The organism is Micromonospora sp. LOL_014, assembly GCF_048060245.1.
Classification (GTDB): domain Bacteria; phylum Actinomycetota; class Actinomycetes; order Mycobacteriales; family Micromonosporaceae; genus Micromonospora_E.
Map to the genome: position 1 here is coordinate 113,029 of NZ_JBHMIP010000009.1, position 93,623 is coordinate 206,651.

Annotated in this window: 69 protein-coding genes and 3 pseudogenes (1 of these 72 running past the window's edge); 44 read left to right on the top strand and 28 right to left on the bottom strand. The window is 70.5% G+C overall.

Translation table 11 applies throughout. The features are described from left to right. The 4 genes in view from ACFHW1_RS10415 to ACFHW1_RS10430 are tightly spaced (at most 53 nt apart) and all read left to right on the top strand, a layout consistent with a single transcriptional unit that may run on beyond the window. A protein-coding gene (locus ACFHW1_RS10415) for an ROK family glucokinase (RefSeq protein WP_416551564.1) crosses the window boundary here: on the top strand, positions 1-440 show its 3' portion. The gene continues 508 nt to the left of window position 1, outside the view; the window shows 440 of its 948 coding nt (coding positions 509-948); the start codon falls outside the window, past its left edge; it ends in the stop codon at positions 438-440. Positions 441-493: 53 nt separating this feature from the next. Beyond that, the gene (locus ACFHW1_RS10420) at positions 494-1,315 is read left to right on the top strand and encodes an endonuclease/exonuclease/phosphatase family protein (protein ID WP_416551566.1); all 822 of its coding nucleotides are present in this window, start codon (positions 494-496) and stop codon (positions 1,313-1,315) included. 37 nt (positions 1,316-1,352) lie between these two features. Continuing rightward, positions 1,353-2,756, top strand: coding sequence for a flavin-containing monooxygenase (locus ACFHW1_RS10425; RefSeq protein WP_416551568.1), 1,404 nt, complete (start codon positions 1,353-1,355; stop codon positions 2,754-2,756). Beyond that, positions 2,753-3,571, top strand: coding sequence for an alpha/beta hydrolase (locus ACFHW1_RS10430; RefSeq protein WP_416551570.1), 819 nt, complete (start codon positions 2,753-2,755; stop codon positions 3,569-3,571). The genes ACFHW1_RS10425 and ACFHW1_RS10430 overlap by 4 nt, the downstream gene beginning before the upstream one ends. Positions 3,572-3,594: 23 nt before the next feature. On the opposite strand, the gene ACFHW1_RS10435 is transcribed toward ACFHW1_RS10430, so the two are convergent. The 3 genes from ACFHW1_RS10435 to ACFHW1_RS10445 all read right to left on the bottom strand — a co-directional run bounded on the left by ACFHW1_RS10435 (position 3,595) and on the right by ACFHW1_RS10445 (position 9,958). Continuing rightward, positions 3,595-5,007, bottom strand: coding sequence for an alpha,alpha-trehalose-phosphate synthase (UDP-forming) (locus tag ACFHW1_RS10435; protein WP_416551572.1), 1,413 nt, complete (start codon positions 5,005-5,007; stop codon positions 3,595-3,597). Positions 5,008-5,176: 169 nt separating this feature from the next. After that, positions 5,177-6,226 (bottom strand): DUF308 domain-containing protein, encoded by a 1,050-nt coding sequence (locus tag ACFHW1_RS10440; protein ID WP_416551574.1) that lies wholly within the window; start codon positions 6,224-6,226, stop codon positions 5,177-5,179. A gap of 150 nt (positions 6,227-6,376) precedes the next feature. Next, positions 6,377-9,958: an ATP-binding protein gene (locus tag ACFHW1_RS10445; protein ID WP_416551576.1), complete on the bottom strand. Its 3,582-nt coding sequence runs from the start codon at positions 9,956-9,958 to the stop codon at positions 6,377-6,379. 218 nt (positions 9,959-10,176) lie between these two features. Between ACFHW1_RS10445 and ACFHW1_RS10450 the strand changes: the two genes are divergently transcribed. Beyond that, a complete protein-coding gene (locus ACFHW1_RS10450) occupies positions 10,177-10,371 on the top strand; it encodes a hypothetical protein (RefSeq protein ID WP_416551578.1) in 195 nt (64 codons plus the stop codon). 59 nt (positions 10,372-10,430) lie between these two features. Here ACFHW1_RS10450 and ACFHW1_RS10455 read toward each other — a convergent pair whose 3' ends face one another. Then, the gene (locus ACFHW1_RS10455) at positions 10,431-11,123 is read right to left on the bottom strand and encodes a Crp/Fnr family transcriptional regulator (RefSeq protein WP_123602718.1); all 693 of its coding nucleotides are present in this window, start codon (positions 11,121-11,123) and stop codon (positions 10,431-10,433) included. 358 nt (positions 11,124-11,481) lie between these two features. Here ACFHW1_RS10455 and ACFHW1_RS10460 point away from each other — a divergent pair, with 358 nt between their 5' ends. The 5 genes from ACFHW1_RS10460 to ACFHW1_RS10480 all read left to right on the top strand — a co-directional run bounded on the left by ACFHW1_RS10460 (position 11,482) and on the right by ACFHW1_RS10480 (position 16,637). Beyond that, the gene (locus ACFHW1_RS10460) at positions 11,482-11,988 is read left to right on the top strand and encodes a polyadenylate-specific 3'-exoribonuclease AS (protein ID WP_416551579.1); all 507 of its coding nucleotides are present in this window, start codon (positions 11,482-11,484) and stop codon (positions 11,986-11,988) included. 177 nt (positions 11,989-12,165) lie between these two features. Continuing rightward, positions 12,166-13,194, top strand: a complete 1,029-nt coding sequence (locus ACFHW1_RS10465; protein WP_278170326.1) for a 6-phosphofructokinase — start codon at positions 12,166-12,168, stop codon at positions 13,192-13,194. Between the two features lie 143 nt (positions 13,195-13,337). After that, positions 13,338-14,156: a pyrroline-5-carboxylate reductase gene (gene proC, locus ACFHW1_RS10470; RefSeq protein ID WP_416551581.1), complete on the top strand. Its 819-nt coding sequence runs from the start codon at positions 13,338-13,340 to the stop codon at positions 14,154-14,156. 355 nt (positions 14,157-14,511) lie between these two features. Further along, positions 14,512-14,862 (top strand): DUF2203 domain-containing protein, encoded by a 351-nt coding sequence (locus ACFHW1_RS10475; protein WP_123602715.1) that lies wholly within the window; start codon positions 14,512-14,514, stop codon positions 14,860-14,862. A gap of 158 nt (positions 14,863-15,020) precedes the next feature. Beyond that, positions 15,021-16,637: a glycosyl hydrolase family 18 protein gene (locus ACFHW1_RS10480; protein WP_416615309.1), complete on the top strand. Its 1,617-nt coding sequence runs from the start codon at positions 15,021-15,023 to the stop codon at positions 16,635-16,637. A gap of 69 nt (positions 16,638-16,706) precedes the next feature. Here ACFHW1_RS10480 and ACFHW1_RS10485 read toward each other — a convergent pair whose 3' ends face one another. Both ACFHW1_RS10485 and ACFHW1_RS10490 read right to left on the bottom strand, forming a co-directional pair. Then, on the bottom strand, positions 16,707-17,507 hold the full coding sequence (locus ACFHW1_RS10485; RefSeq protein WP_282231549.1) for an ABC transporter ATP-binding protein: 801 nt from the start codon (positions 17,505-17,507) through the stop codon (positions 16,707-16,709). Next, entirely contained in the window at positions 17,500-18,405 is a 906-nt protein-coding gene (locus tag ACFHW1_RS10490) for an ABC transporter permease (protein WP_278170320.1), read from the bottom strand. Before ACFHW1_RS10490 ends, ACFHW1_RS10485 begins: the two co-directional genes overlap by 8 nt. Positions 18,406-18,670: 265 nt before the next feature. Between ACFHW1_RS10490 and ACFHW1_RS10495 the strand changes: the two genes are divergently transcribed. After that, on the top strand, positions 18,671-19,342 hold the full coding sequence (locus ACFHW1_RS10495) for a TetR/AcrR family transcriptional regulator (RefSeq protein ID WP_416567557.1): 672 nt from the start codon (positions 18,671-18,673) through the stop codon (positions 19,340-19,342). Here the strand turns inward: ACFHW1_RS10495 and yicI are convergent. From yicI to ACFHW1_RS10515, 4 genes are read right to left on the bottom strand one after another with little or no spacing between them, the layout of a single operon-like run. Beyond that, positions 19,308-21,590: an alpha-xylosidase gene (gene yicI, locus ACFHW1_RS10500; protein ID WP_416551587.1), complete on the bottom strand. Its 2,283-nt coding sequence runs from the start codon at positions 21,588-21,590 to the stop codon at positions 19,308-19,310. The two genes, ACFHW1_RS10495 and yicI, sit on opposite strands and share 35 nt — an antisense overlap. A 23-nt stretch (positions 21,591-21,613) precedes the next feature. Beyond that, positions 21,614-22,471: a carbohydrate ABC transporter permease gene (locus ACFHW1_RS10505; protein WP_416551589.1), complete on the bottom strand. Its 858-nt coding sequence runs from the start codon at positions 22,469-22,471 to the stop codon at positions 21,614-21,616. 1 nt (position 22,472) lies between these two features. Next, complete coding sequence (locus tag ACFHW1_RS10510; protein ID WP_416551591.1) at positions 22,473-23,420, bottom strand: carbohydrate ABC transporter permease; 948 nt, start codon at positions 23,418-23,420, stop codon at positions 22,473-22,475. A gap of 59 nt (positions 23,421-23,479) precedes the next feature. After that, positions 23,480-24,793, bottom strand: coding sequence for an ABC transporter substrate-binding protein (locus ACFHW1_RS10515; RefSeq protein WP_416551592.1), 1,314 nt, complete (start codon positions 24,791-24,793; stop codon positions 23,480-23,482). Between the two features lie 330 nt (positions 24,794-25,123). On the opposite strand from ACFHW1_RS10515, the gene ACFHW1_RS10520 reads away from it, so the two are divergent. The 3 genes from ACFHW1_RS10520 to ACFHW1_RS10530 are packed head-to-tail and all read left to right on the top strand — an operon-like array spanning position 25,124 to position 28,187. After that, entirely contained in the window at positions 25,124-25,717 is a 594-nt protein-coding gene (locus ACFHW1_RS10520; RefSeq protein WP_416551594.1) for a hypothetical protein, read from the top strand. A gap of 9 nt (positions 25,718-25,726) precedes the next feature. Next, complete coding sequence (locus ACFHW1_RS10525) at positions 25,727-27,133, top strand: class II 3-deoxy-7-phosphoheptulonate synthase (protein ID WP_416551596.1); 1,407 nt, start codon at positions 25,727-25,729, stop codon at positions 27,131-27,133. 31 nt (positions 27,134-27,164) lie between these two features. Beyond that, positions 27,165-28,187 carry a threonine aldolase family protein gene (locus ACFHW1_RS10530; RefSeq protein WP_416551809.1) on the top strand — a complete coding sequence of 341 codons (1,023 nt, stop codon included), beginning with the start codon at positions 27,165-27,167 and terminating at the stop codon, positions 28,185-28,187. Here ACFHW1_RS10530 and ACFHW1_RS10535 read toward each other — a convergent pair. Together ACFHW1_RS10535 and pknB are read right to left on the bottom strand one after the other, a co-directional pair. Beyond that, a complete protein-coding gene (locus ACFHW1_RS10535) occupies positions 28,184-29,074 on the bottom strand; it encodes a deoxyribonuclease IV (RefSeq protein WP_416551598.1) in 891 nt (296 codons plus the stop codon). The two genes, ACFHW1_RS10530 and ACFHW1_RS10535, sit on opposite strands and share 4 nt — an antisense overlap. A gap of 1 nt (position 29,075) precedes the next feature. Further along, entirely contained in the window at positions 29,076-31,157 is a 2,082-nt protein-coding gene (gene pknB, locus ACFHW1_RS10540; RefSeq protein WP_416551599.1) for a Stk1 family PASTA domain-containing Ser/Thr kinase, read from the bottom strand. Positions 31,158-31,384: 227 nt separating this feature from the next. On the opposite strand from pknB, the gene ACFHW1_RS10545 reads away from it, so the two are divergent. From ACFHW1_RS10545 to ACFHW1_RS10560, 4 genes and pseudogenes are all read left to right on the top strand, one after another. Continuing rightward, entirely contained in the window at positions 31,385-31,780 is a 396-nt protein-coding gene (locus ACFHW1_RS10545; RefSeq protein ID WP_158632205.1) for an Rv2175c family DNA-binding protein, read from the top strand. 5 nt (positions 31,781-31,785) lie between these two features. Continuing rightward, positions 31,786-32,172, top strand: coding sequence for a lycopene cyclase domain-containing protein (locus ACFHW1_RS10550; protein WP_416551601.1), 387 nt, complete (start codon positions 31,786-31,788; stop codon positions 32,170-32,172). Continuing rightward, positions 32,169-32,561: a lycopene cyclase domain-containing protein gene (locus tag ACFHW1_RS10555; protein WP_416551603.1), complete on the top strand. Its 393-nt coding sequence runs from the start codon at positions 32,169-32,171 to the stop codon at positions 32,559-32,561. Before ACFHW1_RS10550 ends, ACFHW1_RS10555 begins: the two co-directional genes overlap by 4 nt. 60 nt (positions 32,562-32,621) lie before the next feature. After that, a pseudogene (locus ACFHW1_RS10560) lies at positions 32,622-33,377 on the top strand (putative Ig domain-containing protein); the annotation flags it as partial. 174 nt (positions 33,378-33,551) lie between these two features. Here ACFHW1_RS10560 and ACFHW1_RS10565 read toward each other — a convergent pair. Next, positions 33,552-34,634 (bottom strand): polyprenyl synthetase family protein, encoded by a 1,083-nt coding sequence (locus ACFHW1_RS10565; protein ID WP_416551605.1) that lies wholly within the window; start codon positions 34,632-34,634, stop codon positions 33,552-33,554. Between the two features lie 60 nt (positions 34,635-34,694). Between ACFHW1_RS10565 and metF the strand changes: the two genes are divergently transcribed. Together metF and ACFHW1_RS10575 are read left to right on the top strand one after the other, a co-directional pair. Beyond that, positions 34,695-35,612 (top strand): methylenetetrahydrofolate reductase [NAD(P)H], encoded by a 918-nt coding sequence (gene metF, locus ACFHW1_RS10570; RefSeq protein ID WP_416551607.1) that lies wholly within the window; start codon positions 34,695-34,697, stop codon positions 35,610-35,612. Between the two features lie 41 nt (positions 35,613-35,653). Next, the gene (locus ACFHW1_RS10575) at positions 35,654-36,331 is read left to right on the top strand and encodes a CDP-alcohol phosphatidyltransferase family protein (protein ID WP_416551609.1); all 678 of its coding nucleotides are present in this window, start codon (positions 35,654-35,656) and stop codon (positions 36,329-36,331) included. 53 nt (positions 36,332-36,384) lie between these two features. Here the strand turns inward: ACFHW1_RS10575 and ACFHW1_RS10580 are convergent, their stop codons facing one another. From ACFHW1_RS10580 to ACFHW1_RS10605, 6 genes are read right to left on the bottom strand one after another with little or no spacing between them, the layout of a single operon-like run. Continuing rightward, positions 36,385-37,920, bottom strand: coding sequence for a phytoene desaturase family protein (locus tag ACFHW1_RS10580; protein WP_416615310.1), 1,536 nt, complete (start codon positions 37,918-37,920; stop codon positions 36,385-36,387). Between the two features lie 27 nt (positions 37,921-37,947). Then, positions 37,948-39,120 (bottom strand): glycosyltransferase, encoded by a 1,173-nt coding sequence (locus ACFHW1_RS10585; protein ID WP_416551613.1) that lies wholly within the window; start codon positions 39,118-39,120, stop codon positions 37,948-37,950. Further along, on the bottom strand, positions 39,117-39,917 hold the full coding sequence (locus ACFHW1_RS10590) for a carotenoid biosynthesis protein (RefSeq protein ID WP_416551615.1): 801 nt from the start codon (positions 39,915-39,917) through the stop codon (positions 39,117-39,119). Before ACFHW1_RS10590 ends, ACFHW1_RS10585 begins: the two co-directional genes overlap by 4 nt. Beyond that, positions 39,914-40,516, bottom strand: a complete 603-nt coding sequence (locus ACFHW1_RS10595) for a GNAT family N-acetyltransferase (protein ID WP_416551617.1) — start codon at positions 40,514-40,516, stop codon at positions 39,914-39,916. The genes ACFHW1_RS10590 and ACFHW1_RS10595 overlap by 4 nt, the downstream gene beginning before the upstream one ends. 13 nt (positions 40,517-40,529) lie before the next feature. Further along, positions 40,530-41,309: a monooxygenase gene (locus tag ACFHW1_RS10600; RefSeq protein WP_416551619.1), complete on the bottom strand. Its 780-nt coding sequence runs from the start codon at positions 41,307-41,309 to the stop codon at positions 40,530-40,532. Further along, on the bottom strand, positions 41,306-41,794 hold the full coding sequence (locus tag ACFHW1_RS10605; protein ID WP_416551621.1) for a YbaK/EbsC family protein: 489 nt from the start codon (positions 41,792-41,794) through the stop codon (positions 41,306-41,308). Before ACFHW1_RS10605 ends, ACFHW1_RS10600 begins: the two co-directional genes overlap by 4 nt. Positions 41,795-41,901: 107 nt before the next feature. Here ACFHW1_RS10605 and ACFHW1_RS10610 point away from each other — a divergent pair, with 107 nt between their 5' ends. From ACFHW1_RS10610 to ACFHW1_RS10630, 5 genes are all read left to right on the top strand, one after another. Then, on the top strand, positions 41,902-42,384 hold the full coding sequence (locus tag ACFHW1_RS10610; RefSeq protein WP_416551623.1) for an NUDIX domain-containing protein: 483 nt from the start codon (positions 41,902-41,904) through the stop codon (positions 42,382-42,384). Positions 42,385-42,643: 259 nt separating this feature from the next. Beyond that, positions 42,644-43,249 carry a hypothetical protein gene (locus tag ACFHW1_RS10615; protein WP_416551625.1) on the top strand — a complete coding sequence of 202 codons (606 nt, stop codon included), beginning with the start codon at positions 42,644-42,646 and terminating at the stop codon, positions 43,247-43,249. A gap of 47 nt (positions 43,250-43,296) precedes the next feature. Next, on the top strand, positions 43,297-43,839 hold the full coding sequence (locus tag ACFHW1_RS10620; protein WP_416551627.1) for a GNAT family N-acetyltransferase: 543 nt from the start codon (positions 43,297-43,299) through the stop codon (positions 43,837-43,839). Between the two features lie 95 nt (positions 43,840-43,934). Further along, positions 43,935-44,717 carry a helix-turn-helix domain-containing protein gene (locus tag ACFHW1_RS10625; protein WP_416567563.1) on the top strand — a complete coding sequence of 261 codons (783 nt, stop codon included), beginning with the start codon at positions 43,935-43,937 and terminating at the stop codon, positions 44,715-44,717. After that, positions 44,714-44,911: a DUF397 domain-containing protein gene (locus tag ACFHW1_RS10630; RefSeq protein WP_281550693.1), complete on the top strand. Its 198-nt coding sequence runs from the start codon at positions 44,714-44,716 to the stop codon at positions 44,909-44,911. Before ACFHW1_RS10625 ends, ACFHW1_RS10630 begins: the two co-directional genes overlap by 4 nt. 29 nt (positions 44,912-44,940) lie before the next feature. Here ACFHW1_RS10630 and ACFHW1_RS10635 read toward each other — a convergent pair whose 3' ends face one another. Further along, entirely contained in the window at positions 44,941-45,825 is an 885-nt protein-coding gene (locus ACFHW1_RS10635; protein ID WP_416551631.1) for a diacylglycerol/lipid kinase family protein, read from the bottom strand. Between the two features lie 10 nt (positions 45,826-45,835). Then, positions 45,836-46,873 (bottom strand): EamA family transporter, encoded by a 1,038-nt coding sequence (locus tag ACFHW1_RS10640; protein ID WP_416589628.1) that lies wholly within the window; start codon positions 46,871-46,873, stop codon positions 45,836-45,838. A gap of 221 nt (positions 46,874-47,094) precedes the next feature. Here ACFHW1_RS10640 and ACFHW1_RS10645 point away from each other — a divergent pair, with 221 nt between their 5' ends. Together ACFHW1_RS10645 and ACFHW1_RS10650 are read left to right on the top strand one after the other, a co-directional pair. Further along, complete coding sequence (locus tag ACFHW1_RS10645) at positions 47,095-47,424, top strand: ATP-binding cassette domain-containing protein (protein WP_416567571.1); 330 nt, start codon at positions 47,095-47,097, stop codon at positions 47,422-47,424. Positions 47,425-47,699: 275 nt separating this feature from the next. Then, positions 47,700-48,317 carry a C39 family peptidase gene (locus ACFHW1_RS10650; protein WP_416551637.1) on the top strand — a complete coding sequence of 206 codons (618 nt, stop codon included), beginning with the start codon at positions 47,700-47,702 and terminating at the stop codon, positions 48,315-48,317. Positions 48,318-48,961: 644 nt separating this feature from the next. Here ACFHW1_RS10650 and ACFHW1_RS10655 read toward each other — a convergent pair. The 5 genes from ACFHW1_RS10655 to ACFHW1_RS10675 form a co-directional block, all read right to left on the bottom strand. Further along, positions 48,962-49,615: a hypothetical protein gene (locus ACFHW1_RS10655; protein WP_416551639.1), complete on the bottom strand. Its 654-nt coding sequence runs from the start codon at positions 49,613-49,615 to the stop codon at positions 48,962-48,964. 195 nt (positions 49,616-49,810) lie between these two features. Next, positions 49,811-51,148: an acyltransferase family protein gene (locus tag ACFHW1_RS10660; protein WP_416551641.1), complete on the bottom strand. Its 1,338-nt coding sequence runs from the start codon at positions 51,146-51,148 to the stop codon at positions 49,811-49,813. Positions 51,149-51,481: 333 nt separating this feature from the next. Beyond that, positions 51,482-61,519 carry a DUF6531 domain-containing protein gene (locus ACFHW1_RS10665; protein ID WP_416615312.1) on the bottom strand — a complete coding sequence of 3,346 codons (10,038 nt, stop codon included), beginning with the start codon at positions 61,517-61,519 and terminating at the stop codon, positions 51,482-51,484. A gap of 9 nt (positions 61,520-61,528) precedes the next feature. Then, on the bottom strand, positions 61,529-62,377 hold the full coding sequence (locus ACFHW1_RS10670) for a hypothetical protein (protein ID WP_416567567.1): 849 nt from the start codon (positions 62,375-62,377) through the stop codon (positions 61,529-61,531). Beyond that, positions 62,374-62,793, bottom strand: coding sequence for a YbaB/EbfC family nucleoid-associated protein (locus tag ACFHW1_RS10675; protein WP_416551646.1), 420 nt, complete (start codon positions 62,791-62,793; stop codon positions 62,374-62,376). The genes ACFHW1_RS10670 and ACFHW1_RS10675 overlap by 4 nt, the downstream gene beginning before the upstream one ends. A gap of 339 nt (positions 62,794-63,132) precedes the next feature. Here ACFHW1_RS10675 and ACFHW1_RS10680 point away from each other — a divergent pair, with 339 nt between their 5' ends. The 14 genes and pseudogenes from ACFHW1_RS10680 to ACFHW1_RS10745 all read left to right on the top strand — a co-directional run bounded on the left by ACFHW1_RS10680 (position 63,133) and on the right by ACFHW1_RS10745 (position 85,694). Continuing rightward, positions 63,133-63,453, top strand: coding sequence for a WXG100 family type VII secretion target (locus tag ACFHW1_RS10680; RefSeq protein ID WP_416551648.1), 321 nt, complete (start codon positions 63,133-63,135; stop codon positions 63,451-63,453). Positions 63,454-63,498: 45 nt separating this feature from the next. Next, positions 63,499-63,801: a WXG100 family type VII secretion target gene (locus ACFHW1_RS10685; protein ID WP_416551650.1), complete on the top strand. Its 303-nt coding sequence runs from the start codon at positions 63,499-63,501 to the stop codon at positions 63,799-63,801. A 96-nt stretch (positions 63,802-63,897) separates the two neighbouring features. Next, positions 63,898-64,854 carry a hypothetical protein gene (locus tag ACFHW1_RS10690; protein WP_416615314.1) on the top strand — a complete coding sequence of 319 codons (957 nt, stop codon included), beginning with the start codon at positions 63,898-63,900 and terminating at the stop codon, positions 64,852-64,854. A gap of 67 nt (positions 64,855-64,921) precedes the next feature. Continuing rightward, a complete protein-coding gene (locus ACFHW1_RS10695; protein ID WP_416615316.1) occupies positions 64,922-67,543 on the top strand; it encodes a hypothetical protein in 2,622 nt (873 codons plus the stop codon). Continuing rightward, the gene (locus ACFHW1_RS10700) at positions 67,536-67,880 is read left to right on the top strand and encodes a hypothetical protein (protein ID WP_416551656.1); all 345 of its coding nucleotides are present in this window, start codon (positions 67,536-67,538) and stop codon (positions 67,878-67,880) included. The genes ACFHW1_RS10695 and ACFHW1_RS10700 overlap by 8 nt, the downstream gene beginning before the upstream one ends. A 73-nt stretch (positions 67,881-67,953) precedes the next feature. Then, positions 67,954-70,141 (top strand): annotated as a pseudogene (eccCa, locus tag ACFHW1_RS10705) (type VII secretion protein EccCa); the annotation flags it as partial. A 74-nt stretch (positions 70,142-70,215) separates the two neighbouring features. Continuing rightward, positions 70,216-71,946 (top strand): annotated as a pseudogene (eccCb, locus tag ACFHW1_RS10710) (type VII secretion protein EccCb); the annotation flags it as partial. Between the two features lie 13 nt (positions 71,947-71,959). Further along, positions 71,960-73,369, top strand: coding sequence for a type VII secretion integral membrane protein EccD (gene eccD, locus ACFHW1_RS10715; protein ID WP_416569096.1), 1,410 nt, complete (start codon positions 71,960-71,962; stop codon positions 73,367-73,369). Positions 73,370-73,374: 5 nt separating this feature from the next. Next, positions 73,375-74,730, top strand: a complete 1,356-nt coding sequence (gene eccB, locus ACFHW1_RS10720; protein WP_416569097.1) for a type VII secretion protein EccB — start codon at positions 73,375-73,377, stop codon at positions 74,728-74,730. A gap of 6 nt (positions 74,731-74,736) precedes the next feature. Continuing rightward, on the top strand, positions 74,737-77,508 hold the full coding sequence (locus tag ACFHW1_RS10725) for a hypothetical protein (protein ID WP_416569098.1): 2,772 nt from the start codon (positions 74,737-74,739) through the stop codon (positions 77,506-77,508). 7 nt (positions 77,509-77,515) lie between these two features. Next, a complete protein-coding gene (locus ACFHW1_RS10730) occupies positions 77,516-80,833 on the top strand; it encodes a right-handed parallel beta-helix repeat-containing protein (protein WP_416551664.1) in 3,318 nt (1,105 codons plus the stop codon). 11 nt (positions 80,834-80,844) lie between these two features. Continuing rightward, complete coding sequence (locus ACFHW1_RS10735; protein WP_416551666.1) at positions 80,845-81,162, top strand: YbaB/EbfC family nucleoid-associated protein; 318 nt, start codon at positions 80,845-80,847, stop codon at positions 81,160-81,162. 81 nt (positions 81,163-81,243) lie between these two features. Next, on the top strand, positions 81,244-83,847 hold the full coding sequence (locus ACFHW1_RS10740) for a hypothetical protein (RefSeq protein WP_416615317.1): 2,604 nt from the start codon (positions 81,244-81,246) through the stop codon (positions 83,845-83,847). A 236-nt stretch (positions 83,848-84,083) separates the two neighbouring features. Then, positions 84,084-85,694 carry a protein kinase domain-containing protein gene (locus ACFHW1_RS10745; protein ID WP_416551670.1) on the top strand — a complete coding sequence of 537 codons (1,611 nt, stop codon included), beginning with the start codon at positions 84,084-84,086 and terminating at the stop codon, positions 85,692-85,694. A gap of 9 nt (positions 85,695-85,703) precedes the next feature. Here ACFHW1_RS10745 and ACFHW1_RS10750 read toward each other — a convergent pair whose 3' ends face one another. Next, positions 85,704-89,264, bottom strand: coding sequence for a BTAD domain-containing putative transcriptional regulator (locus ACFHW1_RS10750; protein ID WP_416615319.1), 3,561 nt, complete (start codon positions 89,262-89,264; stop codon positions 85,704-85,706). A gap of 55 nt (positions 89,265-89,319) precedes the next feature. Continuing rightward, complete coding sequence (locus ACFHW1_RS10755) at positions 89,320-91,596, bottom strand: AAA family ATPase (RefSeq protein WP_416615320.1); 2,277 nt, start codon at positions 91,594-91,596, stop codon at positions 89,320-89,322. A 342-nt stretch (positions 91,597-91,938) separates the two neighbouring features. On the opposite strand from ACFHW1_RS10755, the gene ACFHW1_RS10760 reads away from it, so the two are divergent. The 3 genes from ACFHW1_RS10760 (at position 91,939) to ACFHW1_RS10770 (ending at position 93,456) form a co-directional block, all read left to right on the top strand. After that, a complete protein-coding gene (locus tag ACFHW1_RS10760) occupies positions 91,939-92,271 on the top strand; it encodes a hypothetical protein (protein ID WP_416551676.1) in 333 nt (110 codons plus the stop codon). Positions 92,272-92,391: 120 nt separating this feature from the next. Then, positions 92,392-93,015, top strand: coding sequence for a response regulator transcription factor (locus ACFHW1_RS10765; RefSeq protein ID WP_416551678.1), 624 nt, complete (start codon positions 92,392-92,394; stop codon positions 93,013-93,015). Between the two features lie 141 nt (positions 93,016-93,156). Next, positions 93,157-93,456 carry an RNA polymerase sigma factor gene (locus ACFHW1_RS10770; RefSeq protein ID WP_416615321.1) on the top strand — a complete coding sequence of 100 codons (300 nt, stop codon included), beginning with the start codon at positions 93,157-93,159 and terminating at the stop codon, positions 93,454-93,456. The last annotated feature ends 167 nt before the right edge of the window (positions 93,457-93,623 follow it).

Here is a 93,623-nt window from a genome sequence, read left to right on the forward strand (position 1 = left end):
GCTGCGGCCGGCAGGGCTGTATCGAGCAGTACGCCAGCGGCAATGCCCTGGTCCGGTTCGCCCGTGCCGGCGCCCGGCAGGAACCGGACCGGGCGACCAAACTGCTCGCCCTGGCCGGCGGCGACGCCGAGGCGGTCACCGGGCCGATGGTCACCACCGCGGCCCGCTCTGGTGACCCGGTCTCCTGCGAGGCGTTCGCACAGATCGGGCGTTGGCTCGGCATCGGCTTGGCCGACCTGGCGCAGATTCTCGATCCCGAGGTGATGGTGATCGGCGGCGGCGTGGTCGACGCGGGTGAGCTGCTGCTCGGCCCCGCTCAACGGGCGTACACCGACGCGCTGGCCCAGCGGGTCCGCATCCCGGTGGCCGAGGTGCGGCCGGCCGAACTGGGCAACGCCGCCGGTGTGGTCGGTGCGGCCGACCTCGCCCGGCGGATCTGAGCCGGCCTGCCCGCCGGATTCCGGCCCCTTCACATCGTGCCGAGGAGGAGACTGTGACGGCTGACCAGACGACCGCGCCGCAGCGGCCCGGTGTGCGGCTGCGGGTGCTCACGTACAACATCCACGGCCAGCGTGACGATCGGGCCGCGCTGGCCGAGGTGGTCCGCCAGATCGCACCGGATGTGGCGATCCTGCAGGAGGCACCGCGTCGGTGGCGGTGGCGGACCAGGTCGGCCGCGCTGGCGAACGCGTTCGAGATGGTCGTCGGATCCGGTGGGCCACCGCCGTTGGGCAACCTGGTGCTGACCACGCTGCGAGTACGGGTGGGGAGCACCTGGTCGGTCCGGTTCCCGCTGACGCCCGGCCGGCACCTGCGCGGCGCGGTGTTCGCCCGCTGCGCGGTCGGCTCGGCCCGCTTCGTGGTGGTCGGATCGCATCTGTCCACTGATCCGACGGAGCGACCGGCGCAGGCCCGGCTGCTGCGCCAGGCCTGCGCCGACGTCGACGGGCCGGTGATCCTTGGCCTGGACGTCAACGACCCGCCGGCGGACCCCGACGACCTGTCGTCGCCCGGCACCGCCGCCCGGCTCGGCACCGCCGCCCCGCCGCCGGACGACACCGGTGCGGCGTGGCGGTTGGCCGCCGCCGGGTTCACCGACGCCGCTGCCGCCGCCGGTGCGGGCCGGGCCGGCACGTTCCCGGGCCGCGACCCGCGCCGCCGGATCGACGCAATCTTCGTCGATCCGCGCATCGAGGTGGCCGGCTGCCGGGTGGTGGACACTGCAGCGGCGCGGCGGGCGAGTGACCATCTTCCGGTCGTTGCCGATCTGGTGCTCACCGAACCGGCACCAGGACTGGACAAGCGGGGCGGCTAGCCGGCACGATTTCGCAGCCGTACGAAGGAGATTGCCGGTGTCTACTTCCGCTGACTACGACAGCCCTGCCACCGGTGACGACCGGTGGCGGGACGACCGCCCGATCTCCGAACAGGGTGAGAATGTCTGCGTCATCGGTGCCGGTGCGAGCGGGTTGTGCGCGGTCAAGAACCTGCGCGAACAGGGGTTCGGGGTCGACTGTTACGAACGGGAGACGGGCGTCGGCGGTGCCTGGAACTGGCGCCACGACCGCAGCCCGGTCTACGCCAGCACCCATCTGATCTCGTCGAAGCCGTTCAGCCAGTACCCTGACTTCCCGCTGCCGGACAGTTGGCCCGACTACCCGCACCACAGCCAGCTGCTGGCCTATCTGGAACGCTACGCCGACCATTTCGATCTGCGCCAGCACATCTGGTTCGGCACCGAGGTGGTACGGGTCGAACCGGCGCCGGGGGACCGGTGGGACGTGACGACCCGCAGCGCCGGCGGCAACGGTGCCCGACGCACCCAGCGCTACGCCGCCGTGGTCGTCGCCAACGGACACAACTGGGCACCCCGGCTGCCCGCCTACGAAGGACTGTCCGATTTCACCGGCCAGGTGATCCATGCGTCGGCCTACCACGACGCGACCCAGCTGCGCGGCCGGCGGGTACTGGTGGTGGGCGGCGGCAACACCGGCTGCGACATCGCCGTCGAGGCCGGGCAACAGGCGGCCCGCTGCTGGCACTCCACCCGTCGCGGCTACTGGTACACCCCGAAGTACCTGTTCGGCCGGCCGAGTGACCAGGTCAACGCGGGGCTGCTCGCCCGGCGTCTGCCGCGCTGGCTGCGCCAGGTAGTTTTCCACCGGCTGCTCCGGTTGGTAGTCGGAGACCAGACCCGGTTTGGGCTACCGGCTCCGGAGCACCGGGTGTTCGACGCCCATCCGGTGGTCAACAGCCAACTCGTCCTGCACATCGGGCACGGTACGGTCCGCCCGGTGCCCGACGTGGCCAGGTTCCGCCGGCACACCGTGGAGCTCGCCGACGGCACCGAGGTGGATCCCGACCTCGTCGTACTCGCCACCGGTTACCAGCCCCAGTTCGATTTTCTCGACCCGCAGGTGCTCGGCGTCGACGCGGACGGACGGCCCCGCCTGCACCTGCACGCCTTCGCCCCGGGACACCCGACGCTGTCGGTGATCGGGCTGGTGCAGGCGGAGTTCGGGGTCTTCCCGCTGGTCCACTGGCAGAGCGTCATGGTCGCCCGGTGGCTGCGCGCCCGGTCGGCGGATCCGGCGGTCACCGGTGCCCTGGCCGGCCGGATCGAGGCCGGCGCGGGACGGCCCTGGCACGACGCCAAGGCGACCGTCCCGGCCCGGCGCTGGTTCGAGGTCAGCCACGTCACCTACCTGCGCGCGCTGCAGGAGACCCTGGACAGTCTGGAGGTGGCGGCCCGATGAGCCGTACCCTTGCGGCCCCCCGCATCGTCCGTACCCGGGAATGGGCCAGACCGGTCCCGGCGGTGCGCCGCGAGGTGCTGCACGCCGACGTGTCGCGCGACGAGGGCCGGCCGCCGCTGCTGTTCGTGCCCGGGTTCGGGCACGGCGCGTGGGTGTTTGCCGAGCACTGGCTGGAGCGGGCCGCCGAGCGCGGGTTCCCGGCGTACGCGGTCAGTCTGCGCGGGCACGGGGACAGCGGCGCGGCGCCGCGGGCCGACCTGCGGGCGTACGTGCACGACGTGGTGCAGGCCGCAGCCGGCCTGCCCCGGCAAGCGGTGCTGATCGGGCACGGCGCCGGGGCGTTGGTGGTCGGTCACGCATTGGCCCGCTATCCGGCGCGGGCCGCGGTGCTGGCCGCCCCCGTGCTCGGTGGCTGGCCGCTGCTCGGCGCGGCGCTGCGGCGCAATCCGTTCGGCACCCTGCCGGCCGTCTTCGGCGGGGCGTTGCGGCTGCGCGCCGGTCAACTGTTCAGCCGGGAGCTACCAGAGGCCGTCGCACTGTCCTACATGGAGCGGTTGGGGCGCGCGTCGGCCCGGGCCCAGTGGCAGCTGCTAGTCCGCCAGCGGGTCGAGCCGCCGGTCGGTGATCCACCGGTGCTGGTCCTCGGCAGCCCCGACGACCGGGTGGTGCCGGCTGCGGTGCTGGACCGCGCGGCCCGGCGGTACGGGGGCGCTCCGTTGCTGTTCCCAGGGATGGGCCACGATCTGATGCTCGACGCCCGCTGGACGGAGCCGGTCGACGCGATCCTCGACTGGCTGGACAAGGGCGCCGGCTGACCGCTGGCGATCGGCCGGTGGGATCAGGCGGTGAGTCGGGCGGCCAGGGAACCGGTGCGGTCCAGCGCGGTGAGGTAGCCGTGCACCCAGGCTCGGATGTCGTGGGTGCGCAGATACTCGCGCATGGAGCGCATCCGGTCCGCCACGTCGGTCGGTGATGCCTCCAGCGCGTGCATCAGCGTCAATTTGAGTCCGTCGAGATCGTGCGGGTTGACCAGGTACGCCTGCTGGAACTCGGCGGCGGCACCGGCGAACTCGCTGAGCAGCAGCGCACCGTCGTCGTCGACCCGGGCGGCGACGTACTCCTTGGCGACCAGGTTCATCCCGTCCCGCAGCGGGGTGACCGCCATCATGTCGGCGATCCGGTACAGTGCCGCCAGGTCGGCCCGGCTGAACGACTGGTTGAGGTAGTGGATCGCCGGTTCGCCGACCCGGCCGAACTCGCCGTTGATCCGTCCGACCTCGCGTTCCACCCGGTCGCGCAGGATGCGGTACTGCTCGACCCGTTCCCGACTGGGCACCGCGACCTGAACCATCACCGTGTCGCGGACCTTGATGTGCCCGTCGGCGATCAGTTCGCTGTACGCCTTGAGCCGTTGCTCGATGCCCTTGGTGTAGTCCATCCGGTCCACACTGAGGATGACATGCTGCGGGTCCCCGAGGTCGGACCGCAGCTGACGGGCCCGTTCCAGCACATCCGGCCGGCCGGCGAGGGACTCCATCTCGGACATGTTGATCGACACCGGGAAGGCGCCGATGCGCACCACCCGGTCGTCGATAGCGATTCGCCGGTCGGTGGCCGGCACCTTGAGCACTTTCGTCGCCAGCTGGGCGAAGTTGTGCGCGGCCTGGGCGCGTTGGAACCCCACCAGGTCGGCGCCGAGCATGCCGAGCATCAGCTCGGCCCGGCGTGGCAGCTGCATGAACAGCTCCGGCGGCGGGAACGGAACGTGCAGGAAGAACCCGATCAGCAGGTCGGGCCGCAGCGCCCGGAGCATCCCGGGCACCAACTGCAGGTGGTAGTCCTGCACCCAGACCAGCGCACCAGGCTCGGCGGCGGCCGCCGCCGCCTTGGCGAAGCGCTGGTTCACCCGCTGGTACGCCTCCCACCATCTGCGGTGGTACGCGGGTTGCTCCACCGAGTCGTGGTACAGCGGCCAGAGCGTAGCGTTGGCGAATCCCTCGTAGTGGTCTCTGATGTCCTCCTGAGACAGAGCGACGGTGTGCATCCGTACGCCGTCGATGTCGGGCAGGCTCGGTGCCGGGCCGGTGCCACCGGCCCAGCCGACCCAGGTGGCCGGGGTGTGCTGCAGGATCGGGTGCAGGGCGCTGACCAGACCACCGGGGCTGCGACGCCATTCGCACGCGCCGTCGCGCGCGACGCTGTCATCCACCGGCAGCCGGTTCGCCACCACGACGAGAGAACTCTGACGCATGAGGGGACCTCGTTTCGCTGCGGCGGTTGCCGCGCATGGCGAGTGATCACGAACTCGTGGGGGGGGGATCGGCTACGAGAATTATTCCTACTGAGAACAAGTTACGCGAGTGTTACAGAGTGACCACAGGCGTCAATGGATCCGGATTTTCGCCATCCGTTGGTCAGTTTCAGACGACCGCGCCGTCGTCCAGATCGTCGTCCTCGTCGTGATCCGGCCGCAGCCGCCAGATCAGCGTGACAAAGCCACCGACCACGCCAGCGAAACCGAGCAGGATAGCCAGTCCACGATCCACCGGAAGCACCGTCGGGAAGACGAAGAGGATGAAGCCGGCGATGATCGCCAGTACCCCGAGGACCGCAGCCGACGACAACCGGGGCAGCGGAGGCGGCAGGGGAGGCGTGTAGCCCTCCTCCGGCTCGTCGGGTAACCGGGCACCGAAGGTGTCCAGCCCATCCAGAAGGGACGGCTCGTCGTCCCGCCGTCCGACGGAGATGTTGGTGTAGCCGACCGCCCACGGCAACGGGTCCGGCGTGCCGGTGGCCGTGATCTCCGGCTCGGCGCGGCCGTGAGCATCGTCGCCGGCCCGATCCGCCGGGCCTCGCTCGGTGGCGTCCCGGCCGATGGCGTCCCGGCCGTCGCCCTCGCCTGCCGTCCCGTCCCGGCGTGGACCGTCGGCGAGCGGATCCCGACCGGTCGACCGGCCCTCCACCGGCAGGTTCTCAACCGGCGGCAGGTTCTCGGCGGCCGGCCAGGGCGCGGCGGTGGGGTCCGCCGGAGCCGGAGCGTGATAGTTGGCGATGATGCCGGCCCAGACGGCGTCGACATCGGCGTCCCGACCGGCCGGCTGCCCCGCGCCCGCCGGAACAACCGGGTCCGACGCCGGCGACGTGGTCTGTCCGGACCCGGCCACTGGGGAACCGGAGCGGCTGCCCGGTGCGCCCGGGCCGTCCTCGGCCAACTGCGCCAGGTAGCCCCGGGCGGTGTCCAGGTGTGCCCGGTCGACGAAGAGCCGGTCCACCGGCCGGGCCGGCACGGTGGTCGTGCGGGTGACCGGATTGACGTCCGACGACGGCTGCAGGTAGGCCGCGATCCCACCGGCGGCGAGCACGTCGAGCAGGTGCTCACCGACCCGTGGGTCGACGTCGCCGGCCACGGCGTACTCGGATGCGTCGAGGCCGTTGTCCCGCCGCCCCCGACGCGCGCCACCCGCAGACACCGAATCAACTCCTCACCGGCCGCCGTCGGGCCCTGTCCGCCGGCGGACCCCCGGCCGGGGGCGTGCCGTGCCCTTGAATCGTGACACGCCGGTAGGCGGTTGTGGGAGTGCGTTGTGCGGTGCCGTGCCCGTGAACCTCGCCGCCTGCGGTCACGACGCCAGGGTCGGAGACCAGCGGTAGCCGCCCGCGTCCTGATCGTCGAGGTGCAGCAACCCGGGTGCCTTGTTGCGCAGCGCGAAACTGCGCACCTCGGCCAGCGCCGGCGCGTCGGCATCGCGGTCGCCGACACGCCGCCACGCCGCCACGGCCAACGCCAACGCGATCATCCGGTCGGTGGTCGCGTCGATGTCGGCGAAACCGGCCGCTGCGGCAGCGTACAGCTCACCTGCCGCGCGGTTTTCGCCGTCGGCCGCCGCCACCGCTGCGGTCACCGTCCGCAGCGCGGCCTCGGCCCACGGGGTGCGATGCTGCACCCGGTCGAGCATCGCCCGGACCTGCCCTGCCGCGCCACGCCCGGCGATCGCGGCGGCGAACGCGGCGGCCGCGATCCATTCGCCGCTGGCCAGCGCGGGGACCTTCGACCAGGACTGGTCCAGCTCGTCGAGCAGCGCTGCGGCCTCCACACCCCGCCCCTGTAGCGCCCGGCACAGTGCGCCCAAGCCGAGGCTGTTCCAGTACGGCCGACGGAAGCCGCTGTCCCGGGCCGCGCGTACCGCGTCGGCGACGTCGTCGACCCCGCTCTGATCGGCCGTGGGTACCGGATCGCCGCGCAGTACCCGCAGACACGCCCGTAGGCCCCGTACCTGGATGTCCCACCGGCCGCTGGGCGTTGCGACGAAGGAGTCGGCGGCGGCGAGGAAGGCGGCGAAGTCCCCGGCGAAGTAGGCACGCATGGCTTCGCCGGAGTATCCGGTGCTCAGCCCGGAGCCGGAGGCGGCACCGGACATCAGCTCCTGGGCGCCGGACCAGTCGCCCTCTTCGCACAACGCGTACGACAGGTTCTGCAGCGCCCGGGGCAGCGCGAGCAGTTGGTGCTCGCGACACATCGCGGTGGCCGCCCGCAGCTCGTCGAGCCCGGACCGGTCCCCGGACTGGTACCGGGCCATGGCAACGGTGATCCGGGCGTTGGCCAGTGTCTCGGTCAGCCTCAACCGGTCGGCGATCTCGGCCGCCGCGCCGGCCGCCGCGACCGCCGGATCCCGTTCCAGGTTGAGCATGTGCAGCCGGCCCAGTTCGGCGTACGCGTCGGCCTTCTGATCGGTGTCCGGCAGCGCGTCGAACAGTTCCACCGCCCGGTCGAGGCAGCGCAGCGCCTCGTCCCGGTCGGTCCGCAGCCAGGCAGCCCGCCCGAGCAGGGTCCAGGCCCGGGCCGCGCACCCCTGATCGTTGACGTCGGCCAGCTGGTCGGCGAGCGTCCTCAGCCGGTCGGCGCCCCCGTCGGCGAGGAAGCCCGGGCCGTCGCGCAGAAACGCGAGCTCGGCACCGAGCAGTTCGAGCTGCAACCGCTCACCCAGCCCGTCGGTGCCGGCGGCGGTCACCAGGCGCAGCGCGCGTTCCACGTGCCCGCTCGCCACGTCCAGCGCGTGCAGGGCGTACGCCCTGCGGGCCGCACGGTGCAGGGCATCCCGGGCGGCCCCAGCGTACCCGTGGGTCTCCAGACCCAGCGTGTCCGCGATCTCGTGCGCCGCCCACCGGTGGTGGGCCAGCACCTCGGCCAGGTCGGTGTCCCGGTCGCCAGCGAGGGTGTCCAACCAGTCGGCGGTCCGGGCGTGCCGGGCAACCCGTTCGTTACGGGGCAACCGCTGGTAGCAGACGTCGCGGACCAGCACGTGGCGGAACCGGAACTCGGGTTGCTGCGCCATCGTCGAACCCGGCTGTTCGTGGACGAAGTCGCGCTGCTCCAACCGGCGCAGCGCCCGGTCGACCAGCTCCACCGGCTGGCCGAGGGCGGCGGCGACCGCGCCGGGCCAGAACTGCACCCCGACCACGGCTGCGGCGAGCAGCACCGCCCGGTCGGTGGCGTCCAGCAGATCCATCCGGTTGGCGATCACCCCGTGCACACTGTCCGGGATCGGCAGCCGATCGCTGCGGGTCAACGCCCAACCACGGCCGCTGCGCCGCAACGCCCCCTGCTCCATCAGCATTCGCACGTACTCGTGGGCGTAGAGCGGGTTGCCGTCGGCCACCTCGATCAACGGGCCGAGCAGATCGGCCGAGAACGGCGCCGCACCGAACATGTGCGCGTACAGTGCGGCCACCCCGGTGTCGCGCAGCGGCGGCAGGGTGACGGTCAGCGCGCCCGGGGTGGTGCCCGCCCAGGCCGGCTCACGGCTGGTCAGCTCGGGTCGGGCGGTGCACAGCAGCAGCAGTGGCACCTGCCAGGCGGAGGCGCCGAGCAGCTCGACGAAGCGCAGCATCGCCTCGTCGGCCCAGTGCAGGTCCTCGAAGACCAGCACGGTCGGCTGCCGGGCGGCCAGGGCGAGCAGGAAGCGCCGCCATGCCGACTCGGTCTCCTCGGCCGGCAGGTTGCGGTGCGGCAGCCCGACCAGTGGGCGCAGCGCGTCGACCAGCCGGTTCGCCTCCGGTCCGACCAGGGCCTGGACCCCGGTGGCCAACTTCTGCTCGGCGACGGTGGCCAGGTCGGTGTCGAGGATGCCGGCCTCGGCCTTGACGATGTCGGCGAGCGCGGCGAACGTGACGTTCTCCCCGAACGGCGGGCACCGCCCGATCCGCCAGGTGACCGGCTGGTCGACCAGCCGTTCGGTGTGCCGAAGCAGTTCCCGGACCAGCCGGCTCTTGCCGATGCCGGCCTGGCCGAGCACGGTGAGCACCTGGGGCCGCTGGTCGCGGATCGACCGGTACAGCGCGTTGACCAGCAGCCCCAGTTCGTGTTCGCGGTCGATCAGCGGGGTCGCGTCGGTCTGCCGGTCAGCCGGCACGGGACGCAACGGGGCCAGCGCCAGCCACACCTCGGTCGGCGACGACCGTCCGCGCAGCGTCACCGCCGGCTGCGGGTCGTAGCGGATCGCCTCCTTGGTCAGCCCGTGCGTGACACCGCACACCAGCAACCCGTCGGCCGGTGCCACCGACTGCATCCGGGACGCGGTGTTGACCACGTCGCCGGCCAGGAACGCCTGGCCACCGTCGCGGGCCGCGCCGGTGTCGACCAGCGCCTCGCCGGTGGCCACGCCGATACGGAACCGGAGTCCCTCGCCGGCGGAAGCGGTGAACTCGGTCAGGGCGCGGCGCAGGTCGAGCCCGGCCCGGACGCAGCGCAGGGCGTCGTTCTCGGTGGCCACCGGCGCACCGAACAGCGCCATCACCGCGTCGCCGATGTACTTCTCCACCACCCCGCCGTACTGGCCGACGACCCGGCGCGCGATGGAGAAGAAGTTCGTCTGCATCCGCCGGACCTGCTCGGGATCGACCCGTTCCACGTACGGCGTGAAGTTGATCAGGTCGATGAACAGGACGCTGACCCGACGTCGGTCCTCCTGACTCGGCTCGGTCGGCCGTCGGCCACCCTGCGGCTGGCCGCAGGAGGTGCAGAAGCTCGCGTCGGCCGCCAGCGGGCGGTCGCAGTGCGCGCAGACAGGGATGAGCGCCGTACCGCAGCCGCCGCAGTAGCGGTCGTCGTCGGCTGCGGTCCGGCCACACTTTTCGCACGGGGCAGCGATGCCAGCCTCCTCGCGGGAACGTCGAGTCGGGAGCCTACTGTCGCATCTGGCCACCTGCCCTGGCCAGCGGCTATGCCCGGCCGGGCGTGGCGGTGCCGGACCCGATCTGCCGGGGGGGCCGGATTCGCAGGTCACGGCGGGTGCGTCAGCCCGAGTATCGCCCGTGCGGTCAACTGTCCATAACCGGGCTGTTGGCTAATGGACAGTCCATCTGCTGGTGGTACCGGGATACATTCATCTGGCCAGATCAGACCGAGCAGGGGAGTCCTGACATGGTGTACGTCAAGTTGGAGAAGGACTGGACGGACTTGTCCGGGGTCAGCCACGGCGCGGGGGAGATGATCGATCTCGACGCCGGCACGCTGGCGAAGTTGCAGGAGGAGGGGGTCGTGGCCGAGGAGTGGATCGGCCCGACCGGGGAGAAGGTCGGCACCAACTGGATCGGCCCGACCAGCACCCAGCCCTGACGGCGGCAGACGTCAGGCCCGGCGGTACGCGCGCCACGCGTGTACCGCCGGTATCGACCTCATCGGTCGGCCATTCCGGCCCGGCGGCGTAGCGCGGCCACGTCGGTCACCACGATCCGCCGACCTTCGGTACGCAGCCAACCCCGGTTGCTGAACGATCCGATCGCCTGGTTGACGCTCTGCCGGGAGCCACCGGCCATCTCCGCCAGCTGGCTCTGGTTCAGCTCGATGGTGATCATCGGGGCCTGGCTCTCCCCGGCCAGCCGGACCAGCGTCTTGGCCACCCGACCGGGTAGATCGAGGAAGACGTGATCGGCGTTCTGCTCGGTGAGCCGGCGGATCAGCGCACCGAGTGAGCGCATCACCGCGTCGAGAATGCGCGGGTTGGAGTGCACCAGATCCATGAACGCGCCCCGGGACAACGCCAGCGCGGTGCAGTCCTCGATGGCCTCGGCGGACGCCGACCGGGTCGACGCGTCCAGCAGCGACACCTCGCCCAGCACGTCGGGCGGGCGGACGACGGACAACACCGCGCGTTCGCCGGTCGGCGCGGTGCGGAAGACCGCGACGGCGCCCCTTTTGAGCACGATGAGCGACTCGCCCGGGTCGTTCTCGACGAAGAGCAACTGACCCCTGCGGTAGGTGCGGGGCACGGCGGCAGCGATGACCCGTTGCCGGACCTCGGGTTCGAGCCCGGCGAACATGTCCACGCCGGTGAGCGCGTCACCCGGCTCCGGCAGGCGCATCTCCACGGTCCAACCCCTCCCCACCAAGGGCACCATCCCACCGGGGGCACCATCGTGCCCGTCCGGAGTGCATCACCCGACCCAGGCGAACATGAAATAGATACCGTTCGGAGAACGGTGTCAACATCAGATCATGGCTGCCGTGTCGCGTGGTGTACACCCCCACAATCATTTCTGTGACAGTCCTGTGCCCGACAAACCGGCAGGCTAGCGGCCAGATCCACCGGCGGGTGGGGGCCGACACGGGGGCCCGGCGGATCCGGCCGTGGGGATGCGGTACCGGTCGGAGCGAGCCGGGCGACGGCGACGCTCCGGCCGGCACCCCGATGGGGGTCTATCTCCGGTATCGGCGAGGATGGCGGTAATGATCTACCGCTACTTCTACGACTGCGAGTTCATCGAGGACGGGCGCCTCGTCGACCTGGTTTCGATCGGTGTCGTCGACGAGCACGGCCGGGAGTTCTACGCGGTCTCCACGGAGTTCGACGGTGCCCGGGCTGTGCCGTGGGTGCGTCGCCACGTGCTCGACAAGCTGCCGTCACCGGCCGATCCGGCCTGGCGGCCCCGGGCGCGGATCCGCGACGAGCTGTACGCATTCCTGGTCGCGCCGCTGCGCGACGGTTCGGCTGCCGAGTTGGAGCTGTGGGCCTGGTACGCCGCGTACGACCATGTGGCGCTGGCCCAGTTGTGGGGGGCCATGCCGGCCCTGCCCCGGGAGATTCCCCGGTTCACCAAGGACCTGCGGCAGCGGTGGGACGACGCCGGTCGGCCGGATCTGCCGGCGTCGGCCGCTGACCGGCACGACGCGCTCGTCGACGCACGCCACAACCTTGCCCGCTGGCAGGTGATCAGCCGGGCCTACCGGCGGTGACCGGGCCAGCGACGGTCCGGTGATCCTCGGGGTCTGCTCGCCCGGTCGCCGGTCGGGCCGATAAAGTGCGCACTGACGGCCCGCCCCGGGCCGGCAACGATGCCGACGGTCTGACCGGACTTCGTTCCTGGGGCTCGAGTGGGTCTACCGCACAGTTTCCTGGAGGATGAGCGGATCATGCGTATCGGCGTGCTCACCGGCGGCGGCGACTGCCCCGGCCTGAACGCAGTGATCAGGGCGGTGGTGCGCAAGGGCGTCGCCAGCTACGGTCACGAGTTCATCGGATTCCGCGACGGCTGGCGCGGACCGCTGGAGGGGCTGAGCCGGCCTCTCGGTATCGACGAGGTACGGGGCATCCTGCCCCGCGGCGGCACCATCCTCGGTTCGTCCCGGACCAACCCGTTCAAAATCGACGGCGGGGTCGAGCGGATCAAGGAGAACCTGGCGTCCCAGGGCGTGGACGCCCTGGTCGCGATCGGCGGCGAGGACACTCTCGGTGTCGCCACCAAGCTGCACGAACTCGGCGTGCAGGTGGTCGGCGTGCCGAAGACGATCGACAACGACCTCGGTGCCACCGACTACACCTTCGGCTTCGACACCGCGGTCAACATCGCGATGGAGGCCATCGACCGGCTGCACACCACTGCCGAGAGCCACCACCGCACCCTGGTGGTCGAGGTGATGGGCCGGCACGCCGGCTGGATCGCGCTGCACGCCGGACTCGCCGGTGGGGCGAACGTGATCCTGCTGCCGGAGCGCGAGTTCGACGTCGAGCAGGTCGCCACCTACGTCGAGAAGCGGTTCCAGAAGCAGTACGCCCCGATCGTGGTGGTCGCCGAGGGGGCCCACCCGATGGAGGGCCAGATGGTTCTGCAGAACAAGGAACTCGACTCCTTCGGCCACGTCCGGCTCGGCGGCATCGGCCAGTGGCTCGCCGAGCAGCTGGAGGCCAAGACGGGCAAGGAGGCCCGGACCGTCGTGCTGGGTCACATCCAGCGTGGCGGCACCCCCACCGCCTTCGACCGGGTGCTCGCCACCCGGCTCGGCCTGCACGCCATCGACGCCGCCAACGACGGCGACTGGGGCAAGATGGTCGGTATCCGGGGCACCGACATCGTCCGGGTGCCGCTGGCCGAGGCGACCCGGGAGCTCAAGACCGTCCCGCTGGAGCGCTACACCGAGGCCGAGGTCTTCTTCGGCAGCTGACCACCGGGTCCGGGCCGGGATGAGCGGCTCCCGCCAGGGCGCTGCTCCGCCCGGTCCGTCACGGTCCGGTCCGTCGCGTTTCGGTCCTGGTCGGTCACCGGTCCTGGTCGGTTTGGTTCGGTTCGAGAGAGGATGACGCACGGATGCCTCCCGGCGCGCACAAGGTAGCCGTGATCGGCGCCGGCAAGATCGGCGAGCTGGTCCTCTCCGGCCTGTTGCGGGCCGGCTGGCCGGCCGATCAACTGCTGGCGACGACTCGGCGGCGGGAGCGGGCCGAGGACATCGCGGTGCGCTACGGCGTGTCGGTGGTGGACAACCACACTGCGGTGGCCGAGGCGGAGGTGCTGGCCGTGGCGGTCAAGCCGCAGGACGCCGCCACCCTGCTGGACCAGATCGGCCCCAAGGTGCCGGCGGACAAGCTGGTCGTCTCGCTCTGCGCGGGACTGCCGACCGAGTTCTTCGCCCGCCGCCTACCGGACGGCACCCCGGTGGTACGGGTGATGACCAACACCCCGGCGCTGGTGGATCAGGCGATGACCGCCATCTCCGCCGGCCGGCATGCCACCGTCGAGCATCTTGCCCTCGCCGAGGAGATGTTCCAGCCGCTCGGTGTCACGATCCGGGTGCCGGAGACCCAGCAGGACGCGGTCACCGCGTTGTCCGGCTCCGGCCCGGCCTACTTCTACCTACTGGTCGAGGCGATGATCGACGCCGGAATCCTGCTCGGGCTGCCCCGCCAGGTGGCGCACGACCTGATCGTGCAGACGGCGATCGGTTCGGCGGTGATGCTGCGGGACTCCGGCGAGCATCCGGTCAAGCTGCGTGAGGCCGTCACCTCGCCGGCCGGCACCACCATCTCGGCCATCCGTGAGCTGGAGAACCACGGGGTTCGGGCGGCGCTGCTCGCCGCCCTCGAAGCGGCCCGCGACCGCGCCCGGGAGCTGGCCGCGCAGCAGGGCTGAGGTATTCATTCACGCTCAGCCTCTTCCGCTGAACGTGTCGGCGTGGCTACCGTTTGCGACATAGGTGGTCGTAGGTAGCTCGACGGGAACGAGGTCCGCCGGCGCTGGGCGACCGCCGTACCGGCGTCGTATCGTGACTTCCCCTGCGGCGACGTCGACAGCCGGCCCTGGCTGCCCCCCTGCGGCCGGCTACCGGGCGCGTTCCGCCGACGCGCCCAGTGCCGCCGCCGGCGCACGGCGACCGGCGGCGGCCCGGGGCAGCCGTCCGGGTCAGCGGCCTCGCGTGACGGTCGGCCGCAGTCCTCCCGGCGACCGGTCGACCCACGACGGGTGGTGATGGACCATACTGGCGAACGTGTTCACCCTCGCCCAGGCCCGCCACCTGATGGCAACCCTCCGTCCACGGATCGACGAGTTGGTCCTACTCCGCGCGGACCTGGCTGAGTTGCGGGCTGATCTGGCCGCCGGATCGGACAGCCCGCACGGCGGTCTGGCCGAGGTGAAAGGGCTGGAAGCGCGGATCTACGGGATTCTTGACGAGCTGAACGAGCAGGAGATCCAGGTCAAGGGCGTCGCCCCGGTGCTACTCGACTTCCCGGGCGAGCTGGACGACCGTCCGGTCCTGTGGTGCTGGCTGGAAGGCGACGGCGAGATCCGCTGGTACCACCGCCTGGAGTGTGGGTTCTCCGGCCGCCGCCGGATCTGAGCCCGGGTTCGTCCGAGCGGTTCCCCGGTGCTGCCGGACGACGCCTGGCCGGGGTCGCGTAGCCATCGAGATATCGACATCTTGACGAACTGGTTGATGTGTGAGTAGCGTCTCATGCACTTTAAGGAAAGTTTCCTAAGCAAATGGGGGGACGCCTGATGAGAAGATCACTGCGCCGCGCCGTCTTGGCCGGGGCGCTGGCCGTGGTGACGGCTGCGGCGGCGGTGCCGGTCACTGCGGCGTTCGGCGCCGGCACCATCTCCGCCAGCTTCGCCGCCAGCTCTGACTGGGGTACCGGGCACGAGGTCCGGGTGACGGGCGCCAACGGCTCCGACGCCACCGTCGGCACTTGGCGGATCGAGTTCGACCTGCCGGCCGGCACCACCATCAGCAGCTTCTGGGACGCCGACGTGACGCGTAGCGGTAACCGGTACACCGCGGTGAAGAAGAGCTGGGCCGGTGGCCTCGCGCCGGGAGCCTCGTTCAGCTGGGGCTACATCGGCACCGGCGCATTCCGGGCACCGCAGAACTGCACCATCAACGGGGTCTCCTGTGCCGGTGGCCCGGCCCCGACCACCGCGCCGCCCCCGACCACCGCGCCGCCCCCGACGACGGCGCCGCCCACCACGCCACCGCCGACGACTCCGCCACCGCCGCCCGGTGGGCAGAAGGTGGTCGGCTACTTCACCCAGTGGGGGGTCTACGCCCGCGATTACCACGTGCGCAACATCCACACGAGCGGGTCGGCATCGAAGATGACCCACATCATGTACGCCTTCGGCAACACCGCCGGTGGGCGCTGTGCCATCGGGGACAGCTACGCCGATTACGAGAAGGCGTACACCGCCGCGGACAGCGTCGACGGGGTCGCCGACACCTGGGACCAGCCGTTGCGGGGTAACTTCAATCAGCTGCGCAAGCTCAAGGCGATGTACCCGCACCTGAAGGTAGTTTGGTCGTTTGGCGGCTGGACCTGGTCCGGCGGTTTCACCCAGGCCGCGCAGAACCCGGCCGCGTTCGCCGAGTCCTGCTACAACCTGGTCGAGGACCCACGCTGGGCGGACGTGTTCGACGGTATCGACATCGACTGGGAGTACCCCAACGCCTGTGGCCTGACCTGCGACTCCAGCGGTCCTGCGGCGTTCCGGAACCTGATCTCGGCACTGCGTGACCGGTTCGGGTCGAGCGCGCTGGTGACCGCAGCGATCACCGCGGACGGCGGCAACGGCGGCAAGATCGACGCGGCCGACTACGCCGGAGCGGTCGGCGACCTGAACTGGATCATGCCGATGACGTACGACTATTTCGGCGCCTTCAACGCGCAGGGACCGACCGCCCCACACTCGCCACTGACCTCGTACCCGGGAATCCCGCAGCAGGGCTTCTGGTCGGACGCGGCGATCCAGAAGCTGAAGAGCAAGGGCATCCCGGCGAACAAGCTGCTGCTCGGCATCGGCTTCTACGGTCGGGGCTGGACCGGCGTCAGCCAGAGCGCTCCGGGTGGTACCGCCACCGGTCCGGCACCGGGCACGTACGAGCAGGGCATCGAGGACTACAAGGTGCTGAAGAACACCTGCCCGGCGACCGGCACCGTCGGCGGCACCGCGTACGCCAAGTGCGGCAACAACTGGTGGAGCTACGACACCCCGGCGACCATCGGCGGCAAGATGAACTACGCCAGGGGCCAGGGCCTCGGCGGGGCGTTCTTCTGGGAGTTGTCCGGCGACACTGGCAACGGCGAACTGGTCACCGCGATCCGCAACGGTCTCGGCTGAAGCTGAAACCACCACCCGCACGGGTGTCCGGGGGCTGCGGGTACGCCGCACCCGGACACCCGGCTCGGGTCACCTGCGGTTGGCGTACTCCTGGTAGGCCTTGACTACCTCGGTGCTCGGCCCGTCCATCCGGATCACGCCGGACTCCAGCCAGATACTGCGCTCACAGGTGTCCAGAATCGACTTGTTACTGTGGCTGACCAGGAAGACGGTTCCGGCCTCGGCCCGCAGCTCACGGACCCGTTCCTCGCTGCGCCGCTGGAACGCGGCGTCGCCGGTGGCCAGCGCCTCGTCGATCATCAGCACATCGTGGCTCTTCGCCGCGGCGATCGAGAACCGCAGTCGGGCCGCCATACCCGAGGAGTAGGTCCGCATCGGCAGCGACGCGAAATCGTCCCGTTCGTTGATGCCGGAGAACTGGACGATCCCGTCGTACTTCGCCCGCACCTCCGCCGGGCTCATTCCCATCGCCAGGCAACCGAGCACGACGTTACGCTCGCCGGTCAGGTCGTTCATCAGGGCGGCGTTCACCCCGAGCAGGGACGGCTGGCCCTGGGTGTAGACCTTGCCCCGGCGCGGCGGCAGCAGGCCGGCCACCGCCCGCAGCAGGGTGGACTTGCCGGAGCCGTTGCTGCCGATCAACCCGATCGCCTCGCCACGGTGCGCCACGAAGCTGACGCCGCGAATGGCGTGCACCTCGCGTACCGTCGGGGCCTGCTTGCGGGTCGCGATCCGCCGCAGCGCCGCGACCGGGCTGTTGCGCCCGCCGCCGCCGGTGTTGATCCGGTAGACGACGTGCAGGTCGTCGACGATCACGGTGGGCACCCGGGTGTCGGCCCCGGAAGCCGGTGCGTCCAGCAGGTCAGCCACGGCCGTACTCCTCCTCGGCACGCCAGAAGTAGATGAAGCCCACCACACCCATCAGCACGGCCCAACCGCCGGCCGCCGGCCACAGGTACCCGGGCGGGCTGCCCATCGAGTCCATCAACGCGTAGCGGACCAGGTCGATGTAGACCGCCATCGGGTTGAACTGCAGCACGGTGACCACCCAGCCGGGCAGGTCGCCGGTAAACCGGTCGATGCTGTAGAACACGCCGGATGAGTACAGCCAGGTCCGCATCACGAACGGCAGCAGTTGGGAGAGGTCACTGGTGCGCGCCGCCCAGCGGGCCACCATCATGGCCAGCCCGCCGCTGAACAGCGTCTGCAGCAGCAGCGCCGGGATCAGCAGCAGCCAGCTGAAGTCGATCCCCTCACCGGTGGCCAGCATGATGACCGCCAGCACGGTCATCGACGGGGCGAGTTGCTGCAACTGCACCAGCACCGAGGTCAAGGGCAGGCTGGCCCGGGGGAAGTGCACCGCCCGGATCAGATTCATGTTGTCGCCGATCGACCGGGCCGAGGTGGTCACCGCCTGCTGGGTGAAGGTGAAGATGAAGATCCCGGTGCAGAGGTACGCGATGTAGTTGTCGATGCCGCGGTCGGTGCCCAGCAGCAGTCCGAAGACCAGGAAGTACACCCCGGCGTTGGCCAGCGGGGTGATCACCTGCCAGATCTGGCCCAGCCGGGCGTTGGTGTACATGGCGATCAGCCGGGCGTTGGAGTACGCCCAGATGAAGTGCCGCCGCGACCACAACTGCTTGACGTAGGCACCCAGCGACGGGCGGGCACCGCTCACCGCCAGGCCGTGTTGTCGGGCCAGCTCGGCGAGGGTGGGCCCGCTGTCCGGTTCCAGCGTCACGGTCGTGCCACTGGTTGGCTGCCGCATCCGATCTGTCCTTCCATCAGCCAACGCTGCCGCTCGTGCACACCCGCGCCCCTCTCCGACGGGTACCTCTCGTCCCGGACGCCGCGACGACGGTGCCGCGCGACCCGCTGGCACGGGTGGTGCCGGACCGGTGAAGCCGGTTCATGCCCGGCTCCTCACCTTTCATGTCCGATGGCACGGAACGATACCGTCGCGTCCTGACGGAAACGGTAGGGGAGGCAACGACGATACGCAACCGTATCGTCGTGCGGTTACACTGGCTCGAATGCAGGGCGACGGAAAGCGACCGCCGGCGGGCGCGGCGGTACTGCGGGAGGATGTGACGCAGGCGATCCGGGCTGCCGCGTTGCAGGAACTGGCCGCAGTCGGCTATGGCAGGATGTCGATCGAAGCAGTGGCCCGTCGGGCCGGGGTCGGCAAAACCGCTGTCTACCGGCGGTGGGGTTCGAAACTGGAGATGGTCATCGGGATCGTCTCCGAGGTCGCCCTCGGGGTGACCGCCGTGCCGGACACCGGTAGCTTGCGCGGTGACCTCGAGCTGGTGCTGACCATCGCGGCCCGGGCGTTGCGTCATCCGTTGGCCGGGCAGATCGTGCCGGACCTGCTCGCCGAGGCGGCCCGCAACCCGGCGATCGCCCAGACCCTGCAGGCAGCCCTGCGGGACAACCAGCGGGGGATCGGCAGCCTGGTGACGAACCGGGCGGTGCGGCGGGGCGAACTGCCCGCCGACACCGATCCCGACTTCGTCGTCGACCTGATGGTCGGCCCGCTCTACTGGCGGCTCGCGGTGGCCCGTACCCCGCTGCCACGCGGCTACGTCGCCCGGCTGGCCGCCTCGGTCGCCGCCGCCCTCACCGCCGGGGCGGCAGCCGACCCGGCGGGCGGCCGGGCGGCCAACCCGGCTACCGGTCGGTCAGCTCCCCCTGCCACCGGCTGATGTCGGCGGCCACCTCCCAGACCTCGCCGTGGCCGACCAGCTGCACCCGCCACGGCAGGGCCGACCCAGCGACCCGGTCAGCAGTGACCGTCGTGCCGTGCCGGGCGACCACGAACCTGGCGGCCTCGGACCCGTCGAGCGCCGGCACCGAAACCTGCACCTGCTGCCCGTCGGCGAGCTGGTACACCGCCAGGGTCACCCCGTCGGCGTACGAGTAGTCCGGTCGGTCCGCGTTCGCCCCGAGCGGCAGCACCGTGCCGGGGCGGACCAGCACCGGCACCTGGTCGAACCCGACCGTCCGGCGCACCCAGCCCGGGCCGGTGATCTCCTCCCCGGTCTGCAGGTGGGTCCAGGTGCCGGCCGGAAGGTAGAGGTCGACCTGCCCGTCGGCCCGGAACACCGGCGCCACCAGCAGGCTGTCCCCGAGCAGGTACTGCCGCTCCAGGTGGGTCACCGCCGGGTCGTCCGGGAAGTCGGCGACCAGCGGACGCATCACCGGGATCCCGTCGGAGTGGGCCAGTACCGCCTGCCCGAACAGGTACGGCATCAGCCGCGCCTTGAGCCGGGTGAAGATCCGCAGCACGTCGACCGCCTCTTCGTCGAACGTCCACGGCACCCGGTAGGTCTGGCTGCCGTGTAACCGGCTGTGTGAGGAGAGCAGCCCGAACGGGATCCAGCGCTTGAACACCTCCGGTGCCGGCCGGCCCTCGAAACCGCCGATGTCGTGGCTCCAGAAGCCGAACCCGGACATCGCCAGCGACAAGCCGCCGCGCAGGCTCTCCGCCATCGACTCGAAGGTGGATTCGCAGTCACCGCCCCAGTGCACCGGGAACTGCTGCCCGCCAGCGGTCGCCGACCGGGCGAACAGCACCGCCTCGCCCTCGCCGCGGTGCTCCCGGAGCAGGTCGAACACCGTCTGGTTGTACAGGTGCGTGTAGTAGTTGTGCATCCGTTCCGGGTCGGCGCCGTCGTGCCAGATGACGTCGGTCGGGATCCGCTCCCCGAAATCGGTCTTGAACGCGTCGACGCCCATGTCCAGCAACGCCCGCAACTTGTCGGCGTACCAGCGTCGGGCGTCCGGGTTGGTGAAGTCGACCAGACCCATCCCGGCCTGCCAGAGGTCACACTGCCAGACGTCGCCGTCGGCGGTCCGAACCAGGTAGCCCCGCGCCGCCCCCTCGGCGAACAGCGCCGACCGCTGCGCGATGTACGGGTTGATCCATACGCAGACCTTCAGGTCCCGCTTGCGTAGCCGCTCCAACATCAGCTCGGGTTCGGGAAAAACCTGCGGATCCCATTCGAAGTTCGACCAGTGGAACTCGCGCATCCAGAAACAGTCGAAGTGGAACACCGACAGCGGCAGCTCCAGCTCCGCCATGGTGTCGATGAACGAGCTGACCGTCTGCTCGTCGTAGGAGGTGGTGAACGAGGTGCTCAGCCACAGCCCGAACGACCAGGCCGGCGGCAGGGCCGGACGGCCGGTCAGGGCGGTGTACTTGCGCAGGATCTCGTGCGGCGTCGGGCCGTAGATGACCAGGTACTCCAGGCTTTGCCCGGCGACGCTGAACGACACCCGGGAGACCACCTCGGAGCCGACCTCGAACGAGACCAGCCCGGGATGGTTGACGAACACCCCGTACCCGCCGGTGGTGAGATAGAACGGGACGTTCTTGTACGCCTGCTCGCTGCTGGTGCCGCCGTCCTCCTGCCAGATGTCGACCACCTGGCCGTTGCGGACCAGCGGGCCGAACCGCTCGCCGAGTCCGTACACCGTCTCGCCGACGCCGAGGCTGAGCTGTTCCCGCATGTACGACCCGTCGTCGGTGTCCAGCGCGGCCATGCTCTTGTAGCCGCTGCCGGTGAGCACTCGGTCGGCGGCCACGAACTCCAGCCGCCAGCCGTCGCCCCGGGCGAACCGGGCGGTCAGCCCACCCGAGGTGATGCAGGCGTGCTCGGCGCCGTCGGTTACCTGGACGTCGGTGTCCGGCTCGGTGGCCAGGGCGAAGTCCGGATGCCGGGGCCGCCGGCCGAGGAAGTGCCCCACCTGGACGGATATCACGTCTGGGGCGGGGGAGGTGCAGCGTACGGTGAGCAGCGGCTGGTTGAGGGTGTCGCCGCGACCGGTGATCCGCCGGGTCGGGGCGTACACGGTCAACGCCGCCGGCTCGACCTCGACGTCGTGCACCTGCGCGGGATAGAGCGGCTGTACGCCGTCACGCATCCGCCAGTATCCGTTGCTGAATTTCATCGAACCCTCTCTCGGGTCAGGTCCTACTTGACCGCGCCGGCCAGCACACCCCGGGTCAGGGTGCGCTGGAAGATGAGGAAGAACAGCACCGCCGGCACGATGCCGAGCAGCGCCGACGCGCTGGTGGTGGTGGCGTCCATCATCCGGTCTCCCTGCAGGACGCCGAGCGCCACCGGCACCGTCTGCTTGTCGTTGGAGATCAGGAAGATCAGCGGCAGGAAGAACTCGTTCCAGGTCCAGATGAAGAAGAAGGTGAACAACACCGACAGGGTGGGCCAGCTGGTCGGAACGACTACTTTCCACAGCACCCGCCACTTGCCCGCCCCGTCGATCGCCGCGGCCTCCAGCAACTGCCGCGGGAAGTCGCGAAACACCGAGGAGAGCAGGTAGGTGCCGAACGCCGCCTGGATCGCGGTGAAGATGATGATGACGGCGATCCGGCTGTTGTAGAGTCCGACCTGTTTGGACAAATAGTAGAGCGGGTAGACCAGCGCCTCCTGCGGCAGCAGGTTGGCCAGTAGGAAGAACATCAGGAACGCGATCCGACCCCGCATCCGACCGATGCCGATCGCGTACGCGTTGAGCACCGAGATCAGTACCGCGAGTACGGCGACCGTGGCGCTGATCAGGAAGCTGTTCCACAGTTTTTCGCCGAAGTCGACCCGGAACCAGAAGTCGACGATGCCGCGCAGGTAGAGCTCGCCGGGTAGCGAGAGCGGACCGTTGGCGGCGTACTCGGCCGGTGCCTTGACCGCGTTGAGTGCTACGACCAGGAACGGTGCCAGCACCAGCAGGGTGAGCACGGTCAGGCCGATCAGGACGGTCGAGGCGGTCAGCCGGCCGGGCCGGCCGCGCTGGGCGGGTGGGGTGGTGGCGACCATCTCAGCTCCCTTCCAGGCGCTCGTCGCGGGTCTGGATCCGCAGGAACAGGTAGGTCAGCACGACGATGATGGCGGTCAGGACGGTGGCGATCGCCGAGCCGTACCCGGCATCGGCCTTCTCGAAGAAGTTCTGGTAGGCGAAGTACGACGGCACCAGGGTGGCGTTGCCTGGGCCGCCCCGGGTCAGCACGAAGATCTGCCCGAAGATCTTCAGCGCGGCGATGGTCGTGGTGACCAGCACGACGTAGATCTCCGGCTTGATCTGATGCACCGCGATCCGGGTGAACCGCTGGAACCAGCCGGCGCCGTCGAGGTCGGCCGCCTCGTAGAGTTCCGGATCGACCCGTTGCAGACCGGCCATGAACATCACGACCGGGTAGCCGAGCTGGAACCAGACCATCACCGCCATGACGCTGAGCAGGGCGTACGCCGGGTCACCGAGCCAGTTCTGGGCGAGGGCACCCAGACCGACACGGTCCAGGATCGAGTTCAGCGCACCGTAGCTGGGGTGCAGGATCCAGCCCCAGACGATGCCGGTCACCGCGACCGGCAGCACCTGCGGCAGGTACAGCCCGGAGCGGAACACGCTCGCCGTCCGCGGGCCGATCCGCTTGGCCACGTAGTCGAACAGGACCGCGGCGAGAAACAGGCCGAGCAGCGTCGGCAGCACCGCCATCGCGAGGATGATGAAGCCGATGTTGCGGAACGAGATCCAGAAGTTGGTGTCGTGCAGCAACCGGTCGTAGTTGTCGAACCCGATCCACTCCGGCGTCCCGACGCCAGACCACCGGGTGAAGCTGATCCCGATGTTCATCAGCAGTGGCACGACGATCACGGCGAGGAACAGCACGACCCCGGGGAGCAGGAAGGCTACGTATCCGTAGTCCGCTTTCCGGGCGTCCGCGCCGGCGCGGGTACGGGGGTGGGGGCGGGTGAGCAACTTAGCCATGGAACCTCCCGGAGCGGACCGTGCGCCGGGGACCGGCGTCCCCGGCGCACGGTCGTCGCTCACTCGCCGATGCTGGCCAGGTTGTCGTTGTACGGTTTGGCGATCTCGTCGAGCACCTCGTCCGGCGACTTGCTGCCGTTGATCAGCTGCTGGACCCCGGCGACCAGCACGTCGTAGTAGCCCGGTGCCGGCCAGTCCGGGTAGAAGGCCAGCCCGTCGGAGTCGTTGAGCGTGTTGAAGTTCTCGATCAGCTCCTTGGCCTTCGGGTTGGTGATCGCGGCTGGGTCCGCGGCCAGCGGCACCCCGCCGGAGTCGCCGAGCAGGTTCTGGATGTCCGGCTGCATGGTGATGTCGATGAAGTCGTAGGCGAGGTCCTTGTTCTTGGCGTTGCTCGGCACCACCCAGATGTTTCCGCCGGAGCCGGGGTGCAGGTCGCTGCCGGGGAAGAGGAAGGTGCCCCACTCGAAGTCGGTGATCTCGTCGCTCATCCGGCCGTACCACCAACTGCCGGAGATCATGATCGGGAAGCTGCCCTGGGTGAAGGCGACGCCCATGTCCTCGGCCTTGATGCCGGCGGAGTCGGCGCCGATGTAGCCCTTGTCGACCCACTCGGCGAACGTGTTGGCCGCGTAGTTGAACTCCGGACCGTGGAAGTCGACCGGGTTGGCATAGAGCTGGAAGTCGTCGACGAAGGACCGGTCGGCCTGGGTCAACGCCAACTCGTAGAGGATCTGCTGGGCGGGGTACTCGGCGCCGCCGACCGAGATCGGGGTGACGCCGTTGTCGACGAAGGTGTCCAGTACGCCTTCGAACTCGGCGAAGGTGGTGGGCACCGGCAGGTCGTACTCGGCGAACATGTCCTTGTTGTAGTAGACCATCACGAATTCGCCGTAGTTGGGGATGCCGTACCAGGTGTCGCCACCCATCACCCCGTTGCCGTCGTACCGGCAGGTGGTGGCGACGCTCGGCGAGATCATCTCGTCCCAGCCGCGTTCGGCTACCACGTCGCTGAGGTCGGTGAGCAGCCCTTGCTTTGACAGCAGACCGGCGGTCGCGTTGCCCTTGTTGTACTCCAGGATGTCCGGTCCCTGGTCGGAGTTGAGGATCATGCCGGCGTTCTGCCGGATCTGCTCGAAGCCCTTCTCCTCGTAGACCACGGTGACGCCGGGATGGCTGGCCTCGAACTGCTTGATGGCTTCGGCCCAGGCGATGCCCATGGCGCTGTTGGCGCCTTCGTAGTGCCACAGGCGCAGGGTGCTGCCGTCGCCGCTGTCGTCGGTATCGGCACCGCAGGCCGACAGGGTCAGGGCGGTGGCGGTGAGTACGGCGGCTATCAGGGTGCGGGTGTTTGTTCGCTGTCGACGGAACATCATTTCCAGCCTCCTCGCGGGTGTGCCGCAGGGGCGGCGCGGTGCAGGCGCCGCCACGGGGACAGGGGTCGGGTGAAGGTCACGGACCGCGGTGAGGCTGCCCGCTGGCGGCGGGGTCTCGAACGCGGCTGATCGGTGGAGGGAGCCGACTTCGGTTGTCGAAACGCTTCGACGAAGCGATTCGACAAGGAAGCTACGACTGTGTCGACGGCATGTCAATCCCTCGACAGATCAGTTACTGCCAGCCCGGTCGTAGACTCAGCGCCTGGTGATGGCGGCCTGCCGCGATAGCGGGCCAGGGGCGACGGCGGCCAGCGGTACGGGAGGAACGGGATGCGGACCAGCGCGCTACGGATGCGGACCCGGGCGGTACCGGGCCGCAGCGTGGCCGTCGGCGTCGTGGCCCTGCTGACGATGACGGCCACCGGCTGCACCGGCGACCCGGAGCCGCAACCGGAGCCGACCGGGACGGACGTGCCCGTTGGTGCCGAAGAGTCCCGGCGGCTCGTGCAGGACTACCTCGACGCGATGGTCGCCAAGGACCTCGACAAAGGGCGCGCCCAGCTCTGCGCCGCGACGCAGGAGATCTTTGACGCGAGCGCCACCGGCCCCAACGGCGACTTCGCCGAGTCGTTGCTGGTGGAGCGGGCGGAGATCGTGGCTTCCCAGCCGGTCCCGGTCGGCCACGAGGTCACCACCACTGTCGCCGCTGCCGTCGGATCCACCACGCTCCGGGTCAGTCTCGTGTTCACGGTGACGCCGGCCGGCAGCGGCGACGGCGGCTGGTGCATCCACGACGAGACCGCGACGCCAGACCAGCCCGGCGACACCGGTCCGGGTGACGTTGACGTCGACGTCGATGCCGCTCCGGCAGGTGCGCCGGGTACCGCCCCGGCCGGCGGGTCCGCCGCCGCGCCGCCGGACTAGGCTTTGGCCATGGGCCAAGAATGGCATCAGCTGAGCTATCCGTCGGTCGGGCACCCGAGCCTGCAGACCAGCCGTCCCGCCGCCGACTCGGCCGAGGACGAGGCGTTCGGGCTGGACCGGTGGCGCGGCCTGCCCCGGGCGCAGACGCCGCCCTGGCCGGATCCGGCCGTCGTCGACGAGGTGTGCCAGGTGCTGGGCAACGTCCCGTCGGTGGTCGCCCCGTACGAGGTCGACCAGTTGCGGGAGCGGCTGGCGCTGGTCTGTGACGGCAAGGCCTTCCTGCTGCAGGGCGGCGACTGCGCCGAGACCTTCACCGACAACACCGAGAGCCATCTGCTGGCCAACGCCCGCACCATCCTGCAGATGGCGGTGGTGCTGACGTACGGCGCGTCGCTGCCGGTGGTCAAGGTGGCCCGGGTCGCCGGTCAGTACACCAAGCCCCGCTCGTCGCCGACCGACGCGCTCGGGTTGCCCGCCTACCGCGGCGACATGATCAACTCGCTGGACACCACGGCGCAGGCCCGGGTCGCCGACCCGCAGCGGATGATCCGGGCGTACGCCAACTCCGCCGCCGCGATGAACATGCTCCGCGCCTACCTCGCCGGTGGGCTGGCTGACCTGCACGCGGTGCACGACTGGAACAAGGGGTTCGTCAAGCGGTCCCCGGCCGGCGAACGCTACGAGGCGATCGCCCGGGAGATCGACCGGGCGCTGGCGTTCATTCAGGCCTGCGGAATGACCGACGACGAGGCGTTGCGGACCGTCACCCTCTACTGCTCACACGAGGCGCTCGCGCTGGAGTACGACCGGGCGCTGACCCGGATCTCCGGTGACCGCCCCTACGGACTGTCCGGGCACTTCCTGTGGGTCGGCGAGCGGACCCGGCAGATCGACGGTGCGCACATCGACTTCATTTCCCGCATCGCCAATCCGATCGGGGTCAAGCTCGGCCCGGGCACCAGTCCCGAGCAGGCCATCGAGCTGTGCGAGAAGCTCAACCCCGACAACATTCCCGGCCGGCTCACGCTGATCAGCCGGATGGGCAACCACAAGGTCCGCGACGCGTTGCCGCCGATCGTCGAGAAGGTCACCGCCGCCGGCGCCCGGGTGGTGTGGCAGTGCGACCCGATGCACGGCAACACCCACGAGTCGTCCAACGGCTACAAGACCCGCCACTTCGACCGCATCGTCGACGAGGTGCTCGGCTACTTCGAGGTGCACCGGGGCCTACAGACCCACCCTGGCGGTCTGCACGTCGAGCTGACCGGCGAGGACGTCACCGAGTGCCTCGGCGGCGCCCAGGCGATCGAGGACATCCACCTGCCGGACCGGTACGAGACCGCCTGCGACCCACGGCTCAACACCCAGCAGTCCCTGGAGCTGGCCTTCCTGGTCGCGGAGATGCTCCGTGGCTGAGCCGGCGCCGGCCGGCAGCGCCGTCCGGCCGGTGGTCGATCTGCGGTCGGACACCGTCACCCGACCGACGCCGGGGATGCGGGCGGCGATGGCCGCGGCCGAGGTCGGCGACGACGTGTACGGCGAGGACCCGACGGTCAACGCGCTGGAATCCGAGGTCGCCGCGCTGTTCGGCCACGAGGCGGCGCTGTTCGCTCCGACCGGTTCGATGGCCAACCAGGTCGCCCTGCAGACCCTGGTGCCGCCCGGCGGCGAGTTGCTCTGCGACGCCGACGCACACGTGGTCACCTACGAGGTCGGGGCCGCGGCGGCGTACGGTGGGATCTCCTCACGGACCTGGCCGGCCGCCGGCGGTGACCCGGACCCGGACCTGGTCGCGGCGATGATCCGGCCGGCCGGGTACGGCGCGGTGCCGACCCGGGCGGTCGCCGTCGAGCAGACCCACAACCGCTCCGGCGGGCAGATCATCGGGCTGGACGTGCTGCGTGGGCTGCGGGCGGTCACCGCCGACGCCGGGGTGGCGCTGCACTGCGACGGTGCCCGGATCTGGCACGCGCACATCGCCGACAGTGTGCCGTTGGCCGACTACGGCGCGATGTTCGACACCCTGTCGGTGTGCCTGTCCAAAGGGCTCGGCGCGCCGGTCGGCTCGGTGCTGGTCGGCAGCGCCGAGCGGATCGCGGCCGCCCGCGTCCTGCGTAAACGGATGGGCGGCGGGATGCGCCAGGCCGGAGTGCTCGCCGCCGCCGGGCGGTACGCCCTGGCGCACCATGTGGACCGGCTCGCCGACGACCATGTGCGGGCGGCCCGGCTGGCGCAGGCGTTGGAGCCGTACGGTGTGGTGCGCTCGGACCAGGTGCGCAGCAACATCGTCGGTCTCGACCTGACCAAGACCCCGCTGACCGCCCCGGCGCTGGCCGAGGCGGCCCGGGCCGACGGGGTGCTGGTGTCGGTGGTCGGGCCGACCGCCGCCCGGCTGGTCACCCACCTGGACGTCGACGACGCGGCGGTGGACCGGGCGGGCGAGGTGCTCGGCGCCATTCTGCGCCGCTAGCGCACAGTCGCCGCCTCGGCCAGGCGACGCAGCGTGGCGATGTCGGCGGCATGCCCGACGTGCTTCTCGCTCGGCGTCTCCACCAGCACCGGCACGCCGGCGGTGGCTGAATGCCGCATCAACTCGGCGAACGCCGCCTCGCCGATCATGCCCGCGCCGATCGTCTCGTGCCGGTCCCGGGTGGATCCGCAACCGTCGCGGGAGTCGTTGGCGTGCACCAGCCGCAGCCGGTCCGCCCCGACGGCGTTGACCAGCGCGTTGATCGTCGCCGTCATGCCACCCGGGCTGGCCACGTCGTGCCCGGCGGCCCACGCGTGGCAGGTGTCGAAGCAGACTCCCATCCGGGGATGCCAGTCCACTGCGGCGAGGTACGGCCGCAGATGCTCCACCCGCGACGCCAGCGACCGTCCGCCGCCGGCGCTCGGCTCCACCAGCAGCATCGGCCCGTTGGCGGCGTCGGCGGCGTCCAGCAACGGCAGCAGCGCTTCGCGTACCTGACGCATCGCGGTGTCGGCGTAGCCGTCGTCGACGGAGCTGCCGGCGTGGAAGACGACCGCCTCAGCGCCGATCGCCCGGCCCCGGCGCAGCGCGTGCGCCAGGGTCGCGGCGGAGCGTTCCACCGTGGCGGCGGTCGGCGAGCCGAGGTTCACCAGCAGCGAGGCGTGGATGTACGCGCGCAGCCCACGCTCGGCGCAGCCGTCGCGGAACGCCACGTCCTGCGCCGGGTCGCCGTCGGGCATCGCCCAGCCGCGCGAGTTGCCGACGTACACCTGCACCACCTCGGAGCCGGCCGCGGCGGCGTACGGCAGCGCGGCTCGGGCCAATCCGCCCGAGGTGGGCGTGTGCGAGCCGACCGGCCGGTGCCCGGCGGAACCGTCAACCGGCATCTCAGAGACAGCCGATCACGATCTCGGTTCCCGGCGGCACCTCGGACCCGTCGTTGGGGCTCTGGTAGCGGACCGTGCCGTTGGGGTTGAAGTCGACCCGGACCGGGAAGCCCAGGCCCTGCAGCTCGGCCAGCGCCTCCTGACAGGGCCGGTCGATCATCCTCGGCACGACGACCGCTGGCGGGCCCTCGCTCACCCTGAGCTTGATCTCCGTACCCTCTTCCACCCCGGCGCCGTCCGCCGGCTCCTGACCGATGACCTGGTCCTTTGGCTTGTCCGACTCCTCGGAGGCGACTAGCGGCTCGAGCTTGAGCTCCGCCAGCATCCGGCGTGCCTCGTCGACGTTGAGCCCCACCACGTTGGGCACGGTGATCGGGGCCCGGCCCTTGCTGACCGTCACCTTCACCACATCGCCGGCCTGCACCTCGGTGCCGACCGGCGGGTCGACGGCGGCCACCACACCGGCGGGCAGGTTGTCGTCGTACCGGTCAGCCGCCTGCTCCAACACCAGCTGAGCCTTCTCCAGGTCGACCCGGGCCAGGTCGAGCGTCTTGCCGACCACGTCCGGCACCTCGTAGCGCTCCGGGCCGAGGGAGAAGGTCAGGGTGATCTCGCCGCCGCGGACGATCCGGCCGTTGCTGGGCGGATCCTGGGCCAGCACCAGATCCCGGGCGACGTTCTCGTCGTGCCGGGGGTCGGCGATGCTGATCGTGAGGCCGCGCTGCGCGGCCAGCGCCTGCGCCTGCGCCTGGTCGAGGCCGACCATGCTGGGCGCGACGGTGTACCGGCCGGCCCCGAGCCACCAGCCGCCGACCCCGAGTAGCAGCAGGAACACCAGCGCCCCGGCGATCGCCGCCAGCCGGGCCCGGGGGTTCTCCACCAGCCGGTCCCGCAACCCGCCCAGGCCTGCGCCGCCGGGCTGCTCGGTGCTCTTCGTCCGGCTCCGCTTGGTGCTGCGCCGCCGGCCGGGAGCCGGGTCGGCCCCGCCGCTGGCCATCACCGGTGGCCCACCGGCGGCGGCGGAGCGGACCACGGTGCTGGAGGCGGCCCGGCGGCGCGGTGCCGACCGGTCCCGTCGGTCCTTCGGCTCCGGCAGTCGGGCCCAGGACGGGCGCTCGGCCTCCGGTACCGGCGAGACCGCCATCGTGGGCTGCGCCAGTTGGCGCAGCACCGCCGTATTGGCGCTCGCGTTGCCGAGATCGTCGCGGACCACCTGGACGTCGGACAGCAGCGCTCCGGCGTCGGTGGGGCGTTCACCCGGATCCCGGCGGGTGGCCCGGACGACCAGGTCGTCGACCATCGCCGGGACACCCGGCACCGACTGCGACGGCGGTGGCACGTCCTGGTCGACGTGCTGCCAGGCGACCTCCGCCGGGCGGTCGCCGTCGTAGGGCACCCGACCGGTGAGCATCTCGAACAGCACGATGCCCGCCGAGTAGACGTCGGTACGCGGATCGGCCCGGCCCTGGGTGACGAGCTCCGGTGCCACGTACTCCACGGTGGCCATCAGTTGACCGCCGCCGGCCTCGGCGCTGGCCTGCACTGCCTGGGCCAGGCCGAAATCGGCGACCTTCACGACGCTGTCGATCAGGTTCCCGGCGCCGCCGGTCGGCGCCTCGGCGACCAGCACGTTCTCGGGTTTGACGTCACGGTGCACCAGGCCGGCCCGGTGGGCGGCACCGATCGCTGCCAGCATCTGCTCCAGGATCGCCAGCGCCTCGCCCGGGTTGAGCCGCCGTCGCTCGGCCAGCACGTCGCGCAGCGTCCGGCCCCGGACGTACTCCATCACCAGGTACGGCAGCCCGAGGTGGGTGCCCTGGTCGTAGACGGCGACCACGTTGGGGTGGGTCAGCCGGGCGATGGTCTTGGCCTCGTCGGTGAACCGGTCGAGGAACCCGGCATCGCGGCCCTGCACGTCGTTGAGCTGGGTCGGATGGATGATCTTCAGCGCGACGGTGCGCTCGAGCCGTTCGTCGGTCGCCGTGTACACGGTCGCCATGCCACCCTGCGCCACCCGGGCACGGATCCGGTACCGCCCGTCGATCAACGAGCCCAGCAGCGAGTCGGCGACCTGTGTGTCCATCGGCAGGCAGTCTATGCGGCCGCAGGGGGAGGGCAGAACTCCGATCAGGCCGGGTCCGCCGAACCGGGCCAAACCGTTACCTGCCGGCAGCGCACCGCAACCAACTGGCAACCCGCCCAGGCCCGCCGAACGGCGAACCCGTCGGGGCGCAACCGGTACGGGCTCACCTGGCGCGTAAGGACGGGGTCAGTGGTGCCGGCGGGGCCGGTGCGTGGCAGGGTGGTGACGTGACAGATCCCGCCTCGACACCAGCGCCGCCGGCCCCCGGCGGGTCCGGGCCGGTGACCGCCGGGGAGCCGGCCGGTTGGCTGACCCTGCCCGATGTCGCCGAACGCCTCGACGTGACGATCAGCAAGGTCCACCAGATGGTCCGGGACCGGGAGCTGCTCGCCGTCCGGCGCGACGGGGTCCGCCGGGTGCCGGCCGAACTGGTGGCCAACCACACCGTACGCAAACACCTGCCCGGCATCCTGACCCTGCTGCACGACGCCGGCTTCTCCGACGAGGAGATGCTGGGCTGGCTGTACCGGCCGGACGACTCGCTGCCCGGCACGCCCGCGACTGCGCTGGGTGGGGACCGCGCTCGCGAGGTGAAACGTCGGGCACAGGCCGAGGGTTTCTGACCGGCATGGGTCAGCTCAGCTACCTGGCGGTGCTGGCCGGCTGTCTGTTCGCCGCGATCTGGCTGGAGCCGGTGCTGCGGGTCAACGTGCTCCGCCGGTGGCGTCGGCTGTCCCTGACTCTGCTGGCGGTGGTGGTGGTCTTCGTCGCCTGGGACCTGGCCGCGATCGCCGCCGGACACTGGAGTTTCGACCCCGCCCAGACGACCGGGGTGCTGCTGCCAGGCCGGTTGCCACTGGACGAGCTGCTGTTCTTCATGGTCGTGCCGATCTGCACGGTGCTGGGATTCGAGGCGGTCCGCGCGGTGCGTACCCCGTCCGGCCGCCTACGCCGCCCCGACGACCGCTGGTCGGCGGGCGACGAGGCCGATGCCGGCCGGCGGCGAGTCCGGTGAGCTACACCGTCGCCGCGCTGCTCGGGGTGGTGGCCGCCGTCCTGGTCGACCTCGTGGTGCTGCGCACCCGGCTGGTGCTGCGGGCGGTCTTCTGGGCGACCTACCCGATCATCGTCGGCTTCCAGTTGCTCTCCAACGGGATCCTGACCGGCCGCCACATCGTGCGCTACGACCCGGCCGCCACCGTCGGGCTGCGGATCGCGTACGCGCCGGTCGAGGATCTGCTGTTCGGCTTCGCGATGGTGCTGTTCACCCTCTCGGTGTGGGTGTGGCTGGGGCGACGCGGCGTGCAGCGCGCCCCGGTCGCCGGCGAGGGCGACTGGCTGCTCGCCCGGCTGCGGCGGCGCCGGGCGCGCCAGTCCGCCGCCGCCCCCGGAGACGAGCATTGACCGGAAACTGACTACCCGAACACCGCGTCCGGCGTCACCGCGTACATCATCGACACCGGCATCCGCACCACGCACAGCGACTTCGGTGGCCGGGCGGTCTGGGGTGTCAACACGGTGGGCGGCAGCAACCCCGACTGCAACGGACACGGCGCCCATTCCGCCGGCACCGTCGGTGGCACCTCGTACGGGGTCGCCAAGGCGGTCCGCCTGGTCGCCGTGAAGGTGCTCGACTGCGCCGGCAGCGGCTCGTTCGCCGCGGTGACGGCCGGGGTCGACTGGGTGACCGGCAACCACACCTCTGGTCCGGCGGTGGCCAACATGAGCCTGGGCGGCCAGGGCAGCAACACCACCCTGGAGAACGCGGTACGCAACTCCATCGCCGACGGCGTGGGTCTACGCGATCACCTCCGGCAACCCCAGCTCCAACGCCTGCAACTTCACCCCGGCCCGGGTCAGCCAGGCGATCACCGTCAACCTGACCCCTGCCCAGGTCGCGACCGCGATGTCCACCGTCGCCACCCCAACAAGATCACCAACGCGGGAAGCGGCTCGCCGAACCGGCTGCTGTTCGTCAACACCGGCGGCGGTACGCCGGGCATGCCGGCCGTCGACAACCCGGGCGCCCAGAACACCCTGCGGGGTGTCGCGGTCAGCCTGCGGATGACCGCCTCCGGCGGTACCGCGCCGTACACCTGGTCGGCGACCGGGCTGCCGGCCGGGCTGTCCATCAACTCCTCGACCGGGCTGATCTCGGGAACGCCGACGACCGTCCGGACGTACAGCGTGACGGTGACCGCCCGCGACGCCGCCAACCGGACCGCCGCGACCGCCTCAGCTGGACGGTCGGGCAGAACCTGGACGGCACCCACGCCTGCTCGGTGCCGTCCGGGTACACCTACGATCTGGTGGTCAGCCGGCTCAACGAGTGCAGCCCGAACAACTTTGCCAACAGTTACCGGCTGAGCTGAGCCGTTCTGGGGTCGGCGGCGGTCAGCCGGTGCGGGTGGTCGCCGCCACCGCCAGCTCCCGGAGCACCTGCCCGGCCTCGGGCTCGACCGGCACCGGCCCCAGCGCGGCCAACGCCCGCTCGGTCAGCTCGGTGATCCGCGCCTCGGTGACGGCCAACGCGCCACTGGCCACGATCACCTCGCGCAGCCGCTCGACCCCGTCGGCGTCGAGCACCGGGTCACCGAGCCGGTCGTCCAGCAACGCCCGGCCGGCCGGCGACGTCGTCCGGTACGCCGACGCCACCAGGAAGGTGCGTTTGCCCTCCCGTAGGTCGTCGCCGGCCGGCTTGCCGGTGAGCGCCGGGTCACCGAACACCCCGAGTACGTCGTCGCGCAGCTGGAACGCCTCCCCGAGCGGCAGCCCGTACCCGGAGTAGCCGGCGGCGACGGCGGCCGGCGCGTCGGCCAACACCGCGCCCAGCAACAGCGGCCGCTCCACGGTGTACTTTGCCGACTTGAGCCGGGCCACCTGGGTGGCCCGGTGCACCGAGGTGTCGCCGGTGAACTGGGTGAGCACATCCAGGTACTGCCCGACGGTGACCTCGGTGCGCATCTCGTCGAAGACCGGCCGGCCCCGGCGCAGCATCCCGTCGGTCAGCCCGGCACCGTGCAGCAGCTCGTCGGACCAGACCAGGCACAGATCGCCCAGCAGCACCGCCGCCGAGGCACCGAAGCCGTCCGCCGGCCCGCGCCACCCGCTGCGCCGGTGGTGCGCGGCGAACCGTCGGTGGATCGACGGCTCGCCGCGACGGGTGTCCGAACCGTCCATCAGATCGTCGTGGATCAGGGCGCTGGCCTGCACGAACTCCAGCGCAGCCAGGGCCGCGACCACCTCAGGTGAGTCGCCGCCGCCGGCTCCCCGGTAGCCCCAGTAGCCGAACGCCGGCCGCAGCCGTTTGCCGCCGCCGAGCACGAAGTCCTCGAGCGCCGCGGCCACCGGCAGCAGCGCCTCGTCGACGTCGCCCAGCCAGCGTCGCCGGCCCTGGAGGAAGTCGGCCAACGCCCGGTCGATACGTCGACGCAGGTCGGCCCGATCGGTCGGCGCGACCGTGATGCTGTCTGCCACTCCCTGACGCTATCGGCTGGTTGATGCGCCGCCCGCAGGCCACCCGGTACAGTCGGTTGCGTGGCTCTCGGTCTACCGTCCGTACTCCCCGGCTCGCAGCCGTCGATCGGGGAGCTGATCCGCGCCGGCCAGCCGACTTTCTCGTTCGAGTTCTTTCCGCCGAAGACCCCCGCCGGCGAGCAGCTGCTCTGGCAGGCGATCCGCGAGCTGGAGCCGCTGCGGCCGTCGTTCGTGTCGATCACCTACGGCGCCGGCGGCACCACCCGGGACACCACGGTCGACGTCACCGAACGGATCGCCACCGAGACGACCCTGCTGCCCATGGCGCACCTGACCGCCGTCGACCATTCAGTCGCCGAGCTGCGCAACGTCATCGGTCGGCTGGCCGGTGCCGGCGTGCGCAATGTGCTCGCCGTGCGCGGCGACCCGCCCGGCGATCCGACCGGCGAGTGGGTTGCCCACCCGCAGGGCGTGCGCTACGCCGAGGACCTGGTCCGGCTGGTTCGTGCGTCGGGTGACTTCAGCGTCGGCGTGGCTGCCTTCCCGTACAAACACCCACGCTCGCCGGACATCGCCACCGACACCCGGTACTTCGTTCGTAAGTGCCGGGCCGGTGCGGATTTCGCGATCACCCAGATGGTCTTCGACGCCGACGACTACCTGCGGCTGCGGGACCGGGTCGCGGCGGCGGGCTGCGACACCCCGATCCTGCCCGGTGTGATGCCGGTCACCAAGCTAGCTACCATTGAGCGCTCCGAGCAGCTGTCCGGTGCCCCGTTCCCGCCGGCACTGGCCGCCCAGTTTGCCCGGGTCGCCGACGACGCCGACGCGGTCCGCCGGCTCGGCATCGACCAGGCCAATCAGCTCTGCCAGCGGCTGATCGACGAAGGTGTGCCCGGCCTGCACTTCATCACCATGAATCGCTCGACGGCCACCCGTGAGGTGTGGCTCAACGTCGCCGTTGGCGCGCGGGCGTGACCCGCCCGCCACCCGGGCCGTCCCGCAGCGGTTGAGCTGTCGTGGAGACCCGGCTCAACTGGCAGGACTACGCCGTCACCTGGGCACGGCTGCACGGCGGTTTCGACCCTCGTACCGCCACCCCGGTGGTGCGTTACTGGCTGCGCGCCGCGCACGCCGTCGCCGACCTGCTCGGCCGGGCCAAGATCGGCCCGACCACGGTCACCGTCGCCGGGGTGCTGCTCTGCCTCGGGGTGCCGGTGCTCGCCCCGCGCGGCGGTCCCGGCCTGCTCGCCGCCGGCGGCCTGGTGCTGCTGGCCGCAGTCGCCGACACCGTCGACGGTGCGTTGGCCGTGGTCACCGGCCGGACCACCCGGCTCGGCTACGTCTACGATTCGCTCGCCGACCGGGCGGGCGAGGCGTTCTGGCTGCTCGGTTTCTGGCTGGCCGGCGCCGCCGGCCCGCTGGTCGTCGCCGCCGGCACACTGTCCTGGCTGCACGAGTACCTGCGGGCCCGGGCGGCGGCAGCCGGCATGCGGGAGATCGGCGCGGTGACGGTCGGGGAGCGACCGACCCGGGTCAGCATCGCCCTGGTCGGCCTGCTGCTGGCCGGTGCCGCCGCGCTGATCGCGCCGGACCTCGCCGCCGGGGTGCTCACCCTGGCCACCGCGGTCTGGGTGCTGCTCGGCCTGTTCGGGCTCAGCCAACTGTTCACCGCGGTCCGCCGCGCCCTGGCCTGACCCGGTCCGCCGACCCGGCCGCACCGGCTTGGCTCCGCCCTCCGAGCCCGGGGCTACCGGCCGGCCGGGCCGATCCGGTCGGCGACGATCTGCGCCGACAGGGTCACCATCGGCAGCCCGCCACCGGGATGCACCGACCCGCCGACCAGAAACAGTCCGGCCGCCGGTGCCCGGTTCGCCGGCCGCAGCAGCCCGCCGGCCGTACCGTAGATCGACCCGCCCGGCGTGCCGGTCGCCGCGGCCAGGTCCGCCGGTGTGCGTACCTCGCGGAACAGCAGCCGGTCCCGTACGTCCACCCCCCGGTCGGCCAGCACCCGCAGCACCTGATCGGCGTACGCGTCGGCCAGACCCGGCCGGCGCCAGTCCACCCCGGCCAGCGACAGGTCCTGCCGGGCCGCGTTGACCAGCACGAACCACGCCTCGTGGCCGTCCGGCCGGGCCGCCGGATCGTCGGCGACCGTCACGAAGATCGTCGGATCGGTGGCCGGCCGGGCCGGCCGACCCCGCCCCGGATCACCGAACACCGCGTCGAACTCGGCGTCGTAGTCGCGCGGGAAGAACACCGTGTGGTGGGCCAGCTGCGGGGTCCGGCCGCGTACCCCGAGCAGCAGCACGAAGCCGCCGAGGCTGCGGTCGGTCAGCCGGGCCAGCCGCCGGGCGTGCGGCAGCAGCTCCCGGTAGACCCGCGACGCGTCCACGTTGGCCACCACCACGTCGGCCGGCACCGGACGGGCCTCACCGGCCACCCGTACGCCGTGCACTCGGCCGCCGGCGGCGTCGATCGCGGTGACCGTCGACCCGGTGCGCACCACCACGCCCAGGTCCAGGCAGCGGGACAGCAGCGCGTCGGCCAGCGCCCCCAGCCCGCCCCGTACATACCAGCCGCCGAAGGTCAACTCGGCGTACGGCACGGCGAGCAGCGCCGCCGGCGCCCGCCGCGGGTCCGCGCCGGTGTAGGTGGCGTAACGCTCCAGCAGGGTCCGCAGCCGCGGGTCGCGGACCTCGCGGCGCAGCACCCCGCGCAGGCTGCGGCCGGGCGCGACCGCGGCCAGGTCGCCGAGCCGGTACGCCATCCGCGCCATCGCCAGCGGCGAGCCGACCTCCCGGCGCAGCACGTCCCGCCAGGAGGAGTCCCAGATCCGCCGGGCCCGCCGCCATACCCGCTGCCAGTCGTCGGTGGCCTCGTCACCGAAGGCCACCGCGATCCGTTCGGCGAACGCCGCCGGGTCGGCGCACGAGTCGAGCCAGCACGAGTCGAGCCAGCGCGGGCCGAGCCGTTCGGCCGGCCTGACGGGCCCGGCCGGGAACCGGTGCCGCACGATCGGATCCAGCTCGACCAGATCCAGCACCTTCTCCAGCGGCTCGCCGGTGCCGTCGAACAGGTCGGCGAAGACCTGCGGCAGGGTCAGCAGACTCGGCCCGGTGTCGAAGGTGAACGCGCCGTCCGGGGCCTGCCGGGTCCAGCGGGCCAGTTTCCCGCCGACGGTGTCGGCCTGTTCGATGACGGTGACGTCGTGCCCGCCGTGGGCCAGCCGGATCGCGGCGGCCAACCCGCCGACCCCGGCGCCGATCACCACCACCCGGCTCATCGGTACTCCTCCTCGCAGCAGTATCGGTCACGGCAGGGCCACCGGGCGGCCGCGCCAGGCGAGGCGCCGCCGCTTGCGCAGATAGTAGGACCGGATCACGAGCCAGCCGAGCAGCGCGACCGAGACCGGATGTGCCAATCCGTCCGGCATCGCCCGGCCGCCGGTGGCCCGGGCGGTGAGCGCCCGCCCGGTCACCCCGAGCCCGTACCCGGCGGCACTGGCCGCGACCAGCACCGCCGCCGCTGGACCGGCGCCGGCTGCCAGCCCGGCCAGCCCGACGACGCCGAGCACCGGCGGGGCCGCGTACAACATCAACAGTCCGGCCACGACGGCGGCCGCGCCGGTCGGCGACGGCAGCGACGCCCACAGCGACTTGCTGTAGCCGGCGGACAGCTCCCGCCAGGACCCGTACATCCGGCAGGTCGCCAACGCCGAACCGTCGGCCAGGGCGATCCGCCCGCCGGCCTGCTTCACCGCACGGGCCAGCCCGATGTCCTCCAGCACCTGGTCCCGCACGGCGGCGTGCCCGCCGGCCCGCCGGTACGCGTCCCGGTCGACCAGCAGGAACTGCCCGCCGGCGGCGGCCAGCGAGGTACGCGGCGAACATTCCATCGCGCGCAGCGGCAGGAACGTCAACCAGCTCCACTGCAGCAGCGGCTGCACCAGCCGCTCGCCGACCGACCCGGCGACGATCCGCGGGTACGGGCTGAGCAGCTGTGCCGGCACCGACCGCAGGGCGCCGATGGCGGCGGCCACCGCTTCAGGGGCGAGGACCACGTCGGCGTCCACGAAGACCAGTACCCCGGCCGGTGCGGCGGGGACCGCGTCGGCGAGCTGCTGGCAGGCGTGCGGTTTGCCGAGCCAGCCGGCCGGCAGCGGCGCGCCGGTGATCAGCCGCACCCGGGGGTCGTCGCCGGCCACCTCGCCGGCCACCTCGGCGGTGCCGTCGGTCGACCCGTCGTCGAGCACCAGGATCCGCCAGTCGGTCAGCTGCCGTTGGGCGAGCAGCGCCCGCAGGCACGGCACCACCCGGTCGGCCTCGTCACGCAGTGGCAGCAGGATCGACACCGGCTCGGTCACCAGGGCCGCCGGGCCGGGCCGGCGCAGCCAGCGCAGCGTGTTGACCAGCGTCGCCGCGGTCAGCGCCAGCAGCACCGCGACGATGCCGAGCGCACCCACCGCCACCGTCCACCAGGTCATGACGCCTGCCGTGGCGGGCGTCCAGCAGGTCCGGTCGCCCGTCGCGAGCGAATCAGCGTCACCGCGAACGGCACCGCCACCAGCCCCATGCCGAGCCCACCCCAGCCGGCCGAGGCGGGCAGTCCGAGGAACACCGCGTGGGCGAGCAGACTCGACGCGTACGTCCACAGATACAGCGCGTACATCGGGGCGTCCACCGGCCCGTCGGCCCGTCGGGCGCCGACCCCGGCGGTGAGCCGCAGTAGCGTCATCATCACCGCCGCCACGGCCAGCCAGCCCAGGTAGTTGCCGACCGGGACGTCCGGCACCCCGGGCAGCGCCGGGTCGGTGTCCAGCCAGGTCCAGTGGCCCTCGGTGACCATCTGCGGGTCGAGGAAGAGATCCCAGGCGGCCAGCGCGACCGCCCCGACGGCGATCCGGGCCACCGTCGGGCGGACCAGCCGCACCGCGACCAGCCACGCCGGCCAGGCCATCCAGGTCCAGGCCAGCGGGATGACCACCGGTACGCCGAGCAGCTTCGGCCCGAGCGTGCCGGCGTAGTCGTAGCCGCCGAACGGGACCCCGGTCGCCACCCCACAGGCTTCGACCGCCAGCCCGCCGCCGGTGGTGACCAGCACCAGCGCGGCGGCGGCCGGCCCCCGGGTCAGCCACGCGTGGCCCACCGACAGGACGAAGCCGATCACCACTGTGGCGACGGTCAACCCGGCCCGGGTGCCGCCGCCGGTCAGCGGGTAGCCGATCTGGGCCAGCACCAGCAGCGCCAACAACGCCCAGGGCAGCACCCGCCGTGCGTTCATGACCGCTGCGGTGCCGGGTCCGTCGACGGCCCGGCCCCCGCAGCCGGTGCGGCCTGCGGGTGGGGCAGCGGCAGGGTACGGCCGAGGACCGCGAAGGCCCGTTCGTCGCCGGGGAAGTGAAAGTTGCGAAGTACGTCGACGTAGCCGAATCGCCGGTACAGTCGCCAGGCCCGGGACCGCTGCTCGTCGGCCTCCGGGGTGGACAGCAGGGTGGTCGCGCCGGCGGCCATCCCGAGCAGGGTACGCAGCTGGTGTGCGCCGAGCCCGTGCCCCTGTGCCTGCGGGTGCACGTGCAGCTCCACCACTTCGAAGCAGTCGGTGAGCCAGGTGCTGCGGGCGGGTTTCGGCAGCGCGCCGCGTACCTGGTCGTGCCACCACTGCCCGGCGGCCGACCGGTAGCCGTAGCCGAACCCGGCGAGCGCGCCTTCAGCGGTGAGGGTGGCGACCGCCCGGAATCCGGGGCGCCGTACGTGGGTGGCGATGTAGCCGCGGCGTACCTCCAGCAGCTCGGCGCGGTAGTTCATCGCCTCGCCGTACACGCTGACCACGTCGTCGAGCCGCCGCAGCAGGTCGTCCGGCAGCCACGGCACCAGCCTCATCGGGGTCCGCCTCTCATCCGCCGCCAGCACCGCATGTCCCATCCTCGTCCTCTCCGGCCCGGTCCTTTCCGGCCCAGCCCAGCACGGCCCGGTCGCCGGTGACATCGAGCACCTCGAACCGGGCGAAGAGCTCTTCCGCGTACCACTGTGTCACCGGGGTCCGGGTGATGGCCGCCCGGTGCTGCGGGTGACGGTACGCGAACCGGGTCAGATCCGCCGTGTCCCGCCACACGCTGACCGTGCCCTGCCAGCCGAGCGGTGCCTCGCCGACGCCGAACCGGCAGTGCAGCCCGTCGGCGTCAGCCAGGGCGGCGGCGACCGGCGGCACCGCCCGCCAGAAGGTGACCGCCTTCGCCGGCCGCAGCCGCGCCCGGGTCAACGCCAGCACCGGACGCCCGGCACCGCCCGGCCCGCCGCCCGGCTCGCCGAACGGGGCGACGCCGGACCAGCGGCCCCGGCTGTGCAACGGCCGCAGGTCGACGCGGACCCGCGCGTCGGCGACCCGCAACCACGACCGCCCGACCGGCAAGGTGTCGAACCCGGCCGCCGTCGCCGGGTCGTCCCACACCACCAACGCCGCCCACCGGGTCGGGTCGACGTCGGTGGGCCCGAATCCGGTGCCGGTTCCGGTGCCAAGCAGCTTGGCGAACCGTACGCCGTCGACGCGCCGCAGCCGGCGGGCGTCGACGGCCATCCGGGCCAGCACGCGCGGCAGCCGTCGCCGAGGGACCCGCCAGACGTGCAGCGTGACCAGCGCGGGCACCGTGGCTGCATGGTCGGCGGGGTCGTTCACGCCACCTCGGCGGCGGTGCCGGCGGTGATCCGTAGCAGTTCGGCGTAGGTGGTCGGGAAGACCGCCCGGGGTACGCCGCCGGCCGCCCAGATCTCCGGGTACTGCTCCAGGGCCACGTCGACCAGGGCGCGGACCGGCTTGGGGTGGCCCAGCGGGGCGACCCCGCCGATCGGCTGCCCGGTGTGTTCCCGGACGAACCCCGGGGTGGCCCGGCGCAGTGCGTCGACGCCGAGGTCGGCGGCGACCTTCGCGGTGTCCACCCGGTGCGCGCCCGAGGTGAGCACCAGCAGCGGCTCACCGTCCGCGTCGAAGATCAACGAATTGGCGATCTGCCCAACCTCGATGTCGAGGGCGGCGGCCGCCGCAGCGGCGGTGTGCACCGCGTCGGGCAGCAGCCGCACCCGGCAGCTGGCGCCGGAGCCGTCCCGGGCGTCGGTGGCGTTCAGCGCGTCCTGCACCGCCTGCACGTTCGGATGTGTCTGCATGACCTCTATCTTGCTCGTGACCCGGATCGTGCCGCCGCCGGATTATTTACACCCTATTTGGGAGGGTTATTCTCCTGGTAGCGGATCTAGCGCGGAGGAATGCGAGCATGACTGCCCACCGGCTTCGAGTGGCCGCCTACGCGGTCTGTGCCGACCAGGGGCAGCTGCTGCTGGCCCGCTACGTCTCGCCGGGCGGCTCCCGCCGGCACTGGACACTGCCCGGCGGCAAGGTCGAACACGCCGAGGACCCGGTTGACGCGGTGGTCCGCGAGGTGGCCGAGGAGACCGGCTACCAGGTCGAGGTGGAGTCACTGCTCGGCGTCGACTCCCGTACCGTGCCCGCGCAGCGCCGGCTGCCCGGCCGCAGCGAACGGCACAACCTGGGGGTCTTCTACCGGGTACGGGTCGTCGGCGGAGCGCTGCGGCCCGAGGTCGGCGGCTCCACCGACCTGGCACAGTGGGTGCCGCTGTCGCAGGTGCCGCAGCTGACCCGGGCGGTGATCGTCGACGTCGGACTGGAGCTCGACCGCACCCGCCCGCCGAGCGGCCACGTCATCCCGGTCCCGGTACGCGGCCTGCTCCGCCACTGAACGCGGCCGTTCACCCGCCGCACCTGCCCCGCACACCGGCTCACCCGCCCCGCTCCGGCCTGCCTGTCCGCTGTGCTCCGTCTGCACGCCTGCCCGCTGCGGCACGAGCCGAACGCCAGATACCTGATCGACGCCGGAACAGGTCTCTGGTGTTCGGCTCATGCTGCCGGCCGGTGCTCCGAACCCGAAACGGTCACGCTGCGTGCGCTGTGCAGCGGCCATTACCTGACCGGGTCGGCGTTGCGACTAGCCTGGTCCGATGACGGCGGAGGGGCGGCTCATCGATCTCGACCGGTCGACCGGCGCGACGGCGCCCGGGGCACCGGCTGGCGACGCGGCGCGGCGACGCTTTCGCGGACCGGGCCGGCTGGTCGGTATGCTGCTGGCCGGGGTGGCCGTGGGCGGTCTCGGTGGCTGGCTGCTCAATGACTACCAGCACCAGCGGGCTGCCGCGGACACCGCTGGATCGGTGGTGGCGTTCGCCGGCGAGGTGTGGAGCGCAGCCGACGGGCAGCTGAACGCCAAAGTGACCGTGGTCAACACCGGAACGCAGCGGATCACCGTACGGGTCCTCGACACGGAGTCTCCTGGCCTGGCAGTGGCCGACACGGGCGCGCAGGCCCGCGTGCGCCCTGGAGGAGTGGGCTCCGTCGACGTGCGGGTCACCTTCGACTGCGACACGATCATGCACCGGTTGGCGACACCACTGCCGATGCGGTTCTCGGCGACCACCGACGCCGGCCGTACCGTGGAGGTCACCTATCCGATGGCGGTCACCGGGCGCTGGCTGCAGGGCACCGGCTTGTCCTGCCGGGAGGGGCTGGTCAGCGGCGGCCGTACGGTGATCCTCCTGCCCGGCCGGTGACCGGGCTCGACGATCTCGGCGTGCGGCACTGGCGCTACAGTGCCTCCATGGCGGAGTTGACCACGCCGCGGCTGGTGCTGCGGCACTGGCGCGGGTCCGACCTGGAGCCGTGGGTGGCGATGAACGCCGACCCTCAGGTGCGGGAGTTCTTCCCGGGCCTGGCGACCCGCGAGCAGAGCGCCACCACCATGTCCCGCTGCCAGGCTGGCTTGGAGCAGCGTGGCTGGGGCTGGTGGGCGGTCGAGGTGGCGGCGACCGGCGAGTTCATCGGCATGACCGGCCTGAGCCCGGTGGAGGCCAACATGCCGTTCGGCGGGGTCGAGGTCGGCTGGCGGCTGCGCCGCGACGCATGGGGCAACGGGTACGCGACCGAAGCGGCCCGCGCCTGCCTGGCGTACGGCTTCGACACCCTCGGCCTGCCGGAGATCGTCGCGTTGACCGCCGTCGGCAACCTGCGCTCGCAGGCGGTGATGCGGCGGATCGGGATGACCCGTGACCCCGCCGGCGACTTCGACCACCCGAACGTGCCCGACGGCCCGGTGCGCCGCCACGCGCTCTTCCGGATTCAGGTCCCGCCGCGCGCATACTGATCACGATGGCCGCGCCTCGGTCGAACCGACCGGCTGCCCTTTCGAGAACTCCACAGCGTGTTGATTCGATCATTCTTTCCTGATCGGATCGGCTGGTGGATGTCGACATGTGGATCAAGGCATTCAAAGCGGCCAGGGCGGCGGCGGATGTCTCGCAGGATCAGCTTGCTCCAAAAATCAACTACAGTGCCTCCACCATCGCGGCGGTGGAGACGGGGCGGCGCCGGCCGACGATGACTTTGGCTGCGGGTGCTGACGAAGCCTTGGATACCGGCGGTCTTCTCGCCGAGATGCTGGATCTGATCAACAAGAAGCAAGCGCCGAGCTGGTTTGCGTCATGGCGCGCGATCGAGGACCGCGCGGTCAAGCTGCGGATGTACGAGCCGTTGCTGGTGCCGGGACTGCTGCAGACGGAGGAATACGCGCGTGCGGTTTTCACCGGCACCGGCCTGTACACCGCAGACGGGGTCGAGGATCAGGTGGCCATGCGGTTGGATCGCCAACGGCTGCTCGCCAGGGAGAAGCCACCGGTGTTGGTCGCCGTGGTCGACGAAGGGGCGCTGCGCCGGATCGTCGGCGACACGGTTGTACAGCGCGAGCAGCTCAACTATCTGCTTACGCTGATGAACGAGCGGCGGATCAAGCTGTACGTGGTGCCGCTCAGCGCTGGGGCGTATGCTGGCATGTCCGGTGGATTCGTCATCGGTACCCTGCCCGAGGGCGACGACGTGGTGCATGTGGACGGGGTCTTCGGGCATCCCGTGGACCATCCGAGCGGTGTGGAGCAGGTGGTGCGGATCTGGGACAGTCTGCTGACCGAGGCGCTTCCCGAGCCTACATCACGTGAGCTGATCGAAGGTCTGGTGAAGGAACTATGAGCGGTACGAGTGTGACACCACGATGGCGTACCTCGACCCGGTCCGGCAACGGCGGCAACACCTGTGTCGAGGTCGCCGACAATCTCCCTGGCCGGGTACTGGTCCGCGACAGCAAGGACGTCACCGGCCCGTTGCTCGCCTTCGGCCCGGCCGCCTGGTCGGCCTTCGTGACCGGGCTGACCGTAACCCGCTGAGCCCGTCAGGCCGTCTCCCTCAGACGGAATTAGGCCGGGACGCAGACGGTGATCGCGGCGGGGACCACCCGTACCTTCATCTTTTTGGCCTGACCCCGGGCGCCGCCGTCGAGTTCGTACGTCATCGGCTCGGCCAGCCGGATGTCGACCCGCCGGGCCCGGGTCATCCGGACGAACGGGGAGCGCTCCGAGCGCCCGACCGCCATCCGACCCAGCGTGCGCGCCCACTCGGCCGCCCCCTGCGCGGTGGTCACCCCGACCTCCAGCCAGCCGTCGTCGGGCCGGGCATCGTCGAAGGCGTGGATGCCGCCGGTGATCCGGCCGACGTTGCCGACCAGGACGCAACTGGCCGACTCGTCGAACCAGGTGGTGCCGTCGACCTTGATCCGGATCCGGGGCGTGCCGCCGCCGACGTGACGCAGTCCGGTCCAGACGTACGCGAGTTTGCCGGCCCGGTCCTTCAGGTCCCGGTCGGCGTCGCGGATCAGCCGCCCGTCGAAACCGGCCCCGGCCATCACCGCGAAATGCTCGCCGTTGACCCTGCCCAGGTCGAGCCGGCGCCGTTCGCCCTGGAAGCCGATCCGGACCGCCTCGCCGAGGTCCTCCGGTACGCCGATGTTGCCCGCCAGCAGGTTCGCCGTGCCGGCCGGGATGATCGCCACGGTGGCATCGCGGCCGGCCAGCGCGTCCAGACAGCGTTGCACCATCCCGTCGCCGCCCCACACGAAGACCAGCTCGGCGCCCCGCTCGACGGCCCGGCGGGCCTTCTTCGGTGCCTTGCGGCTCTTCGGCACCTCGTACCAGTCGATGTCCTCGGCGCCGTGCCCGGCGATCGCCGCGCGCAACTCGTCGAGGCCGCCGCCGAGGGTCTTCTTGCGGTGCGCGACGACGGCGACCCGTTTCGGTGCACTCATACCGCTGTTCCTACCCGCCGCCGCCCGCCACTACGCCAGCCGCCGGCGGCCGGCCGCCCGGCAGCTGCGGTCCGGGGGGCAGCGGCCCGTCGGGTGCCGGCGGTACGGCGGGCGGCGCGCCGGTGCCGGTCCGGGCGGTCTCGGCCAACGCCACCCCGGTCAGCACCAACGCGCCGCCGGCCAGCTGCACCAGGGTCAACGCCTCACCCGAGCCCAGCACCACCCAGGCCACCGTGGCGGCGAACACCGGCTCGACCATGCCGACGATGCCGACGCTGGTCGCCGGCAGGTGCCGCAACGCGCCGGTGATCATCAGGTACGGCACGATCGAGCCGAGGACCACCACGTAGCAGCAGAGCAACGCGACCGGCATCCCGCCCTCGGTACGGGTGAGCAGCGGCTGCCAGCCGTCCAGGCCGGCGGTGGCGGCGCGGACGATCAGCCCGGCGATCGCCGACGCGCCGAACGCCCAGGTGGTCAGGGACAGGGTGTCGCGGTCCTGGACGCCCCGCGCACCGATCAGGAAGTACGCGGCGAGCATCACGGCCGCGCCCAACCCGGCGGCCACCCCCAGCGGGTCGAGGGTCAGCCCGCCCCACACCTGCGCCACGCAGGCCAGCCCGAGCAGGCTCAGCGCCAGCCCGGCCCACAGCCGGGACCGCACCTGCTGGCGTTGCACGGCCCAGGCCCAGACCGCCACCATCAGCGGGGCGGTGTACTCGAACAGCAGCGCGATGCCGACGGGCAGCCGGGAGATGGCCACGAAGTAGAGCATCGGGACCAGGAAGAAACCGGTTAGCCCGTACGCGACGAGCAGCGGAACCTCGCGGCGGCGCAGCCGCGCCCGGCGGGCACCGGGCCGCAGCACGACGCTGAGCACCAGGAGCCCGGTGAAGGCGCCGACCGCCCGCAGCACGGTCAGTTGCGGGGCGTCCAGCCCGGCCCGCAGCACCAGCTTGGAAACGGTGCCGTTGATCGCGAACAGGGCGCTGGCCCCGACCACCATGGCCAGGCCGAGCACCGGTCGACGGGCGTACGCAGTCGTCACGGCGGTGAGGCTACCGTCGCCGCTGTCAGTGCCGTACCCGATATCGGCCCTTACCGCATGGTGGTCCGCCGGCCGGAAATCATAGTGGTCCACCGGCCGGAGGTTCGGTGGGCGGCGACGCACGGGTACGGCACCATCCGGGCCTGGCCTCCATCGAAGCTGATGGCTTGACCAAACGGTTCCGCCGACCGGTGAAGGCCCGGGTCTGCGTGGCGCGCTGACTGCGGGGCGAGGCGGGTGAGGCGGTGGCGTACGTCGGGCCGAACGGCGCAGGCAAGTCGACAACGGTGAAACTGCTCGCCGGCATCCTGGTGCCGAGCGCCGGGCAGGTCCGGGGTCCGGGCGTTCCTGCGGGACCTGCCGTGAAGGCCCGCGCCGGGAGGGCCGCCGGGCACGAGCAGTGCCTTTTCGTGTGGACGCAGGACACCGATGGGGCGTCAGGCACCGTTTGCGAGGTTCGGTGCGGCGCGGTGGGCGGGTGGCTGAGGTGCTGGGCGCGGGGGAACATCGGGCGGTCGGGTGGCGTTGGATCCCGGCGTTGGACCGAGTAGGCGAGTGGCCCGCCTGGTCCGTCTGGTCTGTCGCCCGGCGTGGGTACGGCCGGATCTGCGACCCCGCCGGGTGCGGAATGCCGGGCGCTCCCGGGTGGTTGTATCCGGTGCGCCGGTGAGACCGCCCCCTGCCTGGGCCGGCGGGTGTGCGCGGGTCGTCGGGCGTTTCTGGTCTTGGTTTCTGGTGCGTGTTCTGTTCTGTCCCGTTCGTGACCGGTCATCGACCTGGTGGGTCTGGTGTCTGGTTCATTTCCCCTCGGAACGGAGATTCTGCTATGAACACGATTTTCCGTCGTTCTCTGTTGTCGGTTGCTGGTGTGTTGACCGCTGGTGGTGTGGTGGCCGCTCCTGCGGTGGCGCAGGGCGTTGGTCCGGGTGCCGCTGATGGTGGTGTGCGTGAGGTGGCGGTGGAGTACGAGGCGCAGCCGAATTTCTACTACTGCGGTCCGGCGGCGACGCGGATCGCGTTGACGGCGCAGGGTCATGCTCCGTCGCAGGACGAGGTGGCGGGCAAGCTGGGGACGACCGAGGCCGGTACCGATTCGGCTGAGGAGACGACCCGGGTGCTCAACGAGGTGATCGGTGAGGCCGAGTACGAGACGGTGTCGATCGGTGCGGCCGCGGCGAAGCCGGAGCACGTGGAGAAGCTGCGGGCGGATGTGCGGGAGGCGGTGGACGACGACCGGGCCGTGGTGGCGAACATCATGGGTACGGCGTCGGACGTCGACGGGGTGGCGCATTCGTACGAGGGTGGGCACTACCTGACGGTGACGGGTTACCGCGACGGTGGTGACACGGTGAAGATCGCCGACCCGTACTTCGAGGGCCAGGAGTACTGGATGGATCTTGAGGTGCTGGCTGACTGGACCGCCAAGCGCGGCTACTCCGCCTGACCGGTGACATCCCTGGTGGCCGGGTTCCCGTACGGGAACCCGGCCACCAGCGTCTGTGCGGGCGTTACCGCACGGGGTACCTAACCGTTGCAGCCGGACGGACTCGCCTGGTCCGCTGCGGCGGACGAGCCAGGCTTCGGTGATGTGCGTGAACATCGCCGCCGTGGCGCCTTCCGGGTCGTGTGCGGCGACGCGTTCGTCGATCCGCCGGTGGCCCGGTTGGATGCCACCAACAGGGCACGCTCGGTCCGGCCCATGTACCGGGCCGTGTTGTCGACCTGGCTCTCCAACGCCCGGATGACGCCTCGGGCGATGTGGTACCCGGATGCCTGCATGACCGTGCCGTGGAAGGCCCGGTCATGCTCGTGGTACGTGCTCGCCTTACGCCAGGAGCTGACCGCGATCCGGTACGCCGGCCGTGCGTACCCAGGCTTCCGGGCTGTCGCAGTCGTGCACGGACCGCCACCGGTCCCGCACGCGCGGGCGTACGCCTCCGCGACCGCGTCCTCGGCGTCGGTCCGGTTGCCGAGCACCACGGACAGGTGTCCGAGCACCGTTGGGCCGACGCGGCGTAGAAGGCGTCGAACTCGTCGGCGTCACGCATCCGCCGTGCTCCGCCCGTCACCTGGTCGTTCCTGCACCGGTCACCGGGTCGGCGCCGGCCCGTTGTCGGTCAGCCGGAACCCGTCCGGGGGCGGCGAACCGTCGCCGTGCTCCTCCAGGATCAGCCCGGAGCGGGCCGAGGTGCGCAGGTACGCCGACCTGTTGCTGATCATGAAGGTGTCGTCGGCGCCGGTGTCGGCCGCGACGATCGCGAACCGCTGCCGGGGGTCACCGGTGTCACAGGCTGCACCCTCGATTGACAAGGATCCCCCGTCTCCCGGGTTGTGCACCCGCCAGCAGACCGGGTCACCGGCGCCGGGGCCGCCGCTGGTCCCCTGGTAGGACTCGATCAGGAACAGCCGCCCCTGCAACGGGACCACGACGAACGACTGGCGGCCCTCGTCGTCGTCGACCTCGGCCAACCGTCCGTCGTCGGTGATCGACAGCCCGGACTCGAACGCCTCGGCCCGCACGATGGTGACCTGCCGGGTGCCGGACAGCACCTGCGGCAGGCCACCCGTGGGTGCCGTCGGCTCCGGCGGCGGTGCCAGGCTGGTGGTCGGGGTCCCGGTCACCGTCGTCGGGTCCGGGTCGGACGTCGGCGTCGTGTCGCCGGCCGGTGCGGTCGTGCCGCACGCCGCCACCGCGCTGGCCAGCACGGCGATTCCCAGACCTGTGATCCATCGGCCCGTCACCACGTTCTCACCCTCATCCGTCTGTCGGTGACCCGGCGGCGACGGCTACCCGCCCGCCGCCGCCCGGGGTCCGGTCGATGTTCCCGAATCGACCGACATACCCCCAGACGTGTGGCGGCGGCGCCTGGTTTCAGCGGTGCACGTGGACTTGCGGCGACCTGGCGCACGTGCGCCAGGCGTCCCCACACCAGTCCGTCAGCCGCGTGGAGTTGGCACCTGGCCAACGTCTCCGTCACCTGCCGCGGTGCCGTTCGTCGCAGCCGAATAGGCATTACGACCGCCCTGGTAGGCGCTTCGTGGCAGTACGGAGGACCGTCTGCCCGCCGGACCTCGTGCGGCTGCCGGCCTGGCCGGGGCAGGGCGGGCGGGTCGGGGCAGGCGGGCGACATCGAGAGCCCGCAATCTCATCGCGGGCTTCTCGACAAGATGCCACGACGGTACAGCGAACAGCATCGTGCCGACGATCGACAACAGAATATACGATGACATGCCGTACTCGGCCACGCCGACCAGTGCCAGAACTTGCTGTACCGGGAATGCGTAGATGTAGATTCCGTACGAGTAGTCCCGCCCACGGCCGATCCGTCCGAGCCGTCGCGGAAGCGCGACACCCAGATATATGAGCAGGTACGCGTAGGCTGGCAGTCCGACAACGACGAATCCGCCCCACAGTAGGCTGATCGCGAGCAGGACGGCCGCCAACGCAGCCAGCCGGCCGTCCATCGGTATGCGATGCATATAGCAGCGGACGGCGGCGCCCAGCACAAAAAGGAAAGTCAGATACAGCAGCCAGTCAGAGGTGAACGAGCCGATCAGCGGAAACGGGCCGACCGCCCCGACTGGAGCTGGCCGGAATGCCCATGTTGAGGCAATCGAAATGTCACGAATAATTAATGCGTAGCCGAATAACAGGATTGCCAGCAATGCCCGCGGAGCTAGGCGCAGGACCGAAGTCACGCCGAGGACAGCGATCAGGCCGTAGCACACGAGTTCGTACCGCAAGCTCCACAGTGATCCATCGAACGCGCTCGGCCCACCCATCATCTGGCCGAACGGAGTAGACGACAGCAGTCCCGATATCGGGTACTGCTCCATGGCGGTAAACCAGTTGGCCGCCAGGTAGGAAAATGGACCTTGAGGATGACTCCAGAACCCTCGCATCGTACCGTTCTCGTACAGCGCGACCAGCGGAGCCACCACAAAGGCGGTGACGAGTAGACACACCCAGAAGCCGGGAAAAATCCGAAGCACCCGATGCCAAGAATACCGCAAGACGGAGTGCTTGAGTGCACTTCCCGTGATCAGGAATCCGGAAACCACGAAGAATCCCTGGACCGACAGCGAACCGAGCTCGCTCTGCCCAGCTGAGATGCCGTAGCCAAGGCTCGCCGCGCCGTAGCCCAGCGGCCAGGCATGCGCCACGAGGACACCAAGGGCCAGGGCCAGGCGGATCAGCCCGAACGAATTGCCGTCCGGCACGTACCGGTCGGCAAGGCTCGGCAGACTGCGACACATCGCCGCATGCGCACTCAACACGGAACTCCTCAGGCCGGACCGCCTCATTAATGAAGGCCGGGGTCTCGCGCTGGTCACCGACGCCCCCAGCACCGGGGACAATCAGGTCGTCCCCTTACCGAAAGAACCCTAACGCCCGCAGACTGACGAGTAGACTCGATTCCAAGAACGACATGCCTTTCTTCGGCGAAGCCGGTTGACTAACGTGAAAGGCCGTCCGATATCAGCCGTGCCGGAGACCTCCCGGCAGGCGCGGTCGGCCAGGCGGGTCGTCTCCGGCAGCCGGTAGTGCGGCGTCAGCTCGGGGTGGACCTGCCCCGCCCACCACGGGGTGGGCGGGGCAGGCGGGAATCAGCGGACCGCTGCCGCGGCCGTCCGCGACTCGGGCAGGTAACGAGCCGTCGTCGGGTCGTAGTACCGCAGACCGTCGTACTGCAGACCGGTCTCGACGTCCAGGTACCGGCCGCCGAGCCGCACCGGCGTGCCAGGTTGGTCGCCCAACCGGCGGCCGTCGGTGCCGACCAGCTCCGGCGGGGCGTCCGCGCCGCCGGTCACCACCGCGTACACCGTGCCGTCGGTCAGCTGCGCGACCGGGTACGCCAGCGTCGGATGGTATTCCCACGCCGTCGTGGTCACCTGGCCGGTGCCGTCCCGGTGGTGCTGCTCGACCAGCAGGTCACCGGACCACACGAATCCCGTCTCCTCCAGCACGGTGCCGTCCCCGTCGAGGCGCTGCTTGGCGATTCGCCGGCCGAACGCGTCGTACCGGTACCGCCAGTGGTTCCCGTCGGGAGTGGTGACCGTGGTCAGCCGGTCCAGATGGTCCCAGGTGAGCCGCCAGTCGCCGTCGGCTCCCGACCGGATGCTGGGCCGGCCGGCGGCGTCCAGCGTGTACCGGACTTCGGCCGGACCGTCGCCGTCGCGGGTCTCGTCGTCCGCCGGCGGTTCGACCGACAGACCCGCGTCCCAGGACCGGCTCACCTCACGCCCGCCGTCGTAGCCGAACCTGAGCCGTTGCCCACCGGCCGCCAGTAGCAGGGGCCGGCCGGACTCGTCGTACGACCACTGCGTCACCGCCCCGGACGGTCGGGTCCGCGCGGTCACCGCACCAACCTGCTCGTCGTAGGCGCTGGACACCGTGTGCCCGTTGACCGCCTCGGCGATGACCCGGCCGAGCGCGTCACGCTCCAGTCGGATCTTCGAGTCGGCGTCGTCGGCCGCGACGATCCGGCCGGCCGGATCGTAGGTCAGCCGGGTCACTGACTCTCCGGTTCGCTGCTCGATCACCCGGCCGAGCAGGTCGTACGTGTAGTGAGTGACCTCACCGGCCGCGTTGGTGTGTTCGACCAGCTGACCGGCTGCGTCCCACGCGTACCGCTGGGTGCGACCGTCGAAGTCGGTCTCCTCGACAAGCCGGCCGTTCGGGTCGTACGAGTACCGCCAGGTCCGGCCCTGCGGGTCGGTGATGGTGGTCAGCCGCAGTTCGGTGTCGTACGCGTACTCGGTGCGGTTGTCATCGTCGATACGTGCCGTCACCAGGTCGAACGCGCCGTACTCGTAGTAGGTGTGTCGGCCGTCCCGGGCGACCGCTTCGACCAGGTTGCCTTCGGCGTCGTAGCCGAACTCCTCGACGCTGCCGTCGGGGTGTTCCCGCCAGGCCAGTTCACCCTCCAAGGTCCAGCCGAGTCGCGTGATGCCCTGACCGGTGCGGACTCCGATGGTCCGGCCCAGTTCGTCGTAGCGGTAGTGGGTCTCGCCGTCACCGGTGGTCATCGATGTGACCTGACGTATCGCGTTGCGTACGACGACCGCCGAACCGACCTGGACGGCCGTACCCCGGCCGTCGTCGGTCGGCCGGTCGAACCGCACCACTTCGCCGCTGGCGTCGACCTCCGCGAGCACCCGGCCATCGGTGTCGAACTCCCGGGTGATCGTGGACCCGTCGAAGTCCGTCCGGGAGATTTCCCGGCCGTGTTCGTCGTACCTGGTCGTGGAGCGGCTGCCGTCGGGGCGGACGACAGCGGTCTGCCGTCCCTCGGTGTCGTACTCGTAGCGGGTCGTCCGGCCCAGCGGGTCGGTCCGAGTCAGCAGCCGGTACGCGTGGTCCCACTCGTTGCGGGTCGTCGCGCCCAGCCCGTCGATCTCCGCGACCACCTGAAGGTGGTCGTTGAGTTCGTAGGTGTGCACCGCGCCGAGCGAGTCGGTGACGACGGTCCGGCCGTCGGAGTACTCGAACCGGTAGCGCAGGTAGCCGTTCTTGCCGTCGGTGTCGACGCAGCGGCCCGCGTCGTCGTAGGTGTAGGTGTACCACTCACCGTTGCGGTCCTCCCAGCGCACCATCCGGCCGTCGGCGTACTCGAAACGCTCGGGGTCGCCCGAGGAATTGATCACCTCGGTCAGTTGCCGGTCCTGGTCGTAGCCGTACCTGCTCGCCTCCACCAGCAGCCCGTCATGGTCCGGCAGTCGCAGCGCCGTCACCAGCCCCTCGGACGACGAGATCTCGATCGTGGCGCCGGCCGACGAATGAAGCTCGGTGACCGTGCCGTCGTCGTCACGGGCGACCGACCACCGCAGTCCGCCGTCGGTGATGTCACTGACCAGCGATTCTCCGTGGACCGCCGGGGCGAACAGCGATACCCGACCGGACACCGGGTCGGTGAGCAACCAGCCTCCGCCCACGAGCCGGCGCAGCGGCCATGCCCGCCCGATCGTCGGCAGCGCCGTCTCACCCTCACCGACCAGTGGATAGGTCAGGATAGATCCGTCGGAGGCCAGGTAGCGCACCTGCTCACCGTCGATGATGACCCGCTGGTCGATGGGTGAGGCCCAGCTCGGGCCGAACGACCGTCCCCAGCGGTAGTCGGAGCGGTACGTGCGCACCAGCGGCAGACCCGGCACCTCGGCATCAGTCTCGGTGAGAATCATGCGGCCGGTGGTGACGTCGATCGGGTCGCCCTCGCAGTCGGTCTCCTTGGTGCTCTTCGCTGTGTGGTGCGGCGAATTGTCACCGAAAGACGGTCCCGCGTAGGTGCTGGCGCCACTGTAATACGAGTCGCTGCTCGCCGAAGTATCGTGGGGAACGTGCGAATAGGCTACAGCTTGCGGATACTGCCTGTACGCTGCCTGTGGCGCATTGTCCTGCTGTGGGTACTCGTCCTGGGTATACGAGGGCCCGGATCTTGGCGGCGAGTGCCGGGAGGATGAAACGGAATACTGACTCGACCGCCTGCGTGTGCTGAAGTAATGCGGCGGCTGCCCCCCAAGTGGCGATAGGGGAGTGGAGTCCTGGCGTGCTGGCTGCGGGCGTCCCTGAAATAGTTCGCCCCATACCTCTTCCACGTTTCGGCGCGCCGGATCCAATTGCCTATATCTGCCGAACGGTTGATTGGCAAATCGTCCGGGATGTGGAGCTGAATCGTCGCCGGCCGTCTCTGCAATGGTGTTGTGGCGCGTTGGTGGTACGGCGATGCTGTCAGCCGAGCCGAAACGCATTCCGGCTAGGCCCTCGGAGATATCTGCGTCCGAGGAGCTTGCGCTCGACCACCTACCGTCGTTTGGCGCTTCTGCAAGGAGTGCTAGCCGGTCGTGAAGTAGTTTCGACCATTCATTGCCGAAAAGGTAGTGATACTCCGAGATTAGCGCCTGTAGTGAATCGTGGTCCTGTTCGACGCTGAGAAGCGATCCTGGGTTCTCATCCCGTCCGTCACCGAACAACTCGGAAACTACGTGGACAAATTTACTGTCGTCGTCATAGGCGGCCGATTCTCCTGGCTGAGGAAACTGCAGTCCGGCGCGGATATTCTCCTCTCGTCGCCACACAAGCTGTTTGTAAAGTCGCTGTTGTTGTACGTTGAATGAATCAGTGGTCTCGCCCTTTCTGAGCTTCGGGACCTTTTCGTCGTAGGAGGCCCTGCTGCGTACAACGTACTCATGCGACCTGGCAATCATGTTGTCGGAAACGAATTCCCAGGTGATGACGCGGAGTCCGGTGAGCTGCCCGCTGGCAACGCGGGAAAACAAAGCTTGCACTTCGGTGTCGTGTAGGACGCTGGGAACCATGACAGCCTTGAGGACGTGGGCATCGACTATCCCACCGGAGACGCTCACGAGCTGATTGGAGAATTTCTCCCACATCTCTATCAATCCGGGGGGATAGTCATTATATGATTTCGTGCCAAATGTCAGGTCATCGAAGATGGTGCCTGCTGGTGTTGTCTCAAGGATGCGCGCACCTACTGAGTTGGTGATGCGCTCGGCGACGGCGGGTCCGATTTTTCCCCAAAGTGCGAGGTTCGAGCTAAGTTGATCAGCCTGCTCGATGAGCATGGTTTCGAAGTTTGGATCAGACTGATGCTTTTTCCACCACTTGGCGTGTACGGAGAAGGCGAGTCGATCGGCTAATCCCTTAGCGAACGCGGCGACCCTGGTGGTGCCAAACTTGCCTGCTGACCTTGCTTGGATTTCGTCTAAGGATTTCCCTCTTGCTTTGAGCTGCAGCTCATACTGAATCTGCTCCTTGAAATCTTTGTAAAGCTTGCGCAGGCTGCCGTCGTTCCACAATTTGTCATACTGAGAAAGTCGCCTTTCAACCTCCCTCCAATCCTTGTTTGCCTGCTCTATGGCAACTGTTGACTTGGGCTCGGGGATTGGTGGGAGTTTTTGTTTTACGTCTGCATGTGACGATCTTCTCGACGACGATGACGAATAGCTTGTAGGTGAGTCGACAAGGTATCGGCTGGGGCTCTCAGCTGGGTGTGCACTGGAGACAGATGAGCCTATCAGTTCGGTATTTGATGGAGGGCGCCCATGCCTAGGATGATGACTGGGTCCGCTGTGCGAATGGCGCTTTCTCCGGTGCGAGCCGCCATCCTGGCTGGAGCTGTCCGATTCACGTGAGCTCCGTCGACTGCTGCCGCTGCTGCTGCCGCTGCTCTGGTTCTTGCCCACGCCGCAGCCGGTCAGGCCGAGCGGATCGGCGATGGTGAGGGGGTCGTCGACGTACGCGGTCGGGTTCGGTCCGCCGGCCAGGCCAAGAGGATCCGGGCTCAGGTAGCGGGCCGTCGCCGGATCGTAGTAGCGGAACCGGTTGTAGTGCAGTCCGGTCTCGACATCGTGGTACTGGCCGGGGAACCGTAGCGGGGTGCCGGCCGGGTCACCGCCACGGCCCCACAGGTCACCGCGCGACCACCAGCGCAGCTGACCGCCGGGCTCGATCAGATGGGTCGGTGTCCCGATCAGGTCGGTGACGACGGTGTTCACCCCCTGGTCGCCGCCGGTCTGGGTCACCGGTGCCGAGCCATCGGGCCAGTAGTCCCACGAGATGGTGTCGGCGCCGTCGGTCTGCTCGACCATCAGGTCGCCCGCCCAGGCGAAGTACACCTCCTCGGCGACCGAACCGTCACCGGTGAGGCGCTGCTTCGCGACCCGCCGACCGAAACCGTCGTACCGGTAGTGCCACTGGTCCCCGCCCGGCGTGACGACCCGCACGAGCCGGTCCTCCGCGTCCCATACGAACCGCGAGGTGCCCCCGGCGTCGGTCCGGGCGATCAACCGGCCGCTGTCGTCGTAGTCGAACCGCGCGTCGTCCGACCGCAGGAGCATGCTGCCGTCGAACTCCCAGTGCCCGTCGCCCACGCCGGCGAGGCCACCGGCCACGTCGTAGTGATATCGCTCCCGCGCCCCGCCGGCTGCGGTGACCGTGCGGATCCGTCCGACCTCGTCGGCCTCGAACGAAAGGTCGTCGCCGAGGGTGTCGGTGATGCCGATCACCCGGTCGTTGCCGTCGTAGTCGAACCCGCGTACGGCGACGTCGGCGATGTGCTGCGCCGACAGCCGGCCCGCGGCGTCGTACGTCTGACGGAGCGCGACCACCTCGTCGACGGTCCGGCTGACCTCCCGGCCCGCGGCGTCGTGGCCGAAGCGCACCACGTGCCCGCCGGTGACGAGCATGACCGGCAGGCCATCCGCGTCCATTGTCCACCGGCTGGCCCGACCCGACGGCGTGGTCCGGGCCACCACCTCGTCGCCTTCGTAACTGGTGCGGACGGTACGGCCGTTGATGCTCTCCGCCACCACCCGACCCTGGTCGTCCCGCTCGAACCGCACCACCGCGTCCGGGCTGGTCACCTCGGCGAGATAGCCGTCCGCGTCGTACCCCAACCGGGTGACCAGGTCGCCGACGCGGCGCTCGACCACCCGGCCGAGCAGGTCGTAGCGGTAGTGGGCGGTCTCGCCCGCCGCGTTCGTCCGGCTGGTCAGCTGCCCGGCGGCGTCGTAGGCGTAGCGCTGGGTGCGGCCGTCGTAGTCGGTCTCGGTGACGAGACGACCGGCTGCGTCGTAGGTGTACCGCCATACCCGGCTACGCGGGTTCGTCACCGCGACCAGCCGCAACTCCGTGTCGTAGCTGAACTCGGTACGGTTGCCCGCCTCGTCGATCCGCGCCGTCGGTAGATCGAACGAGCCGTACTCTATCCGCACGGAACGCCCCAGAGCATCGATAGTCTCCACCAGATTCCCTTCGCCGTCGTAATGCCATTCCTGAGTGGAACCATGTGCGGTCGCGCGCCAGGCCAGGTCACCCTCGGCCGTCCAGCCGAACTCGGTGACGGTGCCATCGGGCCGGCGTGCCAACCTGATGCGGCCGAGGCCGTCGCGGACCAGTTCGGTTCCGGGTACGAGATCGGTCGGCGGCTCGTCGTCACCGGCCGGGTGGTGGCTGCCGTCCGGGCGGATCGTCGCGGCCAGCCGCCCCTGGTCGTCGTACGTGAAGCGGGTCGTCCGCCCGAGCGGGTCGGTCCGTTCCCGCAGCCGGTACGCCGCGTCCCACCGCGACCGGGTGACGCCGCCGAGCGGATCGACTTCGGCGACGACCTGGAGCCGGTCGTTCAACGCGTACTGGTGCACGCCGCCGAGTGAGTCGGTCACGACGGTGCGACCGTCGAGGTATTCGAACGCGTACCGCAGATGCCCGCCGGCACCATCGGTGGACACGCAGCGGCCGGCGCGGTCGTAGACGTACGTGTACCACTCCCCGTTGCGGTCGTCCCACCGGACGATCCGGCCGTCCTCGTCGTAGCTGAGCCGCACCGCGTCACCGGACGAGTTCCGTACCTCGACCAGCCGGCGTCGCTCGTCGTACCCGAACGCCGGCAGCTCTACCTCGTCGTCGCCGTCGGCGGGCACGAACAGCGCCCCGGTCACCAGCTCCCCGGAGGTACGCAGCTCCACCTGGTCCCCGGTGGATGACGCCAGGAGCACCGGTGCGCCGGTGTCTTCGCGGACGACGTGCCACCGTCGACCGGCCGCCGCGACATCGGACAGCATCGCCGCACCGTCGCCCCCGGCGGGGGCGAACAGCAGCAGGGCACCGTCGGTGACGAGTGCCCAGCCACCGCCGACCAGCCGACGCAGTCGATCTGGGCGGCCGAGGACCGGCAGCACCTCGTCGCCCTCGGCCGGCAACGGATAGGTGAGGATCGAGCCGTCGGCGGCCAGGAACCAGGCGTGCCGGTCGTCGGTCACCACCCGTTGGTCCAGCGTCGAGGCCCAACTGGGCCCGAAGGAGCGGCCCCAGCGGTAGTCCGAGCGGTGGGTACGGGTGAGGCGCAGGCCGGGCAGGATCATGTCGGTCTCGGTCAAGATCATTCGACCGGTCGTCACGTCGATCGGGTCACCGACGCACAGCGTCTCGGCGGTCGATTTCACGACCACCGCAGGCGGTACGTCGCGCAACGACCGTCCTCGGCCATGCTCGTACGCGGCGACCGACTCCGGCGCGCGGTCGGCCTCAGCCGGCACCGCAGCTTCGGTGCCCGCGACGGCAGGTGGCGTAGACCGAGCCTCGATCGCGGGACCGTCGACCGCGACCACCGGTGGCGATGTCTCGACCCGGTCGGCGACAGGCCCGGCAGCCGGACGTTGGGGCTGCGGGGATGGCGACTGCGACTCCGTGTGCGCTGCGGGCGCGGCCTGTTCAGCGGATCCGTGCTCGGGCGGGTCCGTGTGGGACCGCGACTGCGGTCGGTGCCCGGCCGCACGATCGGTCCGTCCTGGAACAGCAGCCGGTGGGTGCGCCGGGGGAACCGACGGGTGCGCCGAAGCAACCGAGCTGTCTACCGGCGCAGCCGGCGTGTCTGCCAGGGCTGCCTGGGTGGCTGGCCCCACCGCTGTGTCCAGCGGCGCGAGCGGCACCGGCGACGGTCGGCCCGACGTACCCAGCGCGGGTCCGGTCGTCGACGGGCTTTCTGTCCGGGCGCCGGCCGGCCCGCTCTGCGCGGCCGCCGAGGAGGATATGGCCCCCCCGGGTGACCCGCTGGTCGTGGTGGCGGTGGATGGTGCGACCGGGGCAGTGACGCCGGGCGGTGGGGCGGTACTCGATGACGTGGCGGCAGCCGGTGCCACGACGCCGCTGTCCAGTCCAGGTACGGTGCCGTCCAGTCCAGGTACGGTGCCGTCCAGTCCAGGTACGGTGCTGTCCAGTCGAGGAATGACGCCAGCGGATCCGACGGTAGGCGCAACGACCGCCGCGGCCGGAGGCGTATCGGTATGCGTAACGTCCCGACTGCCCCGGTGCGCGGAGCTCGGGCTTTCCCGGGCAGCGTCGTGCTGCGTACCGGTCGACTGCGGGCCTGCCTCCACGACGATGTCGGCGGCGGACGGCACCGGGCCCAACGGAGCAACCGGACTCAACGGTGGCGGAGAGTCCGCCACGCCATGTGCGGGCTGACCCACAGGAGTGGTGTCGAAACCCGGTAGCCCTCCCCGCCCGTCGTCGGCCGGCGCGGTGACCGCAGGTTGGCTGTCCGGCTGCCCGACGCTACCCGGTTGGTCGCCTGACGGCTGGACGACGTCGGGCGACGGGTCTACGCCGCCGATGGTTCCGCCGTTCGGCGCTACGGGCACCTGGCCCGATGCCAAGGAGTCGCCTTCCTCCGGCGCGGCGGCACCGCCGGGAACGAGCGGAGGCGCGGTGCCACTCGGAACAGTCGGGGAAGCGGGGCTGCCGGCCGGCGGATGCTGATCTCCCTGGGGCGACCCCACTCCGGCTCCGACCGGCGTCGGGGCAAGGTCATCGTCGGTCGGCTGCCCGTGACCCGTCGCGGCATCGTAGGGCGGCGGCGCCTCGTCGTACGGTGTGGGCGCGCCCCCGGGCAGTGCGCCGTCGTACGGCGGCGGCGCACTCTCGGGTGGCGGCAGTTCGGCTTGATCCGGCGGTGCGCCCTCGGGCGACGGCCCACCCTGGCCGGGCGTCGCACTGTAGAGAGGTAGCTGGGCACCTCCGGCTGGTAGATCGACCCCGTCCGACCCGCCGACGGCCGCCGGATCGGTGGAGCCGCCTGCTGATTTCTCCGAGCCGGTCTGGAGCCCCCCGCCCTTCCCGGACGGGTCTTGACCGTACTCGGAACCGCCGCCACCGCCGACGGCTTCGCCCTTCGCGCCGCTGCCGCGCTCAACCAGATTCTTGCGGTCTCCAGGGCCGGCGATGCTGTCGGCATCGGGAGTCTTCTTGTCGTCGCCACCGATCGCCTTGCCGAACTTGTACGCGTTGTGGCTGGCATACGTGCCGACGGCTGACGAGACCGCGGTGGCCAACGGGTTGAACCCGCTTGCCGCGCCGAGCATCGCCATGAAGGCGAACTCGCCCAGCGTCTCGCCTCCCGCCCCCAGACCGGCCTTCCCATGCGAGGTGTTCGCGAGTTTGGGAAAGTACCGTCCGCCGACAAGCTGGAAGCCGCTGGCGAAGGCACCGATCGTGACGCCACCGGCGGCGGAAAGGCCGAGGTCCGTCCAGTCGAAGCCGCCGCTCTTGTTGTCCTTCGCGAGGACGATGCCCTGCGCCGCGACGTTCTCGGCGCTCTCCTGGACCCCCTCCTCGACGGATTCCAGCGCGAGCCGGGCGATGAGTTGGTGTAGCCGGTTCTCCAGCTTGTCGAGCAGCTTCTCGGTAATCTGTTGGCCGATCTTGAGGTACGCCGGGACCAGCGAGGCGCCGAAGCCCGAGGCCATCGCCAGGGCGATGTCGAGGACGATCACGAACGCCGCGACGACGATCTGGACCTGCCCGTAGTCGATCTGCTGGTTGGCCTGGTCGGCGATGTTGCTCGCCACGAGCGCCCGCCGCGTTCCCTGCGGCACCGGATCGGTGATAGTGCGGTGGAACTGGGCGAACGCGTCGGCCGCCGGGCCGTCGAGCTTGCCGTGCAGTCCCGCGCCGAGGGCCTGGATCGCCGCGACGGTGCTCAGCAGGTCCCGCCCGAAGGCGTCGAGTTCGACGCTCAACGCCTTCAGCTCTGGCGGATCGCCCTTGGGGAACCTCTCGCCGACCGTGTACAGAATCGCGTCGTACGCCCACTGCCAGTTCGGATCGTTGGGGATGTTGAAGCTGACCATGAGCGCGGGTCAGATCGGAACGGCGGTGCCGTCGGGTAGGAAACTGACCAACATCGGTTGGTATCCAGGGGACGCCGGGTCGAAGTCGGCGTCATCCCGGGTCCTGACCAGGAACAGCTGGCCGTCTCCCGGGTCGACGGGTCGGTTGTCCGGTCCGGCGACGACGTGGTGGTCCACCAGCGGTTGGACCGAGTCGTAGCAGTTGAGGTCGAGCCGGGCGACGCCGTCTCCGAACGTGTTCAGCTTCTGCAGCTCGTAACCCTCGGGAACCGGGGCTTCGTCGATGAGGACCCCGTCGGTGCGGTAGGTGACATGCGAGGACAGCAGCGGCATCGCGGCGGCGGAGTCGCCCGGTGCTTCGGCTCTGATCGAGAGACTGTGTGTCGGGGTGAGTTGTGTGGCTGGGTTGTCGGTGGGGTCAGGGGTGTCTTCCAAGACTACGAAGTTCTGTGTCGGGGAGAGCTGTACCGGTGGCTTGTCAGTACCGGACGGATCAGGGTGCACCGCCGACCGAGTCGGCAGTACGGCGAACTCGGCACCGATGGCACGGCCAGCCTCGTTGGCCTCGTCCTCGGCCTGCTGGTAACCCTCACCGCTGATCCGTAGCCCCGTCGCGGCGTACTCCAGGGTTCCTCGTACCCCCAGGATGATGCCTTCGACCACATCCATCGTCTGGTCGAACTGCTTCCTGAATTCGTTGCCGATCTCGTCGTCGCCCCACGCGCCGCTGTACCGGGTCCGGAGACCATCGAGACGCCGTAGCTCGCCGTCGAACATGGCGAGATGCCCGTCGTAGGAACGGCTCACCCAGATGACGCCCTCCGGGTCCACCCACAGTGCGCCGTTGACGTCGCTCACGGCTGCTCCGGGTCGAGGCCGAGAAGTTGTCGGACGCCGCCGGTCATCCGTGGTCCCTCAGGCGGCAGGTACATGTCGACACCAGCCTCGCCTCGTACCATCTTGGCGGCGTTCATCCCATAGGGAAGCAGCGGAGCGAGTAGGTCCGCAGCCTGTTCCATGACCAGTTCCTTGGCCTCGGCGAAGGTCTGGAGGATGGTTGCCTGTAGCTCAGCGGGTGGCATCCGCCGGTACGCGCCGGTCGGGAAGGTGATGTCGGTGAGCACCCCGTTCTGCCCGACCGTCACGGTCACCTCACGTCTCGGTGAGGTGGCCGTGGCCTTGATCTTGCTCATCCGTTCCTGGAGGTCCAGCACGCTGCTGCGCTGATGTTGGTACTCCGCGAACAACTTCTCGATGTGATCGTCGAAGCTCATGGGCCGGCTCCCTTCCCTGTGGTCCTCAGTACAGGCTCACGGAGCCAGGTTCTGGAAGCGTGATCGTGGTTCACGGGGACGAACGTGCATGGCCTTTACCCCGTCGCACGCCTCCATGCTCCACCGTCCAATCCCGACCCCGGCAGCCCAACGTGACACGACGGTGACAGCACCGTTCGAGCTAGGGGGAAGTAGGCAGAGTTCCCCGTCATTTCGGACATCCGCTGACCGCTGGGCTTGCTCGTCGTACGGGGCGGCCGGGAACACTCGGGTCGGCGATCGCCGAGCAGGGAGTTCGACGTCGTCAGACCTTCGACGTACGACGAGAGGAGTGTCGTTGTGACCATGCCCGTGGTCCAGACCACCGATCCCGGGATGCAGGCGGCGGCCACCGAGTTCGCCGCCAAGACCCAGGAGTTCACCGGCCACCTGCGCAGTGTCAACACTCAGATGACCACGCTGCAGGCGAGCTGGCGAGGCGACGCCTCGAACAGCTTCAACCAGGCGATGGACAACTGGGAGAGGTCGTTCCAGACCGTGATCAACGAGCTGATGCACATGATGGACGTCATGGGCGTCACGACCGCCGGATACCGAGCCGCGGAGGACGACGCCTCGCAGGCCGCCCGGGACTTCGGGGCCGCACTGCCCGGCATCTGACCCGCTGACCGGTCAACCACCACGCTTCTCAGGAAGGACCCGACGGTGTCCAACTACCGTTTCGACTTCAACCAGGCCGACGCAACACTGTATGACATGAATCAAATCAACGGCCGTATCGCCAGTGCGCTCGCTGAAATGGAGCGCAACGTCGAACGCAGTCTCGAGGAATGGACCGGCGACGCGCGGACGAGTTACTACGCGGCCAAGCTCCAGTGGAACCAGGCCGCGCAGGACATGAGCACCTACCTGGAGCAGGCGCGCCGGACGCTGCTGACCATCTCCGAGAACTACGGCACGACCGAGCAACGGCACACCAAGATCTGGAACGACGTCCGCGGCGGCTGAGTTTCCTGCCGGCTGCCGGGGCGGTACGTCTCCCGGCAGCCGGCTCGCCGCCGGAATGACCGACCCGTACCCAAACAATAAAGGAGATCGACGAAAATGGTCATGATGTGGGATGGAAACGGTGAGCTACTCGTGGAGTGGGATAAACCCTACAGTTCGTCCCTGGATTGGGATAAGCCCAATCGGCCAGCCGCAGATCAAATGGGAATATTCGATAAGTTCAACAGCGGGGAAGTTGACGGATTCCCGAACAAGCATCCACCTGGATGGATCGAGGCGGTCATTGACAAGGTCAACGACGACATTGCGGCGGAGAATGACGGAAAGTGCTACCCCTACCTGAGTGACACCATCGACTGGTCTACCTACAGTGCGGACGAGAAGGCTGCCTACGAATGGTACGAGAGTGAAATCCTCGATTTTGACAAGTGGGACGACCACGTCGACGAATACCACGCTACCGCCGCAAACGAGGACAATGTCTCCTGGGATGACTTCGAGGAGCCTGATTCGTACGACATAGACGGAGACATCGATGCCCCAGAGGTCAAGGCCTATACCGGGGGTGACAACAAGAATGGTCAGCTCAAGGTTAGCACCGAGGCCATCCGGCACTTCGTGCATCAGATCGACAAGATCGCCTGGGAAGGCGGCGGGATGCTGCTTGACGCCGGTAACAGATTCGACGAGCTCGACATCCGGCCCGGCAAGTTCGCCAAAGCGGAGCTGATGCGGCAGAAGCTCGCCGGTAACGGCGGCGATAACCTCGGCCTGATAGGTGACACCAAAGGTCTGCTGGTGCAGGTGCACCGGACGCTTTTTTCGCTCCGCGAGAGCCTGTTGCAGATGGCCAACTCATACGAGCGTACCGAAGAGGGTAACGAACGCACGGGCAAGGACCTCGAGGAGCGAACCGAAGAGTTCAACAAGATGACCGAGGCGCAGTTCGGTCAACACATGGGTGACACGTGGGGGTACCTCGGGGACACCGGCGACTTCGGTCAGGTCTCCACTGATGGTGCCAAGACCGGGGACACGGGCGGCGACGAGTAGGCGCGCTCCCCGATTTCAGGGGCGCGCGGTGGCGGACGGCACGATGGCGGACAGGTGTGGATAGTCGATGGCAGACGATGAAGACGACAAGGAGTGGGCGCACCACTCCGACCCCAAGGCGACGTTTCCTCCACTGACGACGGCGACGGAGCCGATCAACGACCTGGAGCTGTGGGCTCAGTCCGACCCTCCCGGCTGGCGGCGGATCAAGGCAGCGGTGAACGGGGGTTCCGCACTCGAAACCGACGCGGGAGCCGATTACGCCAGCACCCTGGTGAGGGCACAGAGTCTCGCCGACGCGGCCGGCGCTTTCCAGCAGGCGGTCAACACCCTGGAGTGGCTGGAAACCTTCATCAGCGTGCAGTCGCACGCGATCGCAGGTGAAGAGAAGGCGTGGCAGGGAACCGCAGCCGATGCCTTCCTTGCGAAGATGGACTACTACGCCAGGTTCCTCGGCAACCAGGCGGAGCGCCTGCGTGGCGGTGCTGGCATGAGCGGCTCGGCGACCCTGCCGAACCAGCTAATGAAGGACTCACACTACCTGCATTGGGCGCAGGAGCAGCTCGACTATCTGGACAAAGCGTGGGCGAAGATCGCCGCGGCCTCCGAAGACGACGTCGCCCACACGGACGGCGGGAACGTTGCGATCAGTTCGACCCGGTTCGCCCGCCCGATGACCAACCAGATGCTGGAGGTCGCGCTGACGCTGGCAGACCAGTACGTACTGACCGTGCCGAAGGTCGTGTCGCCCAGCGGAGACGGCAGCCTCAGCCCGGACAGCATTCCCGAGCCCACCGGCCCGCCGACCCTGCCACCAACGGAACCACCCGTCGAGCCGCCGACCGAGCCGCCGACCGAGCCGCCGACCGAACCACCGGCTGAACCGCCGACCCAACCTCCCACCGAACCTCCGACCCAGCCTCCCTCTGAGCCACCCTCCGTGCCTCCGACTCTGCCCCAGACGGAGCCACCTGCTCCACCCTCGACAGAGCCGCCGCCCGTTTCACCCTCGGTCGAGCCGCCACCGGAGGTGGCGGAACCTCCTGCAGTCGAGAGTCCACCGGTCACCGGACCCGAGGCACTTCCCGACAGTCCGGTTGGCGGATCTGTGGGCAGTGGCGGCCCGGGCGTAGCGGCCCCTGTCGTCATAGAGCCGCCGAGCGACGGGCTACCCGGGTTCGACGCCCCGGCGGTTCCCCCACCCGGTACCTCGCCGGATGCCGATCCTGGCCAGGTCGGCGGCGGCGGTTCCGGCGTGGTGCCGCCCGTCGTCCCACCGGTCGTCACTCCGGTGCCGAACACCCCCGCGCCGGGTGGCGGCAGCCAACCGCCGAACGGCGGCGCACCGCCGGCTCCCGCCCCCGGTGGTGGTGGTGTGGATTTGCCGGAGGTTCCCGCTCCGGGGTCCGAGCCACCGGTCGTCGAGCCTCCTGCGGGTAGCCCGTCCAATCCCGGTGCACCGGCACCCGGGCCGATGCCGGGCGCACCTGGCGCGCCCGGTCCCGGCCTCGGCGGCGGGGAAGCGGCACCGGACCGCCCGGACTCCTCAGGGCTGGTCGACGGTGACCGGTCGGACTGGACCCCCGGCGAACCTGGGTCGGCGGCTCCGGACGCGCCCGGCGGAGTCAGCCCGGGCGGTGGCGGCCTCGACCAGGTCCCGGAAATCAGCCCGGTGCCCGGGAACGAACAGCCGCCAGCGGGGTCGGCTCCACCAGGGTCGGCTCCACCAGGATCGGCTCCACCAGGATCGGCTCCACCAGGAGCTGTGCCACCGATGATGCCCGGAGCGCCGGGTGCCCCGGGGGCGGGTGCCGGGGGTGGCTCCGGCGTGCCGGACCGTCCGGACTCGGCCGGGCTGGTCGACGGCGACCTGCAGGACTGGCGACCGCCCACCGGTACGGTCGACGTACCCGACGCACCTGCCGGGGCCAGTGCCGGGGGTGCCGGACTGGGCGACGAAGGAACACCCGCGAATTCGACGGGCTTTTCGACCCCGCCCCCGATCGCGACGCCGTCACAGTCGTCCAGACAGCCCGACGCGGGTTTCGCTCCCGGCGCCCACTCCGGACCGGTCGGTGGGGTGCCGCCCATGCCGGGAGCACCCGGGTCACCCGGAGCACAGTCGGGCGGCAACGGCCAGCCGGACCGTCCGGACGCCACCGGACTGGTCGAGGGAGACATCGACGACTGGGCCGCTGTCGGGCCGGACCTGCCCGCCGGCCCGCAGGCCCCCGGCGGAGCGACGGCCGGCGGTGCCGGGTTGGGCACCGTACCGGTCGAACCGCCCCGCGACGAGTCAAGCGGCCCGATCGACCCGGCGGGGTCGGCCGGGACGTCCGTATCCGACGTGCCGGGACCCGTCGCCGGGCAGCGCCCCGCAGCGGTGCCGGCCCGGCAGACGGGTGCGGACCGACCGGCCGCGCCAGTCGCCTTCGGCGTACCTCCGGTGGTCAATACGGCTGAGGAACGTGAGCCGGTCGACCGCCCGGACGCCGCGGATCTGCTGCGGGAGGACGAGGTCGTCTGGGCCCGCGCCGACCTGGACCAGCGGAAGAGAACGGACGACCGGGTACCGGTCGTGCGGCCGGCGGAGGATGCAGCCGATCCGTCGCACTGGGCCGACCCGGACGGCATTTGGTGGCTACGCGGTCCGGAACCCGAGCGTGAGATGGAGGCAAGAGATGCGTGACGACGTCGAGCCGAGGCCGCTGGAATCCTGGCGACGGAGGCGAGCGGCGGCGCCGGAGCCTGAGGCCAGACCGTTGCGTTGCGGGGGACCGGACTACACCAACGCCGAACGGCTGGAGCTGATGCGCCAGCGGCAGCGGGAAATGGACGAGGCGGCGCGGCGAGAGCGGGAGCAGTCCGAGTCCCGCCAGTCCACCCGGCGCCGAGGAGTCAGCGAGAGCGACGGGGACGACGAGTACCCGTCCGAGCGCCGCGCCGACCGGTACGCGGTCGGGCTGCTTCGCCAGGACGACGCGGCATGGGGTGGTACCGGTTGCGGAACTGGGGGGCTCGGATGAGCGTCCTGAGGCAACGGCACTCCGGCCTGACATCGTCCGGCGACCGTCGCCGCCGGCATTATGGAGTGCTGGCATGAGCACCATCACTGTCAAGAGGCCACCGCGCGCGGCCGGGCCGGCGGATCCGGACGGGGAGGTGGAACTGCAGGAGCCTCCGCTGATGGCGGAGGAGGCACCGCTCGACTTCCGCTCGTTCGCCATGATCGTGCCGATGGGCCTGGGCATGGGCGCGATGATGGCCATGTTCGGCCTTTACAGCCGTGCGCCGGTCATGTACGTGATGGGCGGAGCGATGGCCGTCGGCATGCTGTTGATGGGCGTCATGCAGATCGGTCGGGCCGCTGCGGAGCGCAAGCGCCAGATGCGTGGCGAACGCCGGGACTTCCTGCGCTACATCGCCCAGCTCCGTCGGCAGGCCCGGAAGGCGGCTGAGGACCAGCGCCAGGCGGTTTTGTGGAACCATCCGCAGCCGCAGTGGCTGTGGTCGGTAGCGATGAGCAGCCGACTGTGGGAACGACGCCCCGGCCACGACGACTTCGGCCGGGTCCGGATCGGGCTCGGCCGGCAGAACGCGATGCTGCGGTTCCTACCTCCGCAGACCAAACCGATCGAGGACCTGGAACCACTATCGTCGATCTCCTTGCGACGGTTCTCCGAGGCGTACCGCACGGTGTCCGGGATCCCGACCTCGGTCGGCCTGCGAAGCTTCACCAGCGTCGAGTTCGAGGGCGAAGCGGACAAGGCGATTGATCTGGTCCGGTCGATGGTGGCGGCCCTGGCCACCCTGCACGCCCCGGACGAACTGCGGGTGGCGGTCCTCGCGCCGGAGGTGCACCGCGGGGAGTGGGACTGGATCAAGTGGCTGCCGCACAATGCCCATCCGACCGCCTTCGACGCCGCCGGGCCGGTGCGTCTGTTCGCCGCCGACCACGACGAGCTGCTCGACCTGCTCGGGCCGGAGATCACCGACCGGGGCGACCACGACCGGGAGTCCCGTCCATCGTCCACCGAGCCGTTCGTGGTGGTCGTCGCTCACCTGACCGACCTACCCGACAGCTCGCGGCTGCTCGGCGCGGGCATCCGCAACCTGGTGCTGCTCGACCTGACCGGTCAGATGCCCGGCGGGCCCAAGGTGCTACGGCTCACCCTGGAGTCGGACCGGGTCACCTTCCCCGCTGGGGAGAGCGTCGGAACCGCGCTGGTGGACGGGATGGCCGCCGCAGAATGCGAGGCGTTGGCGAGAATCATCGCGCCGAAACGGACCAGCGGCACCCTCGACGTGGTTGAGGAGCCGTTGGAAAGCGACTTCGAACTGACCACCCTGCTCGGCATCCGGGACGCCAGGACCTTCGACGTAGCGGCACTGTGGCGCACCCACGCTCCGCAGCGAAACCGCCTGACCGTGCCGATCGGGGTCACCGAGAGTGGTGAGGTGATCGAGCTGGACCTCAAGGAGTCCGCGCAGGGCGGGATGGGACCGCACGGCCTGCTGATCGGCGCGACCGGCTCCGGCAAGAGCGAGCTGCTGCGTACCCTCGTCTGCGCCTTGGCCGCCACCCACTCGTCCGAGATCCTCAACTTGGTCCTGGTCGACTTCAAGGGTGGCGCGACCTTCCTCGGCATGGAGAAACTGCCGCATACGTCGGCGGTCATCACCAACCTCGCCGACGAACTGCCGCTCGTCGACCGGATGCAGGACGCGCTCAACGGTGAGATGACCCGGCGTCAGGAACTGCTGCGCTCCAGCGGCTACGCCTCCCTGTTCGACTACGAGAAGGCTCGCGCCGCTGGTGCGCACCTCGTGCCGTTCCCCGTCCTGCTGATCGTCGTCGACGAGTTCAGTGAGCTGCTGTCCAGCAAGGGCGAGTTCATGGATCTCTTCGTCTCGATCGGTCGGCTCGGTCGGTCACTCGGCGTGCACCTGCTGCTGGCCTCGCAGCGCCTCGACGAGGGCCGGATCAACCGGGTCGAGGGGCATCTGTCGTACCGGCTGGCGCTGCGTACCTTCTCGTCGATGGAGTCGCGGTCGGTGATCGGCGTCGGCAAGGCGTACGAGCTGCCGCCCGAGCCTGGCAACGGCTACCTCAAGATCGATACCACCAACCTGGTGCGGTTCAAATCCGCCTACGTGTCCGGGCCGTACCACGGAGTTGGACGGGACAGAGCCGACGAGGCGGAAGACGAACGGCCGATGACCGCCGAAGTCGTCCCGTTCGTCACCGGTCAGGTCGATGTCCGGCACGATCCGGGTCGGGCCCGGATGACCGAGCCGGGGCACGACACCGCAACGGGAGCCGCCCAAGAAACCGAGACCGTCGAGGCCGGCTCCGGGGCCGCGACTGGTCCGAGTCTCGCCGACGTCCTGCTCGACCGGCTCGCCGGCGCCGGTCCGCCGGCCCGGCAGGTCTGGTTGCCGCCGCTGTCCGTCGCGCCCAGCCTGGACACGCTCCTACCCAGCGTCGTGCCGGATCCGCGGCGCGGGATGACGGTCGACGACCCGGGTGCCCAGGGGCGGCTGCGGGTTCCGGCCGGCATCGTCGACCGGCCCGCCGACCAGGTACGCGACCTGCTCACGATCGATCTCGGCGGCGCGGACGGGCACATCGGCATCGCCGGTGCGCCACAGAGCGGCAAGTCCGCCCTGCTGCGCAGCGTCATCCTCGCCCTGGCTTTCACCAACACCCCACACGAGGTGCAGTTCTACGGGCTCGACTTCGGCGGCGGTGGCCTCGCCTCCATCGCCGGGCTGCCGCACATCGGCTCCATCGCGTCCCGGATGGAGCGAGACCGGGTGGTCCGTACCATCGAGGAGGTCTCGCAGGTCATGGAGCGCCGGGAGTACGAGTTCGCCAAGCGCGGGCTCGACTCGGTGACCACCTACCTGGCGGCTCGCGCCCGTGGTGAGATCGACGACCCGTACGGGCATGTGTTCCTGGTCGTCGACGGCTGGTACACGATGAAGCAGGACTTCGCCGACCTGGAACCGAAGTTCCAGGAACTGGCCTCGCGTGGGCTCTCCTACGGCATCCATGTCATCGTCTCCGCCACCCGGTGGTCCGAGATGCGTACCTGGCTGCGGGACCTGCTCGGCACCCGGTTGGAGCTTCGGCTCGCTGACTCCATGGAGTCGGAGGTGGGTTCGCGTAAGGCGGCGACCGTGCCGAACCTGCCGGGGCGCGGCCTGACCAACAACGGACTGCACTTCCTCGCCGCGCTTCCCCGCATGGACGGCGTATCGAGAGCGGACGACCTCGCCGAGGCGACCAAGTCGGCGGTGGAGGAAATCGCCACCTTCTGGTCCGGCCCGCCCGTGCCGGGCGTACGGATGCTCCCCACCCAGCTTCCGGCGGAGAATCTGCCGGCACCCGAGCCGAGCTTCAGGATCTGCCTCGGACTGGACGAGCAGCGGCTCGCCCCGGTCTGGCACGACTTCCTGGTCACCCCGCACCTGTTGGTGTTCGGAGACAACGAGACCGGCAAGTCGAACATGCTCCGGCTGGTGCTACGGGCCATCCAGCAGCACTACCCGCCGTCCGGGGCGAAGGTCGTCCTCGGCGACTCGCGCCGGGATCTCGACACCGCGATCACCCCCGAGTACCAGGTCGGGTTCGGTTTCACCGGAGACAAGCTCTACGAGCTGGCCGGACAGACCACGGTGTCGATGGACCGGCGGGTACCCGGCCCGGACGTCTCCTCCGAACGGATGCGCCGCCGGGACTGGTGGGAAGGTCCGGAGCTGTTCCTGATTGTCGACGACTACGACCTGATGACCCGGTCATCGGGGCCGGGATCGGTCCTCGACCCGGTACTGCCGCTGCTGGCCCAGGGGGTCTATATCGGACTTCATTTGGTGATCGCCCGCAGTACCTCCGGCGCGATCCGAGCCATGATGGACCCGGTCCTTCGCCGCATGTGGGAGCTGGGTACACCGGCGACCCTGCTGTCCTATCCGAAGGAAGAGGGCAAGTTCCTTGGTGAGGCGGCTCCCCGTCGCCTGCCGCCCGGGCGTGCCCAGTTGGTCACCCGTCGCGGCGTGAAGCTGATCCAGACGGGCCACGTCATATGAAAGGGATGCACGGGTGACCGCGACACTCAACGTCGACCTCTGCCGGATCACCGTGATCGGCCCGGCTCGCCGAGTCGACCTGGCGATTCCGGTCACCACCACGGTGGCCGCCCTGTTGCCCCTGCTGGTCGAGCGGACCACCGACACCGGCTACCTCGTCAAGGCGGGCACCGCAGGAGGGGCATGGGTCCTGCAGCGCCTCGGACAGGCACCCTTCGAACTGACCGGTACGCCGGAGAGTCTCGACTGGTTGGAAGGAGAGGAGCTGCACCTACGGCCGGCCGAGAGTCCCCTGCCCGAGCTCGATTTCGACGACCTCGCCGACGGGGTGGCCATCGCCGTCAACCGCCGTGACGACCGATGGCAGCCCGAATACCGCCGGAACCTGTTCCTGGCGTTGGCGGCCGTCGGGATGGCCGCCACCGCCGTGGTGCTGACCAGACACGACCAGCAACTGCCGCAGGTGGTCGCGGCGGGCGTGCTCGGCGCGATGCTCACCACCGCTGCGCTGATCTGTGGCCGGCGCCTGGCCGACGGCGCGTTCTCCCTGCTCTTTGGCGCCGTCGCCGCCGGCTTCACCGCCCTGGCCGCCTCGAGGGCGGTCGACGACACGCCGGGTCATCTCGCGGTGTCCGCCGGAGCCGGTCTTGCCGCCGCAGTGGCCCTGTCGACAGTCGCCGCGCTCCTGCTCGTCGCCCAGCGGACCTTCGCCCCGTCCCTGCCGGTCCGTCCCGTCCTCGCCGCCGGGCTGGTGGGTCTGGCCACCGTACTGGTCATGCTGCTGGGCGCGGTCAGCGGCATGAGCGTGCCACGTACTGCGGCCACGGCGGTCACGATGATCTTCGCCCTGATCGTGCTGGCCCCTAGGATCGCCGTGAAGCTCGCCCGGCTGCGTGGCCCGCAGCTGCCGAAGAGCAGCGAAGACATGTCCTACGACATCGAGCCCGCCCCGCCCGGCCTGGTCCGGGGGCGTACCGGTGACGCGGACACGTACCTCGCCGTGGCGTTGATCGCTTCGGCGGTCGTCCTGCCTGTGCTGTTCCACCTCACGATGCGCCAGAACGGGTGGGCTGGCTGGACCTTCGTGCTGGTGGTCGCGAGTGCAATCCTGTTGCGCTCGCGTACCTTTTTCGGCGTCTGGCAACGGATCGCCCTCGTCGTCGCCGGTACCGTCGGCTACCTCATGGTCGTCGTGAAGCTCTCCGAGATGCTGTCGCCGGCAGGGCTCTGGGTCCTGCTCGGCTCGCTTGTCGTGCTGGTGGTGCCGCTGGTGATGGCGGCGTTGCGTCCCTGGCCCCGGCGTATGCTGCCGTTCTGGGAGTACTCGGCGACCTTCTTCGACGTCACCACCGGTGTCGCCGTACTTCCGGTCCTGGCGCAGATCCTCGGGATCTACGCCAGGGCCCGCGGACTGTTCGGGTAACCGCCGTGCAGACCCAACGCGACCACGTCCACGCCCACACCTTCATGATGGGGCGACTCAGCTCGGCCCTCGTCGAAGGGGATCCGACCAGCGCGCGCGTCCCAGGTCAACGGGCCCTGACCGGACTGGTGATCGGGGTCATTCTGGTCCTGTTGATCGGCGGTGGACTCGCCGTGTACGGCTGGATCGTGCCCGGCGGCAGCAAGGCGTACCTGCAGGCAGGCGTGATCCTGGTGGAGAAGGAGAGCGGGACGCGGTACGTCTACCGGGCCGGCGTGCTGTACCCGACGGCGAACCTGACCTCCGCCCTGCTACTGCAGGGTCCATCGGCTACGGTGAAGCTGATCTCCGGGAACTCGCTGAAGGACCTGCCGCGTGGGCCGGAGATCGGTATCCCCGACGCGCCGCAGACCGTACCCGACGCGGCCGCCCTGGCGGCTGGTCCCTGGCTCGCCTGCCTGCCCGGCTCGGTGGTGGACCAGCCTGGCTCGCGACTCGGCGTCAACCTCGACCCGCACGCCCCGGCCACACCGCTGGCCGAGCGGACCTTCGCGCTGGTACGTGACGCGAGGGGCGGGCTGTACCTGCTCGCCGACTTCTACAAGTTTCCGGTGCAGGACGACTCGGTGCTGGTCGCGCTCGGTGCCACGAACGCCCGGGTGCCGATGGCACCGACGGAGTGGCTCGACTGGCTGCCGACCGGAGTCACCCTCGGGCCGGCGAAAATCCCCGGTGCCGGGCGATCCGGCCTGCGGGTCGGCGGCCGGGCCTACCAGATAGGCACCCTCTTCCGGCAGCGTCCGGCCGCTGGCGAGGAACAGCTCTTCGTGCTCCGTACCGACGGGCTGGCCCCGATCGACCGGATGGAGTTCGTCCTCGCCACGGTCAGCGGCGGCGACACCGCGGTGGAGCTCGACGCGGCCACCGTCGCCTCGGCCCCCCGCTCCGCTGACCGGACGCTGACCGGGCGGCTGCCCGACCTGACCGGTCATCACTGGCACGACCCGGGCGACCAGGTGCTCTGCGTACGGCAACGACCGATCGGTGCGGAGGCTGTGACCAGCGAAGTCGTCCTCACCGAACGGCGCTGGGCCGCGGTCGGTGCCGACGGCGAGACCACCGTGCTGGTCGAGCCGGGGTCCGGCATGACGGTGACCCCGAACCCTCCTGCCGACGGGGGTACGGAGGTCACCCTGATTTCGGACAACGGCGTGACCCACCGGCTCGTCGGCTCGGACACGCTCGCCGCGCTCAGACTCGGTACGGCGACCGCCGTCCCGTTTCCGAGAGAGCTGCTGGCTGCCCTGCCCCAGGGGCCCGCGCTCAGCCGTACCGGCGTCCTCAGTCTGGCAAGGGGGTAGCTGTCCATGGCATCCATCAGAGACCTGTTGCGCGGCGGACGATCCGACCCCGGTGACGTGGCGCGGCACACCGTCGGCAACGCGCTCGTCCTGCACCACTGCGACGAGATCAGCGGCGAGGCACAGGATCTCGCACTTTCGGTCGTGGCGGACGCCGACAACGACGTGGTGATTCTCGACCTCGGCAGCGGAATGTCGATCAACTCGTGGGAGTCGATGGCGGGGGTGCTGCCGCGCCGCCGTCGCGGGATCCGACTGGTCACCTGCGGGCAACGGCACGATACGGCGGCGATGGCCGGGCAGTGGCTGTCCGAGCGGCTCAACCGTACGGTCATCGCACCGGACGGCGACCTCGTCCGTGGCGCGGCGGGGGCGCTGTTCATCCATTCCAAACCTGGTAGCGGCTGGGTACGCTTCCGCCCCGGTAAGCCACCGGCCTGGGATTCCAAACGCTATCCGACCCCGTCGTGGGACGCTGCCGCGACCGAGCGCCGGCCGTCCAGTTCGACGGGGGAGATCGAGCCGCTGCCCGGCGGGGTGTGGATCCACGATGTCCGCGTCCCGCAGGTCACCGACGAGCACCGCCGTCGCCTCGTCGTCGACGTGCCGTGCCAGCCGGAAACGATGACCGTGCTTCTGGGCTGCCCGGGTACCGCGCCGCTGGCACTCGACGACGTCGTCAGGTTCTGGCGCGAGCTGGACGTGGAGAGTCAACTCCGCACCCGTTTCGTCCGGTACGGCGACGTGCGGATGCCAGCCGGTGAATCGTTCGGCCAGACTCTCGCCGATCTGCTGGGCACCAACGTCGTCTGCTACTCGGGAGTCCCGATCGGTGCTCCCGGCAAGGTCGAGATCCGGACTGTACGCGCCGATGGCGTGCTCGGCTGGCCACCGTACGCTCTGGAGCTCGGCTATGTGCCTCGGGCGCATCCGAACTCACGCGCCCGCCGTCCTGTCGTGCTGAGCCACCGCGGACCGCTACCCGACGCCGAGGAGATCGGTCCCCGGGTCTACTGGTACGCGCCGGATGCCGTCGTCGAGGTGGTCGAGGCCGGGCTGTGGATCCGCCCGGTGGACGAGCCGGGCAACGCGGAACGGATTCGAGGATCGGCGCTCGACCCCGCGAGCGCGATGATGGTGTTCGACGACACCGAGGCGGGTCAGGCGGCCCGGATGCGTGAGCTGGCCGAGGATCTGACCGCTCGGGTCGACGGGAACCTGGGCCAGGTCACCGACCTGGTGGCGGCGTCCGTGCTGGTGCCGGAGCTCCGGCCGGCCGGCCGTGCCCAGGCGGTTCTGACGTCGGCACCGGACCGGCCGGGCGATCGGCAGCCGAGCGGTGCGGAACCGACGGTGATCGCTCCCCGGCCGCACCCGATCGCGGTGACCACCGTGGTCGCGATCGCGCCGCCGCCGGAAGCTGTGGTCGCGTCGCCGCCGGCGGAAGCTGCTTCGGGTGCCGCGCCGTCGGTGGTGGAGGCCGCCCCGGAATCGGCGCCATCGGTGGTGGAGGCCGCCCTGGGATGCGCACTGCCGACGTCGCCGACTCGGCGGATTGCCCGGCCGATGCCGGAGCCGCTCGTCGCCTCGCCCGCCCTGCCGGCCGAGGAGCGTGTCGGGTCGGGTACCCCGTCAGCGCTCGAGCCGGTCGCCGAGGTGTCCGGCGCGCCGCGACCAGCTGCGCCGGACCAGCCGTCGGGGACCCCGGCGATCGACCTTTCCCCACCGCCCCCACCAGCTCCGATCCAGATACCGACCGAGTCGTCGATCGACGTACCCGATCCGGGTGTCGGGCCTGCTGGCGTTGACGGGTCCGATGGTGTTGACGGGCCTGCCGGTGTTGACGGGTCCGTACGGGCACCGGATGCCGCCCGGGTGGACTCACCCGTCACCACCGCGGTGCGGCTGGCCGACGCGGAGGAATCCGCCCCGGTGTCGGCGCCCCCCGTTATCCGGCTGCAACCCGTGGCGGGGGCGGACTCTGCGGCTTTGCTGCCCCGGCGCGGCATCGCCGAGGAACGGGCCTGGCTGCGTCGTTCGTTGAGCCGGGACTTCGACGTCATGGCCAGCTCGGTCTCGCGCATCATGTCGGAGCATCCCGGTATGAAGTCCGGTGGCGCCGGCACCCCGGACGACGTTCTCGTCGACTCCGTCGCGGCCCGGCTGTTTCTCGCTGCCCGGGGGGCGGGCGTCGACGCCGGCCTGCGTACCGGCGCGAACGGTCCGCACGTGCCGTTCGCCCGCTGCGCCGTCTCCGGGCTGTCCCGGTTGCCGTCCTTCCGCGGCAGCACCATCGCCCGGTTGAGCCCGCTCGCCGAGGAATGGGCGATGTACCGCGAGCGGAACATCGTCAGTGACTGGAGCTTCGTCACGATGCTGACCGCGCCCTGCGCCGGGCAGAACGGCGACACCGATTTGCTGATCTGGTCGATGACCGCCCGCCGTACCGCGTTGTTGGAGCCGGAGGGCGACGACCACGTCGACGACCGGGTCGTCTTCCTGCCCGGCAGCCACTTCAGGATTCTTGAGCTGAGGGAGCCGGGTGGGGGGCATCGCGGCAGCATCCTGCTGCGTGAGCTCGGTACCAACGAGGTCGACGAGAACGGCCGCGTCGACCCGAACCGGATGTCGCTCGACGAACTTGCCGTCACGTCGATGCGCCGCAGCCTCGAGCGATGGAACAGCACCGACGGCCGCAGACGAGTCGGCCAGGCGTCGACCGGTCGCTTCGGCACCCTGCCCGGTCTCCTGCGGCCACCGTCCGAAGAGGGGAGGTGACCTGGCGATGAGTCGACAGGTCCTGACGGTCGGGGGCAGCCGGCCCGGCGCGCTCCCGACGATCGGCGCGGCTATTGCCCGCGCCGAGCCGGGTGCCACCATCATGGTGCACGCCGGGCGGTACGTCGAGAAGCTGGTCGTCGGCAACCGGATCACGATCGTCGCCGAACAGGGCGGCCGGGTCGAGGTCGCGGTGGAGGAGGGTAGCGTTCTCGCGATCCATGGTGAAGGGGCCCATCTACGCGGCATCTCACTGTCGAGCGGCGACCCCAAGCTGGCTGCGGTCGACGTCTACTCCGGAGAGGCGGCGTTGGACGACTGCCGTATCGACGGAGCTGCCTGGGTGACCCTGCTGGCCCGGCTGGAAGGTTCGCTGGCGCTTCGCCACTGCGAGATCACCTCCGCCGCAGGGGCCGGGATCGTGGTCACCTCGCCGCGCCCCAGCACGGTCGAGGACACCGTGGTCCGGGACGTTGCCACCTCCGGCATCGTGGTCAGCGACCAGGGTTCGGTGACCCTGCGCCGTTGCCGTGCGGAGCGCACGGGGGCGAACAGCGTCTGTGTCAACGGCGACGGACGGATCATCGTCGAGCGGTTCGACATCGTCGGGGCCGGAAAACCCGCGCTGGTTGTGGAGCAGCGGGGCCAGGCTCGGATCAGCGGACTCCGCGTCGAGCGGAGCAGCAACGTCGACGTTTTCATCCGCGGCGAGGTCGACGTGCTCGTCACCCACTCCCATTTCACCGGCGCGGCCCTGCAGGCCGTGCACATAGCCGGTGGCGCCGCACCGAGGTTCGAGCACTGTTCGTTCGGCCCGGCGGGACGAAGCGCCGCGCATGTCACCGGCGAGGCCAGACCGGTGTTCAAGGACTGCATCTTCGCCGAGTCCCCGGTCGGCGTGACCGTCGAGTCGAACAGCGCACCGAGCTTCGAGACGATGACGGTGCGGGGCAGCAGCGAGCACGCCGTGGTCGTCGCGGACGGAGCGTCGATGACCGTGCGCCGGCTACGCGCCACCGTTGCCGCTGGCGTCGGACTGCTGGTGCGCGACGGAGCCGAGGTCAACGGCGTGGACCTTACGATCGACGCCAGCGGTGCCAACGCCCTCGAGCTTCGCGAGTCGGCTCGGGCGACGATCCGCGAGGCACGGTTCACCGGTACGGCGTCCAGCGCTGTGGCGGTCGGTTCCTCGTGCGTTCTCTCCCTGCAGTCGGCCGAGCTGCGTGGCGCGGGACTCCAAGTGACCGGCAGCGGGGATCTGCGGCTGCGCGACACCGAGCTGGTAGGCGCCAGCGGCGATGGTCTGTGGGTGGGTGCGGCCGGCACGGTGACCGCGAGCCAGGTCCGGGTGCGCGGTGCCCGTCGGGCGGGTATCCGGCTCGAACGCGGCTCTGAAGGCAGCTTCACTGATTGCGAGGTGCTGGGCAGCGGTGCGGCCGGGATCGAGGTGGAGACCGCCGACCCGGTGTCGATCACCCGGTGTGTGGTTCGGGGCAGCGGCGACGAGGATCTCCGCCGGGTCGCCGATGCGCAGGTGGCCGTGATGTCGCTGACCACGGACGGGGCGGCCAGGGACATGGCTGGCGTCTCGCCGTCGGCGCCCCCGGCCGGGAACGCCGCCGAGCGGTCGGCCGACCCGGCCGGGCAGGAGCCGGCGATGGCGGGAGAGCTGAGCGGACCGCTCCGCGAGCTCAACGGGTTGATCGGCCTGCGCGGGGTGAAGCAGGAGGTCAACGCGCTGATCAATCTGATCCGGATGGCGCAGGTCCGGCAACAGATGGGCCTGCCGATGCCGCCGATGAGTCGGCATCTGGTCTTCGCCGGCCCACCCGGCACCGGCAAGACCACGGTCGCCCGACTCTACGGTTCGGTCCTGGCGGAGCTGGGCATCCTCGCCAAGGGGCACATGATCGAGGCGGCCAGGGCGGATCTGGTCGGCCAGTACATCGGCTCGACGGCGATCAAGACCACCGAGCTGGTGACGAAGGCGATCGGCGGAGTGCTCTTCATCGACGAGGCGTACACCTTGTCGGCCGGCTCCGGCGGCTCCGGCCCGGACTTCGGCCAGGAGGCCATCGACGCTCTGATGAAGATCATGGAGGACCACCGTGACGACTTGGTGGTGATCGTCGCGGGGTACTCGGAACTCATGGAGAGCTTCCTCGCCTCGAACCCTGGGCTCGCCTCCCGGTTCACCCGGACGATCGAGTTCCCGAACTACTCGGTCGAGGAACTGGTCACCATCACCTCGAACCTGTGCCGCAAGCACTACTACGAACTGACCGACGACGCGATCGACGCCCTGACAACGTACTTCGAGCGGGTGCCGAGGAACGCCACGTTCGGCAACGGCCGAGTCGCCCGCAAACTCTTCGAGGCGATGATCAACAATCAGGCGTCCCGGCTCGCCATGACGCCGCCGACGAAGGACACCGAACTCAACCGGCTGGTCGCCGACGACCTCGCCGCCGAGCTGCAACTGTTGGAGGAGCTGCCGGTCGAGCAGCGCGAGCCGGCCGACGCGAGCAGCGACCCGGCCGGTGCCGTCGACAGATCACAGACCTGGCGGCGGATCTGCGGGCTGGTCGGCGCCTCCGAGGTCCGCGACGCGGTCGGTGCGACCCTGCTGCGTCTCTGCGAACTGCGCAACCGTCGCCGGGCACCGGGGCGGCACGGCAACGTCCTGCTCGCCGGCCCGTCCGGCAGCGGTCGCGGCGAGATCGCCCGCCACTACGCCGCCGGGCTGTCCGAGTTGGGTCTGGTACCGGTCGGACACCTGGTACGGGTGTCCACCGCCGACCAGCTGGCACCGCAATGGCCCGGACAGGCGATGAGTCTGGCTCAGGCCGCGCTGCACGACGCCGCCGGGGGCACGCTGGTGGTCGACTATTTCGACGACGGCCAGGAGACCGTCGAGTCGCTGGTCGCGCAGCTGCGGTCCAGCCTCGGCGACCCCGTGGTGGTCCTGCTCGGTGAACCGTCGGCGCTAGCCCGCCTCGGCGCGGCGCTGCCCGGCCTCGCCGACGTGTTCGGTGAACGGTGGACGATCCCCGAGTACGACGTCGCCGAACTCGCCGAGATCGTCGTACGGCACCTCGTGCGACACGGACACCACGTCCCCGAGGACGTACGGGCCGCGCTGACCGGGCTCGTCGAACGACTTCCGGACCGTACGGTCCACGCCGCCCACCAGCTCTCGCGAGCACTGACCCGGGCCACCGGGTCCCGTACCCTCGCGCTGGCCGACCTGCACGGACTGGCCGCCCGCCACCACCCGGACGCCCTGAGCGCCCGCCGTTCCGGCGGCCTCGCGGCGGTCGGCTGAGAGGAGTCATCATGTCGGAACCGCAGCAGCAGCGGCCCACCCTCGAGGACATGGTCGCGGCGGGCCGGGCGTTCGAGCAGCGGATGCGCGCCGCGCAGGCCGAGCTCGGGCAGGCACTCGTGACCGGTCGTTCCGTCGACGGCACGGTCGTGGTGCTGGCCAGCGGCCTCGGCCAGGTCAAAGCGGTCCGGGTCAGCCCAGCGGTCTTCGACAGGCGTGACCTGACCGGTCTGCAGGATGCGATCGTCCAGTCGATCAGGGCCGCCGGAGCGAACGCCGCCGCGCTCGCGGGGGAAAAGATGGGCGCGATCGAGATCAACGTGCACTGACCGGGTGGGGCCTTGCCGGCCCGCCGGTCCCGATCATCGCAGCCGGCTGGTCGCCGCGCGCTGCGAGGAAGAGGCAGCCGAGTGGACGTCGTTGGCTCTCTGCGCGGGCAGCCGTCGGTCACGGTCTTCCGGCACACCGTCGGAAACGCTCTGGTTCTGCATGCCCGGGAACGGATCAGTTCGTCGGCTCGGGCGGTGGCGATGGCAATCGCCGACGATCCCGACAACGAGATCGTCGTCCTCGACCTGCACGACGATCTTCCGGTGGGAATCTGGAAGTCGGTGGCCGCGACGCTGCGGTGGCGTCGACGCGGTATCCGGCTCGTGGTCTGCGGCACGAACCAGGACACCGCCGCTCTCGCCGCCCAGTGGCTTTGCGACCGGCTGCGCCGTACGGTCGTCACCCCGCACGGGCGTGTGTTCCGGGGGTCGGACGGTACCCTTTTCGCCCATTCGGGGCAGGCCAGCGGTTGGGTGCGCTACCGACCCGGACGTCCACCGATGAGGCAGTCAAAGCGGTATCCCGCCCCGCCCTGGGACGACGGTGCCGCCGAGTTCTCGACGACCAGCGCGGTCGGCGCGGCCGAGCCCATCCCCGCCGGGGTGTGGCTTCGGGACACCCGGGACGCGCTCGTGGTCAGCGAGCGCTGGCGATGGCTGGTCGCCTCGGTGCCCTGTCAGCGGCAGGCGATGACAGTGGTCCTGGGCTGTCCCGGCACGCCGCCCCTGGCCCTCGACGACATTGCCCGCTTCTGGCGCGGGCTCGCGCCCACGCACCGACCGTACGCGCGGTTCGTCCAGTACGGCCCGGTCCAGGTCCCCGTCGGCGAGTCGATCGGCCAACGGCTGGCCGACCTGCTGGAGACACCGGTCGCGTGCTTCACCGGCATACCTGTGGGCCGACCGGAACGGCGTCAGATGCACACCGTGACCCGGGACGGCCGGCTCGGTTGGCGACTGCTCGTCCACGAACTCGGCTACCGTCCACGGAGCCGACCGGCCGGGCCGGCCGCGCCGGCGCGCATCATGTACCACGAGGCGCCAGCACTGCTCGGCACCCCCGTCGGTCCCCGCACGTTCCGGTACGCGGACGACGCGGTCGTGGAGGTCGTCCAGTCCGGGCTCTGGGTCCGCGCCACCGACGAGCCACGGCACGCCGGCCGGATCCGTGCCCGCCCAGCCGACCCGGCGAGCCACGCCCTGATCGTCGACGACGCCGATCCGTCCCGGGTCGCCCGCCTACGCGAACTCGCCGAGGACCTGGCCGCCCGGCTGGATCCGGCCACCCGCGCCCGCAGTGCGCTTCAACTCGCCTCGGCCGTAGCGGTGAGCGGGCGCGGCCCCTCCGCCGCCGTGGTCGATGAGGACGGGCTCACCTACCGCTTCACCACGGCGGATCTCGCCTTGAACGAGACCGAAACCGCTGCACTACCGGTCGAGACGAACGCTCCGACGACCCTCGGTGCCACCCTGCTCGGTTCCGGGTCGGCTCGTCCGGCCGGTGGACGGCTGAGTCCGACCGCCCCGGCCAGCGGCCGGACCGCGCCGGAGCCGGCGGGTGCGGCGGGGCCGATGGTCGCCCGCAACAGCCCGCGACCCGCCGCCAGCGGTGCTGCGGGCGGCGAGCCGGGCGTCACCGTCGACACGCCGCTCTGGACCCAGACCAGCTCCGGCGATGCTCCCACCCGGACCATCGTCGCGGCACCCGTGCTCCGCCTGCCACCCCCGGTTCCCGTCGAATCCGCCGCCGACGGCAGTTCCCTGGCGGCCACGGAAGCGGCACCCACGGAGGCGCGACCAGGCGGTGGCACCGCTGGTGCGCCGCCTGGGCCGGGTGATAGCGGTGCGGCGCCGTCCGGGATAGCCGGTACCGACGCTGTCGCGCCAATCGGGACGGCCACCCTCGCCCGGCCCGCCGTGCTCTTCCAGACACCCCCGGCGCCGCAGGCATCGGGCCTGCCCACCTCGCGTGGCCTCGACGTCGAGCGGACCTGGCTCCGCGAACGCTTCGGCCCGCAGTTCGACGCCGCCGCCAGCACGGTCGCCCGGATCTTGTCCGAACACCCCCGGCTGCACCCGTACGACGACGCGCTGACCGACGCGGTCGCCGTTCGTCTGTATCTGTCCGGGTACGGGATTGACGTGGACGACGCCCTGCGGAAGGGAGACAGTGGCGGGGCGGTCTCGTTCGCACGCTGCGTCGCCGCTGGAGTCAGCCGGTTGCCGTCGCACCGGGGAGCGACCTGCGCCACGGCCACGCTCACCGGGGACGCCTTCGCCGAGATACGGGCCAGGGGTGTGCTGACGAACTGGGCGTTCACGCACGCGTTGGTCGAGCCGCCGGTGTCCCTGCCCGGCGCGGTGGACGTGCTGGTCTGGTCGATGACGGCCCGCCGTACCCAACTGTTGGAGCCGGCGGACGACCAGCGGGTCGAGGCCCGGGTGCTCTTCCTGCCCGGCACCCGCTTCAAGGTGCTGGAGGCGACGGAGCCGATCGATGCCGAACCCGGCCGCGTACTGCTGCGGGAACTGTCTGCCGACGAGCCGACCCGCGGGCGCGGACCGTTCGACGATCTCGCGCTGAACTCCCTGTACCGCAGCGTCGAGCAGTGGGCGACCGCCGGTCGCCGGACACCTCTCGGCGCTGCGGGCACCCGGTTCGCCATCCTGCCGGGAACGATCTGACCCCGGCCAGATGATCCGATCAGGACGGTTCCCGGTCAGGTCGGCCGGGCAGCTGTGGGCGCACGGCGCGCGGCGAAGGCGCGCCGTGAGTCCACCTACGGCCGCCGCCCGACGCGGTGCAGGACGCGGTTCGGCAGGATTGGCTGAATACCTGATATACCGGAGGTAGACGACATTGTCCGGTCGCGCACGGTCGCGACCAGGTTGAAAGAGGCGTTGTGGACACTGCGTACCGCGTGAGCCCGCTGAGCTCGACCGATCCCGAGCGGTTGGACAACTACCTGCTCGTCGGTCGACTCGGCGTGGGCGGAATGGGTGTCGTGTACCTTGCTGAGCGTGACGACGGCACCTACGTGGCGGTAAAGTTGATCCACGCCGCCCTCGCGTCCGATCTGGAATTCATCGGCCGGTTCCGCAGCGAAGTCGAACGGGCACGGCAGGTGCCTCCGTTCTGCACCGCGGAGTTCGTCGACGCCAACCTCGACCACGACCCGCCGTACCTGGTCGTCGAATACGTCGACGGGCCGAGCCTGGAGGAAGTGGTCCTCGAGCGCGGGCCGATGCAGGGCGGAGCCCTGCACTCGCTGGCGGTGGGGGTCGCGACCGCGCTGGCTGGCATCCACGGCGCTGGCGTCGTCCACCGCGACCTCAAACCGGACAACGTCCTGCTGCCGCCAGGCAGCCCCAAGGTGATCGACTTCGGCATCGCCCGGCCGGCCGACGCGACCAGCGCGCACACTCGACCGGACGTCATGGTCGGCACGGTGGCGTACATGGCACCCGAACGATTCTCCGGGGAACCGGGCACCCCGGTGACCGCTGCGGCGGACATCTTCGCGTGGGGCTGCGTGATCGCCTACGCCGGCACGGGACGTACACCGTTCCACGGCGACTCCCCATCCGCGACAGCGGGGCGCATCCTGACCCAGCCGCCGAACCTCGACGGGATACCCGCCTCGTTGCGGGAGCCGTTGTCACGCGCGCTGTCGAAGGAACCGGTCGACCGGCCGACAGCCCAGGAACTCATCGCCATGCTGCTGGACCGGTCGCTTGAACCGGAGCCACCGGCCGCCGGCGAGCGCGACACCGCGCCGGAAACCTCCCCGGTGCCGGCGCGCCGGCCGACCGGCCGCCGACGAGTGAGGGTCGGTGCGTTGGTAGCTGCGGCGGCGGTCGCGATGGCGGTGGCGGTGGCGAACTACGCGGCGGAAGGTACCGACGCCCGCCGGCAGACAGCTACCACACCACAGACCAGCCACGCGGCGCCCCCCGCCCCGGCCTCCGCAGCCAGCGGGGCCAGCGCGGCGGCGACGACAGGTGCCCCGTACCCCTCAGCCGTTTCCAGCCAACAGCCCGCGCCGCCCGACCGGACGCCCGACGCCCGGCCCCAGGGCGGCCAGGCCGCGGCCTCGGAGAAGCCACCGTCGACCGGCGCCGCCGTACCGGCCGCCGCGAACCCGACCGGCCGTAACCTGGCTCTCGGTCGACCGGTCAGCGCCTCCAGCGCCGAGGGCGCGGTGCAGGCGGCGGCCAACGCCGTCGACGGTGACCTCGCCACCCGGTGGGGCAGCGCCTTCAGCGACGTCCAGTGGTTGACGGTGGACCTGGGTGGCCAGTGGCAGATTCACGAGATCGTCCTCCGTTGGGAGAGGTCGTACGCCGTCAGCTACCGCGTCGAGGTGTCCCTCGACGGAGACAGCTGGACGACGGTGTACAGCACAGCCAGCGGCCAGGGCGGTGACGCCGTCATCGCTGCCGGAGGGACGCCCGGTCGTTTCGTCCGGATGTACGCGACCCGACGCTCCGGTGACTACGGCTACTCGTTGTACGAAGTGGAGGTACGCTGAACGGCCGCGTCACATCATGTCGAGTTGGCCGTCCGGGGCCCGTCCCGGGCTCGGCTCGACGCCGTACCCGGCGAGCCGGCGCTCGACACGACCAAGATCCCAGCGGGCACCCAGCGCTGTGTACAGCCGTACAGCCGCACCGCCGGTCGTCGCCGCTTCGTAGGGGCGCCGGTTCGCCGCCAGCAGCACGGCGGCGTCCTCCAGGCTCGCGGCCTGCTCCGTCACCAAGCCCAACTCGCCGTAGCGGCTCGCGGCGGCCAGGGCGGGCTCCGGATTGTTCGTGATCATCGCCCGGCAGCGCTCGGCGGCCCGGTGAGCCCGGGCCGGTCGCACCTCGCGGAGCGCCTCGTCGGCGCAGATCGCCGCCGCCCCCTCCGCGATGTCCCGACGGTCCAACTCCAGCGCGAGCCGGGTCAGCTCGGGCAGCCACTGGTGCCGCATCGCCAGCGACGCGTGGTCCGGCGACAGTAGCGGACTCAGCATTCGTAGCGCCTCGTCCGGCCGGCCCTGCGTCTCGGCGACACATCCCCGGGCGACGAGTAGGAAACCACCGGTTGCTCGGTCAGCGGCGCCGGTGGTCAGGGCATCGGCCGCGTCGAGGTGGCCGGCGGCGAGCACCGCGTCGCCACGATGGGCAGCGATGAGCGCGGCTAGGCCGTGCAACAACGTGGCCGCCGATTGCGGGTCTCGCATGCCCAGCAAGGTGTAGCGAGGAACGTCGTCGGTGACCGCGCTGATCTCGGCCAGCGCGTCGTCCCAGCGACCTGTCCAGAAACGCAGCACCGCCGAGGCCGTGTGCAGGCCGGTGGGCAACCGGTGCCGGTAGGCGAAGAGACGACCCTCCCGCAGCGTCCGCTCGGCCTCCGGTAGTCGGTCCAGGTTGTGCAGGGTGAAGGCACGATTGTCGAGCAGGTCGAGATACAGCCCGCCGAAGGACGGATTGTCGCGCATGATGTCCAACGCCCGGTCGGCGAACTCCAGCGCCCGTTCGTGGTCACGGCGCACGGAGTTCGTCAGCCACCCGGTCTGCAGCGCCGCAGCCGCGTCGTACGGCCGCCCGGCGGCGAGCGCTGCGGCGTGCGCCGCCCCGGCTCGCCGATCGGCCTGGTGCAGGTCGTCCAGACCGCCCCTGCGAAGCTCGACCAGCAGCGCCCAGTGCCGGGTACGCCAGAACTCGGGCACCGTACGGTCGGACAGCGTCTTCCGGACGATGCCGATCGCCGACGACATACCACCCCGCCGGTGGACCATCGTGGCGAGGAGGTGACGCATCTCGGCGCGCTCCGCCGGATCGGTTGCCAGACCGGCCGCTTCCCGAGCCTCGTCGACCGGCCAGCGGTCCTCGGCGAACTCCAGCCGCACCAGAGCGATCAGCAGCGGCGTCCGGTGTATCGGGTCGGTGGCACCGGTGTCCAGTGCCCGCCGGATCAGCTCGCCGGCGAGTCGGGGAGCGCGGTGGGCCAGTTCGGCGCAGTGGTCGACCAGCCAGGACACCGTCCACTCGTCGGCCGCCGACGGCACCGCCGCGAGCTGTGCGGCCACCCGCGTCGCCGGACCCGCGCCCCGGCCCAGAACCTCGGCGATGTGTCGGTGCAGCATCGCCCGCGCCGGTGCCGGGATGCTGCCGTACAACACCCGACGCAGAGCGGAGTATCGGAAGGCCAGAGTCGTGTCGTCGCTGACGACGACGTTCGCGGCGATGGCCTCTTCCAGACTGGGGACAAGGTCGACCGCAGACTCCCCGCTCACCTCGGCCAGGTCGTCCACCGAGAAACGGGTACCGAGCATGGCGGCCGTCCGCAGGACGTCCTGAGCACGCGGTGACAGGAGATCAACCGAACTCCGTACCACGGCGAGCAGGGGCCGCGGCAGGTCGATGGGAGCGGAATCGGGGATGTCGGCCACCCCGTCGGCCACCTGGACCACACCCCGCCGGAGCAACGCGCTGGTCATCTCGCGGGCGTAGAAGGGATTACCGGCTGAGGTCGAGATCGCCTCGGCCAGGTTCGGCCCGAGCGGAGCACCCACCAGACGTACCGCGAGCTGCTCGACCACCCCGGGTGGTAGGGCATCCAGCCGGAGCACCTGCCCCCGCCGGGAGCCCACCGTGCGGCGCAGCCGGGCCAGGGCCGCACCGCCGGGCTCCAGCCGTGCCACGGCCACCAACAGCAACGGTAACCGTCGGGTGGCGGCGACCAATCGGTTCCAGAACGGCTCGCCGACCGAGTCGGCCGACTGGAGGTCGTCAACGACCAGCACGACGGGCGCGACGGCGCAGGCGGTGCGTACCTGCGCCAACACCCAATCGGACGAGACGGGGGCATCGTCGACGGCATTGTCGTCGTCGGCCACATCGAGGTGTGGTCCGTCGGGCCGGGCGGCCCGGAGGTGCCCGGTGGTCAGCGGCCGTAACGCCCGGGCCACCGCCTGCACCGGCGCATCCCGGTCCAGCTCCCGGATGCCGCCCCAGGCGACCTGACAGCCCCGATCGTCAAGATTGGCCGTCGCGGCTCTGACCAGCGCGGTCTTGCCCACGCCCGGTTCACCTTCGACCCAGAGCACGTCGCCCTGACCGTCGGCGAGCGCGTCGAACAGGGCCCGCAGCTGGTCGAGCTCGTCGGCTCGGCCGACGAGCGACCCCGCCTGGGTGTGGCCGATGGTAAACCCCGCCTGCGGTCCGGCCCCGGACGCTTCCACGAATCCCCACTGGGCGAGGCGAGGCGTCGACCAGGTCGGTGAGCGCGGCGCGACGGGCGACGCCGATCGAGAGGCTGCGGTCGCGTGGGATCGCCGCGTCCACACCGGGTCGTTCCGACGCATCGGAGCCGCCGGAGCGCGCCGCACCTGACCATACAGTCCGTTCAGGGCACTGCCCGGCTCGACTCCCAGCTCGGTACGGAGGATGTGCCGGGCTACCTGATAGGCCTCGATCGCCTCGGCCCGCCGGCCGCCGCGATGCAGAGCGAGCACCAGCAGTTCGTGCAGGGGTTCATGCAGCGGGTGGTCGCGAACCAGCCCGGTCAACTCGGCCAACACCCGGTCGTCGCGCAGCTCGATCAGCATCCGGGCACGCCGACCGATGGCGTCGAGCCGCTGCCGCACGAGTCGGACCCGCTCGAGGTCCAGCCGGTGACCGGTGAGCCCCTCGTACGGCTCGCCGTGCCACAGCGCCAACGCCTCGTCGAGGGCGGCCACGGCGGCGGCGAAATCCCCTGCCGAATGCCGCCGCGCCGACTCGGCACACGCCGCCGCGAACCGTTCACTGTCCAGATCCGTCCGGCGCAGAGCGAGCGCGTACCCCGCCGATCCGAGCGTCAGGGCGTCGCGCCCCAGACTGCGACGAAGACCGGACACATACGTGTAGACGTTGCCGGTCGCGGTCGTCGGCGGCGTCTCGTCCCAGACCGTGGCGACCAGCTCGTCCCGCCCGACCGCGCGTCCAGCGACGACGAGTGCCGCGAAGACCTGCCGCTGCCGGGTCGGTCCGAGGTGCAGTTCGTGTCCGCCGCGCCAGGCCCGGACCGGGCCGAGGACCGACACCCGCAGCCGGTCGTCCGGTGTTGTCTGCACGAACCCTCCATCGTGAGAGGTCAGAGGTTACCTCCGGTCGACCCGCCGGCGTCTGTCAGCTAGGGGAGTCCCCACCGTCGAGCGCCGTCGAGCGGGGGAGGTGCGGCTCGGTCGCCTGTCCCGGCAGGTGCGGACGTACCCGGGCGAGCAACACCCGTAGCCGGTGCATCCACTCCGGCGTGATCCGGCGTTCCCGCAACGCGGTGTGGGCGATCTCCGCAGCGGACTCGAACTCGCCCCGCCGTTCGTGGGTGTGCGCCGCAACCCAGTGCATCTCGCCACGCAGGTCCGGATCGGATGTCCGGGCGGCGACCCAGCCGGCCTCCGCCGTGGCGACCTGCTGCTGACGCAGCAGCATCCGGGCCAGCCAGGCGGTGAGACGCAGCCGCTGAGCCGGGTCGAGAGCATGCTGGGCGTGGGCCTGGCGCAACACGGCGATCGCAGTCGCCGGGGCACGGTCCACGAGCGCCTCGACGTTCTCGACCAGCCAGGCGCCCGCCCGGCCGACCAGCGGCACCTCACCGACGAGCAATTGCGCCACGACCTGCTCGACCGGCGCGCGGGCCGCGACGAGCCGCTCCGCGTAGGAGCGGTGCAGGGTGATCCGCAAGGCCACCGGGGTGGCCTCGTGCAGGGTCCGGGCCACGATTCGGTGCCGGAAGACGAGCCGGTCGCCCTCGACTGCGAGGACCTCGTCGGCCAGCGCCGGCGCGAGCGCCCGGTCGAGATCGTCGGGGGTACGGCCGGTGACCGCGCCGAGCTCGGCCGGGGTGGCGCCCGCTGGTTGGGTGCCGGGTGCCCGCAACTCGTACGCGCTCAGGAAGGCGATCGCCCGCAACGACCGCAGGGTCTCCTCGGTGAACGGGGCGAGATGTGCCTCGATCATGGCTGACAGCGCGACGGACGACGACGTGGCGGCGGTACCCGCAGCGAGTTGCCGCAGGTAGCCGGGGTGGCCACCGGCCTCGGCGAGGATCCATGCCAGCTGCTCGGCCTCGGGCGGTTGCGGTGCCGAGGCACGGACGACGGCGGTTGCCGCCGTGACGTCCAACGGTGTCAGCCGTACGACCTCGTCGACGGACGGCACGGTCCGGTCCGACGCACCGGGCCGGACCGTCGCCACCAACAGCAGCGGCAGCTCGGCGACGCGTCCGCTGAGCTCGGCCCACACCCGCAGCGTCGCAGGATCGGCCCAGTGCAGGTCGTCGAGGACGAGCCCGAGTGGCGTCGCCCGCGCGGCCCGGCATACCAGGTCCACCACGTCGGCGACGGCCTGGGCGGGAACCTGGTCCGCGCTGGCGGGGAAACGGTCGATCAGGCGGCGGGCGGAGTCCTCGCCCAGCGCGGATTCAAGGCATTCGGCTAAGGTACCTAGTGGACTGGACTGGGTGACCTCGTCGCCGACCGCCCATCCGACACGGTAGTGCCCCGGTGCGGCAGCGGACATGGCCGTCGCGAGCAGTGCCGATTTGCCCAGACCAGGTGCGCCGCTGACCAGGACGCTGCGTCCGCGTCCCAGGGCCGCCTCCGCCGTGGCCCGGCGCAGGTTACACAGCTCGGCATCCCGGCCGACGAAGGCTGCCCCGCCGGACCTGGCTGTCGTCGCTGTTCCGTCAGCTGTCCCGGCGACGGGCCGCGAGCCGGCGGGCGCTCCGGCGTCCAGGCCCTGCCCCGGGCCGTGGCTGCTCGTTTGCCGTACGTCGGCCAGCATGACCCGAAGGTGCGCCCGGTCGGGGTACGCCTCGACGAGGCGTCGCAGGACTGCCGCCGCCTCCTCGCGCCGGCCTTGCCCGACCAACAGGGCGGCGTACCGTTCGGTGGTGGCGAACCGCAGTTCGGCCAGCCGCACCCGCTGGGCCTCGGCGAACGGCCCGGGTACCCCGGTCAGGGCGTCGCCGTGCCACAGGTCGAGCGCGGACTCCACAGCAGCCAACTCGGCGACGGTGTTCCCGTCGGCCCGATACCGCCGGGCCGCATCGCGCAGCGACTCGAAGCGGATCACGTCGACCGCCTCCGGCGGCAGATGCAACTGGTAGGTACCGCTGCCCGAGCTGAGAATCTGCCCACCGGCCCACCGGCCCCGGTCCGGCTCCAGCATGTGCCGCAACGCCGAGACGTAGGTGTAGATGTTGCCGATCGCGCTGGCCGGTGCGTCTTCACCCCACAGTGCGGCGACGAGCTGATCCCGGGAAACGCGGTGCCCGGTCCGCAGGGCGAGTACGCACAGCACCGCCGCCCGCCGCGCCGACCCCAGGGGCAGGTCGGTCCCGTCGCGCTCGACCCGTACGGGGCCTAGCAGGTGAAGACGCACGTTCGTGTTTCCGATCGACACCGCTGCCCTCATCCACCGTTGCGAGGGACGGTCCCCGCCTCCGACGTGTCCGCTCCCGGCGTCGGTGACCCGGATCGGAGCAGCTCTGCCCCGCGGCATCCGGCCCGCCTGAGGGAACCACCCGGGTCAAGTCTGCCTCGCGGCGCCGTCGGCGTTCGGGCGGGGCTGCCGGTGGCGGACTCGGCGGGCGCTGTCCGTCGGTGGACCGGCGCCACGGACGGCAGTCCGGGCAGATCGCACCGGAGTCCGGGGCAGCCGCCCGTTCGGGGCCTTCCCCTGCCGCCGTCGCGTTGATGGACTCGACCGGTGCCGGCCCGTCCCCCTGCCACGCCGAACCCGTTCGTGGGTGAACTGCTGCTCATACTCGCCGGTGAAGGGCGGCTCGTGCTGGACCCGGCGCGGGCCGACGAGGCGATAGCCGGACTGGAACGCACCCTCTCCGAGGTTCGGGCGCGGCTTCGTCTCATCCGTATCTGGCAGCGTGCCCCTCTCGGACAGGTCGACGATCTCCCCGATGACGTGGCCCGAGATGTCGTCGAGGCCGTATTCGCCGATCAACTCGCGCCCGGTCGGTTGGAGCTCGCCGTAATCGAGATCCCCAAGTACATCGAGGCACTTCGCCGGGCTCGGGGGGAACCGCCGCCGACGGCGGCGGGCGACACCGCGTCCGCCTAGCTGAGCCGATTACGGCGAGTGAATCTTCACATCGACGCGTCTCGCTGTAGATCCGACTGGAGATTCTCTGAAGACGCGCCGCGCAGACTCCGTGCTGACCGACGACGACGGGAGGCAACGGTGGAATGTGTCAAGCTGATCCTGCAGGCATCCGAACCGCTCAGTCATGCGGGACTCGCCAGCTTCCTGCGCTGCTGCCCGGAGGTCGAGCTGCTACCGGCCGACGAGTGGGCCGGGGCACAGGTTCTCGTGTTCGGCTGCGAGCAGCTCACGGTGGACGTGGTGGCGATGCTGCGCCGCACGGCTGCGGCGACGCGTCTGCCGGTGGTTCTCGTGCTCCGCGAGATCACCGAAAGTGAGTTGCTGATAGCAGTGGAGTGCCGGGTGGTCTCTATCCTGCCCAGAGCGGCGGTCACCCGGGAGCGTCTGGTGAACAGTGTGCTGACGGCGGCCAACGGTGGCGGGGTCATGCCGTCGAACCTGGTCGGCGAACTGCTCAAGCACATCGAGCGACTGCAACGCGAGGTCCTCGCCCCGAACGGGCTCAACGCAGCTGGCCTGACGCCACGCGAGGTTGACGTGTTGCGGTTGATGGCTGACGGGCTCGACACCAACGAGATCGCCGGAAAGCTCTGTTACTCCGAGCGGACGGTCAAGAACGTGATCTACGGCGTCACGCACCGGCTCAAACTGCGGAACCGTTCGCACGCCGTCGCCTACGCGCTGCGGGCCGGGCTGATCTGAGTCCATGCGCCAGCGGTGGACACCGGCACGAGTGGACACGTCGTGGGACAGGGCGCGATGGCCGAGTTTGTTCACGGCGCTACGTTTCGGACTGCGACAGCCCGGAAGCCTGGGTACGCACGGTCGGCGTACCGGATCGCGGTGAGTTCCTGGCGTAAGGCGGTGAATCGGCTGCGTGCCCACCGACGCGACGCCAACGGCCACCAGGTCGACGAGGTGTCCGCCGACCACATCGCGATCGTCGCCGCGTTGCGCCGGCTCGGTGTCGACCAGCGGCGGGCCGTCGTGCTGCACCACCTGGTCGGCCTGAGCGTCGCCGAGATCGCCGCGGAGACCGGCACCAGCCCGAACACGATCAAGACCTGGCTGGCCCGGGGCCGCCAGGCGCTGGCCGTGCACCTGACCACCAGCGGCGACGAAGGGCGGAGCCGTGCCGTCTGACGACCGATTCGACGAGACGCTACGCGACGTGGCCCGGCGGGCCGGGCAGACCGGCCGGCCCGATGGTGAGCGTGCCGTCAGGATCGCCGTCCGGCACCCCGACCGGCAATGCCACGTAGCTTAAGTTGATCTTGGTGGTGGCTGGACCCGGTAGATGTGGATGGTCG

Bases quoted from the DNA above. Each gene is read 5' to 3' on its own strand.
- ACFHW1_RS10430 (WP_416551570.1), top strand. From the start codon at position 2,753: ATGAGCCGTACCCTTGCGGCCCCCCGCATCGTCCGTACCCGGGAATGG.
- ACFHW1_RS10435 (WP_416551572.1), bottom strand. From the start codon at position 5,007: ATGCGTCAGAGTTCTCTCGTCGTGGTGGCGAACCGGCTGCCGGTGGAT.
- ACFHW1_RS10450 (WP_416551578.1), top strand. From the start codon at position 10,177: ATGGTGTACGTCAAGTTGGAGAAGGACTGGACGGACTTGTCCGGGGTC.
- ACFHW1_RS10460 (WP_416551579.1), top strand. From the start codon at position 11,482: ATGATCTACCGCTACTTCTACGACTGCGAGTTCATCGAGGACGGGCGC.
- ACFHW1_RS10465 (WP_278170326.1), top strand. From the start codon at position 12,166: ATGCGTATCGGCGTGCTCACCGGCGGCGGCGACTGCCCCGGCCTGAAC.
- proC (WP_416551581.1), top strand. From the start codon at position 13,338: ATGCCTCCCGGCGCGCACAAGGTAGCCGTGATCGGCGCCGGCAAGATC.
- ACFHW1_RS10480 (WP_416615309.1), top strand. From the start codon at position 15,021: ATGAGAAGATCACTGCGCCGCGCCGTCTTGGCCGGGGCGCTGGCCGTG.
- ACFHW1_RS10490 (WP_278170320.1), bottom strand. From the start codon at position 18,405: ATGCGGCAGCCAACCAGTGGCACGACCGTGACGCTGGAACCGGACAGC.
- ACFHW1_RS10495 (WP_416567557.1), top strand. From the start codon at position 18,671: ATGCAGGGCGACGGAAAGCGACCGCCGGCGGGCGCGGCGGTACTGCGG.
- yicI (WP_416551587.1), bottom strand. From the start codon at position 21,590: ATGAAATTCAGCAACGGATACTGGCGGATGCGTGACGGCGTACAGCCG.
- ACFHW1_RS10505 (WP_416551589.1), bottom strand. From the start codon at position 22,471: ATGGTCGCCACCACCCCACCCGCCCAGCGCGGCCGGCCCGGCCGGCTG.
- ACFHW1_RS10510 (WP_416551591.1), bottom strand. From the start codon at position 23,420: ATGGCTAAGTTGCTCACCCGCCCCCACCCCCGTACCCGCGCCGGCGCG.
- ACFHW1_RS10515 (WP_416551592.1), bottom strand. From the start codon at position 24,793: ATGATGTTCCGTCGACAGCGAACAAACACCCGCACCCTGATAGCCGCC.
- ACFHW1_RS10520 (WP_416551594.1), top strand. From the start codon at position 25,124: ATGCGGACCAGCGCGCTACGGATGCGGACCCGGGCGGTACCGGGCCGC.
- ACFHW1_RS10525 (WP_416551596.1), top strand. From the start codon at position 25,727: ATGGGCCAAGAATGGCATCAGCTGAGCTATCCGTCGGTCGGGCACCCG.
- ACFHW1_RS10535 (WP_416551598.1), bottom strand. From the start codon at position 29,074: ATGCCGGTTGACGGTTCCGCCGGGCACCGGCCGGTCGGCTCGCACACG.
- pknB (WP_416551599.1), bottom strand. From the start codon at position 31,157: ATGGACACACAGGTCGCCGACTCGCTGCTGGGCTCGTTGATCGACGGG.
- ACFHW1_RS10550 (WP_416551601.1), top strand. From the start codon at position 31,786: ATGGGTCAGCTCAGCTACCTGGCGGTGCTGGCCGGCTGTCTGTTCGCC.
- ACFHW1_RS10580 (WP_416615310.1), bottom strand. From the start codon at position 37,920: ATGAGCCGGGTGGTGGTGATCGGCGCCGGGGTCGGCGGGTTGGCCGCC.
- ACFHW1_RS10585 (WP_416551613.1), bottom strand. From the start codon at position 39,120: ATGACCTGGTGGACGGTGGCGGTGGGTGCGCTCGGCATCGTCGCGGTG.
- ACFHW1_RS10590 (WP_416551615.1), bottom strand. From the start codon at position 39,917: ATGAACGCACGGCGGGTGCTGCCCTGGGCGTTGTTGGCGCTGCTGGTG.
- ACFHW1_RS10595 (WP_416551617.1), bottom strand. From the start codon at position 40,516: ATGAGGCTGGTGCCGTGGCTGCCGGACGACCTGCTGCGGCGGCTCGAC.
- ACFHW1_RS10605 (WP_416551621.1), bottom strand. From the start codon at position 41,794: ATGCAGACACATCCGAACGTGCAGGCGGTGCAGGACGCGCTGAACGCC.
- ACFHW1_RS10610 (WP_416551623.1), top strand. From the start codon at position 41,902: ATGACTGCCCACCGGCTTCGAGTGGCCGCCTACGCGGTCTGTGCCGAC.
- ACFHW1_RS10615 (WP_416551625.1), top strand. From the start codon at position 42,644: ATGACGGCGGAGGGGCGGCTCATCGATCTCGACCGGTCGACCGGCGCG.
- ACFHW1_RS10620 (WP_416551627.1), top strand. From the start codon at position 43,297: ATGGCGGAGTTGACCACGCCGCGGCTGGTGCTGCGGCACTGGCGCGGG.
- ACFHW1_RS10630 (WP_281550693.1), top strand. From the start codon at position 44,714: ATGAGCGGTACGAGTGTGACACCACGATGGCGTACCTCGACCCGGTCC.
- ACFHW1_RS10635 (WP_416551631.1), bottom strand. From the start codon at position 45,825: ATGAGTGCACCGAAACGGGTCGCCGTCGTCGCGCACCGCAAGAAGACC.
- ACFHW1_RS10650 (WP_416551637.1), top strand. From the start codon at position 47,700: ATGAACACGATTTTCCGTCGTTCTCTGTTGTCGGTTGCTGGTGTGTTG.
- ACFHW1_RS10665 (WP_416615312.1), bottom strand. From the start codon at position 61,519: ATGGTCAGCTTCAACATCCCCAACGATCCGAACTGGCAGTGGGCGTAC.
- ACFHW1_RS10675 (WP_416551646.1), bottom strand. From the start codon at position 62,793: ATGAGCTTCGACGATCACATCGAGAAGTTGTTCGCGGAGTACCAACAT.
- ACFHW1_RS10690 (WP_416615314.1), top strand. From the start codon at position 63,898: ATGGTCATGATGTGGGATGGAAACGGTGAGCTACTCGTGGAGTGGGAT.
- ACFHW1_RS10695 (WP_416615316.1), top strand. From the start codon at position 64,922: ATGGCAGACGATGAAGACGACAAGGAGTGGGCGCACCACTCCGACCCC.
- ACFHW1_RS10700 (WP_416551656.1), top strand. From the start codon at position 67,536: ATGCGTGACGACGTCGAGCCGAGGCCGCTGGAATCCTGGCGACGGAGG.
- ACFHW1_RS10725 (WP_416569098.1), top strand. From the start codon at position 74,737: ATGGCATCCATCAGAGACCTGTTGCGCGGCGGACGATCCGACCCCGGT.
- ACFHW1_RS10730 (WP_416551664.1), top strand. From the start codon at position 77,516: ATGAGTCGACAGGTCCTGACGGTCGGGGGCAGCCGGCCCGGCGCGCTC.
- ACFHW1_RS10735 (WP_416551666.1), top strand. From the start codon at position 80,845: ATGTCGGAACCGCAGCAGCAGCGGCCCACCCTCGAGGACATGGTCGCG.